Genomic DNA, 115,343 nt, shown 5'->3' on the forward strand with positions numbered 1-115,343 from the left:
TGGCCGATTGTGGTAACAAAAGGCCCCACGAGAGACAAACAAGATAATTTCAATCTTGGAATATATCGTATGCAGGTTATAGATAAAAAAACGACTCTAATGCGCTGGCTTGCACATCGTGGTGGTGCAGGTCACCACAAACGATGGAAAGAGAAGGAACAAAATATGAAATTTCCTGCTGCTGCTGTGATCGGTAGTGATCCTGCAACAATTATTGCTGCGGTAACTCCAGTGCCAGAAACATTGTCAGAATACCAATTTGCTGGGCTGCTGCGCAAAAAACCGCTTGAACTTGTAAACTGTAAAACTATACCACTTCAAGTTCCAGCTCATGCGGAGATTGTTCTGGAGGGCTATGTAAGTTTGGATAGCTATCGAGATGAAGGGCCATACGGAGACCACACCGGTTACTATAATGCTGTTGAGCAATTTCCTGAGTTTAACATTACTGCAATTACTATGCGCAAAAATCCAATTTATCTCAGCACTTTCACTGGCAAGCCACCAGATGAACCATCAATTCTTGGTGAAGCACTCAACGAAATCTTTGTGCCGATTCTTATCAACCAATTTCCAGAGATAGTAGACTTTTATCTGCCACCAGAGGGTTGTTCATATAGAATAGCGGTGATATCGATAAAAAAGTCTTACCCAGGGCAGGCAAAAAGAATTGTTATGGGCATACTTTCCTTCCTCAAGCAGTTTTTATACACAAAATTTATTATAGTTGTTGATGATGATATAAATATACGTGATTGGAAAGAGGTAATGTGGGCAATATCAACGAGAATGGACCCTGTGCGTGATACAATCATGATAGAGAATGCCCCAATTGATTATTTGGATTTTGCCTCTCCTGAAAGTGGCCTGGGAGGTAAGATGGGATTTGATGCAACAAATAAAATCCCGCCTGAAACCAAACGAGAATGGGGAGAGAAAATTGAAATGAGCGAAGAAATAGTAAGAAAAATCACGGAGAAGTGGGAAGAATATGGATTGACAAGTGATTAAATTATGATGTAGCCTATCGCCGTATATCCGGGGGTGGGTTGTTGTGAGGCTTTTTCACTTTTTATTCTTGTTAATGTGTTTTTCTCTGTATTACTATGCGGGTTTTATATTTTCGCCCTGCCCAAAAGCTACGGTTTGCTTTTCACCTGAAGAAGATTGTGCTGTACCGATAATCAGCGTAATAGATCAGTCTAAAAAATCTATCTTAGTTCAAGAATATACATTTACTCTTGGAACAGTTGCAAAATCTTTGATTAATGCTAAAGAACGCGGTGTTGATGTTAAAGTCATTTTAGATAAATCGCAACTCTACTCAAAATATAGTGTTATAAATGAATTATTTTCAGGTGGAGTACCAATTTGGATCGATGATAAGCCAAAGATTGCTCATAATAAGATAATGATTGTTGACAATCAAAAAGTCATCACAGGGTCATTTAACCTGAGTAAGACAGCTAAAAAAGGAAATGCTGAAAATTTATTAATTATTACAGATTATCCTGAATTGATTCAGCAGTATGTGAAAAACTGGGAGGCACGAATGTCACAATCTTATAAATACGCTCCCAACTAATCGAGAGCGCTTGCTCAAAATCGGTTTTAAAAACAGCAAGGGAGAGCTTTTTTGATTGATTGGCATAATGATTATGATATAATGAACTAAAAGTTTAAGGAATAAAGTAATGGATTATATAAATGATGCTGCCGGTAGCTACACTGCCATTCATGATTTTTTTCAAAACAACGGTGTTGGAGATTACAAAGTTCAATGCAGTTATGGTGGGGTGCCGTATGCTACTGATGAGTACGTGCATTCTGGCGATAAATTTTGGAGTAATAATTTCATAGACTCACATTTTGGCAGGGAAATAAAAATGTATCCTCAAAGTGAACTTTTAGCTAAAGAATATGCTGGAAGTACGCTGCCAGTTTCAATATTACTAGATAAGGATTTAATAAAAATAAAGGAATGTCAGAAAAAAACGAAATTTGTGGAACTAGAAAGGGAGTCAGGCAATTTAGTGTATGATAAGCAACAGCATGTAAAGTGTTACACAACAAAGCTATCATATGATGATGTGCATATTTACAATAACGATAAAGTTTCAACATTTAGCATAAAATACGACGTGCCAAATGATCCGAAATACAGTTTAAATATAACATTTACAAAGGTTAATGATAATAAACCAGGATTTTGGCAAAAATTTAAAAACATGGTATCCGTTCAGGATAGCGGCAAGACCATAGGGTAAAAGTGAGTTCACAACAAATGGTGTCATCCCAGTGCTTGACACTGGGATCCAGTCCTTTCGCACAGTTCCATCAAAAACGTTTAAAGGATTAACCGCTTTCGTGTTTATCAACTTAGTGCCCAATCTGGATCCCAGTGTCAAGCACTGGGATGACAAGAAAGGGAGCACTGGAATTTTTTTCAGTATTTGTACATTAGCCATGCATCTGAACAGATACAAAACATGTTTTAACGTGACCATTCACTAGACTTCTTTCAAAATTGTTAGAGGGAGTGTAAGATCAAGTATTTGAAAGCATGAAATATAGGAAATAGAAAAGCCTATTTTGCCTAAACTGAAGCGTCTTTTCCAATTTTTTCTAGCATCAACTCAGCAGCTTTTTGTTCAGCAATCTTTTTACTAGAAGCACATGCAGAAACTTTACCATAATCTTCTATGCAAACTGATATAGTAAATTCAGGATTGTGCGCTGGTCCAGTTTGTTTTACAAGCTCATACTCTGGTAAAGTCAATTTGTTTTTCTGAGTCCACTCTTGCAGTGAGGTTTTAGGATCTTGAGGGGGGTCGAGCATACCTTTAGCTAGCTTTTCCCAATATTGGGTAATAAATTTTTCAACATTTTCAAGTCCGCCATCAATATAAATTGCACCTATTAGTGCTTCAAGCGAGTTTTCTAAATTTTTTAGATTACATCTCCCTCCATTGCAGCGTTCACTATTATTCATGATGATAAAGCCGCCTAATTTTATTTCTTTAGCAACATTAGCAATGGTGTTGCCACAAACTAAATCCGTCTTTCTTTTTGCCAATGCTCCTTCTTTTTCTTCAGGAAATAGTTTAAACAGTATGGCAGATACGACCATATTCAAAACACTATCGCCCAAAAACTCTAGTCTTTCGTAGCTTACAATCTGGTTTTTGCTATTCCTTTTATTTACGCTTGGGTGAGTTAGTGCCTCTTCTAATATTGCATAATTTGTAAATTTATAATCAATGATCTTAGATATTGCATCATTCAAACTCTTCATACCCATTATTTAAAAGAAAAGCACTTCCTACCACCTTTATACCAGAGAATTAGTTTTATTTTATTAAAATAATACCACCAACTTCCAAAATTAATGTATACAACCCACCACCTCACTAATGTTACTAAATCCATCTCTCCTTATTAGTTCTGCAAGTTCTAGATTAATTTTGTTTACAACTTGAGGTCCGTGGTATATGAGAGCAGTGTACAACTGCACCAAAGAGGCTCCTGCCTTTATTTTTTTATATGCATCAGCACCACTTGAGATTCCTCCGCACCCTATCAATAATATTTTGCCCTTAGTAAGTTTGTACATATCGCTCAATAACTCGGTTGAAAGTTTAAACAGCGGTTTGCCACTCAACCCACCACTTTCGTTGTGGTGGGAATGCAGATTATCTCTACTTACCGTAGTGTTGCTTACTGTTAATCCGTCAATCTTATATTCCAACGCAAGCTCAGCGATATTTTCTTTCGTTTGCTGATCTATATCTGGTGAGATTTTTAATATTATTGGTATGGATTTAGAATTATCAATTGATTTCCGGATGGATTTCAACAATTTCGATAATTCTTGCTTATTGTGCAGATTGCGTAAATTAGGCGTGTTTGGAGACGAGATGTTCAGCACTATATAATTGCTTTTTCCATATACCATCTTTATTAAATCAACATAATCACTAATTTGGTCTTTCGATGCACTATTTTTTCCTATATTTATGCCAAAAATGCAGTCATCAAGCTTGGTTTTATCTATTTGTTTAAGAAAGTAGTCTATTCCTTTATTGTTAAATCCCAATCTGTTAATTACCCCTTGATCTTTAATTAACCGAAAAATTCTTGGTTTTTTGTTTCCATATTGTGGATTACGAGTTACAGTACCAGTTTCAATAAACCCAAAACCAAATGAAAGCATAGGCCTTATAACTTCTGCATTCTTGTCAAAACCTGCAGCCAGGCCCACGGGGCTTCTGAGCTTATTACCAAAAAAATTCACACTCAAAGATTCTGGCAGCTCTATAGGATTCTTATAAGGTATTTTCTTTAATGCCATGATTGCCAAAGAGTGAGCAACTTCAGGCGGCAGTAAAAACAATAAATTACGTAATATCATTTTGTAAAACACTTTGCTTATTTTTAGTTTATTTTTTACCATGAAACGCTATAAGAGTATAACCATAACTTGAAAAGAAATTGATTTTACTTATGAATAATTTTCTCTATAGGTTACACACTTAAAGCTACTGTTAACTTTTACAAGATATAGAAAATGAAAGAGGCCGGGACCGGAATTGAACCGGTATAAAAGGATTTGCAGTCCTCCGCATAAGCCATTCTGCCACCCAGCCATTTTTTATGTGTAGATATCCATTATATCTTTTAGCATAGATAAAGCTTCCTCCCTTTTGCGTTGAAAAGTGTTACGTCCAATGATTGAACCATTACCACCACCCTGCTTAATTTCTTTCGCTTCATTGCATATGTCATCTACTTCCTTCGACTCGCCACCAGAAAAAACTACTATTCTTTTTCCTGCAAAACAAGATCTTTTAACATATTCAATTCTTTTAGATAATGATTCAATATTTTCTGTTTCTATTTTCTCCCTTTCCAAATATTTAGTTGGAAGTTTTACTTTTATTATATTAGCGCCAAGCAAAGCTGTCATGTGTGCAGCATAGGCAATAACATCAACCGCTGTTTCACCTTCTTTGGAAATTCCTTCACCACGTGGATAAGACCATAGCACTACTGCAAGCCCATAAGATTTGGCTTCAGCTACGATTTCACGGGCTTCTTCCATCATATCGAAACACTTAGCAGAACCAGGATATATAGTAAATCCAACAGCCAAGCAGCCCAAACGCAGTGCATCTTTCACAGAAGAGGTTATTGCTTGATCAGAAGTCAGATTCTTCGAATGTAAGGAGTTGGAACTATTAAGTTTCAAAATAAGTGGAAGCATTCCAGCATAAGTTGAAGCACCAGCTTCAATCATACCAAGTGGAGCAGCATATGCACTTACTCCCGAATCAACTGCAAGCTGAAAATGATAATGTGGGTCATAAGCATCAGGGTTAACTTCAAAACTTTTTATTGGCCCGTGTTCAAACCCTTGGTCTACAGGGAGAATTACTAATTTGCCAGTGCCGCCAAGCTTTCCATGCATGAGAATACGAGTAAGATTTGCTTTTACCCCGGGGTTTTCACTTTCGTAGTGGTTTAAGATTTGTCTTATTTCTTTACTCATTAACGCTATGAAGTTCATTTAAAGTATAGCAAAAACCACAGTTGAAGCAAAGATCTTTTTATGGTTCTTGTCCTGCAGGTGTACCTAAAGATGTAACGTTAGGATTGGTGGTGTGCTGTTGTGGCTTTTTTTGGATTAAATCTCTAAAATACATTTTGACAATAGGAAGAACAAGTGGCATAAGCACTAGCTTGTAGTCATACCATGCAAATTTTTCTTTATAGCTAAACTCTGTATCTTCTTCATATAAACGCTGAATGCAATGTTCACTATATAGTTCAGACGCCTTTGTAAAAGTTCTAAGTAAAGCAATAAGTAATAAATCTAATACTAAATTAATCATCAGCATTGTTCCATATTGAGCAGGCCAGACATTTTGTGCTACCTCTGACACTAGACCACATATAGCAAATGTTGCTGCGATACATATCACATAATTATCAGCAGTAAGAAGCATATTTACTCTTCGGTTATATTTATCAGAATTTTCTTCTTGCAAACCTTTTTGTTTACTTGCTGCATAAATAACACCACAAAAGGATATAATAAATAACAACGGCCAAATCCCTATGCTAAATGCATAAAATTGATGAGCGATGCTTTGCACCGTGCCACTATTAGCAAGTTGTGATAAGCAAGATTCAACTTTCAACGAAGGAGTAAACACCACATTTGCTAATATAAAAAATAAAAGTGCTCTATTTATAGCTTTGCTTCTACGTGATAAAATCTCATCGACTTTTCTCTGCTTTTCTGCTATTTCTTCTTGTAATGTTGTAGGTCTACCAGGAGTTCTTCCTGATCTTAAGGCGTTAAGATGTTGCTCTAATTTCCTCTTGTTATCAGTAAGTTCCTGAAACTTTTTCTTTGCCTGCTCTTCATTACCTTTGTTTTTATCAGGATGGAATTTCAATGCCAGTTTTCTATAACGCCGTTCAACTAACTTGAGTATATCGTCAAACTCCTGGCTTATTACTTCTTCCGCTTTTATTCCTAGTCTTGAAAATAAATTCTGTAAATCTTGATTACTGTAATATTGATTTCTAGTTAAACTTGCCACTATAGCCTCATTATTCTTAAAATAAAACAAGTATACTATAAGTATAATAAAAAAACAAGAATTTCAAACTATATCAAAAGCAATTTTATCTTCTACTTTATTCATATAGATTCTTAATTTCCTTCCTTTTGTTAATTTACGATTCAGTATTTCTTCCGCTAAGTAACTTTTTATCTCTTTTTCAATAAGTCTCTCTATCGGACGTGCTCCCATTTCCTTACTATAACCTGTTTGTGCAAGATAAGATTTCACTTCATCTTCTACCAAGCAGTTTATGCCTTTTTGCGTCAGCTGCTTTTTCAGTTCCTGAGTAAATTTATCTACAATATGCAGAATTATATCCGCATTTAAGTCAGAAAAAGAAATAATCGCATCAAGACGATTACGAAATTCAGGGCTAAAAACCTGTTCTATCGCTTTTTCACTATCACCAGTGTTAAATTTTTTATGCCCAAAGCCAACAAAAATTTTGCTGCGTTCAGCTGCTCCTGCATTAGTTGTCATAATTAAGATTATATTGGAAAAGTTAACTTTACGTCCGTAAGTGTCTGTAACACAACCATAATCCATAATTTGTAGCAATATATTATAGATATCGCTATGGGCCTTTTCAATTTCATCAAGCAACACAACACTATATTGATTGTTAGATACAGACTCTGTGAGTAATCCACCCTGATCATAACCTACATATCCAGGAGGAGAACCAATCATCCTTGATATCGTATGAGATTCAATATATTCGGACATATCAAAGCGTATAAGATTCATGCCCATGCTTTCTGCTAATTGTTTTGCTAGCTCGGTTTTACCAACACCAGTTGGCCCTGCAAAAAGATAACTTGCTAAAGGCTTATTGTAATTTCTCAACCCAGACTTAGCAATTTTAATAGAATTAACAAGAGATTCTATTGCCTGCTCTTGACCAAAAATCACCTTTTCTAGATTAGCTTTTAAAGATTTTACTTTCTGCAAATCATCAGATTCAGATCCGCAAGGCACATTTGTAATTCTAGTAATGGTATTTTTAATATCTCTACTATTTACAATTTTACCCCTGTTTCTTAGCAATTTACAATATGCCCCTGCCTCATCAATAACATCAACCGCTTTATCAGGTAATATTCGCCCAGTAATATACTTATGCGAAAGTTCAGCCGCAGACCTAATGGCATTCTTTGTATAATATACTCCATGATACCCTTCATAGTAGTGCTTTATGCCATCTAGTATCTTTATCGTTTCATTAACAGAAGATTCTTTAACATTAATTTTTTGAAACCTTCTCGCTAGTGCTTTATCTTTTTCAAAACTAGTGCTGTATTCTCTATATGTAGTTGCACCTATACAACGTAGTGTACCTCTTGCAAGCGCAGGTTTGAGTAGGTTACCTACATCAAGAAAGCTACCACTTGTAGAACCTGCTCCAATGATAGTGTGTATTTCGTCAATAAAAAGGATAGCACCTGGTTTTACCTCAATCGCTTTTATTATAGATTTTATTCTCTCTTCAAAATCACCTCTGTAGCGTGTCCCTGCAAGGAGTGATCCTAAATCCAAAGCATAAATTATACTGGACCTGAGCGCACTCGGAACACTGCCTTCAATGATCTTGAGTACCAAACCCTCAACTATTGTTGTTTTACCAACACCTGGGTCTCCAACATATAAAGGGTTGTTTTTTCTACGCCTCAATAATATTTCTATAGTGCGATTCAATTCATAATCACGACCAATAACATAATCTATTTTTTTGCTTCTTGCATAGTCATTTAAATTTTTACAATAACTTTGTAGAATTTCCTCATCTTTTAGTAGCTCACCTTTATTTACTGTAGTAGGAGCGTCATTATTTTTATCAAGTTTTACTTTATGATTGGTGGTGTATTCATCTATATCGTTAGAGTATTTCATATTAGATATATGGTAAATCAAATTGGAATCTTTCGCATTTTGTTTCTGCAATAGATTTTCAACGTATAAGTCTTGCCTAGACAAAATTTCTACTAGAACATTTGCTCCATTTATTTCTTTTTTTCCCAAGCTATGAGCCCGTATTATTGCTCTATGTATTATGCATTGAAACATTGAGCTAGGTTTAACTCCACTGATAATCAATTCAGAACTGCTTTGTAAAAACCCTTTTATATTATTATAATCATTAGCCTTAATATTGCATCTTGATAGAATGTTATCCATATTGATGATTTCATCGGCTCTGATATTACATCTTGATAAAACGTAATTTACATCCACGTCTTTAGTTAACGCCAGCAATAAATGTTCTACTTTCGCATATTTAAGATTAAAATTAGAAGCAATGAGTAGCGCTCTATTCAAACTTGCCTCTAAGTTTTTGGAAATCATCTCCTATTCTCTTTAAAAGTGGGAACTCATATATAATGAATAGCACACAATTATTAAAAAAATTGAAATCCAGTAGTTCGCTGTAGCCAATTTGAGTCCCCACTCTGGATCTACGTCATAGCACCGCGATATCTCAACATAGATTCCGCTAATGAGTAGCGGAATGACGAGTTTTACGCTTATCAAGCTGTAGGTAAATCCTATTTAATACGCTTTTTCTAGTACTCTGCTTTTCTTTTTAAATGCATTGATCTTTTTTCTACCGTATTTAGTCTTTAACGTACTTGGCCTTTTAAAGACCTTTTTGCTATTACGTTTTTTAAATTGCACACTACAATCAAAATTTGGCTCTCCTTCTTTGTCTGCCAATGCAGGCAGTCTTCTCTTATCTTGAGGTGTAACAAAAGATAGCGCATGCCCTTCAGCTCCAGCACGTGCAGTTCTGCCTATACGATGAATATAGTCAGCTTGCGATTGTGGTGCATCATAATTGATAACATGTTGAATGTGGGGAATATCAAGGCCGCGAGAAGCAACATCTGTTGCAACCATGATTTGATTGCGGCCACGACGAAAAGAATTAATGACCCTTTCGCGCTTGTGCTGCCTTAAATCACCATGAATTGCTAAAGCGCTATAGTCATCTTTGTACAATCTGCTAGCTAGCTGATCCGCTCCTTGCTTTGTTTTGACAAAGATAATGATTGATCCTTCGCGCTGACATAGTTGTGTAACAAGCTTTTCATATTTTTCTGATTCTGATGCATAAACAATCTCTTGCTTAATTTTTACAGAAGTTGTAGTCTCACAATCAACAGAAATACGTTCTGGTCGATTAAGGTACTTCTCAGTAAGTTTAACTATATCACTAGGAAGAGTTGCAGAAAACATAAGAGTCTGCCGTATTTTTGGCAGATATTTCATGATCCCTTCAATTTGAATTCCAAAGCCCATATCAAACATACGATCCGTTTCATCAAGCACAAGAACGCTAACATTGCGAGTAATCAAAGTTTTACGCTCAATATGGTCTATAATACGACCAGGAGTACCTATTACAATTTGTGGTTTTTTCTGAAGCTGATTTAGCTGCCTAAAAATAGGCTCACCACCAATCAATAAAGCGACCCTTAGTGCAGAATTTTGAAATAAGAGTTTTCTTATCTCATTTGTTACCTGATGCGCAAGCTCCCTGGTTGGCACGATGACTAAAGCTGAAACAGCGTTAGGCTCATTCAGCAAATTAGCAACCAACGGAATAGCAAATGCCAAAGTTTTTCCAGTTCCCGTTTGAGCAGACCCAAGAATATCTTTACCTTGTAGCGCTAAGGGAATCGCTTGTATTTGAATCGGAGTTGGGACGAAAAGATTATTTTTATCTAGAGCTTGTGTAAGCGAAGCTGGGAGACCCATCTCATGAAAATTATTCACAATACGTTAACCCTATTAAAAGACTTCATAATAGATTAATCTTCCAATCTTAAATTTATTGCAGATTTTTTATCTTCTCCGTTTCTACCGCGCTCCTCTTTAACCTCATAACTCACCCTTTCTCCTTTTATCCCCTTCTCTTTATTCTCTCCTTTAAGTGTCTCAGGCCTTATTCCTGAACGTTCCAACGTGCTAATATGTACAAAAACGTCACCCCCTTTACCTTCTGGCTTGATGAAACCATAGCCTTTTTCGGCATTAAACCATTTTACATTACCAAATTCCATTTAAACAACTCCTAAATTATTAACTAACATTACTAATGTGATGAAAAACTTTGAAATTACGATTGAGAATGCTTTAAGCTTAGCTATTGAAACTAAACCTTTATACTCCATAGTCTATTCTTAACATTACATGACAATAATACACAATTGTTGTACTTAATGCAAATAAAATTTTTAATTATTAAGCGAACCTGCAACCGTCATTTCGCTAACTTTAATCGTTGGTGAATTAAATTGCCCACAAAAAGTTAGATCATCTGCAACGACTAAATTTCTAAACATATCCTTCAAATTGCTAGCAATGGTAATCTCATGTATTGGATACGTTATTTTTCCATTTTCTATAAAAAATCCGGAAGCGCCTTGGCTGTAATCGCCATTGATTAAATTAACACCAAAACCAAATAAATCAGTTACATATATTCCCTCTTTCACTTCCTGAATTAATTCTTCAAACGATACATTACCATTCTCAATGTAGAGGTTACTAGCTGCAGGAATAACTGCAGCATTACTTGCACGAGTTGCACTTCCGGTTGTTTCTGAGTCTAATTTTCTAGCCGAGTATAAGTCTAAAATCCAATTTTGTAATATTCCGTTTTTTACAAATATATTTTTCTTGCTAGTTATCCCTTCTCCATCAAATGGTCTCGATGCTATGCCTCTTGGCAACAATGGATCATCGATAATATTAATTCTATCGTTGAAAATCTGAACGTTTAAACTACCCCTCAAGAAAGAACTGTTGCTTATAATACTGCTCCCATTTATAGCAGAAGCAAAACTTTTTACTAGCCCTTTTGCTGCTCTTTTTTCAAAAATAACTGGAAATTTACCAGTTTTAATTGTACGTGAATTCAATTGATCAACTGCTCTTTTTGCTGCTTCTTTTCCCATTAACTCTGGCAACTTTAAATCACTAAAATTACATGCTATATCATAATCGTAACCAACCTTCATTTCACTTTCTCTTCCAGCAACAACAGAGACCTGATTAGCAAAGGTTGATTTACTAAACGAGCCAATAAAACCAGAAACAGTCGATAATACTGCATTCACTAAAGCGTATGAAGAAGAGGCTCCTTCAGAATTAGTGATACTCTTATGTGCAAGGGCTGAATTTTCTGCAGCTTCAGCAATTTCTTTTAGGCTATCAACGGTTACAACATTATTATCTGAGATACTTAAATCTGCAGAAGAGATATAATTACTACCATTTACAGCAAAATTAATGCAAGGATCTTCTGGCGCATTCTTTGCCATTTCTACCACTTGGCTTACCGTATCACTAAGATTATTCAAATCGTTTGTAGAAATATACGCAGCTTTGTTTTTACCTGCTATAGCTCTGATTCCTACAGTGCAATTTTTAGATTGTGATATTTGCTCAATTTTTGATAGACGCTGAGAAACTGAAGTCTTATTAGTTTCATATATTGTAACTTCCGCATCTTGATTCCGCTTTTTTATTAATTTAGTGATATCTGCTGCAATATTTAATATATTCATTTTCTATTCCTTAGATTTTTATAAAGACTCTGCACCACCTATAACTTCAATTAAATCAGTTGTAATTGCTGCTTGACGAGAACGATTATAAAGCAATGCTAGTTTGTTCAGCATCTCTTTAGTGTTTCTGTTTGCTGATTCCATAGCAACCATCCTAGCACTATTCTCACTTGTTGCACTTTCAAGCAAAGCAGAGTAAAGAGCAATTACAACGTAATCTTGAACCAAAGATTTTAAAATAAATTCAATATTTTGTGGTTCATACTCATAGCCGTAATCTGTTGTTGGAACAGCCAGAGAGTTGTCAATCAAGGATGAGTCTTCACTCCATGGTTTTATTGTTTCCAACATTGGCTTTTGCGTGAAGGTATTATAGAATTTACTATAAAAAACTTTAACTTTATCGTATTTACTTAAATCTATACCATCAACCAAAGCTTCTACGTACTTTAACGTGATCCCCTTACTATTTTCAATTTTTAAGATACTTTTAGAGTCAAATCTATTTTTACCTACATCAAAAGCTTTTTTACCAAGAAATACAATATCTACTTTTTTGCCATTTGCGATTGACTTATTTACACGCTCTTGACTAAATTTGACAATAGAAGAGTTAAAGTTGCCGCACAAGCCACGATCAGACGCAACAATGAATACTAGGTAAGAACCGTCGTTACTGACATTTAGAATTTTTGCCAGTAATTTTTGATCAACTGATAGCATTAATGAAGAAATAATGCTATGCAGCTTAGATATATATAATTTTGAATTTGATAATTTCCTTTGGCTTTGTAATAACTTTGCTGCAGAAACCATTTGCATTATTTTCGTGGTTTTCTGTACAGACCTAATATTCTTAATTCTTAAGGATAATTCCTTTAAGCTCTTCATTTTGTATACAACCCTGATTTATTAAAATATATAATTGTTAGTGTCTAAAAGCAAGTTTTTTTGACATTAGAACCAAGTCTAACTAAAAAACTTGCAGGTTTATTATTTTGAAATAAGGGTTATATTAAGAGATCTACTACAAAAATTGTTCAATAGAGGCCTTTGAGTATCCGTTCAGGATAGCGGCAAGACCATAGAGTAAAAGTGAGTTTACAACAAATGGTGTCATCCCAGTGCTTGACACTGGGATCCAGGTTACTATATATGAAAAGTTATTATGTTTATATACTTGCAAGTGAACGAAATGGAACCTTGTATATAGGTATAACATCAAATTTAATTAAACGAATTTGGGAGCATAAAAGCAAAGCCATTTCCGGTTTTACGTCAAAGTACAATGTTAGTAAATTGGTCTACTTTGAGGAGTTTCAAGACATAAATTTAGCAATTAGTAAAGAAAAGCTTCTAAAAAGCTGGCAGAGAAAATGGAAAATAAACTTAATTGAAAAAACAAACCAAGAATGGAAAGATTTATATGATGAAATCGTATCTGGATTCCAGTGTCAAGCACTGGAATGACACCATTTGTTGTACAAATTACCTTTGCAAACAAATGTTCGTACAGCTGTGTGTCATGTACTTTATTTGCACATTAGCCACTTCCCTGAACAGATACGCCTTTGATGGTAATTTCCCATATATTATTATCATCACACTTTGTGGAACCTTATAATATATAACAAACGCAATTAAAACTATTGCAATTTGAACATTTATGATCCCATTGCTTTAGTTCTCTGTTACAATTTTTACACTTCCAGCCCGGATCAGGCAAAGCTTCTGAGCCCATCTTGTTTAGCCAATAAATTACCTTGTCGTGTTCTTGCAATGTAACCTTGAGTTGTATTACAATAAAGTAGATTGACATGTAATTAGCTTTTTTCATAGCAGTGTCTAAATATTGACTTGCAAGATCATATTTACCTGAACTCATTGAGGACAAAGCAAGTAAACAGTAACTAAAATAATAATCAGGGCGTAAGTTGTATAGTCTTTCAGCACCTTTACTATTTAAATTGATGTACATTCTAGCTGACTGAGGAGTAGGATTTACTGCATATTCTGTCTCTAGCACTGCAGAAGCTTTTCTGATTTTTCCAAGTTTAATATATAATTCTGCTTTTAAATAATTGATGGACCGAAAGGTTGCATAATAACTTTGTGCTCTGAATAAAGACTTTATAGCTCCTTTAAAATCCCCTTTACTTTCATATTGTTTTGCCAAAGCACAATAAAAAACTGCAAACATTTCTTTATGGTCAAAGGGAAGAAAAATATTGAACTTAACTGCTTCCTTCAACCTCAAAATTGCATTAATCCAATCTTCTTTCAATATGCAATGCTCTATTTGAAAGGGAATAGATAGCATTTTATCGTTAATTGAACTAGAGCAATATTCTATAAATTTTTGAAAGACTACTTTTTCTTGTTTGAGGTGAACAATCAGCTTATTGGCCAGAAGTAGAGCTAAGTTACGATTTTTATTTGCAATATTTGTTAAACCGTTACTGAAAAAGCTGTAATTTCCCGTCTTACCTGAGTTAAAGAGCTTTATTAAAGATAACCTATTGCTTTTTTCATTTAAACTTTTAACTACCTTTTGAGCGTTCTCTATATTGTCTAAGTCTATGCTAAAGAAAGCTTCAAAGAGAAGCAATTCTTCCCTATCTCTTCTTCTATTTCTTATGTTGGCAAATGTTGATAAAATGGAGGAAAAAAAGCGTACAAGTGTAATTAATAAAAATAATAAAACTACACAAGTAAAAATAATGAAATATAGATCAATACTTATAGTGTAATTGCCTAATTCCAATTTTATTACTTCACCACTTACCTTGACCCATATGCAAAATAAAAACGAAAGAGCGAAAATTATAAAATAAATCATGAGATATATTGTAATAAGTGATGATATATTGTTGAAATATTCTTAGAAGCTACAATAAAACCATTCAATTTATTCAGCCATGGCTTGAATTCTGAATGCGTTAAATTGCTTACTGTAACAGTTATATTTTGCCAATCATTATCGTTTATTGACTCCTCAATTTCTGCGAATTTTGCCCTTAATGGGTCATTTTTATCTTGTATTCTAATCCAGTTTGAAATGATTTTTTTAGACAATGTACTTTTATTGTAGTTAATAACAGCAATGGTCTTCTCAAAAGATAACTTCAACTCACGTAAAGTATCTACCTTTTTCAAACTTTCCAATTCATTTACTGCATTTTCTATCTCTGGATCATCAAGCTCTGATATCAAAGGCTTTATTGAATTTATATGATTATCAAATTTTGCTTCTCGCAATAACGAATTCTTCATTTTAACTACAAGTAGCAGCAATCTTGCGAGGTTCTTATGCCTTGAGCTACCATCACCTTGCTCACATTGAGTGTGCAGAACTCTCTTTAAGTCAAATATCTTTTTTTCTACCCTGGATTGATTAACTTCAAGTGACATTCTGAATTCATCTATTTTTTCCGTTAAAACATTTATATTGTCTTCGCTTTCTTGCTGAATTATTTTTAAAAAGATTATGTTATTTATTGTGATGTAACCGGTAAATAACAATACAATTAAGAACCAGCCTATGTACTTTTGCTGAGTATCATTCATAACGTAGTATCTCCGCAGGATCTTGTGCAGCTGCCTGCAATGCAGGAGCAATTGTCGCTAAAAATGATAAGAGTAACGCAAGCGCAGAAATACTTACTACATCTTGAGGGACTAATATCACCGGTAAACTTGAAAAAAAGTATATCATAGGATCAAACAGCTTGACGTTAGTAATGTTTTCTAAAAACACTCTAATACTTTCGATATTGAGAGAAAAAACGACACCTATAATACAACCAAGACAAGTTCCCGTAAAACCGATTAATAGACCACAAGCGCAAAATATGCGCATAATGCTTCCACTTGTTGCACCAAATGTACGCATAATTGCAATCGCGGATTTCTTTTCTTGCACTATCATCATTAAATTTGAGATAATATTAAACGCTGCTACAACTATAATCAAAGTAAGAATTAAAAACATCACATTTCTTTCAGTTTTTAAAGCACTAAAATAATGGCTTTGCTGTAATTGCCAACTTTCAGCTTTCATTCCTATTTCTTTTTCTATAGCATCTGCCAGCTTATCAGCTCTAGTAACGTCGTCTACAAGTACTTCTATATTTTTTATGCTATTTTCATAATTAAAAAAGGCTTGTGCTGATTTTAGAGGCATATATATCAAGGTATTATCATACTGAAACATACCCATATCAAATATTGCTATAACTTTATATTTTTTCATTCGCGGCATTTCACCAAGTAATGCATCAAATTCTTCAGATGATATAAACGTAATTTTGTCGCCATAGTCAACGTTCAAAGCTTCTGCCAATCGTGCTCCTATTATTATCCCTTCATCAAATTTTTTTACATCACCTATAATTACATTATTTGTAATGGTAGTACTATCAAGCAAATCTTTAGTTAACACACCTCGCACTACGCTACCTGCAATTTTACCATTTGCTACAATAATAACTTGATCATTGGTCATAGGAGTAGCTTTTAATATACCAGGAATTTTCTCAATAGATTTCGAAACTGTGCAGTAATCTGAATTTATGTTCTTATCAAAATAAACATTAATATGGCCATCAATGCCAAGTATTGAGTCAAGCAACTTTGCTCTGAATCCGTTCATCACAGACATCACCACTATTAGTGTTGCAACTCCAAGGGCAATGCCGATAATAGAGAACAAAGTCATTATAGAGCAAAATCTGGCATTTTTCGCTCGCAAATAGCAAGCAGCCATAGTAATTTCAAAGACAATGGACATTACAAAATATTTTGAGGTTAAACATTATATTCTTGAAACTTCGTATAAGTGTAGACTTTTCTTTATTTGAAAACTAGATATTTTTACTCCTTTAAATTTAGCAGGCTTATAGAATATATTCAATACCTTAGCACACAACTATACGAACATTTGTTTTTGTTAAGGTAATTCATACAGTAAATGGTGTCATGCCAGTGCTTGACACTGGCATCCAGGAAATTTTTGCTTGCAAATAAGTAAACTGATTTGGTGAGCGTAGAAAGCAGCTGATCTTATGCTGAATAAACGTTTTTGATGAGGTTGCATGAAAGCTGGATCCCAGCGTCGAAGCACTGGGATGACACCCTTCCCTGGTAGAGATTTGCCCTCAAATCACAATGTTCGTACAGTTATGACCTTAACATTAGAATTTCAAAATCTTCCATATACATCATCCAACCTCACTATATCATTATCAGATAAATGCTCTCCTATCTGAAATTCAACTATTTCAAGTGGAAAGCTTGTGCTTCTATTTTCAATCCTATGGGAAACTTCCCTTGGGATTTCTATCATATGGTCTTTTGCTATAGCATATTCTTTGTCTTCTAAACTAACATACCCAACTCCCGATAGTACTATATGGTATTCATCTCTATAGTGATGGAATTGCTTAGAAGTGCAGCTTAATGGATTTATAAAAAGATATTTTATAAGAAAATTTTCGCTCATTAAAATTATACTATAAAATCCCCATGGCTTGATTTCTCTTCTTATCGCTTTTGCTTTCTTAACCTTATTAATAAACGATATTAGGCTTTTGTTTGGTTGCTTATAAGCTCCACCCAATAAATTTTTATTACTTTCTGTCGTTGAAACTGGTTCTTTTTCTCTAATCACATGCTGAAATAACACTGGTTCTTTGCTAAACTTCTCACTCAATTCTAAAACTGAATTCCAAGTTCCAACATCCAACCAATCGAAATTAGCCTCTACCATTGTAATGTTCTTTGCTTTTTCCATTACCAAGTAATCAATGGATATGCCTTCAATTCCTGTAAAATCTCGTTGTTTTAAATACAGAAATCTCTCTTGCGGTATGAAATGTTTCACACTTGCAAAACATAAATTATAAAGACTTGGGGCAGATTTTTTGATCTCATCTATATAGCGTTTTGCTTTGAACACAAATATTCCAGAATTCCAATAATAATCATTACTTAATACATGCTCAGGTTTCTCTATGAAATCCTTTACTATATGATACTTTTCCTTATGATCATAAACTGCATTTATATAGCCGTATTCAGAATCAAATTCATGAAGTTTGACTCCAAAAGTAACTATAGAGTCAGTTTCAGAGGCTATCTGAGACGCTTTTTGAGCGGAAGCGTGAAAATTACTTAAATCACCTATAAAATGGTCTGAAGGCAGAATTAACATTATCTCGTTTTCATTGCAGAGAAGCGCAGCAATTAATATCGCTGCTGCTGTTCCAATTTTCACTGGTTCGAAAATTACTTTATATTCTCGCAGCGCATGCAACTCCTTCTTCACTAACGACTCGTACTGCACGTTTGTGGCAATTATGGGTGGCATATAATCGCTTTTTAACCTCAACAAAGTGTTGTGAAACATAGTGTTCTGACTAAATATTTTCTGAAATTGCTTTGGCTTGAATAAAGGCCAAAGTCTGCTGCCACTACCACCACATAGTATTACAGGGCGCATATAGTTAAGAAAATTAATTAAATAATTAATATCTTATACTAAGAGCAAGATACATGCAAATTTTTGTTGTAAAATGATTAAATAGAGGGTGGGTATCAATTGAAAGTAATGGCTAAGAGTGAGGGTGTGTAGCACCTTGTCCTTGCTGTGAATTTCTTCTATTTCGTAATTTCTCAACATAAGTATTGCCGCTCTTCTGATTTCCAAACCCAGCTATTTTCTCATTACTTTTGTTTTGCAACTTCTCCTTCTTTAAGCTTTCTCCAATATCTGGTTCTCTAGATTTATCTATACTTTCACTACTTTTATTTGACGGCTTCCCTAAGTCTTCTTCAATACCTGGCCTTCTAGCGTTAAGCTCATCCCATGTGCCCACTATACTAAGTGGCTTATGATCCTTTTGCCCTGGCTTTAGCCTTTCTCCACCTTTAATAATATTAAAGTCACTTTTTGCTTCTTCCCAACATCCTTTCAATTGGTGTTTCCACATAGTGAAGTAAGCATCACCATACTTCTTCTTATCTGCTACAAATAATAAAATTGGAGCCTTAAGTATGGTAGCTCCCATATTTACTAAATTTTTTACTGCCATTGCAGGGGTGAACAAAAGATAGCCAAAAGACTTTGCAATTGGGTTTTGTTCGCTTATTAAATACTCCCCTAACTTTATAGGAAGAGAGGTCAACAATTTAGTACAAACTTTAGCCAAGCTTGTAGCAAAAACGATAGGAACAGATATAAGACTTTTATCTAGCTCTAGATTACCATTCTGATCTCTAATTTCTGAAAAATGGGTGCTTAGCTTCTTGTAATTACTAGTGTATAATAATTCTCCATTTCTTCCTTTTTCATCAACAACTTCCTGAACTTTACCTTCTTTATTTTTTACCTCTTTAGTTAGCACAGAAGAGTTAGTTAATTCAAACGGATATTGAGGATTCTTAGTTTTTTGAGCTTCGAAAATTGGCACGTGTTTTTTCAAATCCATTCTCGAAAAGCCTAATGGCTCAAAGTATGACTTATTTAACCAATCTATAGGAATTTGCTTATCCTGATTGTCTATATAATTGATAGTAAAATAAGATCTATCATTATCTTTATCTTCGGTAACTAAAGATAATCTGAAACTTGGTTGTTCTCCATTCTCATCTTTTTGACCATACAAAAGTTTATAGGTTGGATTTTTATCTTTATCTAGTATAGCATTTCCATGCATATCCCTGTTTTCTATGATTTTAGCAGACTGTACAATTTGATCATAATTTTTTGGATACTGGCATTTCCTCCCATCCTTATATACCATTACCTTTCTAAGATCTTTGACATAAACTTGAGACTCAGATGAACTAAATAGATCCTTCACTTTTAGCGTAAGGTCTGTTCCCCACTTTTTCAATGTCTCTAACATATTGCTAAACCAAAATCACTATAGTTCAATGATAAAACTAGTACACTAATAATATATTAACACAGAATTGGCAATTTTACAAGAAAATATGCTTGTAGAAGACAAAGATTGTAAAAGCGAGGGTTATATAAGTAATGCTCGACAAGTACTTTATACAAGTAATCGTAAAAACTCTTAGAGGTACACTGTGTATGTAATCTTCGCACACTACTTGCATTCCAAGAACTGCATGCCAGAAAATACAAAACAATAATACAACAAAAAATAAAAGCTCTAGAGGATGATCAATGGCCTGAAATAACTTTTCATTAAAAGACAAAGGGCTATCAGCATAAAGTGCGCAAGAAAATGAATAGATAAACCAAGGAAACAAGAGCAGTAAAATTACCGCAGAAACACGCTGAACCCACCAATGATGTACTGAATTTCCAGATTGACTCATATAAACATAAATAAAAAAGCCATAGTAGAAAGAAGTAACGTTACTGTCAGCAGTATAGCACTCCTTGAAACGCCAGTAATTTCTAAATTAAGCCCAGCATCCCACAATAAATGACGAATACCATTAAGAAAATGATATACAAAACTTATAAAACATAAGACATAAGCTAATTTAGCAACAGGAGTGAATAATAATGCATTTAAGTACCTTACTATAAGTAACTCAGGAAAGTAAACATGTAATATGAAATACCAAGAAAGTATCATTAATAAAAGGAATAGCAAGATACCAGTCAATCTGTGCATAATAGAGAAAAAACTAGTAACTTGTACTTTATATATTTGTAAATGTGGAGAAAGAGGCCTATCACTCATAAAATTCCGTTATTGGGAAATTAAAATAAAGTAGAAGTAAAGACAGCAGTATAGCACATAACAACACCATCATTAAAAATGGTAAGTTATGTGCAAAGCCTAAGGAGGTAATCCAGCTGCAGATTCCCCTACTGCTACCTTGTTACGACTTCACCCCAGTCACCGATCCCACTTTAAATAACTCCCTCCTTGCGGTTAGGTCGTTAGCTTCGAGTGAAACCAATTCCCATGGCGTGACGGGCAGTGTGTACAAGACCCGAGAACGTATTCACCGTGGCGTGCTGATCCACGATTACTAGCGATTCCAACTTCATGCACTCGAGTTGCAGAGTACAATCCGAACTGAGATGGCTTTTAAGGGATTGGCTTAGCCTCGCGACTTTGCAGCCCATTGTAGCCACCATTGTAGCACGTGTGTAGCCCACTCCATAAGGGCCATGATGACTTGACATCATCCCCACCTTCCTCCAGTTTATCACTGGCAGTTTCCTTAAAGTCCCCAGCATTACCTGATGGTAACTAAGGATGAGGGTTGCGCTCGTTGCGGGACTTAACCCAACATCTCACGACACGAGCTGACGACAGCCATGCAACACCTGTGTGAAATCCGGCCGAACCGACCCTATCCCTTCGAATAGGTATAATTTCCATGTCAAGGAGTGGTAAGGTTTTTCGCGTTGCATCGAATTAAACCACATGCTCCACCGCTTGTGCGGGTCCCCGTCAATTCCTTTGAGTTTTAATCTTGCGACCGTAGTCCCCAGGCGGAATGTTTAACGCGTTAGCTATAATACAGAAAGTAAACTTCCCATATTTAACATTCATCGTTTACAGCGTGGACTACCAGGGTATCTAATCCTGTTTGCTCCCCACGCCTTCGCGCCTCAGCGTCAGATTTGAACCAGATAGACGCCTTCGCCACTGGTGTTCCTCCTAATATTTACGAATTTCACCTCTACACTAGGAATTCTTCTATCCTCTTTCAATCTCTAGACTAGCAGTTTTAAAAGCAGTTCCAAGGTTGAGCCTTGGGATTTCACTTTTAACTTACTAACCCGCCTACGCGCCCTTTACGCCCAATGATTCCGAATAACGCTAGCCCTCTCCGTATTACCGCGGCTGCTGGCACGGAGTTAGCCAGGACTTCTTCTGTGAGTACCGTCATTATCTTCCTCACTAAAAGAGCTTTACAACCCGAAGGCCTTCTTCACTCATGCGGCATGGCTGGATCAGGCTTTCGCCCATTGTCCAATATTCCCCACTGCTGCCTCCCGTAGGAGTCTGGACCGTATCTCAGTTCCAGTGTGGCTGATCATCCTCTCAGATCAGCTATAGATCATTGTCTTGGTAAGCCTTTACCTCACCAACTAACTAATCTAATATAGGCTCATCTAATAGCAATAAATTTTTCCCCCGTAGGGCGTATACGGTATTAGTTGCCGTTTCCAACAATTATTCCGTACTACTAGGTAGATTCCTATACATTACTCACCCGTCTGCCACTAAGTTATACCATAGCAAGCTACAATATAACTCCGTTCGACTTGCATGTGTTAGGCCTGCCGCCAGCGTTCATTCTGAGCCAGGATCAAACTCTCAAATTTAGACTTCAACCTATAAAAGGTTGAGGGTACATCGGATAAATCCGACAAAAAATAATTTAGCTTAATACTGCTGTCTTTATTTCTACTTTAGAAATATTTTAATCTCCAACTATTCAAACAACTTTGAGAATATTATTATGTGATATAATCACTATGTCAATATGTTTTTGCAAATCAAAAGCATTAATGTATAAATATATAACTATTTGGAATATTACCATGAAAAAATACATCTTTCTGCTTGCACTCGCGCCAATGTTAGTTGGCATCACATTATACTTATTGCGCAACATTGATAACACAAAACAATCTATAACTGCAGGTGACAAATTTTACGAAGTATTATTCTTAAAAAAAGATAGTAAGCCGCTGCTAGAAGAAATAGATTCAAATTGGGAGTATTTAGCAAATTTTGAACACGCATTCAATCATATCTCAGATTCAATGCCAACAGACACAGCATCTATTTATAATGATTTGGCAGATGATAAAGATGCTCCTGGTGTTTTGCGTGAGTTAGCACAATATTTAGAAGTAATGAGCTTACTTCACTCCAACGGTGAAAAAATAAATAAAGATAAAATTGATAATTTAGAATCAAGTGCAGTGTATCCTTATTCAAGCCAAGAAGCTATCGCTGTAGTAAAGATACATAATAACGACATTAAAGGTGCAACTGAAATATTGCATTCCCTATTAAATGACAGAAAATGCCCTATCCTAATCAAAGCTAATGCACAAGAACTACTCAGGATATATGAAAGTTAACTCATTAGACTTTTTGTATAGTTTTTGGCAACAACCGTTAGGAACGAAAAACTACTTGACAAACTCCGCCAGCCCCCTTAATCATAAAAGTGAAGCTAATTATTTATCTTCGCAATCTCTGCAGTGGATTAATGACAAAAAAACTTAATGTATTTGGCGTAAATCATGCTTAATTTTTTGCACTATGTGCACCTCATGTCTTTATAAAACTTCTAGGTTTCTACCTATATAAGCTGAAACGCGCTTATAAAGCGTTTAAGACAGCAAAAAATCCAATACTTGACAGAGATAGTAAAAGACTAGCTAACTCGGGGATTTTTTGTCTTTTTTTTTTCGTTTGGTAAATTTCTTAAACATTTATAGCTAACATGAACTGGGCAGCGCGTGACGCTGATTTACTTTATGACGGTGTCATCCCAGTGCCCAGACACTGGGATGACACCATTCTTTTTCCTGGATCCAAGTAGTCAGGGCACTGGAATGACAAAGAAATAGGCACTGGGATGACAGGAGAATGGGCGACTTGGATCCTAGAGGGAAGCGTTCGTGCAATTATTGTGCATGAATTTAAATAGCACAACTTATGACAATTATCTTCGCACCAAAATGTTTGTGAGACTCAGTGTTTAGATTTACTTCGCCTATTCAGCTAATTTTTATTACAATTATAACAAAATAATTTTGGCTTTGATGAAAACTGTATATGTATGTCAATCATGTGGTTACAGCACTGGTAGGTGGGTAGGAAAGTGCATTGCATGTGACAATTGGGATACAGTTGTTGAAGAAATAGCAGTAAAAACGGGCAAAAGAAGTATATCTGCGCCAATTTTAATAAAGACGTTATCGGGTAGCGAAATTATCACTCCAAGTCGTTTTCTAATAGGAGTAGAAGAATTAGATAGAGTTTTTGGTGGGGGTATTGTTCAAGGTGCCAGCATTTTAATTGGTGGCGAACCTGGTATTGGGAAATCTACCCTTTTGCTTAGAATTGCAGCTAATGTTGTGCAACTTTCCTCTTTTGAATGTCTTTATGTATCTGGCGAGGAATCTTTAGAGCAAGTGAGTCTCAGAGCAAAGCGTCTTAAGATAAATGAACCTAAAATTAAGCTTTTATCTACAGTGTCTTTAACTGATGTAGTAGCAACAATAAAGGAAAATAAAAGTATTAAATTTTTAGTAATTGACTCTATACAAACAATGTATGATAGCAGAATTACATCGGCACCAGGCACTGTAACCCAGGTTCGTACTTGCGCTCATGAATTAACCATTCTTGCGAAACAATATGGTATTTCTCTTTTAATAGTTGGTCATATAACTAAGGATGGACAAATAGCTGGACCTAAAACTTTGGAGCATATGGTAGATGCGGTATTATATTTTGAAGGTGAAAATAGTAATCAATATCGCATTTTACGCACTATTAAAAATAGATTTGGTCCTGCAAATGAAATTGGTGTTTTTGAGATGTCTGAAGCAGGACTTGTGCCTGTTGATAATCCATCATCATTGTTTCTGATGGCCCATGACAGAGAAGTAGTTGGCAGCGCCGTATTTGCAGGAATTGAAGGTTCAAGACCAATTTTAATGGAAGTGCAAGCATTAATAGCAGGGACTAATATGGCAACCCCAAGAAGGGCAGTAGTTGGGTGGGATATTAATCGATTGGCTATGATCATTGCGGTGCTAAATGCTCGTTGTAAAATGTTTTTGCATGATAAAGAAGTGTACCTAAACATTGCAGGGGGACTCAAAATACAGGAACCATCGGCTGATCTTGCTGTTGCTGCTTCCCTTATTTCAAGTGTAGTAAATTTACCGCTGCCAACTTCTTCAATAATCTGCGGTGAAGTTGCACTTTCAGGAGAAATTAGGAATGTCTCGCATGCTGATCTTAGACTAAAAGAAGCACAAAAGTTATACCAATTCTCATTGTTGGTCATTCAAATAGGATACATAGCAGAGTTGTTTAATTGTGGAGTAGGTAAGAGAAGTAATAAATTTACACAAAGCACTCTCAAGCAAAGCAATAGTATCGTATATTTTATTGCGCAAAATGTTCTGTTTTACATACAACCAAAGCCTCTCAACTGAATTGAGTTCAGGTGAGTATGGTGGTAGGTATATAATCTCAATATTTTTAGGTACCTTTAAACTTTTCGACTTATGCCAACTAGCACAATCCATAACAAGAAAGGCTTCTCGTGGTCCCAAATATTGAGACATTTGCTCAAGAAATATATTCATACAATCAGTGTTGACATTCGGTGCAAACAAGCTAGAATTCTCCCCATTTCTAGGATTAACTGCACTGTAGAGATAAAAATTTTCCCTACCTAATTTTACCTTAACTTTTGTTCTGACGCCTTTTTTAAACCATCCATGCCCGGTCTTTGAATGTGTGCCAAACCGCGATTCATCGAAGAAAAACAGCTCTTTTTCAGGATACTTGCCAATAACTTCGTTGAGATTTTTTTTTGAATTCCTCTTGTTTTCTTTTATCTTGTACATTGTGTACTGGTCTTGGTGTAATATAAGAGAATTTCATCTTTTGCATATAGCGGTGTACTGTAGATTTGCTAATATTTAAGCCGAACTTTTCCTGGATTCTTATTCTCATTTCTTTAATGGTAATATTAGGATTTTCTCCTACCCATGCTTCAACTTGCTGTAGTTGAGCCTGATTTAATTTAGTTTTTCTACGCCGTTGTGGAGGAGCAAACAATTTTTCTTCTCTGCCTAATTTCAAGAGTTTTATCCACGAAGTTAGTGCGCTTCTTGAAATGCAATATATTTTTGCTACAGCCGTTATACTATGCTTTTTTGCTGCAATTACAGCATTTAGTTTTTTTGCAACATATGCATTGTTCCTTACTTTCTTCAGCATTTTTTTTGCTGATTTTACTACTTCTTCATCCAATAATTTTGATCTTAGTGCCATTTATACCTCGACTATTTCACTTATTTCATTATGGCTTGTCTTCTATTATTGTCTATCTGTTTGCCGTGTAATGGGAATTGGTATTAGGATTCAAAAAAGCAATTATGCCTAAAAATGGTAATTACTCTTCTCATGATATTGAGATAATTAAGCTTAGTCACGTAAGGGAATTAAGAGAAGTCTTTAATTACAATTAAATAACGCTTCAGCAAACTCTTTACTAGTAAACTCCTTTAAGTCCTCTATACTTTCACCAATTCCTATAGCATGTAACTTTACCTTATAAGCTTCTGCAAGGCCAATTACCACTCCGCCCTTAGCAGTGCCATCTAACTTTGTTACGATTAGCCCGGTAACATTGACCATCTTACTAAATGCCTCTAATTGGCTATAAGCATTTTGGCCGGTAGTTGCGTCAAGAACTAAAATAACGTCATGAGGGGCAGTGTCATCCAATTTCTTTATCGTTCTATATATTTTTGATAACTCCTCCATAAGGTTCACATTATTTTGCAGCCTTCCTGCTGTGTCAATTAGAACAACATCAACGTTATCTTTCATAGCTTGACTTACAGCTCTATATGCAACACTTGCAGAGTCGCTACCATGCTCTCCAGTAACAATCAAGCAATCAGAACGTTCTGCCCAAATGTTTAATTGTTCACTAGCAGCAGCTCTAAATGTATCGCATGCAACAAGCATAACGGACTTTCCCATCTCCTTATATTTATATGCGAGCTTACCTATAGTTGTGGTTTTACCATTACCATTCACTCCGCATACCATTATTATATGTGGTTTTTTGTTTAAAATTAGCGGTTGCACAGCAGGGTTCAATATCGATTCTATTTCGCTCATTAGCTGCTGCGTAATAATGTTATACTCAACTTCCTTGTCAAACTTGATGCTTGTGAGCCTGTCAATAATCAACTTAGAAGTTTTATGACCAATGTCCATGCTAATTAGCAGCTCTTCCAGCTCATCTAAAAGCGACTGATCTAATTTTTTTTTGCCAGAAAAAATACTTTTCACCCCGTCGCTAAAGCGAGAAGAAGTTTTTAACAGGCCTTTATAAAGATTACCAAATAAACTCAAGGGAATGCTCCTTTTAAAATTATAAACTTAATTACAATATAAAGAATGACATGCACTACGTGTATTTGTAAAGTAAATACACTCATTTTAGTGTTATTTTGTGAGTAAAATATACCGTTTGCTAGTGTATTTTACTTTAGTTTTTAACCTAAATATGTTATAATGTAGAATAGCGGTTCACAGGTAATTTTATGAGTTATAATGAGAAAATTTTAGATCATTACGAAAATCCAAGGAATGTTGGCTCTCTGGATAAAAATGATCCAAATGTTGGTACTGGTTTAGTTGGTGCACCATCGTGCGGTGATGTAATGAAATTGCAGATAAAGGTCAATGACAAAGGTGTTATTGAAGATGCAAAATTTAAAACTTTTGGTTGTGGTTCTGCCATCGCTTCGAGCTCTTTGCTCACAGAGATGATCAAAGGAAAAACTATTGAGGATGTAACAAAGATAAAAAACACGCAAATAGTGGAAGAGTTATCTTTACCTCCAGTGAAGATACACTGCTCGGTGCTTGCCGAAGATGCTATAAAAGCTGCTATTCACGATTACCAAAGTAAACAAAAATAGCTATGAGTAAATATCAAGAAGTAAATGCCGCAAAGAAAGATAAAAAACCTATCACTATCACTGCAAATGCAGTGGAAAGAATAAGGCATTTATTGAATCGAAAACAGCATGCTAACCTTGAGAAATTAGAAGAAGCAATAGGAATAAGAGTGCTAATTAAACAAAAGGGATGTTCCGGTTTAAAATATGATATTGAATATGCATATGATATTCGTCCTTTAGAGTCGATAATTGAAGAAAGTTGCAGTGATGGTCAAAAAGTCAAGGTGTTGATCGATCCAAAATCCGTCATGTTTATTCTTGGCTCTGAAATGGATTATGTAGAAGAAAAATTTTCATCGGGTTTTGTTTTCAAAAATCCCAATGAAAAAGGAAAGTGTGGTTGTGGAGAGAGTTTTCATGTCTAGCAGCTATTTTACATTGTTTGAAATTGAACCAACTTTCAATATCAGCTTTGATGAGTTAGAGAAAAAATATATTGAGCTAAGCAGGACTGAGATAAACGAAGGACAATCTAAAAATATAATTAATATTAACAAAGCTTATCAGGTGCTAAAGTCACCACTAAAACGTGCCGAGTATTTGCTGGATCTTTTTAGGGTAAAAAGCCAAAAAGATCATCTAAATTCTGAGATATTAAATGAATCAATGGAAATAAGAGAATATTTGCTAGACTGTGATGATCTACAATTTGCAGGTAGGATGATTGATGAAAAGGTAAAAGATTGCACTAAAAGCCTAATTAATGCTTTCGCTACAAAGAATTTTGATGAAGCTACTATACAGGTTTTGAGATTGAAATATTTATATAAGTCATTTGAGGAGGTGAAAAAGAATGCAACCAATTCAAATTTCTGAACCAAATTCAAGTGAAGTAGTTTTTGGTATAGATCTTGGTACCACCAATTCTTTAATTGCCATGGTAGATAAAGCTGGCAACGTGGAGATATTTGAAGATAAGCAGGGAAGAGAGCTACTGCCTTCTGCTCTTTCATATGAAAATAATACATTGAAAACTGGCTACGATGTCGGTCAAAATGCAATCTACTCAATAAAGCGTTTAATGGGTAAAAGTGTTAAAGATTTGAACAAAGAAGGCCTCAATTTTAAAATAGATAACGAAAGTGAAAAAGTTATTAGAGTAAAATGCTCAGAGGAGAAGTATCTTACTCCTATTGAGATTTCTGCTGAGATATTAAAAGCTTTATGTGAGAGGGTAAAAAAGTCTAAGGGGCTGGAAGTAAAAAAAGCAGTGATTACTGTGCCAGCTTACTTTGACGATTCAGCACGTAACGCAACTAAATATGCAGCAAAATTAGCTGGCATAGAAGTTCTTCGCCTCGTTAACGAGCCAACCGCTGCAGCGCTTTCTTACTCCATTGAAAAGAACAATAACAGTGGAATATATGCAGTTTATGACCTTGGTGGAGGAACATTTGATATTTCAATATTGAAATTACATCAAGGAGTGTTTCAAGTCCTTGCGGTTGGTGGTGATACCAAACTCGGCGGTGATGATTTTGATCACCTACTAAGTTCAATTGTACTTGATAAGTATAGAGAAAAGGCAGGTTTAAGCGAAAGTGTCATCCCAGTGCCCAGACACTGGGATCCAGAGAACTTGATTGCAAATGAACATACCATGCAATTGTGTAATAAGAACTGGGTTTCAGCGTCAGCTACTTTCATGACAGGGCCATTATCATTCGTTGAACTACGTGCCGTGAAAGAATATCTAAGTGAAAATACATCAGGCACTTTTGGCTTTAACATTAACGGCAAGCCATTTGAATGTGAAATTACCAAAGAAGAATTCGAGCAAGCAATCAGTCTCTTGGTTAATAAGACTATCAATATAGTCACTCGTACTATAAGCGACATAGATCTTAAAATTGATGATATAAAAGGAGTAATTTTAGTTGGTGGTGCAACTAGAACACCATTGGTTCAAAATTCACTAGTCAAACTCTTTGGAAATAAAGTACTGAATGACGTGGATCCGGATAAAGCAGTTGTCATGGGAGCAGCTCTGCAGGCTCATTATTTAACTTGCAATCCAAAAGATAGGAATATTCTTTTAGATGTTTTACCCTTATCGCTTGGCATAGAAACTATTGGAGGCATAGTTGAAAAAATCATACCAAGAAATACACCACTACCAGTTTCAGAGATAAAAGAGTTTACAACTTATGTTGATGGGCAACCAGCAATGAAAATTCACGTTTGTCAGGGAGAACGTGAAATGATCGAGGATAACAAATCTCTAGCACAGTTTGAACTAAAAGGTATACCACCACTACCTGCAGGTTCTGCAAGAGTTGAAATAGAATTTACAGTTAATGTTGACGGAATCTTGACTGTTACTGCAAGAGAAAAAGCTACTGGAATTGAGCAGACAGTTGAAGTAAATTCAAATTTTGGCTTGAGTGAAGCTGATGTTCAAAATATGGTTAACCAGTCAATAAACAGCTTTGATGAAGATATGAAGGCTCGTTCCCTTGCAGAGGCTAAAATTAACGGTAACAAGCTCATACATCTAGTTGAAAATGTTTCCACTGATCAAAAGTTAAAAAACCTATTACAAAACGCAAAAAACGCTTTACAAGGCAATGACTTGAATGAAATTAACAACGCTATCGCTGAGTTAGAAAGTTCTGCTTTAGAATTATGTGAATTAACAGATAGGTAGAGTTTACACAACTTTATGCAATATCCTGTCAAATCTCAGAGCAACAGGTAACCTGAAATTAAATGGTAACCAATCGACCTTCCCCAATTTAAACGATAAACCAACTATACTTACACGCCCAATGATATTTTCCATTGGTACAAAACCAACTTCAGGAAACCTGCTATCCAAAGAATTATTTCTATTGTCTCCCATAACAAAAAATTGATCGTTAGGCACATAATAAACTGGAGTATTATATGATAGCTTATTAAAGACGTTATCTATCAAAATCTCATGTTCCTTGCCACTTAAAAGCGTTTCTATATATCTTGGTATGTTACGATTTGACTCATAATCAACAAAACTTTCAATTTGCCTTCGCTCTACTTTCTGATCATTTAGGTATAATTCTCCCTCTATCATTTGCACTTTGTCACCTGGTGTTCCTATTACTCGCTTAACAAACCTGATGCTGTCATTTCTTGTGGGTTTGAAAACTACTATGTCGCCACGCTTTGGAGGGGTATAAAAAATCCTGCCGCTAAAAATGTTTGGAGAAAATGGAAATGAGTGTTTACTGTAACCGTATGAATATTTACTAGTAAAAATGTAATCCCCTTCAAGTAGGGTGCTTTTCATTGAACCAGAAGGTATATGAAATGGCTCGAATAAAAAACTACGTATTGATAGCGCAATCAACAGTAAAAAAAACAACGAAGATAAAAATCTTCCCGTTCTTATCACCCAGTTTTTGCTTAGTTCTTCCAACTTTTCCAACTTTGTTTTTCTTATAGATTAAGCTGATTATAATACATAAATTAAAAAATGGTAATATGAAATTTTACTTGTGAATGTTATTCCTCTATTCAAAACAATTTTGAAAAGGCGGTTCATTTCTTTCAACGGTGTCATCCAAGTAGCGTGACACGTAACTGTACGAACATTGCAATTTGCAGGTGGCAGATGAAAGTAGCTGACACTGAGATCCAGAAAAAAGAATGGTGTCATCCGAGTAGCTGACACTGGTTCCTGCAATCTCATCGAAAATGTTGTAACCACTTTCTATGCTAATTTGCTTGTAAGCAACCTGGATACCAGTGTCGGCTACTTGGATGACACCATTATAGAGTGAACCAGTGTCAGCTACTTTCATGACACCATCTGGATGCAAATTTCCTTAAACGTTCGTAAACTTAAAACTTTACTTTAGGTCAAACCGCTGTATAGTGGCTTTATAGCTTTAGTTTTACAATGAATATACCTAGTATAGAAAATTGTGATCTTCACAATAAAACCGTTTTACTCAGAGTTGACTTCAATGTTCCTATAAAAGATGGAGAAATTCGTGACATCACTCGTATTTTGAGAGCATTGCCTACTATTGAGTATTTAGTGAATGCAAGTGCAAAGATTATTATTATATCGCATTTCGGACGCCCAAAGGCCAGAGACAATAATCTGTCGCTAAAAAATGTAATTGACACTTTATCGCAGTTACTAAATAAAAAAGTGAAATTCATTGATGATTGCGTTGGTGAAAAAGTGCAAAAAGCAGTGAGTGCTATGGATGCAAGAGATATAATATTACTAGAGAATCTAAGATTTTATAAAGAGGAAGAGCAGAGTGACTCAAATTTTGCCAAACAACTAGCATCTCTAGCGGATATATATGTAAATGATGCATTTTCTTGCTCTCACAGAGCTCACGCTTCTATTTCACGCATTACAGAGTTTTTACCTTCCTACGCGGGATTTTGCTTACAAGATGAGCTAAAGTATCTTGAAAAAGCTGTATCGTTTAAAGCTAAACCTATTACTGCGATAGTTGGGGGAGCCAAAATGTCAACTAAGATAAAAATGCTTATAAAGCTAACAGAAAAGGTTGATTACCTAGTTCTCGGAGGTGCAATTGCTAATAATTTTTTGTTATTTAGCAAAGTAAATATAGGAAAATCTTTCTTTCAAAATGGTGTTGACAACCTTCTACATAATATTGTTGAAACAGCAAATAAAAACAATTGCAAAATAGTTGTGCCAGAAGACGTTCTGGTTGCAGTAAACTCTGATTACAGCACTAGTATTTCAAGAAGAACTGAGTCCATTTTGGACGGTGATATAATTTTGGATATCGGACCACAAACTTTGAGTACAATAAGCCGTATAATAGCAAGCAGTAAGACTCTGCTGTGGAATGGACCTATTGGTGTTTTTGAACATTCAGCTTTTGCAAGTGGTACAATAGGGGTAATGAAAGCCGTAAGTGACTTAACGCACAAAGGAAAGTTAACCAGCATAATAGGGGGAGGCGATAGTCTATCTGCAATAAGCGCTGCAGGCCTTACCGATAAGGATTTTACATGTGTTTCCACTGGTGGAGGAGCGTTTTTAAGTTGGCTGGGTGGTAACGAAATGCCGGGAGTTGCTGCTCTGCAAAAATGATTAGATTAAAACTTTTTTAAATTGTTTCTTATAGGCTAGCTTTTTTGTGAACGTGATTATGTCGAAGACAGTTAAACTAATTTTGTGTTTAATAATACCAATAATAGGATTTATTTTTTATATTAGGGATCATTATTTTCACACTGACTATGTAGAAGAAAATAATTTTGAACCATTTTTCAGTTCACAACCAGGTTATATACCACCGTTTCCAGAATTAACTGACTTCGATAGAGGAGTGTTGAAAGTTTGTGGAGATTGGGGAGCACATCCAGATAAAGAAGATTTCAAAATTTTACTTAGTTGTCCGCAGCATCAAGAAGTAGTGAAAGGAATATATGATAAGCTTGATCATCAAGTGATTACGCCAGATGCGGATTTGGAGTTATTTAAAGATGAACTGGCTAACATTTGGTTTACAAATAGTGGAAGTGAAAAAGAAACTATAGGGTTTGGACATATTTTTTGTGGTGAGCCAAACGATAAATTAGGTGGTATGCATTTTGTAGGTAGATATGTTGAAGCTCAAGAAGATAAATGGGCAGGTGCAATTTGGAATGATAAGTCCCTATGCAATAAATCAGATATTAAGCCACCAGTTTATACATTTGGAATGAAATATTTGGGTAAGGATGGGGAAGTGAAAGTTAAATGCCCAAATGGATACGCATATAACCTTCATGCCGATGATATTTTAATTTCTGCAACTAAGGCGTTCAAGGAATTAGGAAAAGATGGAATGTGCCTATATAAAATGGAAGATGACAATTATCAATCAGTGTTTGTAAGAAAGAATGATGCTATACTCACGTTCTATCCCGACTTAACACCAAAATGCGATAACAAGAGTACTTATTGTAGCTGCAGTAAATCTTAATTTCAGAACCAATAGGGTGAACAAATGATAAAAATGCTATAGGGTGTAGCAAATCCAAATGAGTTAAAATTTTGATTAAAGGGTTTTGTGAGTAATAATGAAGAAGGGCATTATTCGTCTAATAAAAGCAATTCAATACTCTTGTGAAGGAATAAAATCAGCTTTTATATCAGAAATTGCGTTCAGACAGGAGTTGCTACTTTTTATAGTATGTGTCTCAATTTTGTTTGTTTTGGATGTAAGTAATCTAGAACGTGCAGTAATGATAAGCAGCCTATTCCTGGTGTTAATTGTGGAAATTGTTAACACTGCTTTTGAAACGACAATTGAGCGTATTTCCAGTGAACAACACATACTTTCAAAAAAGGTGAAAGATCTAGGTAGTGCAGCAGTTTTTCTTTCATTAATTAACTTCCTGATGACATGGATGATAATATTGACAGGTTAATACGAATGTTATTAAGATATGTTGTCAAACTCACCAATTAAAGTTTTTATATCTTGCGGTAAATCAGAGACAAATTCCATGTATTTATTACTTTTTGGGTGGTATAAGCCCAGTGTATAAGCATGTAGTGCTTGTCTATTGAAATTACGAATGAAACTAGAGTTTTTAGCATATTTTGTGCTTTTACTACTATTTTTTCCGTAAACTTGATCACCAACTATGGAATGTCCTATGTGGCTCATGTGGACTCGAATTTGGTGTGTTCTGCCTGTTTCTAAAGTGCATTTAACCAAGCTTGCTTGTCCTATAACTTTCTCTACTGAATAATGAGTGATTGCTAATTTGCCTGTGATTTTTGTTACACACATCATTTCTTTATTACCACGCTTTGGAGCAATGTTAGTTTCTATAGTTCCCTGCTGGGAAGATAATGCTCCCCAAACCACTGCTAAATATTCTCGCTTTATTTTACGATTTGATAACAATTCAGACAAAAAACCATGGGCTTCTTCATTTTTTGCAATTACCATTAGCCCACTGGTATCTTTATCGAGTCTATGAACAATTCCTGGTCTTACATCAAGGTAAGCGATAACTGCGTTCAAAAGCGTATCATTGTTTGTCCCAGCACCTGGATGTACCGTTAATCCACTTTGTTTACTCAGAACTATAATGTCTTCATCTTCATAGACGATATTAAGTTTTATGTCATAATTAGGCTCAATTGATGTGGATATGTCAGGTTGAACGAGATGCACCACATACTCTTCATCTGGTTTTACTATGTAGTCATTATTAATTATCGGTGTGCCAAGTAATTTCACCTGCTCATTTTGTATCAATCTTTGAGCTTTACTGCGTGATATGTTGCATTTTTCAGCTATATAGGTGTCTAACCTTAATTTCTCTTTATCATTATTAACACTTAAGGTTATTACTGAGTGATCTATAGTGATTTACCCCCGTACCATTTCCCATGCTGCTTGAATATTTTGATTTACGAAATCAACTTTTGTACTAGGAAGATCACCTTGTTTTTTAATATGGCAAGTTGTTTGAGAGCCATTTTTCCAGTGAATTATTATCTTGTTATCAAAATTCCGTAATGTTGCCTCAACCTTTTTTTCTTTATTATCTTTTTCTTCCAGCTTAATAGATTCTAATAAATAATATAAAAATTCACTTGGGTTGCCATTGATTTTTTCTTTCCATTCATCTGTTCTTTCTCGTTCAGGTAATTCTTTTTCCAATTTTGCATTTTCTTTCTCCAGTTCTTTCGTCCTTTTTATTGATCTTAATAGTCTATTTTTTTCTATTGCTTTTTTCTCTTCATCTCGTTGTTTGTCAAGAGGAGTAGCAGTAGTACTACCTTCAGACTCTAAACTGCTATTAGATTCATTTGATTGAGTTTGTTTATTTTTTAATTCTTCTAGTTCATCGGTTACTTTTTTTAATTTTTCCTCCAATTCCTTTTTTATCTTTTCTACTTCTTCTTTAGATTTTTTAAACATGCCAAGGAATTGATTACTATCACCTTCCGTCTGATTATTACCACTTTCATGTCCATTTTGACCAGATTGTGTTGTATCAAAATAGGGTATACCAAACCTCCCTAACTTGAAGCTTTCTACCTTATCTTTCACTACCTTTATAGCATTATCGAAAGTTTTAATGGCACTTTGCGACTTAGAAAAAGTACCTTCAATATCTAGTGAATTTGCTTTTTTTGCCAATTCTTTAGTATTGTTTAAAACTTCTGAGATTTCTGCATGTAGCCAATCTAAATCTTTTTTGATGTCTTCTCTGATTTCTTTTAGGTGATCAAGCGTTCCTTTAATACTGACATTTGCAGGCTTTAAAAGTTTTTCATCAATAGATGTTTTAGCTTCAACTAAGAACTTATCGAATAAATCACTTATTTTATCTGTGAATTCATTCAAGTGCTTATCAAGTAACTTTATCAATCGAGATATAGGATCATTCTCCTCTTTACTTTCAAATTTGTTTTCCATTACCGATACAATCGTACCACTTCTGAATGGGAGTAGAATATCCACATTATTGAATTTTTTAACAAGATTACATGCGTTATTTACTTCATCACTTTTTAATTTACTCAATGCTATACATATTCCAGCAATGAAGAAAGCACTCACGAATGCAATGAAAGTCCATTCTTCCCAACCATGAACATTGGCAAAGCTAAATTTATTTTGTATCAATGCACCAGCTACAATTAGACCACTCAGCACATATGGCATAGTAAGCAAAATAACTTTATTCCTATTCTCTTGTCTTTCGTTTTCCAATATTTCTCCCTGTTTTTCAGAGATTGGTAAAACTATTGAAAAATCTTGCTTTTTATCGACCAAATCAGGAACAATTTCTATTGTTAATGCATTTTGAGCGATCTCATTTATTCCATCACTGTATCCACCTCTAATCTTTTCATCTATTGGGCTATTACCATCTTTTGATTTCTCATCTTTTATCTCTTGCCTGTTCATATATTTTATAGCAAGAGAGACCACAAGAATTATCCCAAGAATAACAGAAGCATAAACATAGGCTGGCATTATTCGTGAATTAAGAATGTTTGTGATGAAACTTACGTCACTATCAGTTACCATAACTGCAGCAACATAGGCTAGAGAAAATTGAAGCCAAGTGTTCACAACTGCTATAGGTAGGGTATTATTTACAGAATATTTCTTTGTTGCACGCCATGCTTTAGGGAGAAAACCAATGGCATCATCTATTTTAGCGAAATTGTGGTCTACCTTGAATTTGGGAAAACCTTCTCTAGTATCTAAATGCATAAATTTCCTTATATCTTAATTAAATTAATTATATATTAATAATACCGTTAAATCAAGCTTTTTAACTTATGCCAAGGCCTATTGGAGCGCACTGTATTAATCTTTACGTAACGATTTGTTAACCAAACAGAATGTGTGCCATACGTTCCTAAATCGGCATATTTGATAGTTTTAGTATTACAAACTGAATAGTTGAATTCACTTAGTTGGATTATTAAATCAACTTTACCACAATTTTCTAGAATATCTTCTTTTTTGTAAGCTAGCAACACTGATTTATTATTTCCTTTATTATATATGCAGCCATAATCGTTACACTTTAGCCTTTTATCTGAGTTATTGTATTTTTTATGATTCAAAATTTGGTTCTGCCCATTTTGCTTCGCCCATGTTTTGACAACAAAGTTCCTATTTTTCCTGGTGAGAGAATATAGTAAGTTATCACTTTCTTTTACAGCAACATTATCAGCATTTATTAGGATGTCGGGGGTTTTATATGCGGTGCCAAAGCAAATACCCAGCACAATAAAGAAAATTCCGAAGAAACGCCAATTTCTTTCCCACAAGCACAGCCACAATAAACCAAGTGTTATGATAATAATTGATGAGGCAGGAAAAGTACGAATGGGAATAACCAAATACTGAAGACTAGCGATTGCATTTGTTATATACAAGATACTGTCAATTGGGCGCTCTATAAATGGCGCTATGATCCATTCAATACCTAAAGGAATCAATAAGACATAAATTATTCCAAGTGGAATAATAATTAATGTAACTATTGGTATAGCAACTAAATTTGTGATAATACCACTAATTGAAAAATAATTAAAATTGTATATCGTGTACGGAACAGTTGCTAAACTTGCTATTACTGAGCTGATCATTATCGACACAAAATATTTCATTATTTTTATTTTGAACAATTTATTAGCATTAATTTGATAACTGGCAACCAGTGCCAAAACCGCAGAAAATGACATCTGAAAGCCTGGCTTTAAAATTGCTTCTGGTTCTATGATAAGTATCACTGCAGCAGCAAACGCAATTGCTATTAACCCTCGATATTTTCTCTCTATCATTGTTGCAACGAGTACTAAAATCACCATAATGTAGGCACGCTGAGCAGAAATTTGCATACCGGTAATCAATAAATAAAACGTGGTTGGCAAGATAGTAAGGAATGCAGATATTTTCTTGGTGTTATACTTAAGAGTCAAAGTTTCAGATATTGCGAATAAATTACGAAACACTACAAAAAACAGACCAGCAACAAATGATAAATGCAAACCAGATATGGCAAACAAATGTGCTATACCTGAATCTCGTATCGCGTCCATAGTTTTTTGATCTATGCCATCTTTTTTACCGATCAGTAATGCAGAGATTATATCCGCATGTGGTTTTTTGATATTTTGCTGCAGGTTTTCATAAATGTATTGACGGAAAGATTCTATATATTCTTGAAATTTCCTTGCTTCAGCCTTTTTGTGCAAAGCTATTTTGCTTGTTGCAAAACCTGTTGCACTTATTTTCTGATAATATGCTATTCTTGCAAAATCATATGCATGCTCCGAGGGCGCAATCTTTAGAGGGAAGAGTTTTGCTGATAATTTTACTTGATCGCCTATTTTAATGCCTTTTTCCACTTTGGTTCTAACTGATATTCTGATGTTATCTAGAGCTCTATCTGGTGTCATTCCAGCGCGTGAAGCTGGAATCCATATCTTTTTTTTCTGGATCCCAGTATCAAGTACTGGGATGACAAAAGGGGGTGCTGGGATGACAGGAGAGGATTTTGAGATAGTAGAGACAGAAAGCAGAAATTGTTTGTATGAGCCCCTGTCATTAATGTCCTTCACTGTGGCAATTATATCTTTTACGTATCTCTCTTTATCAAGAATTTGAGTATCAACTAAAGCTGTTCTTAATTTATACCAATTCTCATTGTTGGTCATTCAAATAGGATACATAGCAGAGTTGTTTAATTGTGGAGTAGGTAAGAGAAGTAATAAATTTACACAAAGCACTCTCAAGCAAAGCAATAGTATCGTATATTTTATTGCGCAAAATGTTCTGTTTTACATACAACCAAAGCCTCTCAACTGGATTGAGTTCAGGTGAGTATGGTGGTAGGTATATAATCTCAATATTTTTAGGTACCTTTAAACTTTTCGACTTATGCCAACTAGCACAATCCATAACAAGAAAGGCTTCTCGTGGTCCCAAATATTGAGACATTTGCTCAAGAAATATATTCATACAATCAGTGTTGACATTCGGTGCAAACAAGCTAGAATTCTCCCCATTTCTAGGATTAACTGCACTGTAGAGATAAAAATTTTCCCTACCTAATTTTACCTTAACTTTTGTTCTGACGCCTTTTTTAAACCATCCATGCCCGGTCTTTGAATGTGTGCCAAACCGCGATTCATCGAAGAAAAACAGCTCTTTTTCAGGATACTTGCCAATAACTTCGTTGAGATTTTTTTTTGAATTCCTCTTATTTTCTTTTATCTTGTACATTGTGTACTGGTCTTGGTGTAATATAAGAGAATTTCATCTTTTGCATATAGCGGTGTACTGTAGATTTGCTAATATTTAAGCCGAACTTTTCCTGGATTCTTATTCTCATTTCTTTAATGGTAATATTAGGATTTTCTCCTACCCATGCTTCAACTTGCTGTAGTTGAGCCTGATTTAATTTAGTTTTTCTACGCCGTTGTGGAGGAGCAAACAATTTTTCTTCTCTGCCTAATTTCAAGAGTTTTATCCACGAAGTTAGTGCGCTTCTTGAAATGCAATATATTTTTGCTACAGCCGTTATACTATGCTTTTTTGCTGCAATTACAGCATTTAGTTTTTTTGCAACATATGCATTGTTCCTTACTTTCTTCAGCATTTTTTTTGCTGATTTTACTACTTCTTCATCCAATAATTTTGATCTTAGTGCCATTTATACCTCGACTATTTCACTTATTTCATTATGGCTTGTCTTCTATTATTGTCTATCTGTTTGCCGTGTAATGGGAATTGGTATTACTAGCTGTAAATCCTATGAGCACTGCAATTAAAGCAATGCATAGTATTGTGTACCTTTTGTGCAGTATCGCAATCAGAGTTAGTGTAGGTGGAAGCAAAAGAAAAATAGATATAGTGAAAATGCAGCTTGGTTCAAAACTTAGGGAAAAATAGGTTAAAATCCCTACACACTGACACACAGGAAACCACAGTATCAAGTTATATTTTTCATTACGTAGGTTATGACGTATATAGCTAACTATTATGTCAAAAAAAGTTAATAAATATACTAATATACGACCCATAGCGGATTTTATCCTTGTATATCCTATAATTGCAAGTATAATAGCTAAATAAACAACGACGCGGGATGGAGCAGCTCGGTAGCTCGTCAGGCTCATAACCTGAAGGTCGTAGGTTCAAATCCTACTCCCGCAACCATTTTCCAACTGTGCGAATATTGTGGTTTCAGGTAGTTCATGGAAACGGATTAAACGAAAAACTTGCTTGACAAACTCCACCAGCCTCCTTATCATGAAACTGAAGGTATTCAGTTATCTTCATCTGTGCAGATTAAACAGCAAGAAAACAACGTAGTTGGCGTCTTATTTTTAATTTTTTGCACTATGTGCACCTTATGTCTTCACAACATTTCTGGGTTTTTACCTATATAAGCTGAAACGCGCTTATAAAGCGTTTAAGACAGTATAGTACGCCAATTTGCAGGATTAGAGAGTGACAACTAGCTAACACGGGATTTCTTTTGCCTTTTTTTCTGCTTAGTAAATTTCTTAAACATTTATGACTAAAGTTTAGTTGCATTAAAAAGCAGCTGAATCGCGGTTATTAAACGTTTAAAACATAAAAAAACGCCAATACTGAAAATAGACAATGACCAGGGCTTCTTTTGCCTTTTTTTTCGCTTGGTAAATTTCTTAAATATTTATGGCTAAAGATTGCACGAATGTTGCAATTACAAAAACGATTTCTACTAGGGTGTCATCCCAGTGCCCAGACACTGGGATCCAGGAAAGCTTGCTTGTAAACTAACATAGAAAGTGGTTACAACGTTCTTGATTACGTTAAATTAAAAACTGGATCCCAGTGTCAAGCACTGGGATGACACCATTTATTGTAAGCTCACATTTACTCTATGACTATCTTTTTAGAGCACTTTGTCTACCTATTTTGCCACTCTGCTGAACGGATACCTTCCTTCAGCTTTCCAATAACGAATGTAGCTAGGGATATAATTGTTCCACTTTCCAATCGCTTCCCTCAACAAGGGTGTATCTAAATCTAATATGCTTCCTATATTCACCTTCTTGCCAAAATTCAATTACTTTTGGGATTACGCAAAATCCCACCCAAAAATCAGGACGAGAAACTTGTGTATTGTGAAATTCTTTTTCCTTCAATTTTATAGCTTGCTCAAAATCCTGCCAATCTTTCAGAATGCTCGATTGTTTTGAGCACCATGCGCTAATTTGACTACCCAGCGCTCGAGAAGAGAAGTATTTGTCAGTTCTTTCATCGTTTAGAAGTTTAACCTCTCCTTCAATTCGCACTTGCCTAGCAAATTCTATCCAATGAAACACTAACGCAGCTTTGGGGTTCTCAGTCAATTCTTTCCCTTTTTTACTGTTTACGTTAGTGAAAAACACAAAACCTTCTTTGCTATATTCCTTTAGTAATACCACTCTTGCAGATGGAATACAGTCTTTGCTACAAGTTGCTAGCGTCATTGCAGTTGGTTGTTCACACGGAGAATTAAGTACTGCTTTGTACCACTTTGAAAACAAATCAAATGGATCTTTTTCAAGTGAAAATATCATATCAAAAAATAAAATCTTAATTCTGGCACGCGTTGCAAAAATAAGTGCTACGGCCATTTTGTCGTATAAGTGTTATGATATTATTGCAAATCTTGCAAGGTTTTTGAACTTTACCATATACGTAAAAGTTATTTTGAAAATATCCAGCAGATCCAGATGGCTGTGCATAATCCTTCAGTGTTGAACCGCCTGCAGCAATTGCATCACTCAGAGTATTTTTTATTTCAGCAGCAAGTTTTTTGCATTCTATAGAAGTTAAATCTTTTGCCAACCTAAGTGGTGATATACAGGCTCTAAACAAGCTCTCAGAAGCATATATGTTGCCTACGCCAACTATTGATTTATTGTCCATTAACGCTGATTTGATATTCACTTTTTTGTTTTTCAGCAACTCCTGTAAATAGTCTCCACTGAACTCATCCGTGAGGGGCTCTATTCCAAAATCGCTAAAAAAATCCGTTTCTTGTTCTTTATTTAAAACGATAACTAATCCAAATCTTCTTGGGTCATTAAAAATTATTGAAGTATTGTCGGAAAATAAAAATACCACGTGATCGTGCTTATTCCGCATTTGATCGTGGTCAGCATATATAAGCTTTCCGCTCATGCCAAGATGTATGATTACAGCCACACTACCATCTGTATTCCAGATGGTATACTTACCTCTACGCTTGATGTTGCGTATGACTTTGCCCTTTAGCATATCATCAATATTTTTTGTTATTGGGGCACGTAAATTCCAATTATTGACTGTAACATTGCTAATTTGCTTGTTTTTAATTTTATCAAGCAAAAAATTAGAGATTACTTCCACTTCCGGTAGTTCTGGCATCTTGTCTACTCTGTTGCTGCTTTTTTCTTTTTAAAATATTTTGCTTTAAAGCTTTCGCTAATCTTTTTTTCTCCTCTTCTTTTTCCTTATTCCTTTTTGTATTATTCATTATCATAATATATAAGCCTGCCGTTGTAGCTCAGGTGGTAGAGTACGTCATTGGTAATGACGAGGTCCCAAGTTCGAATCTTGGTAACGGCACACTGATTATACTTATAATATTGCACAACTTGTAAGCAAGGCTTAGAAGAAAGTTACAGAGGTAAGTTGTCATGCTTTTTCCATATCCTTTCTACCTTCTTGTTTTTGAGTAGCTCTAATGCTTTACAAAAGTGATACCTTGTTTTACTTGGCACTATAATGTCATCAATGTATCCATATGATGCAGCAAAAAATGGGTTAGCAAATTTTTCTTTATATTCTTTAATTAACGTTTGCTGATCTTTTTCGTGTCGAAATATAATCTCAACTGCACTTTCAGGACCCATCACAGCTATTTCAGCAGTTGGCCAGGCATAATTTATATCACCTTTTAGATGTTTCGAATTCATAACAATGTATGCACCACCATACGCTTTTCTAGTGATAAGGCTAATTTTCGGCACAGTCGCTTCAGCGTAAGCGTAAAGCAGTTTCGCTCCGTGTTGTATTATATTATTGTATTCTTGATTTGTACCCGGCAAAAATCCTGGAACATCAATAAGTGTGATGATGGGAATGTTAAATGCGTCACAAAACCTTACAAACCTCGCAGCTTTTCTTGAAGAATCAATATCCAAACATCCTGCAAGGTGCATGGGTTGATTTGCAACAATACCGACAGTATTTCCTCCAATTCTACTAAAGCCAATTATGATATTACGAGCAAAATCAGGTTTTAGTTCAAAAAATTTCCTTTTATCACAAACTTTTTCAATGAGTTCATACATATCATAAGGAGTATTAGGATTGGTAGGAATTAGAGTGTTTAAGGATTCATCAATGTCGTCAACATCATTACAGATTGGTGCAGATTTTGGTGATTCTTGATTATTTGCTGGTAAGAAAGTAAAGAATTCACGCATTTTTAGCAGCATTTCAACATCATTATTGAATGCAAAATCCGCTACTCCTGTTTTGCTTGTATGAATTTTTGCTCCACCGAGGTCTTCGAAACTTACATCTTCGTAGGTAACCTTTTTTACTACATCTGGTCCGGTTATAAACATGTATGAACTATTCTTTACCATGAAAGTAAAGTCAGTTAATGCTGGGGAATAAACTGCACCACCTGCACATGGGCCCATAATTAAAGAAATTTGTGGTATAACACCTGATGCATTTACGTTTCTTTGAAAAATTTCTCCATAACCAGCAAGAGAATTTACTCCCTCCTGAATTCTGGCTCCACCAGAATCATTTAGTCCGATAATTGGAACCCTGGCATTAATTGCCATATCCATAATTTTGCATATTTTTTTTGCATGCGATGCACCAAGTGACCCACCAAAGACAGTAAAATCCTGAGAATAAACGAAAACTTTTCTGCCATAAATAGTGCCATGGCCAATTACAACACCATCACCTAAAAAATTAGCATTTTGCATGCCAAAATCAGCTACGTGATGCTTCACGAATTTATCGTATTCCTCAAACGAATTTTCATCGAGCAGTATACTGAGTCTTTCTCTGGCAGTTAATTTCCCTTTTTCATGTTGTTTGGTAATCCTGTCAGAACCACCTCCTTTTTCAGCTTCTAGTGCTTTGGTTTTTAGATTTTCTAGTATTTTGAAGTCTTGCATACGATAAAGTAGTTTTTAAATTGGTTGTAGACTTTATTAAGTTTACAAACTCTACTACTATACACATACACTATTGCATGTGGCAATAGTGTATGTGTATAACAATTATTAAAACTTTAACCTTAACGTTGGTGATTAAAATGAGAACACTTTGATATACTAACTTCTTCCAGAACACTAAATGGCTCACTTTGTTTCCCTTTTTTCTCTTCGACAAAACTTTTAGCAGCTTCAACAACCTTGCTTATACGAGGTTCTTTTTCTAGCTCTTTTAGGTACTTTGAGAAGATTTCACAACTTTTATCATCCATATGCACCATTATTTTGCCAAAGCTTGAGGCATTTTCTGGTTTGTCAGCCTTTTCAGAAGATAGAGTCATTACAATCTTTTCACTGTTGCTTATTGGAAAAGTCATTTGGAGCCTGCCCTTTATATCATGATATTTTCCATCTTGTATTTGTATTACATCATCTCCTTCCCCGATCTTTAATGCTCCATCTAAATTTTGAAATTCTGGATTACTCAGGAATTTTGCAGGAGTCACAATGCTTGCTTCTGGACACCGTATACAATAAAGTTTATTATCTCTTTCTACTATAACATCTTTTATCACATTTTCTTCTCCATCTTTTTCAATGCCCCCACATACAATTTGTTTTAGATTTGATAGATAATTGTTACGTTTTTCTATCAAATCTGGTGGTAAGAATTGCAAAGGTTCCTCACTCACATAAGTGCCTGTTAAAACTAGATCGGACATTTTTGATGAAAGAAGATCTAGTTGATCTCTTCCATCAGTGGACAACTCGCACTCCTTTAGCACGTATATATTAGATATCAGATAATCTATTATTGATAAATCTTTGGGGAACATATAGTACGGTATGCCAAACATGATCCCTTGACTTTCTCCAAGTTCTGCAGATTTTATCCATTTCTCTATCATTTGTTCCACAGTCAGTTGCCTATCACTAAGTAACCTAAAAGCTTGATGTATAGCTTCCAATACATTCGAGATATTTTCTTTCATACGTTCATCAACTTGTTCATATATTGCTCCATCTAATTGAAGTTCCGACATCACTTCTAAATCTTCAAGTTCATCTTCTTCTATTATAAACGTTTCATTTAATATGTGATCAGGTGTATCTTTATCATCTTCTATAAAAGCTTTATTTAATATATTGCGATCAGATTCATCTATATTTTCATTGTATTCTGTAGAACAACTGCCTTCACTATCCTCTTCTATTATATGAAATTCAGGTGATAAAGCTGTATCAAACACATCATCTTCAAGATGAATAGGAGTAGAAGCACGAGTATAATACCCCCCATCTATATCTATCGAATCCGGATTATGCTTTTGTATACCTTGACCTACCATATATCCCCCCATTTTGACATAATAAAACAAGAAATTCTAGTGATAGTATGCTCGCGTGATCTACAAAGTCAATAGTTAAATTGCAAGATTTCGGTTATAATTTACTGTGTATAGAAGGTGCTCTTAAATTATGCTAAAAATCGCCATAGTAGGCCTACCAAATGCCGGTAAATCAACTCTTTTTAACAGACTAGTGGGAAGAAAAGCAGCAGTAGTGAGTAACATTCCAGGAGTGACAAGGGATAGACGTGAGGGAATAGGCAGAATTAGCGATTTGGAGTTTAAAGTTATAGATACAGGAGGATGGAACGACCAAACTAATTTTTCACTACAAGTTATTGAACAAATAGAATTTTCTCTATCCAATTCAAACATCATTTTCTTTCTTGTTGATGCAAAAGTGCAAAATGAGCGAAACAAAGAATTTGCAAAGTGGCTAAAGAGAAAAATGAATAAACCTGTAATCCTCATAGCAAATAAATGTGAGAGTCATAAATCCGAAAATGTTGATTATTTGCAGTTTTTTGATTTTCTTGGCCCGGTATACATCTCAGCCGAACATAATCTTGGCATGGTTGATCTTTATGATGCGTTGGCTAGTGTTATTGAAAATATCAGTGCAAATAGTCCTCCTTTCGGTGTCATTCCAGTGCTTGACACTGGAATCCAGAAAAAAAATAGTATGGATCCCAGTGTCAAGCACTGGGATGACAATAAGAGCTCTAATGAGTCCGGTAAATTAAGAATTTCGATAATCGGTCGCCCAAATGTCGGAAAATCAACTTTTTTAAACAGCCTACTTACAGAAAACAGACTAATAACAAGTTCAGAGCCAGGCACCACACGTGATTCTGTGGATATTACATATGATCATGATGGAGAGTTAATTACTCTAATTGACACTGCCGGAATCCGCAGAAAGGCGAATGTTATAGATGACTTAGAATCAAGATTTGTTGAAAAAAGCTTAGAATCAATCAAGCGCTCTCATGTGGTAGTTTTAATGCTAGACTCCCTAGTTGGTATTGAGCAGCAGGATTTATCAATTGGTGAAGCTGCAATTAAGGGAGGGAAAGGGATTATTGTTGTTTTAAATAAGTGGGATTTAATAGGTAAGGATGACAGAAGTAAGTTAATAAAATTTGTCAAACAACAGGAAGTGACTCGGTTATTCTTGGAAGTGCCAACTGTAACAATTTCTGCATTGAAAGGCATGCGCTGCGGCGATGTGATAGATAAGTGTCTTGAAGTGAGTGAATCTTTGAACAAGAAAGTCAGCACTGCAAAACTGAATAAGTGGCTAATTGATGCTTTAGATAGGCACTCTCACCCACTTGTAAAAGGCAAAGCAGTTAAAATGAAGTATATCGCTCAAATTGGTACTAAACCTCCAGCTTTTTCTTTGATATGTAACATACCTGAAAGTGTTGATGAAAGTTACAAACGCTATTTAATTAATGACCTTAGAAAAAATTTCTTTGCTGAAGGCGTGCCAGTCAGATTACTTTTGAAAAAAAATAAAAATCCCTATGCAAAATGAATACCCTGCTTTATACTTTCAGGGATAATTTACTTAAAGTTATGTGTAATAACTCCAGAATTCCTACAATCTTTCTGCTGTCGAGTGCCGCTGCTCTAATTTTTGCATATGTGCTAGAATATTTTTTCAATATGCTGCCATGCAAGTTATGTACATACGAGCGAATAGTTTACTATATCGCCGGATTACTTGCAGTAGCGTGCATGCTTAAAGACAACAAAATTCTAATCTATGCAATGTTTTGCAGCTACCTCATAGGTGCAGTAATATCTTTTTATCATGTAGGCCTTGAACTCCACTTATTTCATGACATTTTAGGATGCACAGAGCAAGCAAGTGGTAACGTTAGTATAGAAGAGCTCAGAAATAATCTACTAAATCCTAATTACTCTCCATCTTGTGACAGACCTCATTACGTTCTAGGTGTTTCCTTAGCAACATGGAATCTAATTTATCTCATAGTAGCTCTATTCGTATCAGGTAAGGTGTATTGTGGAGAAAGAAAGAAATCTAAATAATTTAAGGTACAGCAACAATCAGTTCTTGCAACAGGCAATTAGAGTAGATCACGCTGGAGAATATGGAGCTATTTGCATTTATTCTGGTCAAAAATTTATTCTTAAGAAATCTTCTATAATCAATGAAATAATTGAAATGGAAGAGCAGGAAAAAAAGCATTTTCACTATTTTAATGAAAAAATCAAAGAGCAAAAAGTTCGTCCTACTGTTTTGTTGCCTATTTGGCGTGTTTTAGGAGTGTCGCTTGGCGTTGCAACTGCCATTATGGGCAAAAAAGCTGCTATGGCTTGCACTGCTGCAGTTGAAGAAGTTATCGGGGAGCACTACAAAGAGCAAGTTTCACATTTAGAAGATGGGGAATTAAGAGAAACTATAAGTAAATTTCGCGACGAGGAGTTAGAGCACAGAGATATTGCAATTCAGCACAATGCTGAAAGCGCATTTGGCTACAACATTCTATCTTCATTCATAAAAACAGGCTGCAAAGCTGCTATTTGCTTGTCCAAGTTAATTTAACTAAGCAGCTTTCTTAAAGTGTTTTAAATGTTCTGATGACAACAGAAATCAGGAAGAAATTCAAGTGTAACAATTATTTTATAACTATATTTTCATATCACCATTATTAATCAATAATTAGTGTTTGTAAACTAATACCAATTCTCATTGTTGGTCATTCAAATAGGATACATAGCAGAGTTGTTTAATTGTGGAGTAGGTAAGAGAAGTAATAAATTTACACAAAGCACTCTCAAGCAAAGCAATAGTATCGTATATTTTATTGCGCAAAATGTTCTGTTTTACATACAACCAAAGCCTCTCAACTGGATTGAGTTCAGGTGAGTATGGTGGTAGGTATATAATCTCAATATTTTTAGGTACCTTTAAACTTTTCGACTTATGCCAACTAGCACAATCCATAACAAGAAAGGCTTCTCGTGGTCCCAAATATTGAGACATTTGCTCAAGAAATATATTCATACAATCAGTGTTGACATTCGGTGCAAACAAGCTAGAATTCTCCCCATTTCTAGGCTCTGTGGACAAAAAATATGAAGAGGGAGAAAAAAAGTGGTAGTTTAACCAAATGAACATAAAAATGGAGAAACTACCGAATGGAATATTATATAAAAGAAAGAAATTGGAAACAAATTTTAGAATTCATAAAAGGCATAAAAGGAATGCATAGTAAAGACGAAAAACGTTTAAGAATATTCATAGAAGCAGTGTGGTATATGGCGCGAAGTGGTTGCCAATGGCGACTTTTGCCGAAAATCTATGGCAATTACAGAAGTATACACAAACGATTTAAGAGATGGTGCGAAAGGGGTATTTGGAAAAATTTATTGGAGTACACAAAACAAGAGCCAGATTTAGAAGCCGTCATAATCGACGGTACGATCATTAGAGCCCATCCATGTTCGGCTGGATATACAAAAGATTCGAAGGATCAAGAGGCTTTAGGGCGAAGTAAAGGTGGCTTTACGACTAAAATTCATGCACTTGTTGATGCATTGGGAAATCCTTTAAAATTTATACTTATACCAATTCCCATTACACGGCAAACAGATAGACAATAATAGAAGACAAGCCATAATGAAATAAGTGAAATAGTCGAGGTATAAATGGCACTAAGATCAAAATTATTGGATGAAGAAGTAGTAAAATCAGCAAAAAAAATGCTGAAGAAAGTAAGGAACAATGCATATGTTGCAAAAAAACTAAATGCTGTAATTGCAGCAAAAAAGCATAGTATAACGGCTGTAGCAAAAATATATTGCATTTCAAGAAGCGCACTAACTTCGTGGATAAAACTCTTGAAATTAGGCAGAGAAGAAAAATTGTTTGCTCCTCCACAACGGCGTAGAAAAACTAAATTAAATCAGGCTCAACTACAGCAAGTTGAAGCATGGGTAGGAGAAAATCCTAATATTACCATTAAAGAAATGAGAATAAGAATCCAGGAAAAGTTCGGCTTAAATATTAGCAAATCTACAGTACACCGCTATATGCAAAAGATGAAATTCTCTTATATTACACCAAGACCAGTACACAATGTACAAGATAAAAGAAAATAAGAGGAATTCAAAAAAAAATCTCAACGAAGTTATTGGCAAGTATCCTGAAAAAGAGCTGTTTTTCTTCGATGAATCGCGGTTTGGCACACATTCAAAGACCGGGCATGGATGGTTTAAAAAAGGCGTCAGAACAAAAGTTAAGGTAAAATTAGGTAGGGAAAATTTTTATCTCTACAGTGCAGTTAATCCTAGAAATGGGGAGAATTCTAGCTTGTTTGCACCGAATGTCAACACTGATTGTATGAATATATTTCTTGAGCAAATGTCTCAATATTTGGGACCACGAGAAGCCTTTCTTGTTATGGATTGTGCTAGTTGGCATAAGTCGAAAAGTTTAAAGGTACCTAAAAATATTGAGATTATATACCTACCACCATACTCACCTGAACTCAATCCAGTTGAGAGGCTTTGGTTGTATGTAAAACAGAACATTTTGCGCAATAAAATATACGATACTATTGCTTTGCTTGAGAGTGCTTTGTGTAAATTTATTACTTCTCTTACCTACTCCACAATTAAACAACTCTGCTATGTATCCTATTTGAATGACCAACAATGAGAATTGGTATTACTCCTGGCCAGAGGAATGAAATTACACAAGCTGAAGTATTAACAAAAAATGTCTATAACTCCATTGTAGTAGCTGATAAGGGTTATGACAGCAATGCTTTTGTGGTCAGCCTTGAAAACAGGAAATGTGAAATCGTAATTCCATCAAAAAGGAATCGAAAAGTGCAAAGATACTATGATGAGCATATTTATAAAGAACGTCATTTGATTGAGTGCTTTTTCGGTAAAATTAAAAATTTTAGGCGCATTTTTTCCAGATTTGACAAGACCGCAGAGGTTTACATGGGATTTCTAAATTTTGTTGGAGCTCTCATATGGCTTCTCTAAAATTTTGTCCACAGAGCCTAGATAATTCTTCATATCTTGCGATAAGTTATCTTTTAACTCTTCATATGTTCTAGACAGTAACATCTCTAATTCCTTAAAAAATTCAAGTTCAATATCACCTGACGTAAGAATCATCATCAGATGTTTTACTAACTCTCTATCATTTGATTTTATTGCTTGATAAATTGCTTTTTCTCTATCCTCTTTCAAATCATACAGTTCTGATGAATCACTGAGACTAAATAAGTAGTTCTTAGCTTCTTCAGGAGCATAGATCGCAATATTAATTTCTCTTAATGGATTAAACTTTTCTAGTAACTCACTTTCAGTAATTTCCTCTATTGCAACAGCCACTTTACTCAACTTCTTTAGCTGATCTATACCGCCTCTTGAATCTCTGGATGTATTTTTAACTTCATTTAGTACTTCGTTATACAGACTTTGTTTTTCCTCGCTACTTAATAATGCACAATGCTCCTTTAACTGCTTGGGAGTCTTGGATAGAAGTTGTACTAACATACGTTTTGTTGAAAATGCTCATGCTATATTATAGAATTTTTAATTGAAAATCATGCAAAAATTTATATTGCTATGGTCTTCAATTTATGTCTCTTTTTAGTGGTTTCTGAATCTCATGATTCCTATATTTCAGCTTTTTAGTTTCCTTTCTGGCAAGCTTATCTGCCTCCTCGTTATACGTATTACCATTGTGAGCTCTAACCCACTTCCAATTAACGTCATGCTGTAAAGCAACTTCATCTAGCTCTTTCCATAATTCCATGTTTTTTACTGGGCTTTTATTCGCCGTCCTCCAACCATTTATCTTCCATTTGTTGATCCATTCTGTTATACCTTGTTTGATATAAAGGCTATCAGTATGTAAAACCACTTTACAAGAAACTTTTAACATCTTGAGACCATTAATTACAGCTTTTAACTCCATCTTGTTGTTCGTTGTGTTTTCTTCACCTCCAGAGATACGTTTCTTGATAAAGACACTTTTATTTTCATACATAACTACAGCAGCCCAGCCTCCTGGACCAGGGTTTCCAGAACAAGCTCCATCCGTATATATTGTAACCTTCTTTTTTTCGCCCATACTAACAGAATATGGATTTAACATAAATTTTCTACTGAAATATGTTGATATTGAGTTTCGGATTTTTTATTATGAAGGTGTGAGAGGTTAATCTCGCGATGTTAGGTAATTGAGCTTTTGGGCTCGTATTTTTATTAGGAGGTTAACCTCTCACACCAAAAATAAGTGTTTTTAAAGCTCTTTAATAGCTACTGAATCCATAAATTCATTTGCTGGGGTTTTTAGGCGCTTTATGAGGGGGTTATAAAAAGATCTATAAAGGGACGTCTGAGATGCGTAGTAGCATTCTAGGGTCATCTATGAAGGCAGTTTTTTGCCAACTCTTGAAATTTAGCTAAATTTACCACTTTAATAGACTTCAGCATAAAAAGGTTGAACATTTCTTCACAATTGTGTATAATTATTAATCCTTTTTAGGTTTTTTTCTCATGGCTCTTTCGAAATTTTTAGATCCTAAGCTAGATTTGACATTCAAAAAAATATTCGGCACTGAAAAAAATAAGAATATCCTTATTCACTTCTTAAATGACATCTTAGGCTTTACTGGGGTTAACACTATTCAAGATGTTGAGTTTCTTAGCACTATCATGAATCCTGAAATTGCTTCTGATAAACAAAGCATTGTTGATGTTCTTTGTAAGGATTCATACGGAAATAGGTATATTGCGGAAATGCAACTCGCTCGTGATAAAGGCTTCGAAAAACGGGCTCAATTATATGCTGCTAAGGCTTACTCAAGGCAGGCTGATAAAGGTGGTAAGTACATTGATTTAAAGAAGGTTTTCTTTATTGCTATTTCCAATTGTAATTTATTTCCTGATAAGCTTGATTATATATCTAGCCATACCATAAGAGATGAAAAAACTAACGAGCATGACTTAAAAGATTTTCAATTTATCTTCATTGAGCTGCCAAAGTTTCCTAAGAGCAGGGAAGAGCAGCTAGAAAATGTAGTAGACCGTTGGCTATTTTTCTTTAAATATGCAGAAGAAACAACTGATGAAGATTTAAGGAAAATAGCAGAAAAATCACCAATAATAAAATTAGCATATGATGAGTTAGATAAGTTTCATTGGAATGAGAAGGATCTCCTAGCTTATGAAGAAAGGGTCATGGATTTACAGAAAGAAGCTGCTATCTTGGAACAACGTCTTGATGATGCCGGAGACGAAGGTAAACAAGAAGGTAGACAAGAAGGTAGAGAAGAAGGCATCCTAATCGGTCATGAAAAAGGCAGAGAAGAGGGCGAAAAACAGGCTAAAATAGCTGTGGCAAAGAATCTACTTAAAGCAGGGGTTTCTACCGATATCGTAGTTCAAACTACTGGTCTTACGGCTAATGAAGTTAAAGGCCTACTATCTCTAGATGCTTAGGTGAATATCTTTGTATTAGACGAAAATCCTGTAACTGCAGCACAAATGTTATGCGATAAGCACATAGTGAAAATGCCCTTAGAAACTGCTCAATTACTTAGTAGTGTTTTTTCAATTGCGTTAAAAGCGCAAAATCCTTTAGTCAGCATCACAGACCAGAATATAGAAGTTCCATATAAACTTACTCACAAAAACCACCCTTGTTCTCTATGGGCTAGACACTCAAAAGGAAACTTTAATTGGTTGATAAAGCATGGAAAAGAATTGTGCATAGAGTATAGCTTGCGATACAAAAGAACGCATAAATCCGAAGAAGTTATAGATTGGTGTGATAATAATAAGGATTTGCTAATTTTTCAATCAGTCGATAGACAAGCTTTTATACAAGCACTGCCGGATCAGCATAAATGCAGCAGTGCTGTGGAAGCTTATAGGAGATATTATCTCAAGGAAAAGATAAGGTTTGCTAAGTGGGAAAAGGGCAGAGAAGCACCGGATTGGATAATCTACCCACAACTGATACAGCTCATAAATAGAGAAGACATCCTAATCGGCGAAGAAAAAGCTAAAATAGCGCTAAAAATTTACTTAAGGCCGGTATATGTTATAGCTAAAATGATCGGCCTTTTTATTGATCACATTAATAAGATTCAAGAAGAGAAGTTTTAGCCATAACGTTTTTTATTAAATTCTCCATTCTAGTAATTTTTATGTTGCAATCCATTCTAATGTATGTACAATACCACTTTTACATAATACTATTAATTAATAGGAGGGTTAATGCCAAGAAAAACAGAGCGTCATGCTGCAGTACTTAAAAAATTACAGGATGTTATAAAACATATAGATCCTGAAATCGCTGTTGGGAGGCGTCTAGCTATCAAAAGGTGGGTAGAAACCTATATAGAGCATATAAAATCCTTTAAGGATGATAAGCTGCAATTTTTGTACAATGTATTCCAAGATGAAGATTGCTGGTCTGGTATAAAATTAAATAATGTTGTTTTAGGTCAAAGGTTGACTGAAGAAAAAATAGGAGAAATCGATAATCCACTTCGCAAATACGAGATGGCTTGTAGTTATTGTGTTATAGATAAAATTCATCCACTCTTTCAAAAAGCATTTGAATCCTACAAAAATGGATTTTCTTCTGATGAACTTGATAGTAGAGGTAATCCTATAACTGATGAGTACATACGAAACTCGCTTTTGGGTGGCATTGGAAGGAAAGGTCCTGTATTTGATTTCTGGATTGATAGAGAATCTGGGGAATTAAAGAAGTATGATGCAGTAGAAGGCTTTGACAGTGCTGTAAAACTTAAGTGGAGTGAAGGAGTAGAGTATTTTTATAATCATCTAAAAGAAGAAGATAAAGAAAAGAAGCTTACAGAAGCCATTATTGCTCTATCTCGCGTTCAATCTGTTGAGAAAGATGCTCCTATTTTAGATTTTTGTGTAAATAAGGTAGCTGACAAAGATACTCTTTTGCAGAAATTATCGCAGAAAGATAAGGGGGCATATTCCCTTTTTGCTCAATTAATAGATTCATGTTTTTTTGATACAGTTCATGGTTTAGTGGAGTGTTGGTGTTATGAAGGAGTTTCAGCACGAGGAGACCATTCAGACAAAATATTCTCACAGCGAGAGTATGAACTTCTTCTTTCATCACTCTCACATGTAATGTTGAAAAATCCTGAGTCAAGTGTTCAAGCTAGATCTCTTATTATGGAGATTTGGAAGTGTGGCCGCTTTGTTGAATACAGAAAGGCTGCCGTTAATACTTCTAATTATACAGTTCATGTAAGTGGCATGCTTGCAGGTTTAATAGTTAACTGGAAACGAGAAGATGGTTATGAGCCTGATAGGGAAAAAGAAATAGAGAAAAAAGAAATATTAGATATAATGTCATTTGCTAAGGGTTGCTTCCCTGAAAAGTTTGAACTTTTTAAAGAAGTCATGATAGAAAACCTTAGATTATGTGGTAGGAAAGGCAAGAAAGTAAATGTAGATTATGGTCCATTTGCAGAAGAGTTATTCTCTGAGTTAGAGAAAACAACTTTACCTCCTGTAGGTGATGGTCCTTGGAATAATTTACGGTCTCAATCTAAGGTATCTTTGCCACTTGATGATGGTCCGCAGTCTAAGTTTGAAGCTCCTAGTGTGAGCGGTGTTTCTAGCCGTAGAAAATAGAGGGGTATCTTATATGAATAATCGTGATGGACTTATTAGGAGTTTAGTAGATGGAGATCTTGAAGATTTCAGACAAAGATTTGAATCTTTTTTAGATCAATGTCCATCTTTCTTGAATTATGTGAATGCAGGTCGTTTCCTTCCTGTATTCTTTTTTAGTATGTTTGCCACTGCACATGATGCTAATATCTTAAATGCAAGTGAGAGAGTCTATTTTCGTTTTGATAACCATGGTGTTAATCCACGTAATGGTGAAAATCGAAATACGGGAAATCTAAAAGTTGTTATTTTAACTAGTAATCGTGGCGGACAGCAAGTTGTCAGATGCTACAGTATTTCTGATCGTCCTAATAGTGATGGGCTAAGGTTCAGTACAAGGGAGAGAAATGCTCTAGTGCGAGAGGTTAGACGGCAAAATCCAAATTTGAGAGAAGAGGACCTAAATTTTGAGCAATACAAAGTATGCATGCATGGAAAGGGCAAGAGTCAGGGAGAGGCAATTGCAACAGTATTCGAGGTAATTCGTGAAAAAGATCGTCAAGGTAGGGATAAATTTGCCAAATATTCAGCATCTGAAATCAATCTTATTAGACAGCTTTTAAGAGATCACAGATTGACAATTAAGGAAATAGAAGGAAGAGGACTCAATCGAAATCAGCTCAGGCAACTTGGTGAGTTGGTCAATTTTGTGCAAGTTGCACCAGGTCAACAAAGAATTTCCAACTTTATGGAAATATTAACAAGTAACCAAAGACAAGATGTAAGAGATGGAATGTACGAAGAAATTTTGCCATATATAACTCGAATCTATCGTAATTATGCAGGCACACTAGAAAATGATATTCAAGATCGCAATCAAAAATTTGAGAGTCATGGGTTTTTATTAGGTTTTTTAGCGAATTTTAGTCATCTCTGCACAATAGATATTGACCTTGAATTGTCTCCTGGAAATTCATATGTTGCTTTTCTTGTACGTCATCAAGCAGAAAGAGGGAATATCCCTACTGTTATTAGCCTTGCTGCAGGAAGAACGTGGTCTCATACTGCATTAAATCTTGCCACAGGTTACGCTAAAAGGTTACATGTTTCTTCATTTATACCTATTCATACTGAATCAGAACATGTTACCTGTGTTGGATTAAATTTTAATTTAAATATAGATCCTTTTAGTGTTGATACAGGAGGGCTTCAACAGGATAGATTTCCTTTAGTACAAAGATTATTTGATTGTGTAGAAAATGAAGAAATTAGAAGAAATATTAGAGATTTTTTACTTCACCATCTTCCTGCTGAAATACCAAGAAATGCAGAGAATTATGATAGAATATTTGATTGCATAACTTGCTTTGCTTTTGGAAGTAGTGCTTTTGATAGAGAGTATTTAGAGCTGGAAGAAGGAGAAGATCGAGTACGTGTAAGAAAGTATATATTTAGATATGATAATGGTGATCGTGCTTTAACTATGGTCTTTTATGGTCAAGGTTCTGATATAGTTATATTTCATATTAGAGCTCACGATGCGCAACAACAAGGAGCCATCAACTTGCAAGATCTTAATATTAATAGGAATAATATTCATGTATGGGAAATTTCATGCACGCTTAATAATCAACTTGAACTAGATATTGATCTACCAAATGACCTTGGTTTATATCCCAATTATCAAAATAATAATGCAAATGATTTTCTTGATGGTGATCTTGTACAAGTGCCTAATGCTGAAAATGTACATAATACTTTGAATCAAGTTATGAATGATGGCTGGCAAAATATAGCTCAGCATAGAGAATTATTTAGAGCTCTTTCTAGAGTATTAATGCCAGAGAATATGAACGATAATGTAATAATAGATGTAGATAGTGAGGACAAATTTCGGTCTATGTTACATGGTGCATTTTATGCTAGTGACAATCCTGATAAAGTGCTTGCTGGCTACTCAGTAGGACAGGCATATAGTCCTAACATAAGAATAGAAGAAGGAAGAATGGCAGAAGTACGCACAAGAGTTACAAAACAGAGGTTAGGTCTTTTGTTATTAAGACAATTTACAAGGGATAATCCAGATACTCATCCAATTGGATATGTATTAAGATTTGCTGGTAATGCAGGGGCAGTAGAGCAGGAACAGCGTAATGCAGGACAAGAAATCGGAAGACTTAAGAAACAACACAGAGGATTTATACCTATTACTTCTGGAAATGAGGTGGTTTTGTTTCCTATTGTGTTTAATAGAGATGCACACGAAGCAGGTAATCTTATACTTTTCCCAGAAGGGATAGGAAGAGAAGAGTATGTACACAGGCTTGATCGTCATGGTCGCAGCTCAAGACCAGGAGGATTAGTGGGACCTGAAAGTGTTATTGATGAGAATCCACCAGAAGGTCTATTATCAGATCAGACTCGTGAAAACTTTAGGCGTTTTTACGAAGAAAAAGCACCAGGACAAAATTCGATTTTTTTGCTTGATATAGACGACAATCTACATGTTCCGTTTAGTTACTTGCAAGGTACTAGAATACAGGCAATGGAAATACTAAGATCAAGAACAAGAGAAGGTGATAATGCCATTCCTACAGCACAAGGAATAAGAAGACAAATAAGAGATATTCTTGGAAATCAAGGGATAGAAGTGAGTGACCTAATTACACTAGAATTTGCGACGAGAAATGGACATTATGATTACTGGCTTCAACAAATTGATATAGCTCACGCTGGAAGATTGCGATATCAGCTTCGTACTGAAGGTAATCACACTTTTGAAGTAGCTAATTTGGCAAGGAATGACGGTAACGAGCACATTGTTAGAGTATTAAATCAATTTAGGGAAAATGAACAACAACAGCGTTTAACTTTAATCATTACTTTAAATAATACTCATTGGATTACACTAGTGATTGAACGTCAAAATGGGAATTATGTTGGGTACTATGCTGATTCAACTGCTACTGCTGTTCCAGGTGGTATTACTGATATCATTCAAAATAATTTAGGAAATAATGTTAGGATTAATAATGTTTCTGTTCGTCAGCAAACAGATGGTTGGAATTGTGGTTTATGGGCATTAGAAAATGCTAGTGATATTAATCAAGTTCTAAACGAAAATCCTGTTGGGCAAGTGCAGAATATCATAAATATAATACGCGATTTTCTTGGAAGAGGCTACCCAAACAGAGATAGAAATTACTTTCAGAACATAAGAGTAGGCATTTCACAATTACTCGCGAATGATCAAGGATTTCAAGATGTGCAATTGCAAGCATACATTCAAAATAGAGAGCAAATTGATCCATTACTACGTACCTATCTAGAATTAGGATATCACAGAGTAGGAGGAGGGTATGGATTAGTAGAAGCACCTATATCGCTTGGTGTTAGTGATTCCAGTAATTTTGGTGACCTGCCACAGTCGAGCTTAGAAGGTCCTGAAGCTAGTCGTGTTTCTGACCTTAGCAAAGGCGGTAGGTAGAGGTAATCGGTAGATGAAAGGAGTGTAACAAAAACCTTATGCATCAAGTAGAGATTGTGAGCAAATTTAAAGAAGTTAAGGTGGGTAACCTGTTTTTTTCTATTTGCAGCAATGTTTCAAAAAGTATATGTGTCGAGTTGGGTAAAGTTGAAGGAGGTTCTTAAATGAGCAATTATTAATTTGGTAGTATATAGCATTAATAAATTTAAACGAAGCAACCACTTCCAGCACCCAAAACCAGCAAGCGTGAGAGGTGTTCTTTTTGGAATCAGTTGGTCTACCAAACGATCCGTACGAACTTTTATTTATAATAATTTTACTATACGCTAAAACTAGCTATATTGGCTTGCCTTCACCAGATTTAGATATGAACTGATCGGCCTGGTTTTGTTGCAAAGACTTCAAGCCCTTATTTTCACAACACCGCTTTTGTTCAAATTATTCTCACAAAGATAGGATCTTTTTTTACAATTTTGAAGCGCAAACAGTAAACAAAAGAATTTGCTCCCACACTGGTTGTCATGATGTTTCTCTAAAATATGTAATTTGCTCGCAGTAAAGATTAACCGTAGACAAAACTTTTTAGAAAAGAAAATGTACCCATTATAAGCTGTGGGCCTTTAACTATTACAATCAGAGCAAATAATATTCCACACAAAGATACTAACACTCCAAGTATCGAGACAAGACCGTCCTTACTCATAATACCAAGTGAAATAAGAGTTGTACCAATTGCTGGGATAAAGTGAGTTAATGGAAACGGATTGGCTATCACCAACGCACAAACTAACATTATAAATGCCAAAATCTTTTCACCTGGCCTGCAGAAAATAAAAGACATTCTTGGTTTCATGAATTTTTCTATTTTTTTTAATGCAGGTAAAGTTTTTTTTACTACAAGGGCTAGTGTGGAACGTTTAAAGGATTTCCTTTCCAACCAATGCGGCATCCAGGGAGAATTAAACCCAAGCAGAAGCTGTAGTGAAAATAAAATTAAAGGTATGGAAAGTACAGTTGTATAGCCAGGTGGAACTGGTATAGGTACAGACAGTGGCAAGGAGAAAATAATTATTAAAATACCAAAACCTCGTTCTTGTAGAGCTGTTTTAATATCAAACAACGTCACTTTATCACTATTAGTAGTACCAGTGTATGCAACCTCTTTTAGAATAAAAGATGCTAATTTTTTATCTTCAGTCAAATTCTTACATTTTTTCATAACTACCTTTTTACAAAGCTATTTCTAATAGCTAATCACCATAGACTTCTTACATAACTTAAAAAGTTTTAGTTTGATTTGAATGTCTAGAAACAGAAACATCATCCAAACCACTTACAGGACAAGAGCCCTCTTTTCTTTCTATAGTACGTTTGAGCTGTACTAATATTTTATCACAGATATTCCCTTTAGCATAATTATATAGGAGTTTTAGCAGCTCCTCATTACCTTTTTCAAGAGCAATTTTAAGAGTAGTATTTTCTTCAGTACCATCTTTAGAGTAATTCAAACCTGGTTTAAAGCCATAATCATTTCCTTTTTTCAGCAATTCCTTTATCTCTTTCAGTAATTTTTTTAACTTAGTTTCATCTACTTCTTTCACTACTTCCCCTACCTTATTAAGCAAATCCATGTCCTAACGCAATTTTTCAGAAAACATTTTTTTTAAATCTCCTTTGTCTTTAACAGATATAGCTTTTACACAACCAATATTAACATTTGGGTCAGAAAGCAGAAGTTTAACTACTTCAGAATACCCATGCTTTAGTGCCAGTGCTAAAGGAACATGACCTTCGTTATTGCTGGCATTAACATTAGCCCCTTTCTTCAGAAGAATCTCAACCATATCCTTATCACCTTTCTGTATTGCTGTGTACAAAGGAGTAAAACCCCGATCACCCTTAGCATTAACATTAGCCCCTTTCTTCAGAAGAATCTCAACCATATCCTTATCACCTTTCTGTATTGCTGTGTACAAAGGAGTAAAACCCCGATCACCCTTAGCATTAACATTAGCCCCCTTCTCCAGAAGAACCTCAACTACATCCTTATGACCATTCCCTACTGCTATGTGCAAAGGAGTACAATTCCGCTCATTGCAAGCATTAATACGAACCCCTTTCTTCAGAAGAATCTCAACTATACCAGCATGACCGCACTGTGCTGCTATGTGCAAAGGAGTATAACCCCAATCAGCCTCAGCATTGACCTCAGCCCCTCTCTTCAGAAGAATCTCAACTATACCAGTATGACCGTACTGCGCTGCCGTGTGCAAAGGAGTAAAGCCATCATTAGTCTCAGCATTAACATTAGCCCCTTTCTCCAGAAGAACCTCAACTACATCCTTATGACCATTCCTTACTGCCATGTGCAAAGGAGTAGACCCCTCGTTAGTCTCAGCATTAACATTAGCCCCTTTCTTCAGAAGAATCTCAACTATACCAGTATGACCGCACTGTGCTGCCATGTACAAAGGAGTACAACCCCGATCAGCCTCAGCATTGACCTCAGCTCCTTTCTTCAGAAGAATCTCAACTACATCCTTATGACTATTCTCTACTGCTATGTGCAAAGGAGTAAAACCCCGATCAGCCTCAGCATTGACCTCAGCCCCTTTCTTCAGAAGAATCTCAACTACATCCTTATGACTATTCTCTACTGCTATGTGCAAAGGAGTAACCCCACTTTCAACCTTAGCATTAACACTAGCTCCTTCGACAATTAAATACCTAACTATGCTAACATTATTTCTGCCTGAAGCGTACAAAAGCAGCTCTTCACAATCATTCACACTACATGAATTCTCCTGAAACTTTCTCTTAAATTCACCGTTTCGCCTTTTAGATATCATGTCTTTTAAATTTAACAGTAATTTCTCGGAGTTCTCTTGTTTGCATTCTCGCTCGCTGGCAGAAGCCCCTTTATCTTCTCTATTAATATCCAACCCTAAAAATGATTCCTCTACTTGCCCTAATTTATCCTTATAGAGAGACTGTATCTCTTCAGCCTCTTTATCCCATCCTCCAGCTTTCAAGGCATCTACGATTTCCTTCACTCTCTCTCGTTCTTGCTTTTCTACTAATCTAATTGCTATATCCTTAGCTTGCTCTATGTTTCCGTTACCTATTAACTTTAGTGCCATATCTCTCCATTCTTCAGGACTAGATTCTTCTTTCTCTATATCTACGTTACCCTTTTCCTCTGGTTTGATTACTTTCAATAAAGAATGTCCTTTTTTACTTTCATCATCACAAATATAAACACTATCAATAGCACGAGTAGCTGCAACATATAGGGCATTCACATAAAATTTATTCTCCTCAAAAGATTTACCTTCCTTATCCTTTGGTCTTGAAATGTTAACATCCTTTTCATCATATAGAGAACGAATTTCACTAATAGCTTTCTTAATATCACCTTCTCCCTTGCTTTTACATGCTATATCCCATATTTTCTCATACGCTTCATCGAACTTGTAAAGAATCACATTCTTAAACTCCAAGCCTTTAGCTTCCTGTACATTAAACACAAGTTGAGTATTAAACAATTTACAAACATCCTCTTTATCCTTATCATTCAGAACTAGAACAGCATAATTTATGGACTCAGATATTTTTTCTGCTATTTCTTGCGCTTTATCCTTATCAAGAAAGCCGACATTACCTTTTTCATCAGTATTACTTTCCATGAAAAAAAGGTTTTTCTCTTCTTCTGTCATTTTGTCTTCTGAAGCAAAGCAATGATTCTTAAAGTGTAGTACACGGTTGGCAAGTTCAATAACTTGTTTACTATTACGATAGTTCTTTTCCAGATTATAAAAAACTTCTGACCCTCTGTTTTCTATATATTTATTCTGAAGGAGAAAGTTCTTTAATTTAGATCTAGAAAAAAAACTTGGATGTATTACTTGATTAACATCACCGCATAACAAAAAATTATTCTTACTCTCCTCTTTTAAGCTTCCCAATATTAGATTTAATGTGCTTTTAGTTAAATCCTGAACTTCATCTACAACAACTGCATCATAACCCTCTTCATTTTTCTTGTTCTGTATATTTCTTACACATTCACAAGCTGTGAGACTGTATCATAATATTCTGAACTTCCTTCTATAAATTCCTTATACTCTTCAAAAAGACTATAAATTTTTTTTTCTTTCTTCTTTAGGAAAGATAGATTCTCTACCTCCTAGATCAATATACTTCCCTTCTCCTCCTTCTCCCCCAAAGTTTCCTCCAGCTATCACAGCGGTAAATTCTTCGAATACTTTATCTCCGTCTTTCTTGTACTTCTTAAATTTACCTTTCTCACATTTTTCTTTGAACCATGAAAAAAATGTATTTCTACAGATTGGCTTCTTTCCCTCTACATGCCTTCTTATTTCTTCATCTTCCTTTGCTATTCTTTCTATAAGCTCATGTACAGATATGAACTCAATTCTTTCAGAAGTACCAACCTTAAATTTATTCTCAGCTTCATCCCAGTATTCATATTCATATAATTCTTTTGATTTCTTTATCAGACTTTCAGATTGAGTGATGTACAGAATCTTTCCCTCCTTAAACTCTTCTTCTATCTTTCTAAGCTTTTCTAAAGCCACTGACGTCTTTCCACTACCAGCATGTCCACTAATAACTAAAGGCAAATTATACTTCTCTTCATCACCTTCAACTATATCCTCTTGCTTTGCACTAAAAGTAACAAAATTCCCTAACCAATGCATTTTTGGAACATCTCCTACCTCTTCATCAAGAATTTTTTTACCCTCTCCGTTGTAATCTATTATCTTTATGCTTTTTATTTTCTCCTTGTCTTTTAAGAATTTTGATTTTTTGTATTCATGATTCAGTATTATTTCCAAAATAACAAAAGCATCCCCTTCTTTTTCTTCACCTTCTTTTTTATACTTTATACTCGTGAATAATAACCTGTCACTATCACTTAATTTAGCTCGAAAATATTTGATATCTCCATCACCTTTTATTAACTTCACATCTCCCAGAGTTGTATGTTTATTTGCCTTTAAATCCTGAACTAACTCATCGTACTTTCTTTTTAAAGACTTTCCATCCCTTACTAAATCATCTTCACTAAACTCATCACAATAAAACACGAAATACATACTTCACTACCTCGATTCAATCTACAAAAGCTAATATAGTAGATATACTGCATCCTAACTCTACATACTTTTAATAATATAATAATATCATGACTTTGTCAATACTTCATAAGAAATCAAACCCTTACCTTGAAATTTCAACCTCAATATTTCTGAATATAACCTTTTATGTTGCCTTCAATGGATAATTTGATTGTTCTATATCTTTCACTTTCTCAAGCTTTGTATCAGGTTTTAACACGTTATGCAACCCAAAGCCTATACAAACTAATCCAATAACCATTCCAACCACTGCTATAGTATGCATTTCCATAACATATGATACAATACCACCTAACAGTAGCACTACCCCAACCACACCAGCCATAATTGGTTGAATTGATGATTTCTCATTTGTAAAATTTCCTTTGCCGGATCCACTATTAAAATATGTAGTTGAAGAAAGGTCATTCGAGGCATTTTGTGTTTTTTCTTTGCTTTCTAATATTGGCCGAAAGTACTCATTAGTGTCTTTACATAACTTAGTGTCAGTTTCTGTAATATTGGCCTGCTGTTTTATTTGTAATCCACCTTTCACTTTCTCAATATTTTCTGGCACATCAAAGTCTCTTGATTCCTCTATGTTTGAGAAATTTTTAGCTCCTTCGCTACTCTCACACAATTCGATTTCAGTTAATGTACCTACAGCAACAGTGCTAGCAGTTTCTCCTCTGGGTTTTAAAGTTTTTCTTTGTACTGTACTGTTTTCATATATAACAGTACTATAACTCTTGTTTATTGAGTTTCCTTGACCATCTAAGCACTCTAAGATAATTTTCTTATCAGCAATCTTTTCAAAAAGTTTATATTGTTCAGCTTCTTTTATCACATACTCCAAAGTTTCCTTATGACTATAAAGTAAAGCGTGCTGTAATAACGTAAGTCTCTCTTTTTGCCATTCACATTTGCGAACTATTTCTATCATTAGAATCTCTTGTATATTGGAGAATTTTTCAAGTTCCTTAACAGCATTTTTATCTTTCTCTAGTTTTTTCGACAATTTTAAAACTTTCTTTTTGCCCTCACTTGTTAACTGACCATCATCACTTGCAAACTCATAGGTTATATCTGCTCTATCAACTTTTTTTAGTACGCTCGGAGCTTTTTTTAGTATTCTCATATTACTTTTGTCCTTTATCTCTTCTATAAGTGATTTGTGTTAGAAAAGTATTAATTGTGTAATTTTTAAGACACTAATTTGTAAAATCTCTCCACCTGCTCACTCCACAGCATCGGTATTTCTCTCAAATCAACTAACTTCAAACCCCTTGGCTGTCTCCCATTTACTATGTCTTCTTTAATTTTTGGTGCTAAATAATTCAACCTTAAAATTTGCTGTATACGTCTTGTACCTATATTAATTTTCATGCTCAGCTCCTTTACACTTCTATATTTTTCCTCTTCTAGTTGACGTTTCCAGGAATGGGCTCTTACCACTGCTTTGAGTAACGCATTATTTGTTTTTCCTTCTGGCTCTACTACCGTGCATTTCTTTCCCTTCTTCTTTATTGGTATAAATTTTTCCTCTGATTCAGAACTCACCTCTATTCCATCTTCTTTTACCATTACTTCCTTTATTAACTTTTTCACTACTTCTTTCTGCTTTCCAAAACTTAAATTTTTCCATTTTTCTTCCCTCTTTTCTTTCCCATTTTCATATAGCTGCTCCGCTTTCTTCATCACTTCTTTTTCCACTTCTCCGGCTATTACATTTCGGCTTCCTGATTCACAACCCTTTCCCCTTAAATGGTTATTGCACACATAATATCGGTACCTTTTATTCTCTTTTTTTGAGTATGTCAGTGTCATATTTACACCACAGCTCTTGCACTTAATTATTCCCCTAAGCAGCGCTTCCTCATATTTTGCTTTTCTATATGTTTGATTCTTTATCAATTCTTGTGCTTTTTGCCACTTTTCCTCTTCTATTATTGCATCGTGCTTTCCTTCATACTCTTTCTCATAATGTCTTATCTTTCCAGTATATATTGGATTTGTTATTATTCTCCTCACCGTCGCTTTTTTAAAGATATCTGATTTTGTTCTGTAACCTTCTCTATTTAACTCTCTTGCCAACTCTGCCATTGACTTCAACTCCAAATATCTTTCAAATATGTGCCTTACTATTTTTGCTTCTTTTTCATTTATTATTAATTCTTTATCTTTGACATCATATCCTAGCGGCACAGTTCCACCCATCCATAAACCTTGTTCTTTTGATGTTGCTATTTTGTTTTTTACTCTCTCCACTATCATTTCTCTTTCTAGTTGTGCTGCACCTGATAACACTGTTTGTACAAACTTTCCCATTGGCGTATTATTATCAAATATCTGCGTTACTGCTATAAAATTTACTCGGTGCCTTCTAAAAAATGATGTTACTTCTATGCTGTCTTTTGTTTCCCTTGATAGTCTGTCTAGTGTGTACACTACTACACAATCTACTTCTCCTCCTTTAACATCTTCAAATAACTCCTTTATCGCTGGTCTTTCTAAATTTTTTCCTGAATAGCCACCATCATCGTACCTTTTTACCAATATTACCCAACCCTCTCTGCTTTTTATGTACTTTTCACATGCTACTCGTTGCGCATCAAGACTATTAAACTTTTGTTCTAGTCCATCCTCATTTGATTTTCTTGTATATATCGCACACCTTACTTCTTTTAGCATTCTCTCTCCTCAATTTCCACTTTTATCACGCATTCCAAATAATAAAGGTCCGTTGTAACTCATTCCCATTATTTTTCCGGCTACTGCTGACAATGACGTGAAAAATTCTTCTCTGTAGATTAAACCCTTATCTGTTACCATTACTGCATGCGTCTCTTCTCCTCTCTCTAGTATTAATTCTGTCCCTTCTACTGGTAATTTATCGCTACTTATTCTTTTTCCCTTCTCTAGCCGATCTGCCAGATACTCTAGTCTTTTTGTCCCCTTTCTTGACATTTCTCCATACGCTTTTTCCTGCATTCTATAAGCTAATCTTGGTATCAGATATTTCTTTGAGTATCTAGGCGCCTCTTCCCCATATACCTTCTTCCATATTCTTCTCAACTCTACCAACGCTTTTTTCTCTAAATTCATTACTTTCTTTTCTGTTTCTTTTTCCATATTTTTAGCCTATCGTAAAAGGTTTCCCACTTTGCCGTTCAAATAACTTTTCAATTCTGTCCGTTTCTTTCTCCAACACCTCGGCTATTTCTTTGCTATTTTTTGCATAATCCATCGCTGTCATCCCACATTCATCCGCTTGTTCTATTTCTCCTCCAGCTTTTACTAACTCCTCCACTATTTCTTTTTCACCTACCATGCACGCAAGGTGTAGAGGTATGCATTTATTTCCATATTCCTCAGCATTTACATTCGCTCCTGATTTTATCAATTCTCTCACGGTTTCTAGACGTTTCTCCGTTACCGCTAGGTGCAGTGCTGTGTGTCCTTCTACATCTGCTGCATTCACATTCGCTCCTTTTTCAACTAATAATCTCACTGTTTTTGCGTCTACTGCGTAATGTAGAACTGTTCTTCCCTTTTTGTCTCTTGCATAAATATTTTTATATGAGTTCTCTAATAGTGACTCCTCTTTTTTGCCAAGCTTTATCATAATCTACCTCACCTCTTCTTTAAACCTAAGCCTTCCTTCTCACCACCTCATCTATCATTTCGTTCACTTGGTTCATTATTTTGTTTGCTAAATTTTGACATTCTTTCTTTATTAGCGATTTGTCTCTCTTCCTTATTTCTCCTATCTCTATTATTTTTAGCTCCGGCATGTAGCTTCCATTCAACATGTCTGCTATTTCTCCCACTAGCCCCTCTATTCCATAACACGTCAGTTCTCTACTTTTTGTTATTCCTCCTTTTTCTCTCAGAAATTTGCTCGCCTTTTCATTCTCTTCGCTATTCCATGAACAATACTTTTCACTTTCCCAGATGTAATACATTGGTGTTGCGCCATATTTATTCAGTTGATTAACCTCAGCTCCTGCTTTTACTAGCTCTTTTATTATTTCAACTCCTGCTCCTCCTATTTTGCACGCAGAGTGCAGTGGCGTACATCCAGTGACATATTGAGTGGCATTTACTTCTGCTCCTTCCCTTAGCAGCACTTTTACATTTTCTAAGCTTTTCGCAAATACTGCACAGTGTAGTGGTGTATAACCATTTTTATCCCTTGCATTAACCTCAGCCCCTTTTTTTATTAATAATCTCACTGTTTTGTAATCAGAGATTTCTACTGCTTGATGCAAGATCGTCTCTCCTTCTTCATTTCTTTTATTAATATCTTTAAATCCGTTACTTGATACTTCTTTAAAAAACTTACTCTTGCTAAAACTCATTTTATACCTCACAAAATTAGCTTTTCTAGCGTTAGATAAATTTCTTATGTTTACCTGCTGCTATTCAAGTCATGTCCTTTTTAGCATGAGAAAGCAAGTCCTTTTTCTTTTTATTTCATACACTTTTACCTATTATTAATAATATATATGAGGATATAAGTATAAGCACTTAACTTATTACACATATTACTTGACTATTTTTCCAACTTCTGTGCAAATATCGATGTTCGTGCCACTTCAGTACTCCCGGGTAAAATACTAAAATGTAATTTTCTAATTCGTGTATTGAGTCTTTTTGCTCTAAATCTAATTCACTTTCAAAATGAATATTGTGCTCTGCTATACCAAATCTTATAACTTCTTGATTGGTAAAATCTTCTACCTTGTAATGGTGAGTAACGCTAAACCTTTCTAAAATTGGCTTGTGTTTTAAACTCCAATATTGCCCTGAAAGTTTATTGCTTCCCAATACAAATTTATTTCCTCTTTCCTCTACACTACCAACTGGAAAACATGCGTTTATTTCTCCTAAATTCCAACTGTTGTCTGATAAGACTATCTGTGCTTTTGCAAACTTTATTTCTGACAATAAGCTCTGTGGTAATGGATGTAGTGCTTTTAAGTTATACCACTGATGATTTCTTTCATAGATGCCTTTGTAATCCTTCGTGTGAGGCTCTGTTTCCCCAAGCACTGCTACATCTAACCGATATATGTCATTACTAAATGCTTGCTCATAATGGTTACGTAGATAACTCTCTATAACCTTAATTGACGTAACACTAAACCTGAAGAAATTTACTCTTCCAAACGATAATACTGGTCCATCTTTTTCAATTTTTATCCCTGAGTAATCCGATAACAAACTTCCAAAAAAGCTTTCATCTAAAATAAATCTGCTAACATTATAGTGATTATTGAAAATCCTCATTAGTCGCGATCTTACGGGTAATGATAGTTTTGCAAGTTCTACAACTGCATCTACAAAAAAGTTATTTGGAACATCTTTTATTCCTATCTGTAATTCAAAAAAGTGTTTTCCAGGTGGCTCCTCAATGATTGTAATATCTTCTATATTTGCCCATTTTAGTGCTATTTTGAGTGAGGCAGGTGTTCCACGTAGTCTTTGAAATTTTACTCCTTCTACTATGGCTTTTCTTCTATCTTTTACCCAGCGTAGTATTTCCCCCAATTCATATTCCTCAATCAACCACGGCAATGTTTCCTCTTCTAATCTAAATTTAAACCCTCTTGTACAGCTTGGATCAACCTTATAATCTGTTGCATCAACCAATGCTTGCTCTTGCTTTGTTGCGTTTGGGGGTAACAGCATTACTCAATCTTTAAATTTCGCAACTTTGCACACTCATTCCCCAGTACTACAACATCCTCTTTTGGTTCTATTAATTCTACATTCTCTACACCCTCTACAAATAGATTCGCTATTATCCAAGATCTTGTTACACTCCACCCTAATCTTTTTGCTAATTCAAACTTCTTAATGAACTGCTTCTTGATTTCCTCCTTCGATATTACAGGACTTATGCTCATTCTGCTGTGAATATCTATTTCCGTAATATTGCAACCAATTACTGTTATCGTATCTGTTAAAACCCTTATATCATCTCTAGTAACCTGCTTTTTTACAATTTCAAGTAGTTCTTCTGACACCATGCCAGTTGTTGTTGATAAGATTGAAATTTGTACTTTCCCTGGTATAGGTGATTCTACTAATGCATCTTTTACTCTACTATCTGCCGACAGTGCATGATAACGATAATACTCTTTACTTCCTCCTGTACTCCAGCCTTTTATTTTTGCTTTTACCCTCTTTCTAAATCTTTCATCCTCTTCTTCTTTTTCTCTCTCTACTCCATAAAACTCAGCTAAATTATCAAGATCTTCTCCCGTTGCAAATTTTAGTAAATTACTTTTTACAGCTTCGTTTATTCTTTCTCTAAGCAAAAGTTCTCGCCATGCTGCTACCTCCAGAATCTTTATCGCTGGATCACTTTCAACTAATGCTGTAAAACTTTCATCTCTACGCACTAACTCTTCTTTCATTCTCGAAAATATTTCCTCAAAGTTCAGTGGCTCAATAATGTTAGTCTGCTGCATCTTTATACTATAAAGCGAATGTTTTTCCCACTTGGTACGTATAATCCTTCTAGGTCAAGCGTTACTTTTCCTTCTTTCACCTCTGTCATTTTTACTTTTTCTAACTTAAATCTCCTCTCAAATTTCCCCAGTGCTTCTGCTGTTGCTGCATAAATTTCTAGTGTTAAATCACGATTAACTTGCTTATCTACTAATTCAAATAGCCTTGAACCATAACTTCTCCTCATTATTCTACTGTTTACTGGAGTGGTTAATATATCAATTATTGATTGTTTAAGATGGTCTATTTCTTCTAACGCTTTTCCTGTTTTAGCATCCATACCCTTCATTTCTATTTTGCAAAAAAGACGCTTTCACTGCCTTTTATTACTTTAAACCCACATGAAACTATATCTCCTACTCTTCCTACACCATAACCATTTGCAAACACTGTTTTTGATCCTTGAATCATTACTTTTCCTTCACTAAAACTGTCTCCTTGTCTACATATTGACTTACCGTTTACAAAAACATTATTACTTCCGCTAATGCAGAAATGTGGTATAGCTTCTCCACAGTAGTCTCCTAACCTCACTATTCCTTTGTTCAATTTAAGTCGATCCTTTCTGCTTTCAGTTTGATTCCACTTTTTGTCATTTCTATACTTGATCCCCCAGCCTTAAGTGTTATTTTATCCACTACTTCAATTCCTAAATGATGTTTTTCCTTATCATATGTAAACTTCGTCCCATCTTGAAACTTTATACTATTTATTTCTTTTTTATTCTCTGGTGCATGGTATTTTTCCTGATATATTCCTGGTAATACTACTCCTAATGATAGTTCACCAAGAGGAGAAAATACCACAATTTGTTCATCGATATCTGGCGGAGACCAATCTCTATCTTTTCCTGCTTTACTTGTTATCCATGGTAGATAATCTGTTACAATATCTCCTATTTTAACTCTTACTTTTGCTTTTTCATAATCTATTTCTTTTACAACTCCTATACGAACAATATTGGCCAGTTTCCTCTGTAGTTCCGAAATTGCAAAATTATTTTCTAACATTTATTTCACTGATTTCTATTTTGTGTGGCATAAATTTTCCTTCTTTCCAAATAGATCGACCTACGTGTATTGTATGCACCCATTCAACCATCCACACTAAATATGCATCGAGCTCTGGCCTAAAATCATCTCCTCCTCCTGATATAAATTCTCCTGGTGAAACATTTTCCACATTCCAAGTATTTTTATTTACTACTTTTGCTACTTCGCTAGCTAATGATCTAACAATAATAGGTGCATTTTCTATTGTGCTATCAATCACTATTCGTGCCTCAAATCTTACCCTCAGAGCTAGTTCACCTGTACCTGGATCACTTCCTTTTTCAAGACTGCTAAGTTCTACAAATACCGCTGGTGCTAATAATTCTTTTCTTATCGATGGATAAATTTCACACGTTTGAATTGCTGGTATTTCTTCCTTTAATTTATTGCAGATTGCGTTATGCAAATCTTTAAAATTCATACATTTTCTGTAATATCACGTTCAAAAAATTTTGTAAAGACTTTCTCAATCTCATAATTAACAAGATCTCTTATTACTTTTGATGCTTCTGGTTTCAATGGCAACTTAACTTCCTTTATTGGCAATGCTGCTCTTCCTTCACGCTTAAAAATACCGCTATTTCCTTTTGGCATAACTGCTGCAAATCCTCCTATAAACTCATGCTTTCCTACTTTCGATCCTCTTCTTGTTTTTTGTATTTTGCCAATTGTCGATGCTCTAATGTCATAGAGATTTGCTCTAATTAACACTTCTAATCTGCTAGTTTTCACCTTAAAAATTCTTAATCTCTTTCTTATCAAACTTAATTTTATCTTCTTTTCCTCACTAATTTCTTTTGCTGTCTTCAATTTTAGCCATAGTGCTGTTCTGTTTAACGCTCTCACTATTGCTAATTCTATTTTTTTTCTTTTAGCATTTACACTTTCTATTACCTCAACTTCTATATGCACAGACATTTTACACCCCATACGCTTCGATTCGCCAGACCATTCCAGATTTATCTCTAAGTGGTGGAGAATATACTTTATATTTACGACCATCAATAACAAAAATATCTCCCACCATTGGCTTCAGTACATCAAAAACGTTTACCTCAAGAAAAAGCATCTCTCCCACAAATTGTCCTTCACCAATCTCGTATAATTTATCTGGCTGTTGTTTTAGTACTTGTACCACATATGACTTATCATTTGATTCATACAAAGCCACTTTTCCTAAATGGGCAAAACAATCTTTTAGTAGTCTCTTAATATTTTTTTGCATTTCTCCATTTTATGTATTAAGGTTTATAAGTATGCTAAGAAGGAACATACTGGTAGAATACCTCACTACATTCATTCTACCGGTATTGTTATGTTGCAGTAACTTTGACTAATACGCCAGGTCTATGGCACATTGGCAAAGGATTTGACTGTGTATGTAAATCGGTCCCTCTATCAAATCTTCTTGGCTCTTGTTTTGCATATAGTGGCTGTCCTAGTGTGTTTACCGTTTCATTAAAATCTGCTGGTGCAAAATATGTTGTAAATGTGCTCGCTGTTCCTAGGCTCTGTGGACAAAAAATATGAAGAGGGAGAAAAAAAGTGGTAGTTTAACCAAATGAACATAAAAATGGAGAAACTACCGAATGGAATATTATATAAAAGAAAGAAATTGGAAACAAATTTTAGAATTCATAAAAGGCATAAAAGGAATGCATAGTAAAGACGAAAAACGTTTAAGAATATTCATAGAAGCAGTGTGGTATATGGCGCAAAGTGGTTGCCAATGGCAACTTTTGCCGAAAATCTATGGCAATTACAGAAGTATACACAAACGATTTAAGAGATGGTGCGAAAGGGGTATTTGGAAAAATTTATTGGAGTACACAAAACAAGAGCCAGATTTAGAAGCCGTCATAATCGACGGTACGATCATTAGAGCCCATCCATGTTCGGCTGGATATACAAAAGATTCGAAGGATCAAGAGGCTTTAGGGCGAAGTAAAGGTGGCTTTACGACTAAAATTCATGCACTTGTTGATGCATTGGGAAATCCTTTAAAATTTATACTTACTCCTGGCCAGAGGAATGAAATTACACAAGCTGAAGTATTAACAAAAAATGTCTATAACTCCATTGTAGTAGCTGATAAGGGTTATGACAGCAATGCTTTTGTGGTCAGCCTTGAAAACAGGAAATGTGAAATCGTAATTCCATCAAAAAGGAATCGAAAAGTGCAAAGATACTATGATGAGCATATTTATAAAGAACGTCATTTGATTGAGTGCTTTTTCGGTAAAATTAAAAATTTTAGGCGCATTTTTTCCAGATTTGACAAGACCGCAGAGGTTTACATGGGATTTCTAAATTTTGTTGGAGCTCTCATATGGCTTCTCTAAAATTTTGTCCACAGAGCCTAGTGGAAAACAATGCCCTGTATCTTTCTCAATAAATCTTCTAACCGTTCCTTCAGGATCGGTTGCTTGTCCTCTATATTCCTCAAATGTGATTCCACAGAACGTAAATCCTGACCTCATATCATTTCTTAGCGCTGCTCCTTCTTGTCATCTTTCATATGCTTCTTTTACTTTTGCATGAGAAGTTAGTGCATCAAAAAACTCAGGACTTACCAAGGCATGAATTCCAGTCATATATTCACCACTTAGATTATCTTCTATATGCCGCAATACTTCCAGACACTTACGCTTTACATCAGTTGTCGCTGTTCCAAGGGCAAAATTTACTACTTTCGGTGTAATTTCAAATTCGTTGTAAAGGTTTAATAACTCTGACCCATCAGCATCTAAAATTATTCCTTTCAGCGCTCCCATTCGCAAATGCTCCAACGTTATTGCATGTTTATTTCTCATTAGCTGCAAATGATCAGTTATTACATCTGCCAGCGCTTTAAGTTCACTTTCTGACCCAAATGCTCTTATCCCCTGTACTTCCTCTGGCAGCACTACATCATCATGTGGAATATGTGGAATCGTAAATGTTCTTACCTTTCTTTTTCCTCTTTTTCCTACTGCTCCTGGTGCTCCGGGTAACTGCGTTGGTAGTAAACTTAATACTCCATTTTGCTCTTCTATGGTGATATGTCTAAATCTTACTGATCTACTTGGAAACAAATTTAAATTTTCAACTCGTCCATAATTTATCGGCAATATATTTATCGCATTTGTTAGTGCCGTCATGCTAAATGTTGTATTTGTAAATGGATTTTGCATTTTTTCTTTTCCCCTTTTGTATTTTTAATAGTTTTTTTAAGCTCCCTTGCGAATAATGATCCCTCGTGCTTCAAGTTGCTTTATTGCTTCAGCTTTCTGTTCTTCAGTGATATTTGCTGACCACACAACTGCATGATCTGCTAGTATTGCACCACGAGTAATAATTACTGCTTTGGCATTTTCTGTCGCATTTACATCACTTACTATTGCACCTATTGCTGTTTGCGTCCCATCTGTGGCAGTTGGATTTATTATCTTAACCATGCTATCTTTATCGAGAGCCACTACTGTACCAAGCTTTAGGTTCTGCCCTTTTGCTACTGTTATCTGATCTCTTGAATATAGACTTGACACCTCATACTTTAATAGGTCACCAAGATTATTTGCTTCAGTTATACTTGTCATTTTTCCTCCTTTTTTCCCTTTAGTTTTACCGCCATCTTTGTAATTGTTGTACGCGGCGGTTATAAAAAAACTTAAATACTTGATTGTGCTCTAGCTTTAGCTACCTGCATCATCAACTCTTCTCCTGAATTCTGTGGTATTGCACTCAGTATCTCTGTCTTCTTCGTTCTCTCTGCAAGTAATTCCATTAAAACTTCCCTAGCTTGCTCAACACTTGCGCCTTGCTCTATAAATTCTTCTATTTTCTCTGGCATTCGTGATAGATTACATAACCGTATTAATTCAACAACTTCACTACGATACTTAGTTAAATTATCAGTTTCTTCTTTTACGTTATTTGTAGTTTGTTCATTCATAGTAATACTCCTGTTTTTATTAATAGATGAAAGAATTGTCATTCCGTCTGCAAGACCTATTTCTACTGCTTTCTCCCCAAAATATAGCCCTGCCTCTGTTGATCGAATTTTTTCAATTGAAAGACCTCTGTTCCTTGCTATTAGCTGCACAAACATTTCATATAGTCGGCCTACTTCTTTTTGTAAGCTTTCTAAACTTTCAGACGTCATTGGCTCATGCGGATTTAAATCATTTTTTCTACTTCCTGCAAATACTGTGGTATATTTTATTCCTTGCTTTTCATCAAACCCACTTTGATCTATATGACTTGCTATTACTCCAATACTGCCAACACCAGAAGTTCTGCTCACAAATACCTTCTCAGCGCTTGAAGCTATAGCATATGCAGCAGAGTATGCATCATCATTTGCTATCGCTATTATCCTCTTTTTTTCTCTTGCACTATAGATAAAATCAGCCAAGTCGAAAATACCGTTTACTTCTCCTCCTGGGCTATCTATTTCCAGTATAATTGTCTCTATGCTTTTATCTTCTAAAGCACTCTCTATCTCTTCATGAATATTTTCATACGAAGTCATGTCTAAAATATGATCAAAAGCTTCTGTTTTTTTAGTCAAAACTCCATAAATACGTATTATTGCTATTCCTTTTGGGTTTATATGAAAATACTTTGAGTTCTTAAAGATAGGTTGTTTGCTGTTATATAATGATAGTAGTTCAAAGCTTCTTCTCTCTACCATTATTGGCTTATTTATCCACATCACCTTCCTTTCCTTATTCTACTTTATGGTTAACGTCAGAATCGAAACAAAGTCCAAAAGAATTAGCACGCTTTTGATCTTCTGCTATTTCTTGGTCAATTTCTTCTACATCGTAACCCATTTCTGATACTACTTCTGCTCGACTTTTGAAGCCATTCCTTACTGCCATTTGCTGTGCTTGCTGATCTTTCAGTGGATCCACCCAATCAAATCCCTGTGGTATCCATTTTACTTCTTCTTTCACTACTTTTTCATCTATACTCATACCAATTCTCATTGTTGGTCATTCAAATAGGATACATAGCAGAGTTGTTTAATTGTGGAGTAGGTAAGAGAAGTAATAAATTTACACAAAGCACTCTCAAGCAAAGCAATAGTATCGTATATTTTATTGCGCAAAATGTTCTGTTTTACATACAACCAAAGCCTCTCAACTGGATTGAGTTCAGGTGAGTATGGTGGTAGGTATATAATCTCAATATTTTTAGGTACCTTTAAACTTTTCGACTTATGCCAACTAGCACAATCCATAACAAGAAAGGCTTCTCGTGGTCCCAAATATTGAGACATTTGCTCAAGAAATATATTCATACAATCAGTGTTGACATTCGGTGCAAACAAGCTAGAATTCTCCCCATTTCTAGGCTCTGTGGACAAAATTTTAGAGAAGCCATATGAGAGCTCCAACAAAATTTAGAAATCCCATGTAAACCTCTGCGGTCTTGTCAAATCTGGAAAAAATGCGCCTAAAATTTTTAATTTTACCGAAAAAGCACTCAATCAAATGACATTCTTTATAAATATGCTCATCATAGTATCTTTGCACTTTTCGATTCCTTTTTGATGGAATTACGATTTCACATTTCCTGTTTTCAAGGCTGACCACAAAAGCATTGCTGTCATAACCCTTATCAGCTACTACAATGGAGTTATAGACATTTTTTGTTAATACTTCAGCTTGTGTAATTTCATTCCTCTGGCCAGGAGTAAGTATAAATTTTAAAGGATTTCCCAATGCATCAACAAGTGCATGAATTTTAGTCGTAAAGCCACCTTTACTTCGCCCTAAAGCCTCTTGATCCTTCGAATCTTTTGTATATCCAGCCGAACATGGATGGGCTCTAATGATCGTACCGTCGATTATGACGGCTTCTAAATCTGGCTCTTGTTTTGTGTACTCCAATAAATTTTTCCAAATACCCCTTTCGCACCATCTCTTAAATCGTTTGTGTATACTTCTGTAATTGCCATAGATTTTCGGCAAAAGTCGCCATTGGCAACCACTTCGCGCCATATACCACACTGCTTCTATGAATATTCTTAAACGTTTTTCGTCTTTACTATGCATTCCTTTTATGCCTTTTATGAATTCTAAAATTTGTTTCCAATTTCTTTCTTTTATATAATATTCCATTCGGTAGTTTCTCCATTTTTATGTTCATTTGGTTAAACTACCACTTTTTTTCTCCCTCTTCATATTTTTTGTCCACAGAGCCTAGGATTAACTGCACTGTAGAGATAAAAATTTTCCCTACCTAATTTTACCTTAACCTGTGTCCTACTGCCCTTTTTAAACCACCCATGTCCAACTTTTGAATGTGTACCAAACCGTGATTCATCGAAGAAAAATAGCTCTTTTTCAGAATGCATGACAATAGTTTCATTGAGGTTTTTTTTTAAACTCCTCTTGCTTATTTTTATCTTGTCCACTATGAACTGGTCTTGGTGTGATATATGAGAATTTCATTCTTTGCATATTACGATGTATTGCGGATTTGCTGATATTCAAACCAAATCTTTCTTGGATTCTTATTCTCATTTCTCTAATAGTAATATTGGGGTTTTCCTCTATCCACACCTCAATTTGTTCAAGTTGACTTTGGTTCAATATAGTTTTTCTACGGCGTTGAGGTGGAGCAAATAATTTTTCTTCTCTTCCAAATTTTATGTGCTTTATCCATGTAGTAATTGCCTTTCTCGAAATGCAACATATTTTTGCTACAGCTGTTATACTGTGCTTTTTTGCTGCAATTACAGCATTTAGTTTTTTTGCAACATACGCATTATTTCTTACTTTCTTCAGCATCTCTTTTGCTGATTTTACCACTTTTTCATCCAATAATTTTGATCTTAATGCCATCTAAACCTCGCTACTTTACTTACTTCAGTATGGCTTTTTTTCCATTATTGTCTATTCGTTCCTTGTATAGCGGGAATTGGTATCAGAAACTGGAATTAAGCCGCATATTATAGAGATAGGTGAAGTACATGTTAGAGCATAATTTTGCGATTGCAGAGCTAAATAGGAAGTTAGCGAACATTATTCGTATAGGTCTAGTAAAAGAAATAGACTATGAAAAGGCAAGAGTGCGGGTAAAAATAGGAGAATTTATAACCGATTGGTTGCCGTGGATAACGGCAAGAGCAGGAGAAGATAGAAGTTGGTTTGCGCCGAATATTGATGAGCAAGTAATAGTATTATCGCCATTTGGGGAATTATCTTTGGGGGTAGTATTACCAGCAATATATCAGGAGAAATATCCGCCTCCGGAGAATAAAAAGGAAATAAATAGTGTAAAATTTCAAGATGGGACAAAGTTATCATATGACCAAGAAAAGCACCATCTTAAGATAGATGTAGTGGATAAAATAACGTTGAAAGTAGGAGAATCAAGTATGAAGATTACCAAGAGAGGCATAAAACTCAAAGCAAAGAGAATCGACCTTAATTAAGTATGGCTAAAGCTGTGGTTTGTATAGGGGATTATTGCAGTGGAATACCGGCACATGTTTGTATGAGTGGTAGTAACGACATTTTTGTAAACGGTAGATCTGTGTGTCGAAAAGGAGATATCTTAACTCTAGGTGAGAAACTGACGCAAGGTTCAAACAGCGTATTTGTGAATGGTATTGGGGTAACAAGAACAGGAGACTTGGTATCGTGTGGTTTTAAAGTGATAGGTGTTAGCAAAAATGTATTTGTAGAATGAGAGGCATGAATGCTAGCACGGGAAAGGAATTGGAAGGAATAGAACATTTAAAACAATCAATTACTGATATTTTAACCACTCCTATTGGATCACGTATTATGAGAAGAGAGTATGGTTCTCGATTATTTGAATTAGTAGATAAGCCAATCAATAGGGATTTTACGCTAGAAATTTATGCGGCAACAGCGGAAGCACTACAAAAATGGGAAACAAGATTTAAATTAGAAAAAGTAAAAATAACAGAAGTAAAAGAAGGGAGAGTAACATTGAATTTAGAAGGTGTCTATCTTTCAGAAGGTAAGTTCATAAATATTAATGGAGTAGTTGTTTAAAGATGGAGCAGCCAAATATTATCGAACCACTGAACTTTGAAGAGATTTTTTCTCGGATGAAGGAAGAGTTGGTGAAGCGTGACGCAAGTTTTACAGCATTAGTAGAAAGTGACCCAGCGATGAAGGTTCTGGAAGTAGCAGCCTGGCGAGAACTTTTGCTCAGAGAAAGAATAAACGAAGCAGTAAAAAGTAATTTACTAAAATTTTCGACAGGAGAAGATCTTGATAATTTAGCTGAGTTTTATGGAGTAGAAAGACAAAAAGAAGAAGATGATGAAAGATTTAGAAAGAGGGTAAAAGCAAAAATAGTAGGTTGGAGCACAGGAGGAAGCAAGGAGTATTATAGGTATCATGCACTGTCAGCAGATAGAAGAGTAAAGGATGCGTTGGTTGAATCAAAAGTGCCAGGGAGTGTGGAGATCTCAATTTTATCAACAGAGTTATCCACAAATGGCATAGCGTCTGAAGAACTACTTGATATTGTAAGAAAGCGAGTCACCAGGGATGATATAAGGGTATTGACAGATATGATAACAGTAGTTGGTTGCAATATTATAGAAATAGATATCCATAGTAGAATTAGCATTAAAAGACCAGATATTATTGAAACGGTGAAGAAGAAATTTATAGAAAAATTTGAAGCAAGCAAAAGACTCGGATGGAGTGTAACAAGATCATGGATAATAGCGAATTTGTTTGTGGAAGGAGTGGAAAACGTGGAATTAATCGAGCCAAGAGAAGACATAGTTGTGAAAGGAAATGAGTGCGCTTTCTTAAAAAGTTTAAATGTTGAGTTAAATTAATGCTAAATGCAACAAAGCAAGAAAAAGCGCTGGTTGATGCAATAGATTACAAAGTTGATCCAAGCAGCGTAAAAGGATTTAAATTTAGCCTAGGGGAAAAAATATTGCCGTGGTTGGTTGAAGAATATGGATTGGGGGAAATTCTACGCTGGGTAACAGACAAAAGAAAGGCGATAAAAGAAGGAATAAAATTTCAGCGTTTAAGAGGAACACCAGCGTCATTAAAAATAGCTCTGAAATGGGCAAATATAGAAGAAATTACAATTATCGAAGAACCACCAGGAAAACATTTTTTTGAATTGCAGATAGGGATAAAGGATGTTCCAAATGACTTTTTTGTAGATGCAGTAGTAGAGCTTGCAAAACTATCATTGCCAGCAAGATCGAGGCTAATGAGAATTTTTAACGATCACTACAATATTGGTAGGTTCATTTTAGATGAGAGTTTTTTTGGCAGCTTATTATCAGATTATTCAGGGGTAAAAATAGAAGAAGATGGCCCAGTGTTATCATTTGGGAGAGTAAATTTTTTCAGGTCTAGTGGTCCAGTTATTAGGATTATAGAAAACTATCTACGCGATCATTATGAACGAGCTTTAAGCAATGATATATATCGTCTAGATGTAGCAATACTTGGAGAAACCGAGCCTCACACAAAGAATTATAACGGTATTTATGAAAGAAATCATGTGTGGTATAACTTCAAAGTGCTATATCCGCTGCCACAGAGCTTATTACCAGCAATTAAGTTTGCAAAGGCGCAGATAGTATTATCAGATAGTTGGAATTTATACCAATTCTCATTGTTGTGCAGTCAAATAGGATACATAGCAGAGTTGTTTAATTGTGGAGTAGGTAAGAGAAGTAATAAATTTACACAAAGCACTCTCAAGCAAAGCAATAGTATCGTATATTTTATTGCGCAAAATGTTCTGTTTTACATACAACCAAAGCCTCTCGACAGTCAGGTGAATATGGAGGTAGGTATATAATCTCAATATTTTTAGGTACCTTTAAATTTTTTGACTTATGCCAACTAGCACAGTCCATAACGAGAAAAGCCTTTCGTGTCCCCAGATATTGCGACATTTGCTCAAGAAATACATTCATGCAATCAGTATTAACGTTTGGTGCAAGCAAACTGGAACTTTCTCCATTTTCAGGGTTAACTGCACTGTAAAGATAAAAATTATGCCTACCTAATTTTATTTTAACCCGAGTCCTAGTGCCTTTTTTAAACCACCCGTGTCCAACTTTTGAATGTGTGCCAAACCGCGATTCATCGAAGAAAAACAGCTCTTTTTCAGGATACTTACCAATAACTTCGTTGAGATTTTTTTTTGAATTCCTCTTGTTTTCTTTTATCTTGTACATTGTGTACTGGTCTTGGTGTAATACCAATTCTCATTGTTGGTCATTCAAATAGGATACATAGCAGAGTTGTTTAATTGTGGAGTAGGTAAGAGAAGTAATAAATTTACACAAAGCACTCTCAAGCAAAGCAATAGTATCGTATATTTTATTGCGCAAAATGTTCTGTTTTACATACAACCAAAGCCTCTCAACTGGATTGAGTTCAGGTGAGTATGGTGGTAGGTATATAATCTCAATATTTTTAGGTACCTTTAAACTTTTCGACTTATGCCAACTAGCACAATCCATAACAAGAAAGGCTTCTCGTGGTCCCAAATATTGAGACATTTGCTCAAGAAATATATTCATACAATCAGTGTTGACATTCGGTGCAAACAAGCTAGAATTCTCCCCATTTCTAGGATTAACTGCACTGTAGAGATAAAAATTTTCCCTACCTAATTTTACCTTAACTTTTGTTCTGACGCCTTTTTTAAACCATCCATGCCCGGTCTTTGAATGTGTGCCAAACCGCGATTCATCGAAGAAAAACAGCTCTTTTTCAGGATACTTGCCAATAACTTCGTTGAGATTTTTTTTTGAATTCCTCTTATTTTCTTTTATCTTGTACATTGTGTACTGGTCTTGGTGTAATATAAGAGAATTTCATCTTTTGCATATAGCGGTGTACTGTAGATTTGCTAATATTTAAGCCGAACTTTTCCTGGATTCTTATTCTCATTTCTTTAATGGTAATATTAGGATTTTCTCCTACCCATGCTTCAACTTGCTGTAGTTGAGCCTGATTTAATTTAGTTTTTCTACGCCGTTGTGGAGGAGCAAACAATTTTTCTTCTCTGCCTAATTTCAAGAGTTTTATCCACGAAGTTAGTGCGCTTCTTGAAATGCAATATATTTTTGCTACAGCCGTTATACTATGCTTTTTTGCTGCAATTACAGCATTTAGTTTTTTTGCAACATATGCATTGTTCCTTACTTTCTTCAGCATTTTTTTTGCTGATTTTACTACTTCTTCATCCAATAATTTTGATCTTAGTGCCATTTATACCTCGACTATTTCACTTATTTCATTATGGCTTGTCTTCTATTATTGTCTATCTGTTTGCCGTGTAATGGGAATTGGTATAATATAAGAGAATTTCATCTTTTGCATATAGCGGTGTACTGTAGATTTGCTAATATTTAAGCCGAACTTTTCCTGGATTCTTATTCTCATTTCTTTAATGGTAATATTAGGGTTTTTTTCTATCCATGCTTCAACTTGCTGTAGTTGAGCATGATTTAATTTAGTTTTTCTACGACGTTGGGGAGGAGCAAACAATTTTTCTTCTCTGCCTAATTTCAAGAGTTTTATCCACGAAGTTAGTGCGCTTCTTGAAATGCAATATATTTTTGCTACAGCCGTTATACTATGCTTTTTTGCTGCAATTACAGCATTTAGTTTTTTTGCAACATATGCATTGTTCCTTACTTTCTTCAGCATTTTTTTTGCTGATTTTACTACTTCTTCATCCAATAATTTTGATCTTAGTGCCATTTATACCTCAACTATTTTACTTACTTCATTATGGCTTTTCTTCCATTGTTGTCCATCTGTTTGCCGTGTAATGGGAATTGGTATTAGGAGAAATAAACGCGTGTTTTCCGGTTACTAATATAGAAGAGAAAGGGGATAAATTTTTATTGGGAAGTAGCAAACTATCTGAACAACTGTGGAATTTAAAATACCAGCCAATTTTAGAAAGATTTTTTGCCGTTCACCACTATCAAGTAAAGAATTTCTCTACCCCCAAAATAATAAGATTTAGCGTAGCAGAACACTACATTCATTTTGAAAGCGAATTAGATTCAAAGCAAAAGGATTCAATACAGGAGTTAGAAAGGTACATTTTAGTGTTGTACCCAGGTGTACTAACGTGGCACGAACATCGTCATTTGAATAGAAAATGGGTGGAAAAACAGATTATATGTTTAATAAAATAGGTATATATATTTATATCTTAATAATCTTGCTAATATTTAGTAAAAACAAGGTGTATTAACCAAAAAAAACTTGCTTTTCCATGCCAAAACAGCTATAAATTAGGTAGGTGTAGGTAAACAAAAAAAATTGATCTTGCACTAAAGAGAGCCAAATTGGCGTATGTTTTTATAGTGAGGTATGTATGAAGTTCAGTGAGGAAAAGAGAGAATCTTTTAGTAAGTTTTTTAAAGAAGTATCAAGTAACGGATTTAAAAATATTAATAAAAGAAATGAAGAAGGAGAGACGATATTACACCAAGCAGTGGAAATCTCTGATTACAAAACAGTAAGGTTATTAATAAATAAAGGAGCAAATGTTAATGCAAGAGATAAAAATGGTTATACACCACTGCACTGCGCAGTATTTGCGAGAAGTTTAGAAAATGTAAAAGTGCTGATCAGGGGAGGAGGAGAAATAAATGCCACTCAATATGTCACTGGATGTACGCCACTGCACTCTGCATGCAAAACAGGAGAAACAAAAGAGATAATAAAAGAGCTAGTAAAAGCTGGAGCAAATGTAGAGCAAAAGGATAAATTTGGCAAAACAGCAATGTATTATGCGAGAACTGAAGAGTTGCTAGAAAAACTAAGGGAGTTATCGGAGCGATGCGATATTGAGCCTAGATTTAAAAGAAAAAGGAGAAAGAAGGTTTGAAGAAATAAGGGAAAAGTTAGAAGAAGCGCCATTGGTCAAGAAGGCACTGATGGAAGTGGAAAAAGAGCTAGAAGATATGGATGAGAAGATAAAAGAGCTATAAAAAGAGCTTTCTGTAAGAGAAGGGAGTAAAAGGTAGGCTACAAGATAATATGGAAAAAAAGATCATTAGAGGGAAAAAAGGAGCTTGATGATTTGGGAGAGTGCTCAATTGATGAAAGATAGCATATGTGTTTCCAAAATTGTGCATAAAAGTAAAACAAAACGAAGGTTAACAGTTGCGTCTTTTTCGCAAGAGTGATGGATTTATGGAAAAAAGGAGTGCCCGAACTATAAAAATATTTACAGGAGAAACTATGAGAAAAAAGGTATTAACTGTAACTTGTCGATATGAGCCTGATGAGTTAGCAGAGCAACATCTAGCAGACGCTTACGAGCTGTTACTAAGATATGCGGTAAAAAGAACCAATGAAAAGGAGGTGAAAGAAAATGACAACAGTAGCATTATATGCGAGAGTTTCATCGAAGAAACAAGCGCAGAACAATACAATAGAGAGCCAAATTGCCGAGCTCAAGTGTAGAATTGCTGCGGATAAACATGAGTTATTAGATAAGTATGAATTTAAGGACAATGGTGCTAGTGGGTGGATTTTAGAGCGTGAAAGTTTAGATGCGTTACGTGACAAAGTAGCAGAAGGTGAAATTGATAAAATTTATATTCATTCACCTGACCGGTTGTCAAGGAAATCTGCACACCAAATGATATTACTTGATGAATTTGAGAAAGCAGGAGTAGAAGTAATATTCTTAGATTATAAGGTTGAAAATAATCCAGATTCTAAATTATTGCTAGGAATGAAAGGATTATTATCAGAACGTGAAAGTACAATTATTATGGAACGTAGTCGAAGAGGAAAACTCCATAGAGCAAGGAAAGGTTGTATAAGTGTAATTGGTATTGCGTCTTTTGGTTATAAACGTGTGAAGCATGCAGATAGAGAAAAGACAAAATTTGAAATAAATGAAGAGGAGGCAAAAATAGTAAAGCAACTGTTCATGTGGATAGGACAAGAAAGAATAAGTATAAGGGAAGCTATACGTAGACTAAAAGATATGTCAATTAGAACAAGAACTGGAAAGAAGGTTTGGCGTACAATAGTAATTTGGAAGATACTAAGAAATACTGCACATGTGGGACGAGCAGCGTTTGGTAAGTTAAAAAGGGTTGAAAGAATATCAAGAAAAAAAAGTAAACAAAAGGTAAAAAATGTTTCTGTTTATCGTACAGATGAAAAAAGTTGGATTTATATACCAGTACCAAAGATAGTTGATGAAGGATTATTTAATAAAGTACAAAAGCAACTGGATGAAAATAGAAAAAGAGCAAGAATACAGAAAAGGAAAGAGATAAATCTATTACAAGGTCTAACTATATGTCAAAACTGCAAAAGTACGTATAGTGGTGTGCATCATAGGGATGGGGAAAAAACGTATAGCTATTATCGCTGTAGTAGTATAGTACGTATTACTGATGATGAGGAAAAATGTAACAATAAATTAGTCCGAGCAGATATGTTAGAAATAGCTGTATGGGAAAAGGTGAAAGATGTACTAAAAAACCCAGAGATGATAAAAAAGGAGTATCAACGTAGAACTTCAGAAAATAAAAGTGATGAATCATTAGATAAAAAGCTTGCAAGAAGAGAAGAACAAATAAAACAAGGTATGAAAGAATTAATGGAAGATTATTATAGTAAAGAAAATGTAGGTGAGAAGCAATATATAAGTAAGGAAGCATTTAAAGAGACAATGAAAAATCTTCAAGAACGTTTAAAAGGAATAGAAGAAGAGAAAAAGAAGGAGACTAATCAAAAGGCAGTAGAGACGGGAATAAAAGGTATTATAAGTAGCATAAAGAATTTTTATTCTAGTATAAAATCGAACTTGGAACAGCTAGATTGGGGAACTAAACGTGGTATTATTAAAGCATTGATAGGACAAATTAACATTGGTCGTGATCAGGTAGAAGTAGGATTTCAGATCGAAGAACCAGCGCAGGATGGGGGAATTCTTAATTTGTATCATTGTACTACGCATTATGATAAGGGGGCTGGTGGAGTTTGTAAAGTAATTTTTTCGTTTCTGACGGTTGTTAACGTGCTGCCAAAAACTATGCAAGAAGTCTATTGAAATCGCGTATATCAATCGTTGTAAAATCACACAATTGCTCTGTAGAGCTATGCCCTGTAATAATTACTATACCATTTTGCTCAGAGCGTATTGAGATTAAGTTCAGCACTAATTCACACGTTGCACTATCAAGATTACAAAATGGTTCATCTATCAGCCAAACGTTTGCATTAGAAATCAAGAGGCGAGCAAGCGCAACTCTCCTTTTCCAGCCTGCAGAAAGTTCGCCATATCTAATATTAAGTACAGGTTGCAACTGCAAGCAACAAATAGCTGCCACAATCAATTCTCTAGTATTTCGTATTCCTGCCCAGAATTCTACGTTTTGAGCAACAGTTAAGCTATCTTTACAGGCATTCTTATGGCCTATATAGACCATAGAAGGTATATAGGATTTTGGATCATCATATATATCTTTTCCGCAGTGCCTTATATTGCCTGATACCGGCGGTAAAAGTCCAGATAAACTTCTAATTAAGCTGGTTTTACCACTACCATTTGGACCAGTGATTAGAATCTTTGATTTTGGCTCAGCTTTAAAACCGAGATGTTTAAATAATACTTTGTTATTACGAGCGCAGGATAAATTTTCACATTCGAGCATGGATTATCTGCCCTTCCCCTTATGTTTACCTTGAGTTGAAGCCTGAGCTTTTACAAACAGCTCCCAAAATCCTTTCTGTCCGCCTTCTCTATGTATCAATTGTGCAAAACGCTGCATTAAACCATTACCCATCATAACCATCTTTGTCCATTTACCTACCGGTTTTGCTATGTCAACTATTTCTGGATCTTCTTTATAAACTTGCACATCTTTTTGTTTCTCGCGTAGCGTTTCTTGTTGTTTCAGCAACTCTTTTTGCTTATTTTTTTGATATAATTCATTGAATTTTCTGTCTTCTTCCCACTCTTCTTTAAAAACTTTTCTAGGAAATATGATTTTTCTAATGCGATTTTTGTATATTTTTCTCAAAAAGAGAAATACTGCAGCGACAGCAAGTAACGTTATGCTATATATTGTGATCTGTGCAAGTGGCATTTCCTGTATCTAATTCATTAAAAATACCCTTACTATTATACCATAATTATAGAAATTTTGCAATTTTTTTTGCGGGTAAAGACAGTATAAAAGCAACACTGCTCTATTTCGTAAATTGGACAAATATCTGACGAATGAGCTTGTATGTAGTAAGGTTTATTTCTATACTTTTTAAAGAATTTAGAAGTGAAACAAATATGAACTGCTACAAGACTCACACGTGCAATGAATTAAGGAAGAACGACGTAGAAAAGGAAGTTACCCTTTCTGGATGGTTATACCGTAAGCGCGACCATGGTAACCTAATTTTTGTTGATTTAAGAGACTTCTACGGAATCACTCAGCTAGTATTTAATAATGACAAAGATTTTTTTGATGAGATTTCAAATTTAAAATCAGAAAGTGTAATTACTGTTACAGGAATAGTTGAAGCTAGAACTGAAGATACGGTAAACAGCTCTATCGCAACTGGGGAAATTGAGGTTGTAGTTAGCAATTTGCACGTTGAATCGGAAGTCGAGTTCCACCGTGATGAAGAAATAGCAAAAGAAGAAAGAAGTATATTAGCGAGCATTGCTGGCGAACAAGAATACCCAGAAAATATGAGATTTAAATATCGGTTTCTTGATTTAAGGCGAGAAAACACCCGCAACAATATTATTCTGCGCTCACAAATTATTGCAGAACTCCGCAAGCTCATGATAGAGCAAGGGTTTTTGGAAATTCAGACTCCAATACTTACTGCTTCATCTCCTGAAGGTGCACGTGATTATTTGGTGCCAAGCAGACTAAATCCTGGTAAATTCTATGCATTGCCGCAAGCTCCACAGATTTTTAAGCAATTGCTCATGGTTTCAGGGTTTGATAAATATTTTCAAATTGCACCGTGTTTCCGTGACGAAGACGCAAGGGCTGACCGTTCTCCGGGAGAGTTTTATCAGCTAGATCTTGAAATGTCTTTTATAACTCAAGAAGACATCTTTCAGATTATTGAGTCTACCTTATATAAAGTGTTTGCTAAATTTTCTCGTAAGTCTGTTGATAAAGATTTTCCACGTATTACATATAAAGAGGCAATGCTCAAATATGGTTCTGACAAGCCAGATTTGCGCAATCCACTATTAATCAGCGATGTTACAGAAATTTTCCGTGATTCAGGGTTCAATATTTTCAAGAGCAATATCGAGCGTGGTATGGTAGTCAGAGCGATCCCTGCACCTAAAACAGCAGAGGAACCACGCAGCTTCTTTGATAAAAAGATAGAACATGCGCAAAGAGAATTCGGTGCTAAGGGTCTTGGATATATAACGTTTGATAAAGATGGTACTGCGAAAGGCCCGATTGCTAAATTCCTCGATGACAATAGGCTAAACTACATAAGAGAAGTAACGAATGTAGGGCCTGGAGATAGTGTGTTTTTTGCTTCTGACAAACAGAATGAGGCAGCAACAATTGCAGGGAAAGTGCGCACTCTTTTAGGGTCAGAACTCAGTCTTATAGATGACAATATCTTCAAGTTTTGTTGGATCATTGATTTTCCCTATTTTGTATATGACGATAAAAGTAAAAAAATCGATTTCTTTCATAACCCATTCTCCATGCCACATGGCGGCTTGAAAGATTTAGAGGAAAAGAATTCACTGGATATCCTTGCTTACCAATATGATCTCGTTTGTAATGGAATAGAACTGTCAAGCGGGGCAATTCGTAATAATAAGCTGGATATCATGTATGAGGCCTTTGCCATTGCAGGTTATAGCCGGGGAGAAGTTGATACAAAATTCGGCGCACTTGTACGTGCATTCAGATTTGGTGTTCCCCCTCATGGTGGAATAGCACCAGGAGTTGATAGAATGGTTATGCTGCTTGCTGATGAGCCGAACATTCGTGAAGTAATCTGTTTTCCTATGAATCAGCAAGGTGAAGATGTTCTAATGGGTGCTCCTTCTAAAGTAGAGGATAAGCATTTACGTGAATTATCCTTGAAGGTTATTGAATAAAAATTTTTATAGTGGGGTGTGGTAAACCGGAAGTCATGAACAATATTCAAAAAGCAATACTATCGGGCATAATCTGCAACATGATTATATGGTATGAGTTAACTCTATTTGGAGTTTTGACGCATATAATAAGTGACGTTTTTTTTTCATCAGAAAGTGATTACTTAAGTACAATCAAATTTCTTGGTACTTTTGCAGTTGGCTTTGGATTTAGACCACTTGGTGCATTTATTTTTGGTTACATTGGAGATAAATACGGCAGAAGGAAGATTTTGCTGACTTCTGTAATATTAGCTTCGATATCGTCTACTGCAATTGCGGTTATACCAAGCTTTAAAGAAATAGGAATATTTTCTCCTATACTACTTCTGCTTTGTAGAATAACACAAGGAATGGCAGCAGGTGGAGAAACAAGTATCAACTCAGCTTTTTTAATAGAACATTCAAGCGATAAAAAAAATCTAGGTTTTTTAGGTAGCATGAAAGCTTTTAGCGGCGCGCTTGGTTCTCTTACATGCTTTGTAATGATAGCTGTTTGCAAAAAGTTTACAGGTGAAAATTATGAAATTTGGGGCTGGAGATTGCCTTTCTATTTCTGCTTCATTATGGGCATAATAGGCTTTTTAACAAGATATATAATGGAAGAGAGCTTAGCATATAAAACACACGATAAAAATAAAAGCTTATCTCATTCTCCATTTTTAGAATTAACCAGGGACTATAAAAAAGCATTTATGATAGCAATTGGGCTTGGTATCGCTCAAAATGCAATCGTTTATTCGGTAATAATGTTTTATAACATATCTGTAAAAGCGCTTACTCTGTCAGGTATTGATATTAAAAATGTAGTAAGGATTATAGTTGAAATTACATTTGGAGCGTCTGCAGTGCTGTTTGCAATACTGTCTGATAAAGTTGGAAGAAAAAATGTAATGATTCCTACATTAGTAGCTCTAGCTTGCGCCGGTTTGCCGGCGCTTTCGCTATTATCATATGATAACCACTATATTGTAACGCTCACTTTTCTATTGATAAGCGTACCGATAGGTGCATCTTTTGGAATATACAATTCTCTTGTCTGCGAGTTATTTCCAACGAAAGTTAGGTGCACGGGCTTTAGCCTCGCACATAACATATCTGCAGGAATATTTGGTGGCCTTTCTCCATCCATATGTATGTGGCTTATAGAAAAAACCGAAACAAAACTTGCAGCAGGCATTTATCTTACTGCCTGCGCATTAATTAGCCTAATATCTGTGCTTCAAATCAAAGCCAAAGACAGAAAAGTTGATTGGTGAAATCGTTTCAGTCGAAAAATAGCGCTTCAATGGATTTTTCGATGTGTTTAGTGATAGGAGCGGTGATAGTGATTTCTTTATTGTTTGGCAGTTTTAAAGATAAAGAATGCGAATGAAGGTGAATTTTATTTGCTACCCCATCAATAAAAGCTTTTTTACCACCATATTTACCGTCACCAAGAATAGGGCAATTTATATGAGCTAAATGTGCACGTAACTGATGGGTTCTGCCGGTAATTGGTTGTAATTTTAAATAAGCAACATTGTGTTTGAATTTTGCTATAATTGAAAAATGCGTAGTGGCATTCTGAGGTGAATTTTCATCAACGACCACTTTTTCTTGACCTGAAACATATTTTTTCACCAATGGATAGTCTATTGTTCCACTATCCTTACTCGGTATGCCAGAAGTTAATGCTAAATAAGTTTTTTTTACTCTTCGTCCTTTAAATTCTTCCATAAGGTATCTGGCAACATTAGCGTTGCGTGCGAATATTATCACTCCACTCGTATCTCTATCTAGCCTATGGACAATTTTAAATGTTTCTCCCTCTCTTATTTGGTCAAGCAAATCACTCATGCTAATCTTTACTTTTACGCCACCTTGAACGATGACCCCTGCGGGTTTGTTTATAGCTAGTATATGTTCGTCTTCATATAATATGTTCTCTCTTAGTAGATTCACTAACTTTTCATTATATTTGCGATCAGAATTAGCGTTTTCAATATAATTCAAGTGCTTCAGCGTTATAGTTTGCCCAGAATTTACTCTATCACTGGACTTTGCTTTGCAATCATCAACTTTGATTAATCCTTTCCTTAAAGATTTTTCAATTACAGATTGCTTTAGATCAGGAAAGATTCTTCTGATGTACCTATCCAGCCTAACGTTATCGTCTTTTACTGATATGGTTTTTATATTCTCCATTACTTTACTTGGATGTATGCTAATATCAACTGTTTGCATGACATAAAATAAAGTATAGCACAAGATATAAACCCTTCGGCTACATGTGCTATTTATTTAGTAGATTAAATATGAAGTTTAAAACTCTGCTGTCAACTTCCTGCAAAACTAGTGAAAACCAAACTTGCTTAAAACCACTTAATTAGTTATAGTTATAAGTTTGAGATACAGTAAAATGATAGCTTTTATCCCTTTGATTATTTTTTTAATCTTGTATCTTGGAAGTGGTGCTTATTTTTCTTTTATCGGAACTGATAATCCACTTCATCAGGTTTCACCAGTAATCTGCTTATTACCAGCACTATTTTTTGCTGTTTCACGTGGTACAAATAAAATTCAGCATAACATCGATACTGTTATCGAGGGCATGGGTGACAAAAGCACTCTTACTATGTGTTTAATTTTTCTATTTTCTGGAGCATTTTCTGCGGTTACTCAATCAATTGGTAGCGCAGACACTGTTGCTAATTTAATTCTTAATTTCCTTCCAGCAAGATTACTGCTGCCTGGAGTATTTTTGGCTTCTGCTTTTATTTCAACTGCAATTGGCACATCTATGGGAGTTGTTGCGCTGATGGTACCTATAGCTGTTAATCTGGCAAAAAGTGGAGCTTTTGGTCTCGAAATAGGAACTGCAACTGTAGTAGGTGGTGCTGTGTTTGGCGATAACCTTTCGATGATATCTGATACCACCATTGCATCTGTTTCTTCACAGGAAGCTTCAGCAAAAGATAAACTTAAAATAAACTCTAAGGTTGCATTTACTGCAGGTATTATAACACTCACCTATCTGGCAGTGATTTCAAGTAGTACAAAAATTATTTCTATATCAAATTTAGATTATTATTCTATAATAAAAATTATTCCTTATATTTCTTTAATAATCATGGGGCTGCTTGAAGTCACCACTTTAGTAACAATAACTGTAAACATAATTATTGCTGGTGTGCTAGGAATAGCTTTTTTTGACTATGCCATCGTTCAATTTCCTCATGACGTGTATGACGGTTTCAAAAAAGTAAACGAAATAGTGATATTTGCGCTATTTATTGGTGGTTTGAGCCATATAATGTACAAACAAGGTCAAAAAGCGTTGCATAAACTTATCGATGAAAGCAATATCACAAAAACTAAAGCTGAATTTGTGATAGCAGGAATTGCGTCTATGTTTACTACCTTAGTTGCCAATAATACCATTGCTATTTTACTAAGTGGTGGTATTGCAAAAAGGCTTGCACAAAAACACAGTATTGCGCCACACCGCAGCGCATACTTATTAGATGTTTTTGCTTGTGCTACAAAAGGCATCTTACCTTATGGTTCCCAACTATTGCTAGCAGGAAGTATAGCTTCTGTATCACCTGTTTCTTTATTAACAAAAGTATATTATTGCTTTATTCTAGCAGCAGTTACAATAGGCGAAATAATCGTCAACAGCAGAAAAGAGAAATGTTGTGCGGCTGCAACTTAGAGTTTCTCTTTTTTTACCCATAAGGAACGGAATTACTTGACACCCTTCGCCAACCCCCTTATCATGAAAGTGAAGCTATTTATTTATCTTCGCAATCTCTGCAGTGGATTAATGACAAAAAAACTTAATGTATTTGGCGTAAATCATGCTTAATTTTTCCCACTATGTGCACCTCATGTCTTTATAAAACTTTTAGGTTTCTACCTATACAAGCCGAAACGCGCTTATAAAGCGTTTAAGACAGCAAAAGACGTAAAATAGACAAGGGAGAATTTGAATACTAGCTACCCTAGGGTTTCTTTGCCTTTTTTTTCACTTAGTAAATTTCTTAATGTTTATAATTTAGGTTAGTCGCATTTAAAAGCGGCTGAATCGCGGTTATTAAGCGTTTAGAATAAAAAAACGCCAATATTTTGAAGTACATATAAATAACTAGTTAACCATGGGGCTTCTTTTGCCTTTTTTTCGTTTGGTAAATTTCTTAATGTTTGTAGCTAACATGAACAAACATTTGAGAGTAACTTCTGCTAGTAGGGTGTCATCCCAGTGCTTGACACTGGGATCCAGCTTTCTTTATAAATTCACCAAAAGTGCTTCATTCTATAACGCAAAACCCATACTCACCAAACCCAATGCATTACTTGCAACTAAGTTTCCTGGATCCAAGTAGTCTGGGCACTGGGATGACAAAAAAGGGGCACTGGCCTGACAATCGTCATTCCGCTACTTGTTAGCGGCTAAGAGATACCGCGGCGATATGACGGTTAATTAGCCAGTGCTTGACACAGTTGTCTAAGTGAGGAAAGTCACCAGTGGTTATATTATCGCTATATTTCTCACTTACCCAACAAACTTAGATTTTATGCTAAACTGTGCTGCCACTAACTTTGCAACCGGTACTCTATATGGTGAGCATGAAACATAATCCACCCCTGACTTGATGAGAAACTCTATAGATTTTGGATCTGCTCCATGCTCTCCACATATACCCAGCTTTATTTCTTTTCGGGTTTTTTTGCCTCTTTCAATGGCTATCTTGATTAACTCCCCTACCCCTTCGGTGTCCAGCACTTCAAATGGATCATTGTCAAATATATTGCTTTCCTTATAAGAATCGAGGAAATTAACTGAATCATCTCTTGAAAGTCCCATGGTTGTTTGCGTTAAATCATTAGTGCCAAAACTAAAAAACTCTGCATGTTTTGCTAACTTATCAGCAATCAGTGCTGCTCTTGGTAGTTCTATCATCGTTCCAATTGAATAAGCCTTGTCTGATGTCATTCCAGCGCGTGACGCTGGAATCTGCGTCTGGATCCCAGCTGAGATGACAGAGGATTCTTTCTTTGCTAGCTCGCATATTAGAATAAATTCTTTCTCATTCATTATAAAAGGGATCATGATCTCAGGCTTGATTTCTACACTTTTTTCCTTTTTTAGCTCATTTGCAGCACTAAGTATTGCCCTAATCTGCATGCTATATATTTCAGGATGAGAAATGGCAAGTCTACAACCTCGATGGCCAAGCATTGGGTTCTTTTCTGATAACTGTGCTATTTTATTTTTTACTGATTCAACTGACTTATTGAGCGATTTAGCAATTTTTTCTATAGTAGACTGATTATTGGGTAAAAATTCATGTAAGGGTGGATCAAGCAACCGTATAGTGACTTCCCTGTCCTCCATAATAGAAAATATTTCTTTGAAATCAGACTTTTGCATTTCTTCCAGTTTAATGAGTGCATTTGCCCTTTCATTTTCATCGTCAGCTATTATCAACTTTTGAATGAATTCGATTCTATCGCTAGCAAAAAACATATGTTCTGTGCGACATAAGCCTATACCTTCTGCACCGAATTCTTTTGCAATTTTTGCATCTTTTGGAGTATCAGCGTTCGCTCTCACTTTGACCATTTTGATTTCATCTATCCAGTTGATTATCGTTTTGAATTCTTGCAACAATTCAGGTGAAATTGTAGGAAGAATGCCAAGCATAACCTCCCCTGTTCCTCCGTTGATGGTAATTGGTTCACCTTTATTTACTTTTGTATCCCCCACAGAAAAGAAAGTTCCATCTTTATCGATATAAAGTCCACTTACACTGCAAATGCATGGCTTACCCATTCCACGGGTTACAACAGCAGCATGCGAGGTCATCCCTCCCCGTGCTGTTACTATGCCACTTGCAGCATTCATTCCATTAATATCTTCAGGACTCGTTTCTGACCTTACTAAAATCACTTTTTTACCCTGCTCTGCAGCTTTTTCAGCATCACTTGCACTAAACACTACATATCCAGAAGCAACTCCTGGAGAAGCCGGCAGTCCCTTCCCTATTACTTTCTGGTCACTCTTAACGTCAAGAACTGGATGCAATAAATTGTCAAAAGTTTTTGGATCAATTCTCAATATTCCTTCTTCTTTTGTAATCGTTCCTTCGTTTACCATATCAACTATTATGCGAATAGCAGCTTCAGCCGTGCGCTTGCCAGACCTAGTCTGCAAAATCCATAATTTACCGTCCTGTACAGTAAATTCGATATCCTGCATGTCTTTATAATGCCTTTCAAGTTTTTCACATACCGCGCATAATTCCAGGTAGACACTTGGCAGCAACTTCTCCATGGTGTTTTCTTGCTCTCCGTCAATTGGCATAGGAGTATAAACACCAGAAACCACATCCTCACCCTGAGCATTAACCAAAAACTCACCAAAAAGCTTTTTTTCTCCAGTTGAAGGATTTCGTGTAAATATCACACCAGTTGCAGAATTATTGTTCAGATTACCAAAAACCATTGCTTGCACGTTGACCGCTGTTCCAAGGTTTTCAGGAATATTATGTATTCTTCTATAGGAAACAGCCCTATCATTTTTCCAAGAGGTAAATACTGCATTAACTGAGTTTAACAATTGCTCTTCAATGTTCTGCGGAAAATGTTTTCCTGTTTTTTCATGTACTATCCTTTTGAAATTGTTAACAATTCTCTTTAAAACATCAACATCAAGATCAGCTAAGCTTTTTGCTCCACTCTTTTGCTGCTTATTATCAACAACATCTTGAAATAGGTGATGGTCAAGCTGTAGTACAACATTGGAGTACATCATGATGAAACGGCAGTAGCTATCATAGGCAAAACGTTCTCCACTTTTTTTTGCAAGCCCAATAACTGTTTCATCATTTAAACCAACATTTAAAATAGTATCAAGCATGCCCGGCATTGAACTAACACTACCAGAGCGTATTGAAACTAATAAGGGGTTATTTAAATCCCCAAATTTACAACCGATGTCATTTTCGAGCATCGCCATGTAGTTTTTGATCTCGTTACGTAGGTCGTTAGACAATTCATTATCCTGACAGTAGGCCTGACAAACAGAGGTGGAAATTGTGAAACCGGGTGGAACCGGAATGCCAACATTGCACATTTCTGCTAAATTTGCCCCCTTCCCTCCCAGCAGATTTTTCATTTCTGCATTGCCTTCGCATTTACCCTGGCTAAAGTAATGTATTAACTTTTCCCCCATCATTTTCTCCGGATTTTCACTGATAAACATATTGTACATATAGTTCCAATAAACCTGTGAGGACTTGAAACCTTAGGATAATAAATTTTACAAAATTTGGCAACACGTTCCTTCTGGCAACATCAGTAAAGTTAACAAAAAAGATGATAAATTATTACCAATAAGAATATATAATATAAAGATATATTTAAAAATTTTTTTATGGCTCTTTCTAAGTTTTTCAACCCTAAGAACCTGTACATGATCTCAAAGAAGGAATAAAGAAGGAGATAATGTATATAAATTAGATATATGAGAAGTGTATACCCAAGTGACATAAGTCGTGAAAAATTTGAGATAATTTTACCAGATCTAGAATCCTGTAGAAAAAAAACAAAGCCAAGAAGACTTATGATGTATTTTGTGGAGTGCTATACGTCCTAAAAAGCTGCTGCCAGTGGAGAATGTTGCCACAAGAGTTTCCAAAATGGAGAAGTTGTTACGACTACTTTAAAAAATGGAGCGAAAAACCAAGCGTAGATAAAGAAAGTATTTTGGAACGTGTTTTAAAAAAAATTAGTCAGAAAGGTCCGTATTAATACCAATTCTCATTGTTGGTCATTCAAATAGGATACATAGCAGAGTTGTTTAATTGTGGAGTAGGTAAGAGAAGTAATAAATTTACACAAAGCACTCTCAAGCAAAGCAATAGTATCGTATATTTTATTGCGCAAAATGTTCTGTTTTACATACAACCAAAGCCTCTCAACTGGATTGAGTTCAGGTGAGTATGGTGGTAGGTATATAATCTCAATATTTTTAGGTACCTTTAAACTTTTCGACTTATGCCAACTAGCACAATCCATAACAAGAAAGGCTTCTCGTGGTCCCAAATATTGAGACATTTGCTCAAGAAATATATTCATACAATCAGTGTTGACATTCGGTGCAAACAAGCTAGAATTCTCCCCATTTCTAGGATTAACTGCACTGTAGAGATAAAAATTTTCCCTACCTAATTTTACCTTAACTTTTGTTCTGACGCCTTTTTTAAACCATCCATGCCCGGTCTTTGAATGTGTGCCAAACCGCGATTCATCGAAGAAAAACAGCTCTTTTTCAGGATACTTGCCAATAACTTCGTTGAGATTTTTTTTTGAATTCCTCTTATTTTCTTTTATCTTGTACATTGTGTACTGGTCTTGGTGTAATATAAGAGAATTTCATCTTTTGCATATAGCGGTGTACTGTAGATTTGCTAATATTTAAGCCGAACTTTTCCTGGATTCTTATTCTCATTTCTTTAATGGTAATATTAGGATTTTCTCCTACCCATGCTTCAACTTGCTGTAGTTGAGCCTGATTTAATTTAGTTTTTCTACGCCGTTGTGGAGGAGCAAACAATTTTTCTTCTCTGCCTAATTTCAAGAGTTTTATCCACGAAGTTAGTGCGCTTCTTGAAATGCAATATATTTTTGCTACAGCCGTTATACTATGCTTTTTTGCTGCAATTACAGCATTTAGTTTTTTTGCAACATATGCATTGTTCCTTACTTTCTTCAGCATTTTTTTTGCTGATTTTACTACTTCTTCATCCAATAATTTTGATCTTAGTGCCATTTATACCTCGACTATTTCACTTATTTCATTATGGCTTGTCTTCTATTATTGTCTATCTGTTTGCCGTGTAATGGGAATTGGTATAACAATGGTCGGAAAGAGAAAACAAGTTTCTGTATAATTGATGCTCAAAGTGTTAAAAACGCAGATACTGCTGAAAGAAAGGGCTATGATGCAGGAAAAAAAATTTCAGTGTCATATCGCAGTTGATACACAAGACATGCAATTCATATAACAACGGCAGAAGCAACTAGTGCTGTGAAAATGGTGAAAAATGCTAAAGCAAACCTCTCTGAAGTCAAAAATATACTCGCTGATGCTGGCTACCTGCTAACCGACAGCTAACATTAACTACCAATATCGTATCTGAAGAAGCCCCCTGGCCATTCTAAAAAATTTAATGCTGAGTACACCTTACTTTTGGCTTCCTCTATAGTGCTCCCTTCTGCTACTATATTTAGCACTCTTCCGCCATCGGAAACTAAGTTACCACTCTCATCTAATTTAGTACCAGCGTGAAATACCAATATACCAGGAATGCTTTCAATTTTATCTAATCCCTTAATTACTTCTCCCTTTTGATAATCACCCGGATAGCCTTTACTTGCAACAACTACACAAACTGTAGATTTGTTGTTAAGTTCCACCATTTTGACATTTAACTTCCCTTCTGCAACTGACAACATCAATTTTAACAAATCGCAATTTGAATCAAATCTAGGTAATATAGATTGCGTTTCTGGATCACCAAATCTAACGTTATACTCGAGAAGTTTTGGGCCATCTCTGCAAATCATTAAACCAGCAAAGAGTACTCCCTTATAAGGCGTACCCATGTTAACCAATGCTTGAGCTGTAGGGTATATTATTTTTTGGATGATTTTTTGCTCCATGTCCTTACTTATAATTGAAGGTGATGAGTACGATCCCATACCCCCAGTATTTTGGCCTTCATTATTTTCATTCACTCTCTTATAATCTTTTGCGCACCCAAGAGTTACTACTTTCAACCCATCAACAAGAGCAAAAAAGCTTACTTCTTCTCCAATTAAAAATTCTTCTATGATTATTTCTTCACCTGATTCACCAAATTCTTTCTCCACCAGCATTGAATCTATTGCTGAAAAAGCTTCGTTTTCTGCGCAACATATCATCACGCCTTTCCCTGCCGCAATTCCATCTGCTTTCACTACAAGTGGAAACTTTATTTTATTGCTACGTACAAAATCTTTAGCTAATCCTTCATCAACAAAACACTCGTACTTGGCAGTTGGTATGCCATATCGCTTGCATAGTCCTTTGGTGAAAGACTTTGATCCCTCAAGTTTTGCAGTTGCTTGACTTGGAGCAAAAACACTTATTCCCTCTGCAACTAAATCATCAGCAAGCCCATCAATTATTGGTTGTTCTGGACCAATAACAACCAACTCTATATTTTCTTTCTTGCAAAATTGTGTAACATCCACTGAATTTTGAATATTTATATCCACAAGAGTCCCAAGATCTTTCATAGCTTGGCGACCAGGAGTGACATATACCTCAGTTAAGATAGGAGATTTTTTTAAAGCCCAAAGTAGAGCGTGCTCACGTCCACCAGAACCTATAACCAGAACCTTCATCTTTATTTCCTCGCTTTTCTATATGTCAAAATCATTATTTACTTATAACAGTATCATTACTCATGTATTTTTGCAACACGTTTGGTATTGCAATCGACCCGTCAGAATTTTGATAATTCTCCATTATGGCAACAATCGTTCTTCCTATAGCTAAAGCTGAGCCGTTTAAAGTGTGAATATATTTTTTCATCTTTTTATCAGTTTCTGAAGAGTATTTAGCGTTCATCCTTCTTGCTTGAAATGCACCACAATTTGAGCAGCTTGATATTTCTCTATATTTATCTTGCTCAGGTAACCATACCTCTATGTCATAAGTCCTTTGTGCAGCAAAACCCATATCACCACTACACAGTAGCATTACTCTATACGGTAATTCTAGTTTTTTTAATATCTCTTCAACAACACTCGTCATGCGCTCAAGTTCATCATTTGATTGGTCTTCAGTTGTGATACTCACCAATTCCACTTTACCAAATTGGTGTTGCCTTATCATGCCTCTCGTGTCTCGCCCTGCGCTGCCTGCTTCTTTACGAAAACACTCTGAATACGCAGTAAAACGAATAGGCAGTTCTTTTTCCTCTACTATTTTATCAGCAACCAAATTTGTTAAAAACACTTCACTTGTGGGAATCAACCTCAATTCGTCGGTAGTTAAATACGAATCGTCAGAAAATTTCGGTAGCTGACCAACGTTATACATAGCTTCGTTTTTTACCAAAGCTGGGTGGTATACCTCAGTATAGCCAAATTCATTAACATGCATTTCAAGCATAAAATTTATTAGCGCTCGTCCAAGCTTAGCTAACTGTCCTTTTAATATCGCAAATCTTGATCCGGAAATTCTCGCCGCTTGTTCAAAGTCCATTAAACCTAACTTTTCCCCGAGCTCATAATGAGATTTTGCTGTAAAATCAAACTGTCTTTTTCCTCCATATCTTCTCACCTCTAAATTAGAGTTCTCATCTGCGCCTATTGGCACATCTTGCGCAGGAATATTTGGCAAGTTAGATAAAACATTCACTAACTTATCCTTTTCTGCTTGTTCTTTTAAGCTGATTGCCTCTATCTCATTCGTGATGTCTTTTGACAACTCTATTTGCTCTTCACAGGGGCTTTTGCTCATTTTAAGCTTCTTTATTTCCTCTGTGATTTCATTGCGCTGCCTATTTAAATCTTGCAATTTAGTGGTTAATGACCTTTTCTCATGATCGATTTCTAATATCTCTTTTGCAGTAAACTCTCTAATTCCCCTGCTTTTCATTGCCTTTTCAAATCCTTCAGGGTTTTTGCGTATATATTCTATATCGTGCATATATTGTGCTATTACTAACATTATTACTGTACTTCAAAAGCTCTTAATATTCAATATTTTCTCATACTACTAAAATTATTATGGTTGATTTTTTTGTTAGAATTTGTTAAAATTTAATTAACTTAGCGTTCATAGGATGTAGTATGTCAGGCATCATAGAAAAATATAATCAATTTAAAGAGAGCACTTACTTTGCTGATGGAAAATTCGTTATCTACGCTACTTGTGTATGCCTAGCGGCCACATTTGCTGTTGGCTGTTTGGGGTTGATAATAGGATTCCCTCTATTGACCTTTCCACTTGCTATGCTCATCTCTAACCCCGTAGTTTGGGTTTTAATGGGAATAATTCTTACAGTAGCATACAAAATGGTTGTTAAACCTTTATTTTACTTAGCAAAGAACTATATCAATGGAAAAGGAGCAGGTCAAGGTGAGCAAAAAACTCAAGATGGAGATAGTGGTATTGTACCAGGCAGTGAACCCGATTCAAGGAACAGTAGTCGTAGAAGCTCTTTGGATAGTGGTTTGGGTGGTAAAGAGTTTTATGAAAATTTGGACACTCTTGTGCATCAAACAAATAGAAAACATTATGATCATTTGTTAACTAATAGTGACATTGAACATATTGCAAGAGTTGTGTATGGGTACTTACAAAGTGAACATAGTGATAATAATATCTATTTTCTTGCCCCTGGCTATTCTAATGGTATGAGTAAATTTACAGAAAAGTGTATTCAGGATTATAGAGAGCAATTAAAACAAAATAACGCATTGATATTTACGTCAGTTTTTCACATCAATGGCAACCACTGGACAACTCTGGTTATTAAACCTGATACAGGTAGTAAAAAATTCAACGCTTATTACTGCGACTCATTTGGGAATCAGCTACCAGATAACGTGTTGAATATTGTTGAAGGAGAACTAAAAAAAGAGGGATGGACACTGGACATAAGAAGCTCTAAAACTAAACAACAGGGAGACGCATGGAATTGTGGAATATTCGCGTTAGAAAATGCTCATAAAATCACACAAATGTTCAACGAAGGTAAATCATTTTATGAAATTGACAAAGAGTTATCGGAATACAAATTTGATTTGAATGAGAAAAGAAGAGAGTTTGCAGAAGCACTTATGAATGATCAGGAATGGAAGAAAGATCTAGAGAGTGGGTTTTTATGTGAGCTTCCGCCAAGGACGAAGGCATCTTCTACTTCAGAGGTGCAGCATACGGGCTCGTTTTGTAACATTACGTAGTTCACAATGAAGAATTATCATTAACCCCATGCCCCTGCAAATAGGAAGTTTGACGATTGATTCTTCAGTTATTTTAGCTCCAATGTCAGGGGTAACTGATTATCCGTTTAGAAGTATTGTAAAGAAGCTAGGTGCAAGTTTGTTAGTTTCAGAGATGATTGCAAGCAGAGCTATGATTATGCAAACTCGCCAGAGCATGCAGAAGGCAAAAGTTGATGAATCAACCGCTGTACAACTTGCTGGGTGTGAGCCAGATATTATGGCAGAAGCTGCAAAATTAAACGAGGATATGGGAGCTAAAATCATAGATATAAACTTTGGTTGTCCAGTTAAAAAAGTTGTAAATGGTTATGCAGGATCAGCGCTAATGCGCGATGAAAAAAAGGCTGCTGAGATAATTGAAGCTGTAGTCAAAGCAGTGAATGTGCCAGTTACGGTGAAAATGCGCACTGGATGGAACGATGAAAATCGCAATGCACCGAGGCTTGCGAAAATTGCCAAAGACTTAGGAGCAAAAATGATCACTGTGCATGGAAGAACGAGGGCACAGCTCTATAACGGTCAAGCAGATTGGAAATTCGTTAGAAATGTTAAAGAACAAGTGAAAATTCCAGTTATAGTAAATGGCGATATTAAAAACTTGAGTGATATTCAAAGTGCTCTTAAAGAATCCGGAGCAGACGGAGTGATGATAGGTCGTGGTGCCTACGGTAAACCTTGGCTGATTAATCAAGCAATGAACTTTCTCAGTGGAAGTGAAACTTCTGAGCCAACAGCTTCAGAGAGATTAAGCATCATACTCGAGCATTATGACAATATTCTTGAGTACTATGGAAATGATGCAGGAATAAAGATGGCCCGCAAACACATAGGTTGGTACAGTAGCGGGCTTCAAAGCTCATCTGAATTTCGCATGAGAGTAAATAACATGACAGATAGCACAGAAGTGAAAGAAAATATTATTGGCTTTTTTGGTCAAACTAGCTGTACTCAATTCGACTGATCATAATGTGATGCTACCACGCTCTCTTCCTCACTGGAGTGTAAATGACAACCATTATCCATCAACCATTTTTCGTCATAAGTTTCAATATCAAAATATTTTTCATATTTATCCACATTATCACAAAGTGAAAGTGCTCTGATCTTATTCATAATCAAACCTGTACCAGCAGGAATTAATCTTCCTACTATAACATTTTCTTTTAATCCACTTAAAGGATCACTCTTCCCGCAGAATGCTGCTTCTGTAAGTACTTTTGTTGTTTCTTGAAAAGAGGCAGCAGAAATAAAGGAGCTAGTTTCAAGACTTGCCCTAGTAATCCCCTGCAGAATAGGAAGATAATGAGTAGGCCGTTTGCCAGAGTTACTCATAGCATCATTTTCCCTATCAACTTCCAGCTTGTCAATGCTTTCGCCAACCAAGTACATAGTATCACCAGGATCAGTAATTTCCACTTTTTGTAGCATTTGTTTTAAGATCACCTCTAAATGCTTGTTGTCTATACGAACACCCTGCAATCTATAAACTTGCTGTATTTCAGAAATCATATAGTGCGCTAAAGCTTCTAACCCAAGCACACGTAAAATATCATGGAGATCAGGGTCTCCATCCATCAATAGATCACCTTTACGTACAAAATCACCTTCATTGACTATTACATGCTTACTTCTTGACACCAAATATTCAACCGGAGAAATTTGCTCATCTACAGGTTTAATTAATATACTGCGTTTTCCTCTACGGTCTTTTTCAGAAAACGCTACATAGCCATCTATCTCACTAACAATAGCATGCTCTTTAGGACGACGTGCTTCAAATAACTCTATAACCCTCGGTAAACCACCAGTAATATCACGAGTTTTAACTGACTCTCTTGGTGTTCTTGTAATAACATCACCTGCATGAACCTTCTGGCCATTTTGCACATTGAGCACTGCACCAATTGGTATAAAATAACATGCTTCAACGCCACTTGCGAGTGTCATTACTTCACCATTATCGTCAAGCAGCACAATACGAGGACGTAAACTAGCTCCACCAGAATGCAATTTCCAGTCTTTTACTACTTTGCTTGATATTCCTGTAGATTCATCCATCACTTCAGTGATCGAAATTCCATCTTTTAAGTCCTGATAAGACACTGTACCAGTCTTCTCCGTGATAATAGGCAATGTATAAGGATCCCATTCCGCAACTTTATCGCCAATTTTTACTGACCCACTCTCATCTACATAAAGCTTAGCGCCGTAAGGTACACTGTGCTTCAACTTCTCACTACCAAGGCTATCAATCAACACGACTTCACAGGAACGGCTTATCACAATTTTATTTCCGTTTCTATCTATAATTATATTACTATTGTTTAACTTTATTTTAGCATTAATAGAAGCTATAATATTCGAGGATTCAACGCCTCTAGTCATTACCCCACCTATATGGAAAGTACGCATCGTTAACTGAGTACCTGGCTCTCCAACAGATTGAGCAGCTATAACACCAACTGCTTCACCTATTGAAACAATTTTACCAGTTGCAAGGTCTCTTCCATAACACAAAGAACACACACCAGGACTTATTTCACAAGTTAAAGGCGATCTAATTTTTACAGCATCAAGACCTGCAATGCTGATTTGCTTTACTTTATCCTCATCAATTAATTCCCCTGCTTTTACTAATAATTCTTTTGTCACTGGGTTATATATATCATTTGCAGCTGTTCTACCCAGCACAACACTCTCTAGAGATGCAACTATAGTACTTCCTTCAACTGTAGCTCTCACAACAAGACCATTTTTTGTTTTACAGTCATGCTTTGTAACTATGCAATTTTGAGATACATCAACTAAACGACGAGTTAAGTATCCAGAGTTTGCAGTTTTAAGTGCAGTGTCAGCTAAACCTTTACGCGCACCGTGAGTAGAATTAAAGTATTCAAATACGTTCAATCCTTCACGGAAATTAGAAATTATAGGTGTTTCTATAATCTCACCAGAAGGTTTGGTCATGAGCCCTCGCATTCCTGCTAGCTGTTTCATCTGTGAAGTAGAACCCCTTGCACCAGAGTTAACCATCATATACACTGAGTTGTACTTACTATTTCCATCATATATAGATATTGCTTTTAACATATCATTAGCTATCATATCCGTACACTTAGACCATTCATCTATAACCTTGTTATACCTCTCACTTCTAGTTATTAGCCCATCTTGATATTGCATAGAGAATTTCTTAATTTCACCCCTCGCGTGATCAACATGTGTAGCTTTAGTTTCAGGTATAACCAGATCACAACGACCAAAAGAAACACCAGAAAATGTGGCATACTCAAAGCCAAGTACCATTAATTTATCAGAAAATGCCACTGTAGCACTTTGACCACAGTTACGATATACTAAATCAACTATACCAGTTATTTCCTTGACTGTTAATATCTGATTTATTAGATCGAAGCCTAGATTCTCATGCTTAGGAAAAATTTGCCATAATATTAAACGTCCAGGAGTTGTACAAACAGTTTTATAGTGAGTTTCACCGCTGCTATTAATATACTCCATCCTATACTTTATACTAGAATGAATATGTAAAGTACCATCACTCAAGGAATGCTCAACTTCACAAAAAGCACCAAAAGATGGTAAATTATCTTCCTTAGGTTCTTGTAAAGTCAGATAATATATACCAAGTACTATATCTTTACTAGGAACTATAATCGGTCTGCCATTAGAAGGACTTAAAACGTTATTAGTGGACATCATCAACACCCTAACTTCAAGCTGAGCTTCCAATGAAATTGGCACATGCACTGCCATTTGATCACCATCAAAATCAGCATTAAACGCCGTACAGACAAGCGGATGAAGCTGTATTGCTTTGCCTTCAATAAGGATTGGCTCAAAAGCCTGAATACCAAGTCTATGTAGCGTAGGCGCTCTATTCAACAAAACAGGATGCTCTTTTATTACCTCTTCAAGCATATCCCAAACTTCTGGTTTTTCTGCTCTTATCAACTTACTAGCAAACTTAATAGTTGGAGCCATACCATACATCTTAAGCTTTGAGTAAACAAAAGGTTTGAATAGTTCAAGAGCCATTCTTTTTGGTAATCCACACTGATTTAGTTTCAAAGTTGGACCAACAACTATTACAGAACGTCCAGAGTAGTCTACCCTTTTTCCTAAGAGGTTCTGGCGAAAACGACCCTGTTTTCCTTTTAACATATCACTAATGGACTTTTTATATCCAACAGCACCAGCTTTATTTACCAAAGTATTACGACGACTATTATCAAAAAGAGAATCAACTGCTTCTTGTAACATCCTTTTTTCATTACGAATCATAATCTCAGGAGGATTTAAGCTCAACAATTTCCTCAACCTGTTATTTCTATTAATAATAGTCCTATAATGATGATTCAGATCAGAAACTGCATGCCGACCACTCTCAAGCGATACCAAAGGACGCAAATCAGGTGGTAAAATAGGTATAGTTGTAAGTATCATCCACTCAGGCCTATTTCCAGATTTAATGAAGTTTTCAATAATACGCAATCTCTTTATAATTTTCTTTCTTCTTATCTCAGAAGCAACAGACTCTAATTCTAGTCTTAAATCCTTCCTAATTTCATGTAAATCAAGGCGCGTTAGCAACTCTCTTATAGCTTCAACACCTTGCATAGCTACAAAACTATCGATCCCATAGCTATCTTTAGCTTCATTATAAGCTTTTTCACTAATAATCTCACCTTTTTCAAAAGGCGAAACAAGAGGATCTATTACGATATAATTATCGCTATATAAAATATTCTCAATATCTCTGAGAGACATATCCAATAATGCTCCAATTCTTGAAGGAAGCGATTTCAAAAACCATATATGAGCAACAGGAGATGCAAGCTCTATATGACCCATCCTTTCTCTTCTTACTTTAGAAGATGTAACTTCTACTCCGCATTTTTCGCATATGCGACCTCTGTGTCTTCTTTTTTTGTATTTTCCACATAAACATTCATCGTCATTGACAGGGCCAAAAACCTTAGGGCAAAATAATCCACCTTTCTCAACTTTGAACGTACGATAATTTGCAGTTGAAACATCTTCTATCTCACCACAAGATATACGCTTAATACTTTCAGGGCTAGCAATCGATATGCTAACCTCATTAAAAGGTTGTGCAATGTTAGTGTGAGATATATCTTCAATCACTACATCATTTTGCTTTAAATCTACATTTAAACATAAAGAACGTAGTTCTTTTATCATCACATTAAAGGATTCAGGAATTCCACATTCAAAATTACTGTCACCTTTTATTATCGATTCATAAATCTTAACTCTACCATTAATATCATCAGACTTCACAGTTAACATTTCCTGCAAAGTATAAGCAGCACCATAGGCTTGTAATGCCCAACATTCCATTTCACCAAAACGCTGACCACCAAAATGAGATTTTCCTCCAAGAGGTTGTTGAGTAACCAAACTATAAGGCCCTACTGAACGCGCATGAATTTTACCATCAACCAAGTGGTGCAACTTAAGCATGTACATGTAACCAACTGTAACCTTGCGGTCGAATTTTTCACCACTGCAACCGTCATATAATACAGCTTGTCCAGAGTTATCCAAACCAGCAAGTTCAAATAATTTTGCTATTTGTTCATCTTTTGGACCCTCAAATACAGGTGCAGCAACAGGAACGCCATCACGTAATTTGCGTGCAAATTCAATGAGATTATTATCACTAATATTACGAATATCATTACAGATAGATACGTTACTGCCATAGCTATAAACCTCAATCAGGAAGTTACGTAAATTGCTGTATGAACTTTTACAAGAGTTCAAATAGTTCTCTACTAACTCATTCAACTCGTCATTTAGTGCATTCTTATTAGGTGTATTTAAAACAGAAGCCGTTATTTCATCATCATCAATATTTTCAATTTTTTTATTATCAAGGTACGCTACTGCAAATTGTGTAAAATTATCATCGTTAAGGGACCTAATTCCCTTGCAAAAAGCACTTTTGATCTTATTGATCTCATCGAGAATATTACTTACCTTTTCCCCTAATTTTCTACAAGCCCAACCTACATGCGTTTCCAGTATTTGCCCTACATTCATTCGTGAAGGAACACCAAGAGGGTTAAGAATAATATCAACAGGAGTACCATCTTCCAAATAAGGCATATCTTCCACTGGCACAACTCGAGAAATCACACCTTTATTTCCATGTCTACCAGCCATTTTATCCCCTGGTTGCAGACTATGTTTCACAGCAATGAAAACTTTTACTGACATCGACACACCTTGAGGCAGGTCATAACCTTCATGTAATTTTTCTACTTTTCGCTTAAACTGTGCTATTGCATGTGATACTTTTTCATCAAAATCTTTTTTTAAGCTCTTAACTTGCTCAGAAATGGATTGGTTTTTTAATCCTATACCCCACCATTGCTCACGTTCAATAGAGTCAAATTTTTCTCGATCTTGAGAACCAGAATTAATAAGAAGTTTCTTCAGTTCATCATAGAAATATTCACTAGTAACATTGATTATATAATCTCGCTCTTCCTCAAAGTCATTTACCTCTTTTTGTTTGATGAGTAATGCCCTTTCATTTTCTTCAACCCCCCTGCGTGTAAAGACTTGTACATCAATTACTGTCCCTTCAACATCTGGAGATGTATATAAAGAGGAATCCGCACAATCGAATGACTTTTCACCAAAAATTGTCATTAATAACTTCGTTTCAGGAGGCAATGAAAGAGAAGGTTTAGGTGTAACTTTACCTACCAGAATATAGCCTGGACCAACTCTTGTACCAATTTTCACTATACCACTATCATCCAAGTGATATAGATTTTCTTCATTAACACCAGGTATAGCACGAGTTATTTTTTCTGATCCTAAAGGGGTATCATGTACAACACAGTCAAATTCTTCTATATGAATAGAAGTAAAGAGATCTTTTTTAACAACTTCACTAGAAATAATAATAGAGTCTTCAAAATTATAACCTTGCCAAGACATAAAAGCGACTAGCAAATTTTTACCAAGCGCCAACTCACCACTGTTAATTGCAGGACCATCAGCTATTACATCACCCTTTTTAACATAATCACCTACGCACACTAGCGGTCTTTGATTAATACAAGTATTATGGTTAGAACGCTGAAATTTCCTTAGATGATAAATATCTACGTCTAAGTAGTTAACCCTTTCTTTATCAAAAGCACGTATAACTATAGAGTTACTATCAGAACTATCAACTATGCCATCGCGTTTTGCTAAAACTACAGCACCAGAGCCAGAAGCTACAAAAGACTCCATACCAGTAGCAACCAGAGGAGCGGTAGGCTTCAATAAAGGTACGGCCTGACGTTGCATATTTGAGCCCATTAATGCTCTATTAGCATCATCATTTTCTAAAAATGGAATCAAGGAAGCTGCAACTGATATTACCTGCTTAGGAGATACGTCAATGTAACTAACTTGGTCGCTACTTACCATGACGAAGCTACCAGCATATCTACAGTATAGCATGTCATCAACAAAGCAATTATTTTCATCAAGCTTTACGCTAGTGTCAGCTATATGATGTGAGCCTTCGTCTATAGCAGAAAGATACTCAATTTGATCAGTAACAACCCTATTGACTACTTTTCTATAAGGGCTTTCAATGAAACCATATTTATTAATACGCGCGTATATAGCTAAGCTGTTGATTAACCCTATATTTTGCCCTTCAGGAGTCTCAATAGGGCAAATTCTTCCATAATGAGTTGGATGAACATCACGCACCTCAAATCCTGCCCGTTCTCTTGTTAAACCGCCAGGACCTAACGCGGATAACCTTCTTTTATGTGTTATTTCAGATAACGGATTAGTCTGATCCATAAATTGAGATAATTGAGAAGAATTGAAGAAATCTCTTAAGACATTAGTTAACACTTTTGGATTAATAAAATCAGATGGAGAAACTTTATCTAAACTAGAAGTGGACATAGAATCAACTATTGCGCGTTCCAATTTCAACAACCCAGTTCTAAATTGATTTTCTATAAACTCTCCAACTGATCTTACTCTTCTGTTTCCTAAATGATCAATATCATCTACAGATCCTTGACCGTCACGTAACAATACTATTTTTTTTACAATTTCAATAATATCTTCATACGTTAAAACAGTTAAATCCTCATCATAATTTAATCCAAGGTAAGAGTTAAGCTTCAACCTACCAATGTTAGACAAATCATAATATTCCGGACTGAAGAAAAGATTACGGAAAAACTCCTCTACTATCTCTAAAACAGGAACTTCACCAGGACGCAAAACTCTATATATTTCATATAGCGCATCCTGATAAGACATGTTTTCGTCTAAGAAAAGCGTATTTAATATATAAGGTCCAACAGATACATTATCTATGTTCAATACTGATATTTCATCCACAGACAATAACTCAAGCTTCTTTATGTCTTCCAGCTTTATAGATTCACCAGCAGATAAAATTTTCGTAGAGCTAGCACTATCCATTAGATCTTCTGCGAGGAATAAACCACATATAGAATTAAAAGGAACCAGATACTCTTTCAATTCATTATCATATAGCTTTTTAGCTAGTCTTGAGGTAATACGAACGTTAGCTTTAAGCAGAACATTACCTTCAATATCCATTAAGTCGAAAGGCAACCTCACTCCTTTAAATTTATCAGGAACAAAAGGCACTTTCCAACCATCTTTATGTTTTACATACTTTATTTTCTCATAAAATCTATCGAGTATATCATTATTTGATAGACCTAACGCCTTTAACAAAACTGAGATTGGCAATTTTCTTTTTCTATCAACACGAAAATACAAATGGTCTTTAACATCAAATTCAATATCAAGCCAAGAACCCCTATAAGGAATAATTCTAGCAGAATAGATCAATTTACCAGAATTGTAAGTTTTTCCCTTATCGCTATCAAAAAATACACCAGGAGACCTATGCATTTGTGAGACAATAACTTTTTCTACACCATTAATGATAAAAGTGCCCTTATCAGTCATCATAGGCAACCCACAAAAGTGGACTTCCTGCTCTTCTATAGATTTTACAACGGTTGCAAGTTTAGAATGATCTCCACTCTCTTTAATCGATTTATATTCATCAAGAGAAATACCATCCTGCATAACAACAAGACGTATAGAAGCTATAACCTGAGCAGAAAAAGTTACACCACGCTTTATACACTCAGATTCATCATACTTAGGATCATCTACCCTACAACTTATAAACTCAATAGTAGCCCTACGCAAAGGATCATTTATTGGAAAGATTGTATGAAAGATAACTTCAAGTCTTTCATTACCCTTATTCTTAGGAGCAAATGAATCATACGATTCTTTTTGAACCTTAACCAAATCCAATAAAGAATCTTTTAAATCAATCGACCCAGAATAAGAAACTCTAGGAACAAAAGCACCAGAAGCGTACATATAAGAAGAATCAACCATTAAAATACCCCAAACTAATTAAAAGAGCTATATCAATATAAAATTAATACATTAAATATTATTCAAGCTCCACTTTAGTTACTCCTGCTTCAATAAGTTTTTGCTTGATTTTTTCTGCTTCATCTTTAGGAACATTAGCAGTTAAATCTTTAGGTAAAGATTCAACCAACTCTTTTGCTTCTTTTAAACCCAATGTAGAATTAACTTCTCTCACAGCTTTAATAACTCCTATTTTTTTACTCGCATCAATTTCTTTAATCACAACTTTATACTCAGCTTTTTCTTGAGCAGCAGGAGCAGCAACATTATCACTAATAGGCGCCCCAGCACCAACAGCCCCACCAAGAAAAGAACCAGCAGGCAACCCTATTTTCTCTTCTAGAACTTTTACAAGTTCAGAAGCCTCTAATAGGTTTAAAGACAATATTTTATCAACCAAATCACTTGTTACATTACTCATAATTACCACCTTACTTAACAACAAATTTATTTTTTAGAACTATAATAATCCAAAACTCTCACAAGCCTCATAGAAGATGAATTAATAGACAACGCCAATCGAGCAGGAATATCATAAGATATTAAACGCATAATTTTAACACGCAATTCATCCAGAGAAGGCAACTTAGCCAGTTTATTAACATCTTCCACTGTTAATAATTCATTTATATGAGCCGCGCAAATCACAGACATTTTTTCTTTGTTAGCATTAATAAAATCAACTATTAACTTTGCAGCTTCTACTATGCCACTAGAGTATATAATAGCAACAGAACCAGAAAATTTGCCTGATAAATAAGAAAATTTACCACTCCTTTCCAAAGCCAAGCGCGCTAGAGTGTTTTTAACTACTAATACCCCACCTGCTATAGACTTCAGGCTCTTCCTCAGAGTTAATGAATCATTAGCATTTATAGATTTAAAATTTACTAATATCAAGAAATCATTATTTACAAATACGTTTATTGTGCTCTGTATAAATTCATCCTTATTTTTACGCTTCACGGTATCACTCCCTTAAATTATATCTTCCACTTTGCTTATCTTATAAGCTTCACCCATAGTTGAATTTAAAAAAACACCCTTGAAGTAAATTCCCTTCGCAGAAATAGGTTTATTATCTTTAATTACTTTAAGAAAGGCTTTTAAATTTTCTAGCAAGTCATCAATATCAAATTTAATATTTCCTAATTTACCATGAATAACACCATTTTTATCTGTTCTAAATTTTATCTGACCAGACTTAATGGTTTTAATAGCTTCTGCAATGTTAGAAGTCACAGTACCAAATTTAGGGTTAGGCATCAGCCCTTTAGCACCCAATACTTTTGCAATAGGAGTGATTTTTGCCACAAAATCAGGAGTAGTAATGCACCAATCAACATCTAATTTTCTACCTTTTTTTATTTCTTCAACTAAATCCTCTCCTCCTGCAATATCAGCACCAGCTTTTTCAGCTTCTAATAAATGTTTATCTTGAGCGAAAACAGCTACTTTAATATTCTTCCCGATACCTTTAGGCAAAACTACTGTACCACGCACCTGCTCTTCAGATTTACGTGAATCTACGCCTAAATTGACTGCAATATCAACTGATTCATTAAACTTTGCTGAAGCAGACTCAATAATCTTCTTCAAACACTGCTTAGGATTATCATTATATGTATTCATTTACCTAACCTTCCACAACTTCTATACCCATAGATTTTGCAGTGCCTACAACCATTTTCACTGCTGAATCTTCATTATCCACTTTCATATCAACCATCTTGCACTTTGCCACTTTAATTATAGCAGACATAGGTAATTTAGCCACTAATTCTTTACCAGGATTACCAGAACTTTTACTTAATTTAGCCTCCTGCTTAAGTAAATAAGCCACAGGTGGACCGCTGACAGTAAAATCATGAGAGCGATCATCCTTTATGGAAATTCGCACTGTTACTAAATCGCCTACTTTATAATTAGCGTTAGTAGCGCTAGTAACTTTATTAAAAGCTTCACAAAACTTAGGAACAGGTATACCACGTGGACCAAGTACTGAAGCAATTTTCGGTCCTGGAATTGCTTTCCCAGCTTCCATAAGTAAGTTAATCTTAGCAACTATAACACTCATAATTAATCCTCTATTTTCTCTACTTTAGCCAGATCAAGCTCTATTATTGTCGGCTTACCTAAAATTGATACTTCCACATTAATAATTTTTTTCTCATCGTTTACCATATTTACCTTACCAGTAAAATTTTGAAAAAGACCATCATTAATTTTCACTTTTTCACCTTTTTCATAACCATAACCTAACTTCTTTGTCTCTTGAGCATTATAAAGTGCATTACACATTGAGTGAATCTCATCGTCCAAAATCACCTTTGGAATATTACCATTTTTCAAAAACCCATAAACCTTAAGAGATTTTGGTATATTATTGATAAAATTCAATACTTCATCGCATAAATTCACGTATAAAAAGACATAACCAGGAAAGCATTTCCTTCGTGTAGCAATTTTCTTAGATTTCAACTCTACTTCACTTAGCTCTTCATATGGAATAAAAACTTCCTTAAAGTAACCATTAACACTCAATCTCATAGAATTTTCCAATATATGTTGGCGCACTTTCTCTTCACAATTGGAAGCAACTCTCAAGATATACCATTTATATCTATTAAATTCTTTACACTTTAAACTTATCTCATCATCTGAAATCATCTCAAAATCTCCAGATTCGCCACTGCAGAACCCAGGCGTTTGATTCAAAATATTTTTGCTTTCATCACATAGATGCATATAT

The 115,343-nt window shown here is 35.3% G+C and carries 102 protein-coding genes, 3 tRNA genes, 1 rRNA gene and 15 pseudogenes (2 of these 121 only partly in view); 45 read left to right on the forward strand and 76 right to left on the reverse strand.

Going from position 1 to position 115,343, the window contains the following annotated elements:
- The 3 genes from ACWHVF_RS03540 to ACWHVF_RS03550 all read left to right on the forward strand — a co-directional run.
- Positions 1-1,011, forward strand: partial view of a UbiD family decarboxylase gene (locus ACWHVF_RS03540; protein ID WP_064124850.1) — the 3' portion only. Its footprint begins 477 nt before the window's first position; 1,011 of the gene's 1,488 nt are visible here — the last part of the coding sequence; the start codon falls outside the window, past its left edge; it ends in the stop codon at positions 1,009-1,011.
- Positions 1,012-1,054: 43 nt separating this feature from the next.
- Positions 1,055-1,585 (forward strand): phospholipase D family nuclease, encoded by a 531-nt coding sequence (locus ACWHVF_RS03545; RefSeq protein WP_064124851.1) that lies wholly within the window; start codon positions 1,055-1,057, stop codon positions 1,583-1,585.
- 109 nt (positions 1,586-1,694) lie between these two features.
- A complete protein-coding gene (locus ACWHVF_RS03550; protein ID WP_064124852.1) occupies positions 1,695-2,267 on the forward strand; it encodes a hypothetical protein in 573 nt (190 codons plus the stop codon).
- 329 nt (positions 2,268-2,596) lie between these two features.
- Here ACWHVF_RS03550 and rnc read toward each other — a convergent pair whose 3' ends face one another.
- The 10 genes from rnc to atpG all read right to left on the reverse strand — a co-directional run bounded on the left by rnc (position 2,597) and on the right by atpG (position 13,093).
- The gene (gene rnc, locus ACWHVF_RS03555; protein WP_064124860.1) at positions 2,597-3,295 is read right to left on the reverse strand and encodes a ribonuclease III; all 699 of its coding nucleotides are present in this window, start codon (positions 3,293-3,295) and stop codon (positions 2,597-2,599) included.
- Positions 3,296-3,385: 90 nt separating this feature from the next.
- The gene (locus ACWHVF_RS03560) at positions 3,386-4,453 is read right to left on the reverse strand and encodes a quinone-dependent dihydroorotate dehydrogenase (RefSeq protein ID WP_064124853.1); all 1,068 of its coding nucleotides are present in this window, start codon (positions 4,451-4,453) and stop codon (positions 3,386-3,388) included.
- Positions 4,454-4,574: 121 nt separating this feature from the next.
- Positions 4,575-4,646 (reverse strand) — tRNA-Cys (locus ACWHVF_RS03565).
- A gap of 5 nt (positions 4,647-4,651) precedes the next feature.
- Complete coding sequence (locus ACWHVF_RS03570) at positions 4,652-5,548, reverse strand: class I fructose-bisphosphate aldolase (RefSeq protein ID WP_447933171.1); 897 nt, start codon at positions 5,546-5,548, stop codon at positions 4,652-4,654.
- A gap of 58 nt (positions 5,549-5,606) precedes the next feature.
- Positions 5,607-6,608, reverse strand: coding sequence for a J domain-containing protein (locus tag ACWHVF_RS03575; protein ID WP_064124854.1), 1,002 nt, complete (start codon positions 6,606-6,608; stop codon positions 5,607-5,609).
- Between the two features lie 63 nt (positions 6,609-6,671).
- Positions 6,672-8,975: an AAA family ATPase gene (locus ACWHVF_RS03580; protein ID WP_064124855.1), complete on the reverse strand. Its 2,304-nt coding sequence runs from the start codon at positions 8,973-8,975 to the stop codon at positions 6,672-6,674.
- A 204-nt stretch (positions 8,976-9,179) separates the two neighbouring features.
- The gene (locus ACWHVF_RS03585) at positions 9,180-10,406 is read right to left on the reverse strand and encodes a DEAD/DEAH box helicase (protein ID WP_064124856.1); all 1,227 of its coding nucleotides are present in this window, start codon (positions 10,404-10,406) and stop codon (positions 9,180-9,182) included.
- A 35-nt stretch (positions 10,407-10,441) separates the two neighbouring features.
- A complete protein-coding gene (locus ACWHVF_RS03590; protein WP_064124857.1) occupies positions 10,442-10,693 on the reverse strand; it encodes a cold-shock protein in 252 nt (83 codons plus the stop codon).
- A 174-nt stretch (positions 10,694-10,867) separates the two neighbouring features.
- Positions 10,868-12,202, reverse strand: a complete 1,335-nt coding sequence (locus tag ACWHVF_RS03595) for a TldD/PmbA family protein (protein WP_064124858.1) — start codon at positions 12,200-12,202, stop codon at positions 10,868-10,870.
- Positions 12,203-12,220: 18 nt separating this feature from the next.
- Positions 12,221-13,093, reverse strand: coding sequence for an ATP synthase F1 subunit gamma (gene atpG, locus ACWHVF_RS03600; protein ID WP_064124859.1), 873 nt, complete (start codon positions 13,091-13,093; stop codon positions 12,221-12,223).
- Between the two features lie 264 nt (positions 13,094-13,357).
- Between atpG and ACWHVF_RS03605 the strand changes: the two genes are divergently transcribed.
- Entirely contained in the window at positions 13,358-13,672 is a 315-nt protein-coding gene (locus tag ACWHVF_RS03605) for a GIY-YIG nuclease family protein (protein WP_064085789.1), read from the forward strand.
- A gap of 148 nt (positions 13,673-13,820) precedes the next feature.
- Here the strand turns inward: ACWHVF_RS03605 and ACWHVF_RS03610 are convergent, their stop codons facing one another.
- The 8 genes from ACWHVF_RS03610 to ACWHVF_RS03645 all read right to left on the reverse strand — a co-directional run bounded on the left by ACWHVF_RS03610 (position 13,821) and on the right by ACWHVF_RS03645 (position 22,529).
- Positions 13,821-15,041, reverse strand: coding sequence for a hypothetical protein (locus tag ACWHVF_RS03610; protein ID WP_064125355.1), 1,221 nt, complete (start codon positions 15,039-15,041; stop codon positions 13,821-13,823).
- Positions 15,038-15,769, reverse strand: coding sequence for a hypothetical protein (locus tag ACWHVF_RS03615; protein ID WP_064125354.1), 732 nt, complete (start codon positions 15,767-15,769; stop codon positions 15,038-15,040). The genes ACWHVF_RS03610 and ACWHVF_RS03615 overlap by 4 nt, the downstream gene beginning before the upstream one ends.
- Positions 15,762-16,991: a lipoprotein-releasing ABC transporter permease subunit gene (locus ACWHVF_RS03620; RefSeq protein ID WP_064125353.1), complete on the reverse strand. Its 1,230-nt coding sequence runs from the start codon at positions 16,989-16,991 to the stop codon at positions 15,762-15,764. The genes ACWHVF_RS03615 and ACWHVF_RS03620 overlap by 8 nt, the downstream gene beginning before the upstream one ends.
- Before the next feature lie 411 nt (positions 16,992-17,402).
- On the reverse strand, positions 17,403-18,701 hold the full coding sequence (locus ACWHVF_RS03625) for a sugar phosphate nucleotidyltransferase (RefSeq protein WP_064125352.1): 1,299 nt from the start codon (positions 18,699-18,701) through the stop codon (positions 17,403-17,405).
- Between the two features lie 112 nt (positions 18,702-18,813).
- Positions 18,814-20,109, reverse strand: coding sequence for a hypothetical protein (locus tag ACWHVF_RS03630; protein ID WP_064125351.1), 1,296 nt, complete (start codon positions 20,107-20,109; stop codon positions 18,814-18,816).
- 76 nt (positions 20,110-20,185) lie between these two features.
- Positions 20,186-20,551 (reverse strand): succinate dehydrogenase, hydrophobic membrane anchor protein, encoded by a 366-nt coding sequence (gene sdhD, locus ACWHVF_RS03635; protein ID WP_064125350.1) that lies wholly within the window; start codon positions 20,549-20,551, stop codon positions 20,186-20,188.
- A complete protein-coding gene (sdhC, locus tag ACWHVF_RS03640) occupies positions 20,548-20,925 on the reverse strand; it encodes a succinate dehydrogenase, cytochrome b556 subunit (protein ID WP_007548462.1) in 378 nt (125 codons plus the stop codon). The genes sdhD and sdhC overlap by 4 nt, the downstream gene beginning before the upstream one ends.
- Positions 20,926-21,025: 100 nt before the next feature.
- A 16S ribosomal RNA gene (locus ACWHVF_RS03645) occupies positions 21,026-22,529 on the reverse strand.
- A 153-nt stretch (positions 22,530-22,682) separates the two neighbouring features.
- Between ACWHVF_RS03645 and ACWHVF_RS03650 the strand changes: the two genes are divergently transcribed.
- The gene (locus ACWHVF_RS03650) at positions 22,683-23,297 is read left to right on the forward strand and encodes a hypothetical protein (RefSeq protein ID WP_447933299.1); all 615 of its coding nucleotides are present in this window, start codon (positions 22,683-22,685) and stop codon (positions 23,295-23,297) included.
- Between the two features lie 400 nt (positions 23,298-23,697).
- On the opposite strand, the gene ACWHVF_RS03655 is transcribed toward ACWHVF_RS03650, so the two are convergent.
- The gene (locus ACWHVF_RS03655; RefSeq protein ID WP_156488146.1) at positions 23,698-23,877 is read right to left on the reverse strand and encodes a hypothetical protein; all 180 of its coding nucleotides are present in this window, start codon (positions 23,875-23,877) and stop codon (positions 23,698-23,700) included.
- A 110-nt stretch (positions 23,878-23,987) separates the two neighbouring features.
- Here ACWHVF_RS03655 and radA point away from each other — a divergent pair.
- A pseudogene (gene radA / locus ACWHVF_RS03660) lies at positions 23,988-25,268 on the forward strand (DNA repair protein RadA); the annotation flags it as partial.
- Here radA and ACWHVF_RS03665 read toward each other — a convergent pair.
- Positions 25,230-26,241 (reverse strand): IS630 family transposase gene (locus tag ACWHVF_RS03665; RefSeq protein WP_447933172.1). Its coding sequence is split into 2 segments (ribosomal slippage): positions 25,230-25,778 and positions 25,780-26,241, totalling 1,011 coding nucleotides; the frame shifts between segments, so codons are not numbered across the junction. The pseudogene radA and the gene ACWHVF_RS03665 overlap by 39 nt on opposite strands.
- Before the next feature lie 183 nt (positions 26,242-26,424).
- The gene (gene ftsY / locus ACWHVF_RS03670) at positions 26,425-27,336 is read right to left on the reverse strand and encodes a signal recognition particle-docking protein FtsY (protein ID WP_064125191.1); all 912 of its coding nucleotides are present in this window, start codon (positions 27,334-27,336) and stop codon (positions 26,425-26,427) included.
- Positions 27,337-27,527: 191 nt separating this feature from the next.
- Here ftsY and iscU point away from each other — a divergent pair, with 191 nt between their 5' ends.
- Genes iscU through ACWHVF_RS03690 form a run of 4 tightly spaced genes read left to right on the forward strand, consistent with a single transcriptional unit; the run spans position 27,528 to position 30,597 of the window.
- Positions 27,528-27,908, forward strand: coding sequence for a Fe-S cluster assembly scaffold IscU (gene iscU, locus ACWHVF_RS03675; protein WP_064125192.1), 381 nt, complete (start codon positions 27,528-27,530; stop codon positions 27,906-27,908).
- 2 nt (positions 27,909-27,910) lie between these two features.
- Positions 27,911-28,315: a HesB/IscA family protein gene (locus tag ACWHVF_RS03680; RefSeq protein ID WP_064125193.1), complete on the forward strand. Its 405-nt coding sequence runs from the start codon at positions 27,911-27,913 to the stop codon at positions 28,313-28,315.
- Positions 28,308-28,766: an iron-sulfur cluster co-chaperone HscB C-terminal domain-containing protein gene (locus tag ACWHVF_RS03685; RefSeq protein ID WP_064125194.1), complete on the forward strand. Its 459-nt coding sequence runs from the start codon at positions 28,308-28,310 to the stop codon at positions 28,764-28,766. Before ACWHVF_RS03680 ends, ACWHVF_RS03685 begins: the two co-directional genes overlap by 8 nt.
- Positions 28,744-30,597, forward strand: coding sequence for an Hsp70 family protein (locus tag ACWHVF_RS03690; protein WP_064125195.1), 1,854 nt, complete (start codon positions 28,744-28,746; stop codon positions 30,595-30,597). Before ACWHVF_RS03685 ends, ACWHVF_RS03690 begins: the two co-directional genes overlap by 23 nt.
- A 3-nt stretch (positions 30,598-30,600) precedes the next feature.
- Here the strand turns inward: ACWHVF_RS03690 and lepB are convergent, their stop codons facing one another.
- Positions 30,601-31,347: a signal peptidase I gene (gene lepB / locus ACWHVF_RS03695; protein WP_064125202.1), complete on the reverse strand. Its 747-nt coding sequence runs from the start codon at positions 31,345-31,347 to the stop codon at positions 30,601-30,603.
- Between the two features lie 94 nt (positions 31,348-31,441).
- Positions 31,442-31,750 carry a hypothetical protein gene (locus tag ACWHVF_RS03700; protein WP_156488201.1) on the reverse strand — a complete coding sequence of 103 codons (309 nt, stop codon included), beginning with the start codon at positions 31,748-31,750 and terminating at the stop codon, positions 31,442-31,444.
- Positions 31,751-31,830: 80 nt separating this feature from the next.
- Between ACWHVF_RS03700 and ACWHVF_RS03705 the strand changes: the two genes are divergently transcribed.
- The 3 genes from ACWHVF_RS03705 (at position 31,831) to ACWHVF_RS03715 (ending at position 34,343) form a co-directional block, all read left to right on the forward strand.
- Positions 31,831-33,018, forward strand: coding sequence for a phosphoglycerate kinase (locus tag ACWHVF_RS03705; RefSeq protein WP_064125197.1), 1,188 nt, complete (start codon positions 31,831-31,833; stop codon positions 33,016-33,018).
- A 58-nt stretch (positions 33,019-33,076) separates the two neighbouring features.
- A complete protein-coding gene (locus ACWHVF_RS03710) occupies positions 33,077-33,895 on the forward strand; it encodes an EndoU domain-containing protein (protein WP_064125198.1) in 819 nt (272 codons plus the stop codon).
- Positions 33,896-33,992: 97 nt separating this feature from the next.
- Positions 33,993-34,343: a diacylglycerol kinase gene (locus ACWHVF_RS03715; RefSeq protein ID WP_064125199.1), complete on the forward strand. Its 351-nt coding sequence runs from the start codon at positions 33,993-33,995 to the stop codon at positions 34,341-34,343.
- Between the two features lie 11 nt (positions 34,344-34,354).
- Here the strand turns inward: ACWHVF_RS03715 and ACWHVF_RS03720 are convergent, their stop codons facing one another.
- From ACWHVF_RS03720 to ACWHVF_RS03735, 4 genes are all read right to left on the reverse strand, one after another.
- A complete protein-coding gene (locus ACWHVF_RS03720; RefSeq protein ID WP_064125200.1) occupies positions 34,355-35,299 on the reverse strand; it encodes an RluA family pseudouridine synthase in 945 nt (314 codons plus the stop codon).
- Positions 35,300-37,162, reverse strand: coding sequence for a hypothetical protein (locus ACWHVF_RS03725; RefSeq protein WP_064125201.1), 1,863 nt, complete (start codon positions 37,160-37,162; stop codon positions 35,300-35,302).
- A 47-nt stretch (positions 37,163-37,209) separates the two neighbouring features.
- Entirely contained in the window at positions 37,210-39,120 is a 1,911-nt protein-coding gene (locus ACWHVF_RS03730; protein ID WP_447933173.1) for a ComEC/Rec2 family competence protein, read from the reverse strand.
- A protein-coding gene (locus ACWHVF_RS03735) for an IS630 family transposase (RefSeq protein WP_447933063.1) occupies positions 39,107-40,118 on the reverse strand; the annotation gives its coding sequence in 2 pieces (ribosomal slippage) (positions 39,107-39,667 and positions 39,669-40,118; 1,011 coding nt in all). Before ACWHVF_RS03735 ends, ACWHVF_RS03730 begins: the two co-directional genes overlap by 14 nt.
- A gap of 101 nt (positions 40,119-40,219) precedes the next feature.
- On the opposite strand from ACWHVF_RS03735, the gene ACWHVF_RS03740 reads away from it, so the two are divergent.
- Both ACWHVF_RS03740 and ACWHVF_RS03745 read left to right on the forward strand, forming a co-directional pair.
- Positions 40,220-40,357: a hypothetical protein gene (locus ACWHVF_RS03740; protein ID WP_179945548.1), complete on the forward strand. Its 138-nt coding sequence runs from the start codon at positions 40,220-40,222 to the stop codon at positions 40,355-40,357.
- Between the two features lie 190 nt (positions 40,358-40,547).
- Positions 40,548-40,624, forward strand: a tRNA-Met gene (locus ACWHVF_RS03745).
- Positions 40,625-41,424: 800 nt separating this feature from the next.
- Here the strand turns inward: ACWHVF_RS03745 and pdxH are convergent.
- The 3 genes from pdxH to ACWHVF_RS03760 are packed head-to-tail and all read right to left on the reverse strand — an operon-like array spanning position 41,425 to position 42,959.
- On the reverse strand, positions 41,425-42,018 hold the full coding sequence (gene pdxH, locus ACWHVF_RS03750) for a pyridoxamine 5'-phosphate oxidase (protein WP_022626142.1): 594 nt from the start codon (positions 42,016-42,018) through the stop codon (positions 41,425-41,427).
- A 16-nt stretch (positions 42,019-42,034) separates the two neighbouring features.
- On the reverse strand, positions 42,035-42,850 hold the full coding sequence (mutM, locus tag ACWHVF_RS03755) for a bifunctional DNA-formamidopyrimidine glycosylase/DNA-(apurinic or apyrimidinic site) lyase (protein ID WP_064125377.1): 816 nt from the start codon (positions 42,848-42,850) through the stop codon (positions 42,035-42,037).
- Positions 42,816-42,959 (reverse strand): hypothetical protein, encoded by a 144-nt coding sequence (locus ACWHVF_RS03760; RefSeq protein WP_447933174.1) that lies wholly within the window; start codon positions 42,957-42,959, stop codon positions 42,816-42,818. Before ACWHVF_RS03760 ends, mutM begins: the two co-directional genes overlap by 35 nt.
- 19 nt (positions 42,960-42,978) lie before the next feature.
- On the opposite strand from ACWHVF_RS03760, the gene ACWHVF_RS03765 reads away from it, so the two are divergent.
- Positions 42,979-43,051, forward strand: a tRNA-Thr gene (locus tag ACWHVF_RS03765).
- A 53-nt stretch (positions 43,052-43,104) separates the two neighbouring features.
- On the opposite strand, the gene ACWHVF_RS03770 is transcribed toward ACWHVF_RS03765, so the two are convergent.
- Together ACWHVF_RS03770 and ACWHVF_RS03775 are read right to left on the reverse strand one after the other, a co-directional pair.
- On the reverse strand, positions 43,105-44,631 hold the full coding sequence (locus ACWHVF_RS03770; RefSeq protein ID WP_064125376.1) for an acyl-CoA carboxylase subunit beta: 1,527 nt from the start codon (positions 44,629-44,631) through the stop codon (positions 43,105-43,107).
- A gap of 122 nt (positions 44,632-44,753) precedes the next feature.
- Positions 44,754-46,019: a hypothetical protein gene (locus ACWHVF_RS03775; RefSeq protein WP_064125375.1), complete on the reverse strand. Its 1,266-nt coding sequence runs from the start codon at positions 46,017-46,019 to the stop codon at positions 44,754-44,756.
- A 130-nt stretch (positions 46,020-46,149) separates the two neighbouring features.
- Here ACWHVF_RS03775 and der point away from each other — a divergent pair, with 130 nt between their 5' ends.
- Genes der through ACWHVF_RS03790 form a run of 3 tightly spaced genes read left to right on the forward strand, consistent with a single transcriptional unit; the run spans position 46,150 to position 48,594 of the window.
- Positions 46,150-47,559, forward strand: a complete 1,410-nt coding sequence (gene der, locus ACWHVF_RS03780) for a ribosome biogenesis GTPase Der (RefSeq protein WP_064125374.1) — start codon at positions 46,150-46,152, stop codon at positions 47,557-47,559.
- Complete coding sequence (locus ACWHVF_RS03785) at positions 47,556-48,077, forward strand: disulfide bond formation protein B (RefSeq protein ID WP_064125373.1); 522 nt, start codon at positions 47,556-47,558, stop codon at positions 48,075-48,077. The genes der and ACWHVF_RS03785 overlap by 4 nt, the downstream gene beginning before the upstream one ends.
- Positions 48,052-48,594: a demethoxyubiquinone hydroxylase family protein gene (locus ACWHVF_RS03790; RefSeq protein WP_064125372.1), complete on the forward strand. Its 543-nt coding sequence runs from the start codon at positions 48,052-48,054 to the stop codon at positions 48,592-48,594. Before ACWHVF_RS03785 ends, ACWHVF_RS03790 begins: the two co-directional genes overlap by 26 nt.
- A gap of 144 nt (positions 48,595-48,738) precedes the next feature.
- Here the strand turns inward: ACWHVF_RS03790 and ACWHVF_RS03795 are convergent.
- Positions 48,739-49,110 (reverse strand): annotated as a pseudogene (locus ACWHVF_RS03795) (IS630 family transposase); the annotation flags it as partial.
- A gap of 80 nt (positions 49,111-49,190) precedes the next feature.
- Here ACWHVF_RS03795 and ACWHVF_RS03800 point away from each other — a divergent pair.
- From ACWHVF_RS03800 to ACWHVF_RS03810, 3 genes are all read left to right on the forward strand, one after another.
- Complete coding sequence (locus ACWHVF_RS03800) at positions 49,191-49,655, forward strand: IS5 family transposase (protein WP_447933025.1); 465 nt, start codon at positions 49,191-49,193, stop codon at positions 49,653-49,655.
- Between the two features lie 45 nt (positions 49,656-49,700).
- Positions 49,701-50,712, forward strand: a protein-coding gene (locus ACWHVF_RS03805; protein ID WP_447933063.1) for an IS630 family transposase whose coding sequence is annotated in 2 segments (ribosomal slippage) — positions 49,701-50,150 and positions 50,152-50,712 — 1,011 coding nt in all. Because the reading frame shifts where the segments join, the coding sequence is not laid out codon by codon here.
- On the forward strand, positions 50,709-51,050 hold the full coding sequence (locus ACWHVF_RS03810; RefSeq protein WP_447933027.1) for a transposase: 342 nt from the start codon (positions 50,709-50,711) through the stop codon (positions 51,048-51,050). The genes ACWHVF_RS03805 and ACWHVF_RS03810 overlap by 4 nt, the downstream gene beginning before the upstream one ends.
- Here ACWHVF_RS03810 and ACWHVF_RS03815 read toward each other — a convergent pair.
- Together ACWHVF_RS03815 and rnhA are read right to left on the reverse strand one after the other, a co-directional pair.
- Positions 51,015-51,569, reverse strand: coding sequence for a hypothetical protein (locus tag ACWHVF_RS03815; protein ID WP_064085757.1), 555 nt, complete (start codon positions 51,567-51,569; stop codon positions 51,015-51,017). The two genes, ACWHVF_RS03810 and ACWHVF_RS03815, sit on opposite strands and share 36 nt — an antisense overlap.
- 79 nt (positions 51,570-51,648) lie before the next feature.
- Positions 51,649-52,173, reverse strand: a complete 525-nt coding sequence (rnhA, locus tag ACWHVF_RS03820; RefSeq protein WP_447933175.1) for a ribonuclease HI — start codon at positions 52,171-52,173, stop codon at positions 51,649-51,651.
- Positions 52,174-52,577: 404 nt separating this feature from the next.
- On the opposite strand from rnhA, the gene ACWHVF_RS03825 reads away from it, so the two are divergent.
- From ACWHVF_RS03825 to ACWHVF_RS03840, 4 genes and pseudogenes are all read left to right on the forward strand, one after another.
- The gene (locus tag ACWHVF_RS03825) at positions 52,578-53,522 is read left to right on the forward strand and encodes an Rpn family recombination-promoting nuclease/putative transposase (RefSeq protein ID WP_447933176.1); all 945 of its coding nucleotides are present in this window, start codon (positions 52,578-52,580) and stop codon (positions 53,520-53,522) included.
- A pseudogene (locus ACWHVF_RS03830) lies at positions 53,523-54,029 on the forward strand (pyrimidine dimer DNA glycosylase/endonuclease V); the annotation flags it as partial.
- A gap of 273 nt (positions 54,030-54,302) precedes the next feature.
- Entirely contained in the window at positions 54,303-55,712 is a 1,410-nt protein-coding gene (locus ACWHVF_RS03835; protein ID WP_064085761.1) for a hypothetical protein, read from the forward strand.
- A gap of 13 nt (positions 55,713-55,725) precedes the next feature.
- Complete coding sequence (locus ACWHVF_RS03840; RefSeq protein ID WP_447933177.1) at positions 55,726-59,178, forward strand: cytoplasmic incompatibility factor CifB; 3,453 nt, start codon at positions 55,726-55,728, stop codon at positions 59,176-59,178.
- A gap of 562 nt (positions 59,179-59,740) precedes the next feature.
- On the opposite strand, the gene ACWHVF_RS03845 is transcribed toward ACWHVF_RS03840, so the two are convergent.
- From ACWHVF_RS03845 to ACWHVF_RS03930, 18 genes and pseudogenes are all read right to left on the reverse strand, one after another.
- Positions 59,741-60,397 (reverse strand): exopolysaccharide biosynthesis protein, encoded by a 657-nt coding sequence (locus tag ACWHVF_RS03845; protein ID WP_447933178.1) that lies wholly within the window; start codon positions 60,395-60,397, stop codon positions 59,741-59,743.
- 58 nt (positions 60,398-60,455) lie between these two features.
- Positions 60,456-60,779: a hypothetical protein gene (locus ACWHVF_RS03850; RefSeq protein WP_447933179.1), complete on the reverse strand. Its 324-nt coding sequence runs from the start codon at positions 60,777-60,779 to the stop codon at positions 60,456-60,458.
- Between the two features lie 33 nt (positions 60,780-60,812).
- Positions 60,813-62,894, reverse strand: coding sequence for an ankyrin repeat domain-containing protein (locus tag ACWHVF_RS03855; RefSeq protein WP_447933180.1), 2,082 nt, complete (start codon positions 62,892-62,894; stop codon positions 60,813-60,815).
- 420 nt (positions 62,895-63,314) lie between these two features.
- Positions 63,315-64,298, reverse strand: a complete 984-nt coding sequence (locus tag ACWHVF_RS03860; RefSeq protein WP_447933181.1) for a DEAD/DEAH box helicase family protein — start codon at positions 64,296-64,298, stop codon at positions 63,315-63,317.
- 166 nt (positions 64,299-64,464) lie between these two features.
- Positions 64,465-65,457, reverse strand: a complete 993-nt coding sequence (locus ACWHVF_RS03865) for a hypothetical protein (protein WP_447933182.1) — start codon at positions 65,455-65,457, stop codon at positions 64,465-64,467.
- 65 nt (positions 65,458-65,522) lie between these two features.
- A complete protein-coding gene (locus tag ACWHVF_RS03870) occupies positions 65,523-67,010 on the reverse strand; it encodes a recombinase family protein (protein WP_447933183.1) in 1,488 nt (495 codons plus the stop codon).
- Positions 67,011-67,019: 9 nt separating this feature from the next.
- The gene (locus tag ACWHVF_RS03875) at positions 67,020-67,451 is read right to left on the reverse strand and encodes a DUF2924 domain-containing protein (protein WP_447933184.1); all 432 of its coding nucleotides are present in this window, start codon (positions 67,449-67,451) and stop codon (positions 67,020-67,022) included.
- Positions 67,452-67,455: 4 nt separating this feature from the next.
- Positions 67,456-67,944 carry an ankyrin repeat domain-containing protein gene (locus tag ACWHVF_RS03880; RefSeq protein WP_447933185.1) on the reverse strand — a complete coding sequence of 163 codons (489 nt, stop codon included), beginning with the start codon at positions 67,942-67,944 and terminating at the stop codon, positions 67,456-67,458.
- A gap of 25 nt (positions 67,945-67,969) precedes the next feature.
- A complete protein-coding gene (locus tag ACWHVF_RS03885; RefSeq protein WP_447933186.1) occupies positions 67,970-68,680 on the reverse strand; it encodes an ankyrin repeat domain-containing protein in 711 nt (236 codons plus the stop codon).
- A 169-nt stretch (positions 68,681-68,849) separates the two neighbouring features.
- On the reverse strand, positions 68,850-70,013 hold the full coding sequence (locus ACWHVF_RS03890; protein ID WP_064124695.1) for a phage tail protein: 1,164 nt from the start codon (positions 70,011-70,013) through the stop codon (positions 68,850-68,852).
- Positions 70,013-70,798, reverse strand: a complete 786-nt coding sequence (locus tag ACWHVF_RS03895; protein WP_064124696.1) for a baseplate assembly protein — start codon at positions 70,796-70,798, stop codon at positions 70,013-70,015. The genes ACWHVF_RS03890 and ACWHVF_RS03895 overlap by 1 nt, the downstream gene beginning before the upstream one ends.
- A gap of 2 nt (positions 70,799-70,800) precedes the next feature.
- Positions 70,801-71,127, reverse strand: a complete 327-nt coding sequence (locus tag ACWHVF_RS03900) for a GPW/gp25 family protein (RefSeq protein WP_064124697.1) — start codon at positions 71,125-71,127, stop codon at positions 70,801-70,803.
- 2 nt (positions 71,128-71,129) lie between these two features.
- Positions 71,130-71,387, reverse strand: coding sequence for a PAAR domain-containing protein (locus ACWHVF_RS03905; protein ID WP_208571775.1), 258 nt, complete (start codon positions 71,385-71,387; stop codon positions 71,130-71,132).
- The gene (locus tag ACWHVF_RS03910) at positions 71,384-71,848 is read right to left on the reverse strand and encodes a phage baseplate assembly protein V (protein ID WP_064124760.1); all 465 of its coding nucleotides are present in this window, start codon (positions 71,846-71,848) and stop codon (positions 71,384-71,386) included. The genes ACWHVF_RS03905 and ACWHVF_RS03910 overlap by 4 nt, the downstream gene beginning before the upstream one ends.
- Complete coding sequence (locus ACWHVF_RS03915; RefSeq protein WP_064124761.1) at positions 71,835-72,311, reverse strand: hypothetical protein; 477 nt, start codon at positions 72,309-72,311, stop codon at positions 71,835-71,837. The genes ACWHVF_RS03910 and ACWHVF_RS03915 overlap by 14 nt, the downstream gene beginning before the upstream one ends.
- A complete protein-coding gene (locus ACWHVF_RS03920) occupies positions 72,308-72,808 on the reverse strand; it encodes a phage tail protein (RefSeq protein ID WP_447933187.1) in 501 nt (166 codons plus the stop codon). The genes ACWHVF_RS03915 and ACWHVF_RS03920 overlap by 4 nt, the downstream gene beginning before the upstream one ends.
- Position 72,809: 1 nt before the next feature.
- Positions 72,810-73,115, reverse strand: a complete 306-nt coding sequence (locus tag ACWHVF_RS03925; RefSeq protein WP_064085755.1) for a head-tail joining protein — start codon at positions 73,113-73,115, stop codon at positions 72,810-72,812.
- A gap of 88 nt (positions 73,116-73,203) precedes the next feature.
- Positions 73,204-73,398, reverse strand: a pseudogene (locus ACWHVF_RS03930) (major capsid protein); the annotation flags it as partial.
- An 81-nt stretch (positions 73,399-73,479) separates the two neighbouring features.
- Here ACWHVF_RS03930 and ACWHVF_RS03935 point away from each other — a divergent pair.
- Positions 73,480-74,232: an IS5 family transposase gene (locus ACWHVF_RS03935; RefSeq protein ID WP_064085756.1), complete on the forward strand. Its 753-nt coding sequence runs from the start codon at positions 73,480-73,482 to the stop codon at positions 74,230-74,232.
- 12 nt (positions 74,233-74,244) lie between these two features.
- Here ACWHVF_RS03935 and ACWHVF_RS03940 read toward each other — a convergent pair.
- The 7 genes and pseudogenes from ACWHVF_RS03940 to ACWHVF_RS03970 all read right to left on the reverse strand — a co-directional run.
- A pseudogene (locus ACWHVF_RS03940) lies at positions 74,245-75,063 on the reverse strand (major capsid protein); the annotation flags it as partial.
- A gap of 36 nt (positions 75,064-75,099) precedes the next feature.
- Positions 75,100-75,468, reverse strand: a complete 369-nt coding sequence (locus ACWHVF_RS03945) for a head decoration protein (RefSeq protein ID WP_064085727.1) — start codon at positions 75,466-75,468, stop codon at positions 75,100-75,102.
- Positions 75,469-75,539: 71 nt separating this feature from the next.
- Positions 75,540-76,586 carry a S49 family peptidase gene (locus ACWHVF_RS03950; RefSeq protein ID WP_447933300.1) on the reverse strand — a complete coding sequence of 349 codons (1,047 nt, stop codon included), beginning with the start codon at positions 76,584-76,586 and terminating at the stop codon, positions 75,540-75,542.
- A 13-nt stretch (positions 76,587-76,599) separates the two neighbouring features.
- A pseudogene (locus ACWHVF_RS03955) lies at positions 76,600-76,851 on the reverse strand (phage portal protein); the annotation flags it as partial.
- Positions 76,852-76,859: 8 nt separating this feature from the next.
- Positions 76,860-77,240 (reverse strand): annotated as a pseudogene (locus ACWHVF_RS03960) (IS630 family transposase); the annotation flags it as partial.
- Positions 77,241-77,247: 7 nt separating this feature from the next.
- Positions 77,248-78,000: an IS5 family transposase gene (locus tag ACWHVF_RS03965; RefSeq protein WP_447933188.1), complete on the reverse strand. Its 753-nt coding sequence runs from the start codon at positions 77,998-78,000 to the stop codon at positions 77,248-77,250.
- A gap of 62 nt (positions 78,001-78,062) precedes the next feature.
- A pseudogene (locus ACWHVF_RS03970) lies at positions 78,063-78,726 on the reverse strand (IS630 family transposase); the annotation flags it as partial.
- A gap of 128 nt (positions 78,727-78,854) precedes the next feature.
- On the opposite strand from ACWHVF_RS03970, the gene ACWHVF_RS03975 reads away from it, so the two are divergent.
- From ACWHVF_RS03975 to ACWHVF_RS03995, 5 genes and pseudogenes are all read left to right on the forward strand, one after another.
- Complete coding sequence (locus tag ACWHVF_RS03975) at positions 78,855-79,319, forward strand: phage baseplate assembly protein V (RefSeq protein WP_064124764.1); 465 nt, start codon at positions 78,855-78,857, stop codon at positions 79,317-79,319.
- A gap of 2 nt (positions 79,320-79,321) precedes the next feature.
- Entirely contained in the window at positions 79,322-79,576 is a 255-nt protein-coding gene (locus ACWHVF_RS03980) for a PAAR domain-containing protein (RefSeq protein WP_064124763.1), read from the forward strand.
- On the forward strand, positions 79,573-79,908 hold the full coding sequence (locus tag ACWHVF_RS03985) for a GPW/gp25 family protein (protein ID WP_064124762.1): 336 nt from the start codon (positions 79,573-79,575) through the stop codon (positions 79,906-79,908). Before ACWHVF_RS03980 ends, ACWHVF_RS03985 begins: the two co-directional genes overlap by 4 nt.
- A 2-nt stretch (positions 79,909-79,910) precedes the next feature.
- Positions 79,911-80,711 (forward strand): baseplate assembly protein, encoded by an 801-nt coding sequence (locus ACWHVF_RS03990; RefSeq protein WP_447933189.1) that lies wholly within the window; start codon positions 79,911-79,913, stop codon positions 80,709-80,711.
- Positions 80,711-81,502 (forward strand): annotated as a pseudogene (locus ACWHVF_RS03995) (phage tail protein); the annotation flags it as partial. The gene ACWHVF_RS03990 and the pseudogene ACWHVF_RS03995, both read left to right, overlap by 1 nt.
- A gap of 9 nt (positions 81,503-81,511) precedes the next feature.
- On the opposite strand, the pseudogene ACWHVF_RS04000 reads toward ACWHVF_RS03995, so the two are convergent.
- The 3 genes and pseudogenes from ACWHVF_RS04000 to ACWHVF_RS04010 form a co-directional block, all read right to left on the reverse strand.
- Positions 81,512-82,107, reverse strand: a pseudogene (locus ACWHVF_RS04000) (IS630 family transposase); the annotation flags it as partial.
- Positions 82,108-82,115: 8 nt separating this feature from the next.
- Positions 82,116-83,127, reverse strand: a protein-coding gene (locus ACWHVF_RS04005) for an IS630 family transposase (protein WP_447933063.1) whose coding sequence is annotated in 2 segments (ribosomal slippage) — positions 82,116-82,676 and positions 82,678-83,127 — 1,011 coding nt in all. Because the reading frame shifts where the segments join, the coding sequence is not laid out codon by codon here.
- Positions 83,128-83,178: 51 nt separating this feature from the next.
- Positions 83,179-83,622, reverse strand: a pseudogene (locus ACWHVF_RS04010) (helix-turn-helix domain-containing protein); the annotation flags it as partial.
- 83 nt (positions 83,623-83,705) lie between these two features.
- Between ACWHVF_RS04010 and ACWHVF_RS04015 the strand changes: the two are divergent.
- The 5 genes and pseudogenes from ACWHVF_RS04015 to ACWHVF_RS04035 all read left to right on the forward strand — a co-directional run.
- Positions 83,706-84,068 (forward strand): annotated as a pseudogene (locus tag ACWHVF_RS04015) (phage tail protein); the annotation flags it as partial.
- Positions 84,069-84,250: 182 nt separating this feature from the next.
- A pseudogene (locus ACWHVF_RS04020) lies at positions 84,251-84,670 on the forward strand (ankyrin repeat domain-containing protein); the annotation flags it as partial.
- 55 nt (positions 84,671-84,725) lie between these two features.
- Positions 84,726-84,869: a hypothetical protein gene (locus tag ACWHVF_RS04025; RefSeq protein WP_447933190.1), complete on the forward strand. Its 144-nt coding sequence runs from the start codon at positions 84,726-84,728 to the stop codon at positions 84,867-84,869.
- A 205-nt stretch (positions 84,870-85,074) separates the two neighbouring features.
- Entirely contained in the window at positions 85,075-85,347 is a 273-nt protein-coding gene (locus tag ACWHVF_RS04030; RefSeq protein ID WP_082860939.1) for a hypothetical protein, read from the forward strand.
- Positions 85,256-86,956 (forward strand): recombinase family protein, encoded by a 1,701-nt coding sequence (locus tag ACWHVF_RS04035; RefSeq protein ID WP_082860940.1) that lies wholly within the window; start codon positions 85,256-85,258, stop codon positions 86,954-86,956. The genes ACWHVF_RS04030 and ACWHVF_RS04035 overlap by 92 nt, the downstream gene beginning before the upstream one ends.
- On the opposite strand, the gene ccmA is transcribed toward ACWHVF_RS04035, so the two are convergent.
- Together ccmA and ACWHVF_RS04045 are read right to left on the reverse strand one after the other, a co-directional pair.
- Positions 86,937-87,560, reverse strand: coding sequence for a heme ABC exporter ATP-binding protein CcmA (gene ccmA, locus ACWHVF_RS04040; protein WP_064125421.1), 624 nt, complete (start codon positions 87,558-87,560; stop codon positions 86,937-86,939). The two genes, ACWHVF_RS04035 and ccmA, sit on opposite strands and share 20 nt — an antisense overlap.
- Positions 87,561-87,563: 3 nt before the next feature.
- Positions 87,564-87,995, reverse strand: coding sequence for a hypothetical protein (locus ACWHVF_RS04045; RefSeq protein WP_064125422.1), 432 nt, complete (start codon positions 87,993-87,995; stop codon positions 87,564-87,566).
- A gap of 197 nt (positions 87,996-88,192) precedes the next feature.
- Here ACWHVF_RS04045 and aspS point away from each other — a divergent pair, with 197 nt between their 5' ends.
- Positions 88,193-89,995 (forward strand): aspartate--tRNA ligase, encoded by a 1,803-nt coding sequence (gene aspS, locus ACWHVF_RS04050; RefSeq protein WP_447933301.1) that lies wholly within the window; start codon positions 88,193-88,195, stop codon positions 89,993-89,995.
- 35 nt (positions 89,996-90,030) lie between these two features.
- Positions 90,031-91,293 (forward strand): MFS transporter, encoded by a 1,263-nt coding sequence (locus tag ACWHVF_RS04055; RefSeq protein ID WP_447933191.1) that lies wholly within the window; start codon positions 90,031-90,033, stop codon positions 91,291-91,293.
- Positions 91,294-91,300: 7 nt separating this feature from the next.
- On the opposite strand, the gene ACWHVF_RS04060 is transcribed toward ACWHVF_RS04055, so the two are convergent.
- Positions 91,301-92,260: an RluA family pseudouridine synthase gene (locus ACWHVF_RS04060; RefSeq protein ID WP_082860950.1), complete on the reverse strand. Its 960-nt coding sequence runs from the start codon at positions 92,258-92,260 to the stop codon at positions 91,301-91,303.
- Between the two features lie 175 nt (positions 92,261-92,435).
- On the opposite strand from ACWHVF_RS04060, the gene ACWHVF_RS04065 reads away from it, so the two are divergent.
- Both ACWHVF_RS04065 and ACWHVF_RS04070 read left to right on the forward strand, forming a co-directional pair.
- Complete coding sequence (locus ACWHVF_RS04065; protein ID WP_064125561.1) at positions 92,436-93,731, forward strand: Na+/H+ antiporter NhaC family protein; 1,296 nt, start codon at positions 92,436-92,438, stop codon at positions 93,729-93,731.
- Positions 93,732-94,200: 469 nt separating this feature from the next.
- Positions 94,201-94,401 (forward strand): hypothetical protein, encoded by a 201-nt coding sequence (locus ACWHVF_RS04070; protein ID WP_447933192.1) that lies wholly within the window; start codon positions 94,201-94,203, stop codon positions 94,399-94,401.
- Between the two features lie 170 nt (positions 94,402-94,571).
- On the opposite strand, the gene ppdK is transcribed toward ACWHVF_RS04070, so the two are convergent.
- A complete protein-coding gene (ppdK, locus tag ACWHVF_RS04075) occupies positions 94,572-97,283 on the reverse strand; it encodes a pyruvate, phosphate dikinase (RefSeq protein ID WP_064125118.1) in 2,712 nt (903 codons plus the stop codon).
- A 261-nt stretch (positions 97,284-97,544) separates the two neighbouring features.
- Here ppdK and ACWHVF_RS04080 point away from each other — a divergent pair.
- Positions 97,545-97,819 (forward strand): annotated as a pseudogene (locus tag ACWHVF_RS04080) (transposase); the annotation flags it as partial.
- A gap of 21 nt (positions 97,820-97,840) precedes the next feature.
- On the opposite strand, the gene ACWHVF_RS04085 reads toward ACWHVF_RS04080, so the two are convergent.
- A protein-coding gene (locus tag ACWHVF_RS04085) for an IS630 family transposase (protein ID WP_447933063.1) occupies positions 97,841-98,852 on the reverse strand; the annotation gives its coding sequence in 2 pieces (ribosomal slippage) (positions 97,841-98,401 and positions 98,403-98,852; 1,011 coding nt in all).
- Positions 98,853-98,969: 117 nt separating this feature from the next.
- Here ACWHVF_RS04085 and ACWHVF_RS04090 point away from each other — a divergent pair.
- A pseudogene (locus ACWHVF_RS04090) lies at positions 98,970-99,104 on the forward strand (IS5/IS1182 family transposase); the annotation flags it as partial.
- Between the two features lie 95 nt (positions 99,105-99,199).
- On the opposite strand, the gene purD reads toward ACWHVF_RS04090, so the two are convergent.
- Both purD and serS read right to left on the reverse strand, forming a co-directional pair.
- A complete protein-coding gene (gene purD, locus ACWHVF_RS04095) occupies positions 99,200-100,471 on the reverse strand; it encodes a phosphoribosylamine--glycine ligase (RefSeq protein WP_064125129.1) in 1,272 nt (423 codons plus the stop codon).
- A 34-nt stretch (positions 100,472-100,505) separates the two neighbouring features.
- Entirely contained in the window at positions 100,506-101,783 is a 1,278-nt protein-coding gene (gene serS, locus ACWHVF_RS04100) for a serine--tRNA ligase (RefSeq protein WP_064125131.1), read from the reverse strand.
- Between the two features lie 338 nt (positions 101,784-102,121).
- Between serS and ACWHVF_RS04105 the strand changes: the two genes are divergently transcribed.
- Positions 102,122-103,042, forward strand: coding sequence for a hypothetical protein (locus ACWHVF_RS04105; protein WP_447933193.1), 921 nt, complete (start codon positions 102,122-102,124; stop codon positions 103,040-103,042).
- 28 nt (positions 103,043-103,070) lie between these two features.
- On the forward strand, positions 103,071-104,045 hold the full coding sequence (gene dusB / locus ACWHVF_RS04110; RefSeq protein WP_064125127.1) for a tRNA dihydrouridine synthase DusB: 975 nt from the start codon (positions 103,071-103,073) through the stop codon (positions 104,043-104,045).
- Here dusB and ACWHVF_RS04115 read toward each other — a convergent pair.
- The 6 genes in view from ACWHVF_RS04115 to nusG are tightly spaced (at most 58 nt apart) and all read right to left on the reverse strand, a layout consistent with a single transcriptional unit that may run on beyond the window.
- Positions 104,033-112,552 (reverse strand): DNA-directed RNA polymerase subunit beta/beta', encoded by an 8,520-nt coding sequence (locus tag ACWHVF_RS04115; RefSeq protein WP_064125126.1) that lies wholly within the window; start codon positions 112,550-112,552, stop codon positions 104,033-104,035. The genes dusB and ACWHVF_RS04115 overlap by 13 nt on opposite strands.
- A 58-nt stretch (positions 112,553-112,610) precedes the next feature.
- Positions 112,611-113,012 carry a 50S ribosomal protein L7/L12 gene (gene rplL / locus ACWHVF_RS04120; protein WP_064125125.1) on the reverse strand — a complete coding sequence of 134 codons (402 nt, stop codon included), beginning with the start codon at positions 113,010-113,012 and terminating at the stop codon, positions 112,611-112,613.
- Positions 113,013-113,038: 26 nt separating this feature from the next.
- Positions 113,039-113,557: a 50S ribosomal protein L10 gene (rplJ, locus tag ACWHVF_RS04125; protein ID WP_064125124.1), complete on the reverse strand. Its 519-nt coding sequence runs from the start codon at positions 113,555-113,557 to the stop codon at positions 113,039-113,041.
- A gap of 12 nt (positions 113,558-113,569) precedes the next feature.
- Entirely contained in the window at positions 113,570-114,223 is a 654-nt protein-coding gene (rplA, locus tag ACWHVF_RS04130; RefSeq protein ID WP_064125123.1) for a 50S ribosomal protein L1, read from the reverse strand.
- A gap of 4 nt (positions 114,224-114,227) precedes the next feature.
- Positions 114,228-114,668, reverse strand: a complete 441-nt coding sequence (locus ACWHVF_RS04135; protein WP_064125122.1) for a 50S ribosomal protein L11 — start codon at positions 114,666-114,668, stop codon at positions 114,228-114,230.
- 2 nt (positions 114,669-114,670) lie between these two features.
- Positions 114,671-115,343 carry the 3' portion of a transcription termination/antitermination protein NusG gene (gene nusG / locus ACWHVF_RS04140; RefSeq protein WP_064125121.1) on the reverse strand. The gene runs 164 nt beyond the window's last position, so only the last 673 of its 837 coding nucleotides appear in the window; its start codon lies beyond the right edge, outside the window — the gene reads right to left on this strand; it ends in the stop codon at positions 114,671-114,673.

The sequence above is a fragment of the Wolbachia endosymbiont of Dactylopius coccus genome (assembly GCF_977011065.1).

What these genes read in the sequence shown, in the direction of transcription:
- ACWHVF_RS03550 (WP_064124852.1), top strand. Translation starts at nt 1,695, where the DNA reads ATGGATTATATAAATGATGCTGCCGGTAGCTACACTGCCATTCATGAT.
- rnc (WP_064124860.1), bottom strand. Translation starts at nt 3,295, where the DNA reads ATGAAGAGTTTGAATGATGCAATATCTAAGATCATTGATTATAAATTT.
- ACWHVF_RS03560 (WP_064124853.1), bottom strand. Translation starts at nt 4,453, where the DNA reads ATGGTAAAAAATAAACTAAAAATAAGCAAAGTGTTTTACAAAATGATA.
- ACWHVF_RS03570 (WP_447933171.1), bottom strand. Translation starts at nt 5,548, where the DNA reads ATGAGTAAAGAAATAAGACAAATCTTAAACCACTACGAAAGTGAAAAC.
- ACWHVF_RS03580 (WP_064124855.1), bottom strand. Translation starts at nt 8,975, where the DNA reads ATGATTTCCAAAAACTTAGAGGCAAGTTTGAATAGAGCGCTACTCATT.
- ACWHVF_RS03590 (WP_064124857.1), bottom strand. Translation starts at nt 10,693, where the DNA reads ATGGAATTTGGTAATGTAAAATGGTTTAATGCCGAAAAAGGCTATGGT.
- ACWHVF_RS03595 (WP_064124858.1), bottom strand. Translation starts at nt 12,202, where the DNA reads ATGAATATATTAAATATTGCAGCAGATATCACTAAATTAATAAAAAAG.
- atpG (WP_064124859.1), bottom strand. Translation starts at nt 13,093, where the DNA reads ATGAAGAGCTTAAAGGAATTATCCTTAAGAATTAAGAATATTAGGTCT.
- ACWHVF_RS03605 (WP_064085789.1), top strand. Translation starts at nt 13,358, where the DNA reads ATGAAAAGTTATTATGTTTATATACTTGCAAGTGAACGAAATGGAACC.
- ACWHVF_RS03610 (WP_064125355.1), bottom strand. Translation starts at nt 15,041, where the DNA reads ATGATTTATTTTATAATTTTCGCTCTTTCGTTTTTATTTTGCATATGG.
- ACWHVF_RS03615 (WP_064125354.1), bottom strand. Translation starts at nt 15,769, where the DNA reads ATGAATGATACTCAGCAAAAGTACATAGGCTGGTTCTTAATTGTATTG.
- ACWHVF_RS03620 (WP_064125353.1), bottom strand. Translation starts at nt 16,991, where the DNA reads ATGTCCATTGTCTTTGAAATTACTATGGCTGCTTGCTATTTGCGAGCG.
- ACWHVF_RS03625 (WP_064125352.1), bottom strand. Translation starts at nt 18,701, where the DNA reads ATGCGCCCTGTAATACTATGTGGTGGTAGTGGCAGCAGACTTTGGCCT.
- ACWHVF_RS03630 (WP_064125351.1), bottom strand. Translation starts at nt 20,109, where the DNA reads ATGTTAGAGACATTGAAAAAGTGGGGAACAGACCTTACGCTAAAAGTG.
- sdhD (WP_064125350.1), bottom strand. Translation starts at nt 20,551, where the DNA reads ATGAGTCAATCTGGAAATTCAGTACATCATTGGTGGGTTCAGCGTGTT.
- sdhC (WP_007548462.1), bottom strand. Translation starts at nt 20,925, where the DNA reads ATGAGTGATAGGCCTCTTTCTCCACATTTACAAATATATAAAGTACAA.
- ACWHVF_RS03650 (WP_447933299.1), top strand. Translation starts at nt 22,683, where the DNA reads ATGTCAATATGTTTTTGCAAATCAAAAGCATTAATGTATAAATATATA.
- iscU (WP_064125192.1), top strand. Translation starts at nt 27,528, where the DNA reads ATGAGTTATAATGAGAAAATTTTAGATCATTACGAAAATCCAAGGAAT.
- ACWHVF_RS03680 (WP_064125193.1), top strand. Translation starts at nt 27,911, where the DNA reads ATGAGTAAATATCAAGAAGTAAATGCCGCAAAGAAAGATAAAAAACCT.
- ACWHVF_RS03685 (WP_064125194.1), top strand. Translation starts at nt 28,308, where the DNA reads ATGTCTAGCAGCTATTTTACATTGTTTGAAATTGAACCAACTTTCAAT.
- ACWHVF_RS03690 (WP_064125195.1), top strand. Translation starts at nt 28,744, where the DNA reads ATGCAACCAATTCAAATTTCTGAACCAAATTCAAGTGAAGTAGTTTTT.
- ACWHVF_RS03705 (WP_064125197.1), top strand. Translation starts at nt 31,831, where the DNA reads ATGAATATACCTAGTATAGAAAATTGTGATCTTCACAATAAAACCGTT.
- ACWHVF_RS03710 (WP_064125198.1), top strand. Translation starts at nt 33,077, where the DNA reads ATGTCGAAGACAGTTAAACTAATTTTGTGTTTAATAATACCAATAATA.
- ACWHVF_RS03715 (WP_064125199.1), top strand. Translation starts at nt 33,993, where the DNA reads ATGAAGAAGGGCATTATTCGTCTAATAAAAGCAATTCAATACTCTTGT.
- ACWHVF_RS03725 (WP_064125201.1), bottom strand. Translation starts at nt 37,162, where the DNA reads ATGCATTTAGATACTAGAGAAGGTTTTCCCAAATTCAAGGTAGACCAC.
- ACWHVF_RS03730 (WP_447933173.1), bottom strand. Translation starts at nt 39,120, where the DNA reads ATGACCAACAATGAGAATTGGTATAAATTAAGAACAGCTTTAGTTGAT.
- ACWHVF_RS03740 (WP_179945548.1), top strand. Translation starts at nt 40,220, where the DNA reads ATGAGCACTGCAATTAAAGCAATGCATAGTATTGTGTACCTTTTGTGC.
- pdxH (WP_022626142.1), bottom strand. Translation starts at nt 42,018, where the DNA reads ATGATATTTTCACTTGAAAAAGATCCATTTGATTTGTTTTCAAAGTGG.
- mutM (WP_064125377.1), bottom strand. Translation starts at nt 42,850, where the DNA reads ATGCCAGAACTACCGGAAGTGGAAGTAATCTCTAATTTTTTGCTTGAT.
- ACWHVF_RS03760 (WP_447933174.1), bottom strand. Translation starts at nt 42,959, where the DNA reads ATGAATAATACAAAAAGGAATAAGGAAAAAGAAGAGGAGAAAAAAAGA.
- ACWHVF_RS03770 (WP_064125376.1), bottom strand. Translation starts at nt 44,631, where the DNA reads ATGCAAGACTTCAAAATACTAGAAAATCTAAAAACCAAAGCACTAGAA.
- ACWHVF_RS03775 (WP_064125375.1), bottom strand. Translation starts at nt 46,019, where the DNA reads ATGGTAGGTCAAGGTATACAAAAGCATAATCCGGATTCGATAGATATA.
- der (WP_064125374.1), top strand. Translation starts at nt 46,150, where the DNA reads ATGCTAAAAATCGCCATAGTAGGCCTACCAAATGCCGGTAAATCAACT.
- ACWHVF_RS03785 (WP_064125373.1), top strand. Translation starts at nt 47,556, where the DNA reads ATGAATACCCTGCTTTATACTTTCAGGGATAATTTACTTAAAGTTATG.
- ACWHVF_RS03800 (WP_447933025.1), top strand. Translation starts at nt 49,191, where the DNA reads ATGGAATATTATATAAAAGAAAGAAATTGGAAACAAATTTTAGAATTC.
- ACWHVF_RS03810 (WP_447933027.1), top strand. Translation starts at nt 50,709, where the DNA reads ATGAGAATTGGTATTACTCCTGGCCAGAGGAATGAAATTACACAAGCT.
- ACWHVF_RS03815 (WP_064085757.1), bottom strand. Translation starts at nt 51,569, where the DNA reads ATGTTAGTACAACTTCTATCCAAGACTCCCAAGCAGTTAAAGGAGCAT.
- rnhA (WP_447933175.1), bottom strand. Translation starts at nt 52,173, where the DNA reads ATGTTAAATCCATATTCTGTTAGTATGGGCGAAAAAAAGAAGGTTACA.
- ACWHVF_RS03825 (WP_447933176.1), top strand. Translation starts at nt 52,578, where the DNA reads ATGGCTCTTTCGAAATTTTTAGATCCTAAGCTAGATTTGACATTCAAA.
- ACWHVF_RS03835 (WP_064085761.1), top strand. Translation starts at nt 54,303, where the DNA reads ATGCCAAGAAAAACAGAGCGTCATGCTGCAGTACTTAAAAAATTACAG.
- ACWHVF_RS03840 (WP_447933177.1), top strand. Translation starts at nt 55,726, where the DNA reads ATGAATAATCGTGATGGACTTATTAGGAGTTTAGTAGATGGAGATCTT.
- ACWHVF_RS03845 (WP_447933178.1), bottom strand. Translation starts at nt 60,397, where the DNA reads ATGAAAAAATGTAAGAATTTGACTGAAGATAAAAAATTAGCATCTTTT.
- ACWHVF_RS03855 (WP_447933180.1), bottom strand. Translation starts at nt 62,894, where the DNA reads ATGACAGAAGAAGAGAAAAACCTTTTTTTCATGGAAAGTAATACTGAT.
- ACWHVF_RS03860 (WP_447933181.1), bottom strand. Translation starts at nt 64,298, where the DNA reads ATGTATTTCGTGTTTTATTGTGATGAGTTTAGTGAAGATGATTTAGTA.
- ACWHVF_RS03865 (WP_447933182.1), bottom strand. Translation starts at nt 65,457, where the DNA reads ATGAGAATACTAAAAAAAGCTCCGAGCGTACTAAAAAAAGTTGATAGA.
- ACWHVF_RS03870 (WP_447933183.1), bottom strand. Translation starts at nt 67,010, where the DNA reads ATGCTAAAAGAAGTAAGGTGTGCGATATATACAAGAAAATCAAATGAG.
- ACWHVF_RS03875 (WP_447933184.1), bottom strand. Translation starts at nt 67,451, where the DNA reads ATGGAAAAAGAAACAGAAAAGAAAGTAATGAATTTAGAGAAAAAAGCG.
- ACWHVF_RS03880 (WP_447933185.1), bottom strand. Translation starts at nt 67,944, where the DNA reads ATGATAAAGCTTGGCAAAAAAGAGGAGTCACTATTAGAGAACTCATAT.
- ACWHVF_RS03885 (WP_447933186.1), bottom strand. Translation starts at nt 68,680, where the DNA reads ATGAGTTTTAGCAAGAGTAAGTTTTTTAAAGAAGTATCAAGTAACGGA.
- ACWHVF_RS03890 (WP_064124695.1), bottom strand. Translation starts at nt 70,013, where the DNA reads ATGCTGTTACCCCCAAACGCAACAAAGCAAGAGCAAGCATTGGTTGAT.
- ACWHVF_RS03895 (WP_064124696.1), bottom strand. Translation starts at nt 70,798, where the DNA reads ATGCAGCAGACTAACATTATTGAGCCACTGAACTTTGAGGAAATATTT.
- ACWHVF_RS03900 (WP_064124697.1), bottom strand. Translation starts at nt 71,127, where the DNA reads ATGAAGGGTATGGATGCTAAAACAGGAAAAGCGTTAGAAGAAATAGAC.
- ACWHVF_RS03910 (WP_064124760.1), bottom strand. Translation starts at nt 71,848, where the DNA reads ATGTTAGAAAATAATTTTGCAATTTCGGAACTACAGAGGAAACTGGCC.
- ACWHVF_RS03915 (WP_064124761.1), bottom strand. Translation starts at nt 72,311, where the DNA reads ATGAATTTTAAAGATTTGCATAACGCAATCTGCAATAAATTAAAGGAA.
- ACWHVF_RS03920 (WP_447933187.1), bottom strand. Translation starts at nt 72,808, where the DNA reads ATGTCTGTGCATATAGAAGTTGAGGTAATAGAAAGTGTAAATGCTAAA.
- ACWHVF_RS03925 (WP_064085755.1), bottom strand. Translation starts at nt 73,115, where the DNA reads ATGCAAAAAAATATTAAGAGACTACTAAAAGATTGTTTTGCCCATTTA.
- ACWHVF_RS03935 (WP_064085756.1), top strand. Translation starts at nt 73,480, where the DNA reads ATGGAATATTATATAAAAGAAAGAAATTGGAAACAAATTTTAGAATTC.
- ACWHVF_RS03945 (WP_064085727.1), bottom strand. Translation starts at nt 75,468, where the DNA reads ATGACAAGTATAACTGAAGCAAATAATCTTGGTGACCTATTAAAGTAT.
- ACWHVF_RS03950 (WP_447933300.1), bottom strand. Translation starts at nt 76,586, where the DNA reads ATGTGGATAAATAAGCCAATAATGGTAGAGAGAAGAAGCTTTGAACTA.
- ACWHVF_RS03965 (WP_447933188.1), bottom strand. Translation starts at nt 78,000, where the DNA reads ATGGAATATTATATAAAAGAAAGAAATTGGAAACAAATTTTAGAATTC.
- ACWHVF_RS03975 (WP_064124764.1), top strand. Translation starts at nt 78,855, where the DNA reads ATGTTAGAGCATAATTTTGCGATTGCAGAGCTAAATAGGAAGTTAGCG.
- ACWHVF_RS03980 (WP_064124763.1), top strand. Translation starts at nt 79,322, where the DNA reads ATGGCTAAAGCTGTGGTTTGTATAGGGGATTATTGCAGTGGAATACCG.
- ACWHVF_RS03985 (WP_064124762.1), top strand. Translation starts at nt 79,573, where the DNA reads ATGAGAGGCATGAATGCTAGCACGGGAAAGGAATTGGAAGGAATAGAA.
- ACWHVF_RS03990 (WP_447933189.1), top strand. Translation starts at nt 79,911, where the DNA reads ATGGAGCAGCCAAATATTATCGAACCACTGAACTTTGAAGAGATTTTT.
- ACWHVF_RS04030 (WP_082860939.1), top strand. Translation starts at nt 85,075, where the DNA reads ATGGAAAAAAGGAGTGCCCGAACTATAAAAATATTTACAGGAGAAACT.
- ACWHVF_RS04035 (WP_082860940.1), top strand. Translation starts at nt 85,256, where the DNA reads ATGACAACAGTAGCATTATATGCGAGAGTTTCATCGAAGAAACAAGCG.
- ccmA (WP_064125421.1), bottom strand. Translation starts at nt 87,560, where the DNA reads ATGCTCGAATGTGAAAATTTATCCTGCGCTCGTAATAACAAAGTATTA.
- ACWHVF_RS04045 (WP_064125422.1), bottom strand. Translation starts at nt 87,995, where the DNA reads ATGCCACTTGCACAGATCACAATATATAGCATAACGTTACTTGCTGTC.
- aspS (WP_447933301.1), top strand. Translation starts at nt 88,193, where the DNA reads ATGAACTGCTACAAGACTCACACGTGCAATGAATTAAGGAAGAACGAC.
- ACWHVF_RS04055 (WP_447933191.1), top strand. Translation starts at nt 90,031, where the DNA reads ATGAACAATATTCAAAAAGCAATACTATCGGGCATAATCTGCAACATG.
- ACWHVF_RS04060 (WP_082860950.1), bottom strand. Translation starts at nt 92,260, where the DNA reads ATGCAAACAGTTGATATTAGCATACATCCAAGTAAAGTAATGGAGAAT.
- ACWHVF_RS04065 (WP_064125561.1), top strand. Translation starts at nt 92,436, where the DNA reads ATGATAGCTTTTATCCCTTTGATTATTTTTTTAATCTTGTATCTTGGA.
- ppdK (WP_064125118.1), bottom strand. Translation starts at nt 97,283, where the DNA reads ATGTTTATCAGTGAAAATCCGGAGAAAATGATGGGGGAAAAGTTAATA.
- purD (WP_064125129.1), bottom strand. Translation starts at nt 100,471, where the DNA reads ATGAAGGTTCTGGTTATAGGTTCTGGTGGACGTGAGCACGCTCTACTT.
- serS (WP_064125131.1), bottom strand. Translation starts at nt 101,783, where the DNA reads ATGCACGATATAGAATATATACGCAAAAACCCTGAAGGATTTGAAAAG.
- ACWHVF_RS04105 (WP_447933193.1), top strand. Translation starts at nt 102,122, where the DNA reads ATGGGAATAATTCTTACAGTAGCATACAAAATGGTTGTTAAACCTTTA.
- dusB (WP_064125127.1), top strand. Translation starts at nt 103,071, where the DNA reads ATGCCCCTGCAAATAGGAAGTTTGACGATTGATTCTTCAGTTATTTTA.
- ACWHVF_RS04115 (WP_064125126.1), bottom strand. Translation starts at nt 112,552, where the DNA reads ATGGTTGATTCTTCTTATATGTACGCTTCTGGTGCTTTTGTTCCTAGA.
- rplL (WP_064125125.1), bottom strand. Translation starts at nt 113,012, where the DNA reads ATGAGTAATGTAACAAGTGATTTGGTTGATAAAATATTGTCTTTAAAC.
- rplA (WP_064125123.1), bottom strand. Translation starts at nt 114,223, where the DNA reads ATGAATACATATAATGATAATCCTAAGCAGTGTTTGAAGAAGATTATT.
- ACWHVF_RS04135 (WP_064125122.1), bottom strand. Translation starts at nt 114,668, where the DNA reads ATGAGTGTTATAGTTGCTAAGATTAACTTACTTATGGAAGCTGGGAAA.